At 37.2% G+C, this 115,343-nt stretch carries 95 protein-coding genes, 2 tRNA genes, 1 other RNA gene and 1 riboswitch (1 of these 99 running past the window's edge); of the genes, 49 read left to right on the top strand and 49 right to left on the bottom strand.

Annotated features, from left to right (window positions below; genetic code table 11):
- Positions 1 to 37: 37 nt before the first annotated feature.
- Positions 38 to 619 (bottom strand): DUF6580 family putative transport protein, encoded by a 582-nt coding sequence (locus tag WG904_RS10830; RefSeq protein WP_339579334.1) that lies wholly within the window; start codon positions 617 to 619, stop codon positions 38 to 40.
- 145 nt (positions 620 to 764) lie between these two features.
- Between WG904_RS10830 and WG904_RS10835 the strand changes: the two genes are divergently transcribed.
- On the top strand, positions 765 to 1,961 hold the full coding sequence (locus WG904_RS10835) for a serine hydrolase (RefSeq protein ID WP_339579335.1): 1,197 nt from the start codon (positions 765 to 767) through the stop codon (positions 1,959 to 1,961).
- Here the strand turns inward: WG904_RS10835 and WG904_RS10840 are convergent.
- Together WG904_RS10840 and WG904_RS10845 are read right to left on the bottom strand one after the other, a co-directional pair.
- Complete coding sequence (locus WG904_RS10840) at positions 1,958 to 3,817, bottom strand: TonB-dependent receptor plug domain-containing protein (RefSeq protein WP_339579336.1); 1,860 nt, start codon at positions 3,815 to 3,817, stop codon at positions 1,958 to 1,960. The two genes, WG904_RS10835 and WG904_RS10840, sit on opposite strands and share 4 nt — an antisense overlap.
- A 95-nt stretch (positions 3,818 to 3,912) precedes the next feature.
- A riboswitch (cobalamin riboswitch) is annotated at positions 3,913 to 4,105 on the bottom strand.
- Positions 4,106 to 4,171: 66 nt separating this feature from the next.
- Positions 4,172 to 5,053 (bottom strand): polyphosphate kinase 2 family protein, encoded by an 882-nt coding sequence (locus WG904_RS10845; RefSeq protein ID WP_339579337.1) that lies wholly within the window; start codon positions 5,051 to 5,053, stop codon positions 4,172 to 4,174.
- Between the two features lie 204 nt (positions 5,054 to 5,257).
- On the opposite strand from WG904_RS10845, the gene WG904_RS10850 reads away from it, so the two are divergent.
- From WG904_RS10850 to WG904_RS10860, 3 genes are all read left to right on the top strand, one after another.
- A complete protein-coding gene (locus WG904_RS10850) occupies positions 5,258 to 7,714 on the top strand; it encodes a transglycosylase domain-containing protein (RefSeq protein WP_339579338.1) in 2,457 nt (818 codons plus the stop codon).
- 63 nt (positions 7,715 to 7,777) lie between these two features.
- Positions 7,778 to 8,056, top strand: coding sequence for a hypothetical protein (locus WG904_RS10855; protein ID WP_339579339.1), 279 nt, complete (start codon positions 7,778 to 7,780; stop codon positions 8,054 to 8,056).
- Between the two features lie 96 nt (positions 8,057 to 8,152).
- Positions 8,153 to 10,906, top strand: coding sequence for a tolB protein precursor (locus tag WG904_RS10860; protein ID WP_339579340.1), 2,754 nt, complete (start codon positions 8,153 to 8,155; stop codon positions 10,904 to 10,906).
- A gap of 137 nt (positions 10,907 to 11,043) precedes the next feature.
- Here the strand turns inward: WG904_RS10860 and WG904_RS10865 are convergent, their stop codons facing one another.
- Positions 11,044 to 11,394, bottom strand: coding sequence for a GIY-YIG nuclease family protein (locus tag WG904_RS10865; RefSeq protein WP_339579341.1), 351 nt, complete (start codon positions 11,392 to 11,394; stop codon positions 11,044 to 11,046).
- Positions 11,395 to 11,526: 132 nt separating this feature from the next.
- Between WG904_RS10865 and WG904_RS10870 the strand changes: the two genes are divergently transcribed.
- From WG904_RS10870 to WG904_RS10910, 9 genes are all read left to right on the top strand, one after another.
- Positions 11,527 to 12,303, top strand: coding sequence for an XRE family transcriptional regulator (locus WG904_RS10870; protein ID WP_339579342.1), 777 nt, complete (start codon positions 11,527 to 11,529; stop codon positions 12,301 to 12,303).
- A gap of 127 nt (positions 12,304 to 12,430) precedes the next feature.
- Positions 12,431 to 12,919 (top strand): DUF4890 domain-containing protein, encoded by a 489-nt coding sequence (locus WG904_RS10875; protein ID WP_339579343.1) that lies wholly within the window; start codon positions 12,431 to 12,433, stop codon positions 12,917 to 12,919.
- Positions 12,920 to 12,971: 52 nt separating this feature from the next.
- A complete protein-coding gene (locus WG904_RS10880; protein ID WP_339579344.1) occupies positions 12,972 to 14,096 on the top strand; it encodes an aminotransferase class I/II-fold pyridoxal phosphate-dependent enzyme in 1,125 nt (374 codons plus the stop codon).
- Positions 14,093 to 14,704 carry a dethiobiotin synthase gene (gene bioD / locus WG904_RS10885; protein WP_339579345.1) on the top strand — a complete coding sequence of 204 codons (612 nt, stop codon included), beginning with the start codon at positions 14,093 to 14,095 and terminating at the stop codon, positions 14,702 to 14,704. The genes WG904_RS10880 and bioD overlap by 4 nt, the downstream gene beginning before the upstream one ends.
- Positions 14,705 to 15,006: 302 nt before the next feature.
- Positions 15,007 to 15,843 (top strand): prephenate dehydratase, encoded by an 837-nt coding sequence (locus tag WG904_RS10890; protein WP_339579346.1) that lies wholly within the window; start codon positions 15,007 to 15,009, stop codon positions 15,841 to 15,843.
- A gap of 65 nt (positions 15,844 to 15,908) precedes the next feature.
- Positions 15,909 to 17,045: a chorismate mutase gene (locus WG904_RS10895; protein WP_339579347.1), complete on the top strand. Its 1,137-nt coding sequence runs from the start codon at positions 15,909 to 15,911 to the stop codon at positions 17,043 to 17,045.
- Positions 17,046 to 17,095: 50 nt separating this feature from the next.
- Entirely contained in the window at positions 17,096 to 18,376 is a 1,281-nt protein-coding gene (gene aroA / locus WG904_RS10900) for a 3-phosphoshikimate 1-carboxyvinyltransferase (protein WP_339579348.1), read from the top strand.
- Positions 18,377 to 18,482: 106 nt separating this feature from the next.
- The gene (gene aroC / locus WG904_RS10905) at positions 18,483 to 19,574 is read left to right on the top strand and encodes a chorismate synthase (protein WP_339579349.1); all 1,092 of its coding nucleotides are present in this window, start codon (positions 18,483 to 18,485) and stop codon (positions 19,572 to 19,574) included.
- Between the two features lie 93 nt (positions 19,575 to 19,667).
- Complete coding sequence (locus WG904_RS10910; protein WP_339579350.1) at positions 19,668 to 20,408, top strand: LytR/AlgR family response regulator transcription factor; 741 nt, start codon at positions 19,668 to 19,670, stop codon at positions 20,406 to 20,408.
- 217 nt (positions 20,409 to 20,625) lie between these two features.
- On the opposite strand, the gene WG904_RS10915 is transcribed toward WG904_RS10910, so the two are convergent.
- Together WG904_RS10915 and WG904_RS10920 are read right to left on the bottom strand one after the other, a co-directional pair.
- A complete protein-coding gene (locus tag WG904_RS10915) occupies positions 20,626 to 22,923 on the bottom strand; it encodes a tetratricopeptide repeat-containing sensor histidine kinase (protein WP_339579351.1) in 2,298 nt (765 codons plus the stop codon).
- Between the two features lie 3 nt (positions 22,924 to 22,926).
- Positions 22,927 to 25,353 (bottom strand): alpha-ketoacid dehydrogenase subunit alpha/beta, encoded by a 2,427-nt coding sequence (locus WG904_RS10920; protein ID WP_339579352.1) that lies wholly within the window; start codon positions 25,351 to 25,353, stop codon positions 22,927 to 22,929.
- A gap of 215 nt (positions 25,354 to 25,568) precedes the next feature.
- Here WG904_RS10920 and WG904_RS10925 point away from each other — a divergent pair, with 215 nt between their 5' ends.
- From WG904_RS10925 to WG904_RS10975, 11 genes are all read left to right on the top strand, one after another.
- Complete coding sequence (locus WG904_RS10925; RefSeq protein ID WP_339579353.1) at positions 25,569 to 25,964, top strand: DUF1573 domain-containing protein; 396 nt, start codon at positions 25,569 to 25,571, stop codon at positions 25,962 to 25,964.
- 64 nt (positions 25,965 to 26,028) lie between these two features.
- Positions 26,029 to 27,231, top strand: coding sequence for a pyridoxal phosphate-dependent aminotransferase (locus WG904_RS10930; protein WP_339579354.1), 1,203 nt, complete (start codon positions 26,029 to 26,031; stop codon positions 27,229 to 27,231).
- A 51-nt stretch (positions 27,232 to 27,282) separates the two neighbouring features.
- Complete coding sequence (locus tag WG904_RS10935; RefSeq protein WP_339579355.1) at positions 27,283 to 27,837, top strand: hypothetical protein; 555 nt, start codon at positions 27,283 to 27,285, stop codon at positions 27,835 to 27,837.
- Positions 27,838 to 27,934: 97 nt separating this feature from the next.
- Positions 27,935 to 28,301: a transfer-messenger RNA gene (gene ssrA, locus WG904_RS10940) on the top strand.
- Positions 28,302 to 28,633: 332 nt separating this feature from the next.
- Positions 28,634 to 28,969: an ArsR/SmtB family transcription factor gene (locus tag WG904_RS10945; protein WP_339579356.1), complete on the top strand. Its 336-nt coding sequence runs from the start codon at positions 28,634 to 28,636 to the stop codon at positions 28,967 to 28,969.
- Complete coding sequence (locus WG904_RS10950; RefSeq protein WP_339579357.1) at positions 28,959 to 29,441, top strand: SRPBCC family protein; 483 nt, start codon at positions 28,959 to 28,961, stop codon at positions 29,439 to 29,441. The genes WG904_RS10945 and WG904_RS10950 overlap by 11 nt, the downstream gene beginning before the upstream one ends.
- Positions 29,442 to 29,486: 45 nt before the next feature.
- Positions 29,487 to 30,788, top strand: a complete 1,302-nt coding sequence (locus tag WG904_RS10955) for an MFS transporter (protein WP_339579358.1) — start codon at positions 29,487 to 29,489, stop codon at positions 30,786 to 30,788.
- A 21-nt stretch (positions 30,789 to 30,809) separates the two neighbouring features.
- On the top strand, positions 30,810 to 31,457 hold the full coding sequence (locus WG904_RS10960; protein ID WP_339579359.1) for a phosphatase PAP2 family protein: 648 nt from the start codon (positions 30,810 to 30,812) through the stop codon (positions 31,455 to 31,457).
- A 216-nt stretch (positions 31,458 to 31,673) separates the two neighbouring features.
- Complete coding sequence (locus tag WG904_RS10965; protein WP_339579360.1) at positions 31,674 to 33,050, top strand: exonuclease domain-containing protein; 1,377 nt, start codon at positions 31,674 to 31,676, stop codon at positions 33,048 to 33,050.
- 67 nt (positions 33,051 to 33,117) lie between these two features.
- Positions 33,118 to 33,996 (top strand): helix-turn-helix transcriptional regulator, encoded by an 879-nt coding sequence (locus WG904_RS10970; RefSeq protein WP_339579361.1) that lies wholly within the window; start codon positions 33,118 to 33,120, stop codon positions 33,994 to 33,996.
- Positions 33,986 to 34,390, top strand: coding sequence for a DUF983 domain-containing protein (locus tag WG904_RS10975; RefSeq protein ID WP_339579362.1), 405 nt, complete (start codon positions 33,986 to 33,988; stop codon positions 34,388 to 34,390). Before WG904_RS10970 ends, WG904_RS10975 begins: the two co-directional genes overlap by 11 nt.
- On the opposite strand, the gene WG904_RS10980 is transcribed toward WG904_RS10975, so the two are convergent.
- Complete coding sequence (locus WG904_RS10980; RefSeq protein ID WP_339579363.1) at positions 34,391 to 34,594, bottom strand: hypothetical protein; 204 nt, start codon at positions 34,592 to 34,594, stop codon at positions 34,391 to 34,393.
- A gap of 106 nt (positions 34,595 to 34,700) precedes the next feature.
- Here WG904_RS10980 and WG904_RS10985 point away from each other — a divergent pair, with 106 nt between their 5' ends.
- The 7 genes from WG904_RS10985 to WG904_RS11015 all read left to right on the top strand — a co-directional run bounded on the left by WG904_RS10985 (position 34,701) and on the right by WG904_RS11015 (position 41,217).
- The gene (locus WG904_RS10985; RefSeq protein WP_339579364.1) at positions 34,701 to 35,546 is read left to right on the top strand and encodes a CvfB family protein; all 846 of its coding nucleotides are present in this window, start codon (positions 34,701 to 34,703) and stop codon (positions 35,544 to 35,546) included.
- Positions 35,546 to 36,349 (top strand): ABC transporter substrate-binding protein, encoded by an 804-nt coding sequence (locus tag WG904_RS10990; RefSeq protein WP_339579365.1) that lies wholly within the window; start codon positions 35,546 to 35,548, stop codon positions 36,347 to 36,349. Before WG904_RS10985 ends, WG904_RS10990 begins: the two co-directional genes overlap by 1 nt.
- 98 nt (positions 36,350 to 36,447) lie before the next feature.
- Positions 36,448 to 36,529: transfer RNA gene (locus WG904_RS10995), tRNA-Leu, on the top strand.
- An 82-nt stretch (positions 36,530 to 36,611) separates the two neighbouring features.
- Positions 36,612 to 37,958, top strand: coding sequence for a trigger factor (gene tig, locus WG904_RS11000; protein WP_339579366.1), 1,347 nt, complete (start codon positions 36,612 to 36,614; stop codon positions 37,956 to 37,958).
- Positions 37,959 to 38,261: 303 nt separating this feature from the next.
- Positions 38,262 to 38,945, top strand: coding sequence for an ATP-dependent Clp endopeptidase proteolytic subunit ClpP (gene clpP, locus WG904_RS11005; protein ID WP_339579367.1), 684 nt, complete (start codon positions 38,262 to 38,264; stop codon positions 38,943 to 38,945).
- Between the two features lie 68 nt (positions 38,946 to 39,013).
- Complete coding sequence (gene clpX / locus WG904_RS11010) at positions 39,014 to 40,252, top strand: ATP-dependent Clp protease ATP-binding subunit ClpX (protein WP_339579368.1); 1,239 nt, start codon at positions 39,014 to 39,016, stop codon at positions 40,250 to 40,252.
- 101 nt (positions 40,253 to 40,353) lie between these two features.
- On the top strand, positions 40,354 to 41,217 hold the full coding sequence (locus WG904_RS11015; protein ID WP_339579369.1) for an AMP nucleosidase: 864 nt from the start codon (positions 40,354 to 40,356) through the stop codon (positions 41,215 to 41,217).
- A gap of 7 nt (positions 41,218 to 41,224) precedes the next feature.
- Here WG904_RS11015 and WG904_RS11020 read toward each other — a convergent pair whose 3' ends face one another.
- The 11 genes from WG904_RS11020 to WG904_RS11070 all read right to left on the bottom strand — a co-directional run bounded on the left by WG904_RS11020 (position 41,225) and on the right by WG904_RS11070 (position 52,808).
- Complete coding sequence (locus WG904_RS11020) at positions 41,225 to 41,713, bottom strand: MepB family protein (RefSeq protein ID WP_339579370.1); 489 nt, start codon at positions 41,711 to 41,713, stop codon at positions 41,225 to 41,227.
- 15 nt (positions 41,714 to 41,728) lie between these two features.
- Positions 41,729 to 42,229, bottom strand: a complete 501-nt coding sequence (locus WG904_RS11025) for a SixA phosphatase family protein (protein ID WP_339579371.1) — start codon at positions 42,227 to 42,229, stop codon at positions 41,729 to 41,731.
- Positions 42,222 to 43,256, bottom strand: a complete 1,035-nt coding sequence (locus WG904_RS11030; RefSeq protein WP_339579372.1) for a glycosyltransferase family 9 protein — start codon at positions 43,254 to 43,256, stop codon at positions 42,222 to 42,224. The genes WG904_RS11025 and WG904_RS11030 overlap by 8 nt, the downstream gene beginning before the upstream one ends.
- On the bottom strand, positions 43,256 to 43,861 hold the full coding sequence (locus tag WG904_RS11035) for a DUF4254 domain-containing protein (RefSeq protein WP_339579373.1): 606 nt from the start codon (positions 43,859 to 43,861) through the stop codon (positions 43,256 to 43,258). The genes WG904_RS11030 and WG904_RS11035 overlap by 1 nt, the downstream gene beginning before the upstream one ends.
- 25 nt (positions 43,862 to 43,886) lie before the next feature.
- Positions 43,887 to 45,560, bottom strand: coding sequence for a helix-hairpin-helix domain-containing protein (locus WG904_RS11040; protein WP_339579374.1), 1,674 nt, complete (start codon positions 45,558 to 45,560; stop codon positions 43,887 to 43,889).
- Positions 45,561 to 45,601: 41 nt separating this feature from the next.
- Positions 45,602 to 46,975, bottom strand: a complete 1,374-nt coding sequence (gene mgtE, locus WG904_RS11045) for a magnesium transporter (RefSeq protein ID WP_339579375.1) — start codon at positions 46,973 to 46,975, stop codon at positions 45,602 to 45,604.
- Between the two features lie 96 nt (positions 46,976 to 47,071).
- Positions 47,072 to 48,343 (bottom strand): NAD(P)/FAD-dependent oxidoreductase, encoded by a 1,272-nt coding sequence (locus WG904_RS11050; RefSeq protein ID WP_339579376.1) that lies wholly within the window; start codon positions 48,341 to 48,343, stop codon positions 47,072 to 47,074.
- A gap of 3 nt (positions 48,344 to 48,346) precedes the next feature.
- The gene (locus tag WG904_RS11055) at positions 48,347 to 49,345 is read right to left on the bottom strand and encodes a 4-hydroxyproline epimerase (protein WP_339579377.1); all 999 of its coding nucleotides are present in this window, start codon (positions 49,343 to 49,345) and stop codon (positions 48,347 to 48,349) included.
- The gene (locus WG904_RS11060; RefSeq protein WP_339579378.1) at positions 49,346 to 50,830 is read right to left on the bottom strand and encodes an aldehyde dehydrogenase (NADP(+)); all 1,485 of its coding nucleotides are present in this window, start codon (positions 50,828 to 50,830) and stop codon (positions 49,346 to 49,348) included.
- 142 nt (positions 50,831 to 50,972) lie between these two features.
- The gene (locus WG904_RS11065) at positions 50,973 to 51,893 is read right to left on the bottom strand and encodes a dihydrodipicolinate synthase family protein (RefSeq protein WP_339579379.1); all 921 of its coding nucleotides are present in this window, start codon (positions 51,891 to 51,893) and stop codon (positions 50,973 to 50,975) included.
- A gap of 36 nt (positions 51,894 to 51,929) precedes the next feature.
- On the bottom strand, positions 51,930 to 52,808 hold the full coding sequence (locus WG904_RS11070; protein WP_339579380.1) for an AraC family transcriptional regulator: 879 nt from the start codon (positions 52,806 to 52,808) through the stop codon (positions 51,930 to 51,932).
- A 224-nt stretch (positions 52,809 to 53,032) separates the two neighbouring features.
- On the opposite strand from WG904_RS11070, the gene WG904_RS11075 reads away from it, so the two are divergent.
- Positions 53,033 to 54,457: an MATE family efflux transporter gene (locus WG904_RS11075; protein ID WP_339579381.1), complete on the top strand. Its 1,425-nt coding sequence runs from the start codon at positions 53,033 to 53,035 to the stop codon at positions 54,455 to 54,457.
- A gap of 61 nt (positions 54,458 to 54,518) precedes the next feature.
- Here WG904_RS11075 and WG904_RS11080 read toward each other — a convergent pair whose 3' ends face one another.
- From WG904_RS11080 to WG904_RS11090, 3 genes are read right to left on the bottom strand one after another with little or no spacing between them, the layout of a single operon-like run.
- A complete protein-coding gene (locus WG904_RS11080; protein ID WP_339579382.1) occupies positions 54,519 to 55,154 on the bottom strand; it encodes a hypothetical protein in 636 nt (211 codons plus the stop codon).
- A gap of 11 nt (positions 55,155 to 55,165) precedes the next feature.
- Positions 55,166 to 56,752 carry a hypothetical protein gene (locus tag WG904_RS11085; protein ID WP_339579383.1) on the bottom strand — a complete coding sequence of 529 codons (1,587 nt, stop codon included), beginning with the start codon at positions 56,750 to 56,752 and terminating at the stop codon, positions 55,166 to 55,168.
- A 24-nt stretch (positions 56,753 to 56,776) separates the two neighbouring features.
- Positions 56,777 to 57,208 carry an ORF6N domain-containing protein gene (locus WG904_RS11090; RefSeq protein WP_339579996.1) on the bottom strand — a complete coding sequence of 144 codons (432 nt, stop codon included), beginning with the start codon at positions 57,206 to 57,208 and terminating at the stop codon, positions 56,777 to 56,779.
- Positions 57,209 to 57,532: 324 nt separating this feature from the next.
- Between WG904_RS11090 and WG904_RS11095 the strand changes: the two genes are divergently transcribed.
- From WG904_RS11095 to WG904_RS11120, 6 genes are all read left to right on the top strand, one after another.
- Complete coding sequence (locus tag WG904_RS11095; RefSeq protein WP_339579384.1) at positions 57,533 to 58,882, top strand: phage integrase SAM-like domain-containing protein; 1,350 nt, start codon at positions 57,533 to 57,535, stop codon at positions 58,880 to 58,882.
- A 2-nt stretch (positions 58,883 to 58,884) separates the two neighbouring features.
- Positions 58,885 to 59,754: a hypothetical protein gene (locus WG904_RS11100; protein ID WP_339579385.1), complete on the top strand. Its 870-nt coding sequence runs from the start codon at positions 58,885 to 58,887 to the stop codon at positions 59,752 to 59,754.
- Positions 59,755 to 59,931: 177 nt separating this feature from the next.
- Complete coding sequence (locus tag WG904_RS11105; protein ID WP_339579386.1) at positions 59,932 to 60,222, top strand: helix-turn-helix domain-containing protein; 291 nt, start codon at positions 59,932 to 59,934, stop codon at positions 60,220 to 60,222.
- Entirely contained in the window at positions 60,215 to 60,496 is a 282-nt protein-coding gene (locus WG904_RS11110) for a hypothetical protein (protein WP_339579387.1), read from the top strand. The genes WG904_RS11105 and WG904_RS11110 overlap by 8 nt, the downstream gene beginning before the upstream one ends.
- A 5-nt stretch (positions 60,497 to 60,501) precedes the next feature.
- Complete coding sequence (locus WG904_RS11115; protein WP_339579388.1) at positions 60,502 to 61,317, top strand: hypothetical protein; 816 nt, start codon at positions 60,502 to 60,504, stop codon at positions 61,315 to 61,317.
- Between the two features lie 151 nt (positions 61,318 to 61,468).
- Positions 61,469 to 61,624, top strand: a complete 156-nt coding sequence (locus WG904_RS11120; RefSeq protein ID WP_339579389.1) for a hypothetical protein — start codon at positions 61,469 to 61,471, stop codon at positions 61,622 to 61,624.
- A gap of 445 nt (positions 61,625 to 62,069) precedes the next feature.
- On the opposite strand, the gene WG904_RS11125 is transcribed toward WG904_RS11120, so the two are convergent.
- The 7 genes from WG904_RS11125 to WG904_RS11155 form a co-directional block, all read right to left on the bottom strand.
- Positions 62,070 to 62,507 carry a hypothetical protein gene (locus tag WG904_RS11125; RefSeq protein ID WP_339579390.1) on the bottom strand — a complete coding sequence of 146 codons (438 nt, stop codon included), beginning with the start codon at positions 62,505 to 62,507 and terminating at the stop codon, positions 62,070 to 62,072.
- Between the two features lie 59 nt (positions 62,508 to 62,566).
- Entirely contained in the window at positions 62,567 to 63,397 is an 831-nt protein-coding gene (locus tag WG904_RS11130; protein WP_339579391.1) for a hypothetical protein, read from the bottom strand.
- Between the two features lie 112 nt (positions 63,398 to 63,509).
- Positions 63,510 to 63,596 (bottom strand) — tRNA-Ser (locus WG904_RS11135).
- A 94-nt stretch (positions 63,597 to 63,690) separates the two neighbouring features.
- Positions 63,691 to 64,683: a YihY/virulence factor BrkB family protein gene (locus WG904_RS11140; protein ID WP_339579392.1), complete on the bottom strand. Its 993-nt coding sequence runs from the start codon at positions 64,681 to 64,683 to the stop codon at positions 63,691 to 63,693.
- Between the two features lie 85 nt (positions 64,684 to 64,768).
- Entirely contained in the window at positions 64,769 to 65,179 is a 411-nt protein-coding gene (locus WG904_RS11145; protein ID WP_339579393.1) for an acyl-CoA thioesterase, read from the bottom strand.
- On the bottom strand, positions 65,179 to 66,231 hold the full coding sequence (gene mltG / locus WG904_RS11150) for an endolytic transglycosylase MltG (RefSeq protein ID WP_339579394.1): 1,053 nt from the start codon (positions 66,229 to 66,231) through the stop codon (positions 65,179 to 65,181). Before mltG ends, WG904_RS11145 begins: the two co-directional genes overlap by 1 nt.
- 17 nt (positions 66,232 to 66,248) lie before the next feature.
- Positions 66,249 to 67,019, bottom strand: coding sequence for a PASTA domain-containing protein (locus WG904_RS11155; RefSeq protein WP_339579395.1), 771 nt, complete (start codon positions 67,017 to 67,019; stop codon positions 66,249 to 66,251).
- 117 nt (positions 67,020 to 67,136) lie between these two features.
- Between WG904_RS11155 and WG904_RS11160 the strand changes: the two genes are divergently transcribed.
- Positions 67,137 to 68,123, top strand: coding sequence for a D-alanine--D-alanine ligase (locus WG904_RS11160; RefSeq protein ID WP_339579396.1), 987 nt, complete (start codon positions 67,137 to 67,139; stop codon positions 68,121 to 68,123).
- Positions 68,124 to 68,209: 86 nt separating this feature from the next.
- Positions 68,210 to 70,354, top strand: coding sequence for a glycoside hydrolase family 31 protein (locus WG904_RS11165; protein ID WP_339579397.1), 2,145 nt, complete (start codon positions 68,210 to 68,212; stop codon positions 70,352 to 70,354).
- Positions 70,355 to 70,399: 45 nt separating this feature from the next.
- Here the strand turns inward: WG904_RS11165 and WG904_RS11170 are convergent, their stop codons facing one another.
- The 5 genes from WG904_RS11170 to WG904_RS11190 all read right to left on the bottom strand — a co-directional run bounded on the left by WG904_RS11170 (position 70,400) and on the right by WG904_RS11190 (position 77,035).
- Positions 70,400 to 73,699, bottom strand: a complete 3,300-nt coding sequence (locus WG904_RS11170) for a tetratricopeptide repeat protein (RefSeq protein WP_339579398.1) — start codon at positions 73,697 to 73,699, stop codon at positions 70,400 to 70,402.
- 31 nt (positions 73,700 to 73,730) lie between these two features.
- Positions 73,731 to 75,065 (bottom strand): sugar porter family MFS transporter, encoded by a 1,335-nt coding sequence (locus WG904_RS11175; protein WP_339579399.1) that lies wholly within the window; start codon positions 75,063 to 75,065, stop codon positions 73,731 to 73,733.
- 79 nt (positions 75,066 to 75,144) lie between these two features.
- Positions 75,145 to 75,435: an alpha-N-acetylglucosaminidase C-terminal domain-containing protein gene (locus WG904_RS19690; protein ID WP_339579400.1), complete on the bottom strand. Its 291-nt coding sequence runs from the start codon at positions 75,433 to 75,435 to the stop codon at positions 75,145 to 75,147.
- Positions 75,411 to 76,163 (bottom strand): alpha-N-acetylglucosaminidase C-terminal domain-containing protein, encoded by a 753-nt coding sequence (locus WG904_RS11185; RefSeq protein WP_339579401.1) that lies wholly within the window; start codon positions 76,161 to 76,163, stop codon positions 75,411 to 75,413. Before WG904_RS11185 ends, WG904_RS19690 begins: the two co-directional genes overlap by 25 nt.
- 2 nt (positions 76,164 to 76,165) lie before the next feature.
- On the bottom strand, positions 76,166 to 77,035 hold the full coding sequence (locus WG904_RS11190) for an endonuclease/exonuclease/phosphatase family protein (RefSeq protein ID WP_339579402.1): 870 nt from the start codon (positions 77,033 to 77,035) through the stop codon (positions 76,166 to 76,168).
- 196 nt (positions 77,036 to 77,231) lie between these two features.
- Between WG904_RS11190 and WG904_RS11195 the strand changes: the two genes are divergently transcribed.
- The 5 genes from WG904_RS11195 to WG904_RS11215 are packed head-to-tail and all read left to right on the top strand — an operon-like array spanning position 77,232 to position 84,993.
- Positions 77,232 to 79,190, top strand: a complete 1,959-nt coding sequence (locus WG904_RS11195; RefSeq protein WP_339579403.1) for a polysaccharide lyase family 8 super-sandwich domain-containing protein — start codon at positions 77,232 to 77,234, stop codon at positions 79,188 to 79,190.
- Positions 79,187 to 81,070, top strand: a complete 1,884-nt coding sequence (locus WG904_RS11200; protein WP_339579404.1) for a glycoside hydrolase family 97 protein — start codon at positions 79,187 to 79,189, stop codon at positions 81,068 to 81,070. Before WG904_RS11195 ends, WG904_RS11200 begins: the two co-directional genes overlap by 4 nt.
- A gap of 11 nt (positions 81,071 to 81,081) precedes the next feature.
- The gene (locus WG904_RS11205) at positions 81,082 to 82,371 is read left to right on the top strand and encodes an acetylxylan esterase (protein WP_339579405.1); all 1,290 of its coding nucleotides are present in this window, start codon (positions 81,082 to 81,084) and stop codon (positions 82,369 to 82,371) included.
- Positions 82,368 to 83,330, top strand: a complete 963-nt coding sequence (locus WG904_RS11210; protein ID WP_339579406.1) for an AraC family transcriptional regulator — start codon at positions 82,368 to 82,370, stop codon at positions 83,328 to 83,330. Before WG904_RS11205 ends, WG904_RS11210 begins: the two co-directional genes overlap by 4 nt.
- Complete coding sequence (locus WG904_RS11215; protein ID WP_339579407.1) at positions 83,317 to 84,993, top strand: alpha-amylase family protein; 1,677 nt, start codon at positions 83,317 to 83,319, stop codon at positions 84,991 to 84,993. Before WG904_RS11210 ends, WG904_RS11215 begins: the two co-directional genes overlap by 14 nt.
- Before the next feature lie 344 nt (positions 84,994 to 85,337).
- On the opposite strand, the gene WG904_RS11220 is transcribed toward WG904_RS11215, so the two are convergent.
- Genes WG904_RS11220 through WG904_RS11235 form a run of 4 tightly spaced genes read right to left on the bottom strand, consistent with a single transcriptional unit; the run spans position 85,338 to position 91,648 of the window.
- On the bottom strand, positions 85,338 to 86,339 hold the full coding sequence (locus tag WG904_RS11220; RefSeq protein ID WP_339579408.1) for a DUF4466 family protein: 1,002 nt from the start codon (positions 86,337 to 86,339) through the stop codon (positions 85,338 to 85,340).
- 10 nt (positions 86,340 to 86,349) lie between these two features.
- Complete coding sequence (locus tag WG904_RS11225; RefSeq protein ID WP_339579409.1) at positions 86,350 to 86,754, bottom strand: SGBP N-terminal domain-containing protein; 405 nt, start codon at positions 86,752 to 86,754, stop codon at positions 86,350 to 86,352.
- A 16-nt stretch (positions 86,755 to 86,770) separates the two neighbouring features.
- On the bottom strand, positions 86,771 to 88,549 hold the full coding sequence (locus WG904_RS11230; RefSeq protein WP_339579410.1) for a RagB/SusD family nutrient uptake outer membrane protein: 1,779 nt from the start codon (positions 88,547 to 88,549) through the stop codon (positions 86,771 to 86,773).
- Positions 88,550 to 88,567: 18 nt separating this feature from the next.
- On the bottom strand, positions 88,568 to 91,648 hold the full coding sequence (locus WG904_RS11235; protein WP_339579411.1) for a SusC/RagA family TonB-linked outer membrane protein: 3,081 nt from the start codon (positions 91,646 to 91,648) through the stop codon (positions 88,568 to 88,570).
- A 546-nt stretch (positions 91,649 to 92,194) separates the two neighbouring features.
- Between WG904_RS11235 and WG904_RS11240 the strand changes: the two genes are divergently transcribed.
- From WG904_RS11240 to WG904_RS11255, 4 genes are read left to right on the top strand one after another with little or no spacing between them, the layout of a single operon-like run.
- Complete coding sequence (locus WG904_RS11240) at positions 92,195 to 93,895, top strand: ribulokinase (RefSeq protein ID WP_339579412.1); 1,701 nt, start codon at positions 92,195 to 92,197, stop codon at positions 93,893 to 93,895.
- Between the two features lie 3 nt (positions 93,896 to 93,898).
- Complete coding sequence (locus tag WG904_RS11245; protein ID WP_339579413.1) at positions 93,899 to 94,600, top strand: L-ribulose-5-phosphate 4-epimerase; 702 nt, start codon at positions 93,899 to 93,901, stop codon at positions 94,598 to 94,600.
- Between the two features lie 27 nt (positions 94,601 to 94,627).
- A complete protein-coding gene (araA, locus tag WG904_RS11250; RefSeq protein WP_339579414.1) occupies positions 94,628 to 96,115 on the top strand; it encodes an L-arabinose isomerase in 1,488 nt (495 codons plus the stop codon).
- 26 nt (positions 96,116 to 96,141) lie between these two features.
- The gene (locus tag WG904_RS11255; RefSeq protein ID WP_339579415.1) at positions 96,142 to 97,842 is read left to right on the top strand and encodes a sodium:solute symporter family transporter; all 1,701 of its coding nucleotides are present in this window, start codon (positions 96,142 to 96,144) and stop codon (positions 97,840 to 97,842) included.
- A 43-nt stretch (positions 97,843 to 97,885) separates the two neighbouring features.
- On the opposite strand, the gene WG904_RS11260 is transcribed toward WG904_RS11255, so the two are convergent.
- The 12 genes from WG904_RS11260 to WG904_RS11315 all read right to left on the bottom strand — a co-directional run.
- Entirely contained in the window at positions 97,886 to 98,899 is a 1,014-nt protein-coding gene (locus tag WG904_RS11260; RefSeq protein ID WP_339579416.1) for a zinc-binding alcohol dehydrogenase family protein, read from the bottom strand.
- Between the two features lie 16 nt (positions 98,900 to 98,915).
- A complete protein-coding gene (locus tag WG904_RS11265) occupies positions 98,916 to 99,707 on the bottom strand; it encodes an SDR family oxidoreductase (RefSeq protein WP_339579417.1) in 792 nt (263 codons plus the stop codon).
- A 95-nt stretch (positions 99,708 to 99,802) separates the two neighbouring features.
- Positions 99,803 to 102,115 (bottom strand): DUF5703 domain-containing protein, encoded by a 2,313-nt coding sequence (locus WG904_RS11270; protein ID WP_339579418.1) that lies wholly within the window; start codon positions 102,113 to 102,115, stop codon positions 99,803 to 99,805.
- 101 nt (positions 102,116 to 102,216) lie between these two features.
- Entirely contained in the window at positions 102,217 to 103,641 is a 1,425-nt protein-coding gene (locus tag WG904_RS11275) for a sialate O-acetylesterase (protein ID WP_339579419.1), read from the bottom strand.
- A gap of 70 nt (positions 103,642 to 103,711) precedes the next feature.
- Positions 103,712 to 105,790, bottom strand: a complete 2,079-nt coding sequence (locus tag WG904_RS11280) for an aceric acid hydrolase (RefSeq protein ID WP_339579420.1) — start codon at positions 105,788 to 105,790, stop codon at positions 103,712 to 103,714.
- On the bottom strand, positions 105,787 to 109,212 hold the full coding sequence (locus tag WG904_RS11285) for a glycosyl hydrolase (protein WP_339579421.1): 3,426 nt from the start codon (positions 109,210 to 109,212) through the stop codon (positions 105,787 to 105,789). Before WG904_RS11285 ends, WG904_RS11280 begins: the two co-directional genes overlap by 4 nt.
- Before the next feature lie 35 nt (positions 109,213 to 109,247).
- Positions 109,248 to 110,534, bottom strand: a complete 1,287-nt coding sequence (fucP, locus tag WG904_RS11290; RefSeq protein ID WP_339579422.1) for an L-fucose:H+ symporter permease — start codon at positions 110,532 to 110,534, stop codon at positions 109,248 to 109,250.
- 45 nt (positions 110,535 to 110,579) lie between these two features.
- Positions 110,580 to 111,032: a MaoC/PaaZ C-terminal domain-containing protein gene (locus WG904_RS11295; RefSeq protein WP_339579423.1), complete on the bottom strand. Its 453-nt coding sequence runs from the start codon at positions 111,030 to 111,032 to the stop codon at positions 110,580 to 110,582.
- A gap of 93 nt (positions 111,033 to 111,125) precedes the next feature.
- On the bottom strand, positions 111,126 to 112,196 hold the full coding sequence (locus tag WG904_RS11300; protein WP_339579424.1) for a Gfo/Idh/MocA family protein: 1,071 nt from the start codon (positions 112,194 to 112,196) through the stop codon (positions 111,126 to 111,128).
- On the bottom strand, positions 112,193 to 113,419 hold the full coding sequence (locus tag WG904_RS11305) for an extracellular solute-binding protein (protein ID WP_339579425.1): 1,227 nt from the start codon (positions 113,417 to 113,419) through the stop codon (positions 112,193 to 112,195). Before WG904_RS11305 ends, WG904_RS11300 begins: the two co-directional genes overlap by 4 nt.
- Positions 113,406 to 114,575, bottom strand: a complete 1,170-nt coding sequence (locus WG904_RS11310; protein WP_339579426.1) for a CaiB/BaiF CoA transferase family protein — start codon at positions 114,573 to 114,575, stop codon at positions 113,406 to 113,408. The genes WG904_RS11305 and WG904_RS11310 overlap by 14 nt, the downstream gene beginning before the upstream one ends.
- Positions 114,572 to 115,343, bottom strand: the 3' portion of a protein-coding gene (locus tag WG904_RS11315) for a CaiB/BaiF CoA transferase family protein (RefSeq protein ID WP_339579427.1). It continues 377 nt past the right edge of the window; the window shows 772 of its 1,149 coding nt (coding positions 378–1,149); its start codon lies beyond the right edge, outside the window — the gene reads right to left on this strand; it ends in the stop codon at positions 114,572 to 114,574. Before WG904_RS11315 ends, WG904_RS11310 begins: the two co-directional genes overlap by 4 nt.

The raw sequence follows: 115,343 nt of genomic DNA on the forward strand, positions 1-115,343 counted from the left end.
GAAATCGGGAGGGTCTTATTTATTTTTTAAGCGCTATTTAAGAATGGCTCGTTTTATTTACACTTAACACTGGATATTTTGCTTTCAAGCTTTCAAAAATACCGAATAGTAAAGCCGAATAGCCTAATGTACCATACATAAAATTCTTTTCATAAGGAATGGCTGCCACCAAGCACGCCCAAAAGCCACTTAATGTTTGAGGATAGATTGACGAACCGTACCACACGCCCAAATCAGAAACAATCCAATGGATTAAAACACCCACTAAGCCTGCAATCAGCACGCGCTGTGTGGTTACTTTCTTAATAATTAAATAACCTGCTAGCACCATTAATATAAAGGCAATGTATGTATAGTACCAGCCGCTATAAAAGCCATAGTCGGCACCCATGGTTAAAATTAAACCTAGATCACTTACAAAAAGCACCAAAAGAGGTAATAAAAAGGCATTTATTTTGTTTTTAAAATAGGCTCCTCCGAATAAGGCCACCGCTCCTATTCCAGAAAAGTTAGCAATGAGCTTGAAATCAGAGGAAAGTGGTGCAATAACCCTCAATCCAACAATAAGAAGCATAAATAATAACAATACTGGCGTTCTATAATTAAACTTGTTCTCCATTTTTTAATCTAGTTTAGTACAAAATTAGCTTTTTAAATGGGGAATAAAAAATATACAGCAAACAGAAATCCTTATATTTAACACTCAAAACAATTTTATGCGAAAAATAGGCCTCTTTTTAATCCTTTTCCTACCCTTGCAAACTATGGCTCAACAAACGGATACGATATTCCTTAAAAATTTAATGCTTAGTAAGTCCGAATTATTTAGTGGGATATTAAATCATCCAAACAATAACGAGGTTCAAATTATGTACACGCAAGTAAATCGTGACAAAAACAATAAACCAAGCTTTAAAACATTTACGTATAATTTAAACAGTGAACACTATTTTTACCCAGCGAGCACGGTTAAGCTAGCCGCCGTTGTTTTTGCACTAGAGAAAGTAAATGAATTAAAAAGTAAAGGCCTACATGCCAATTTAACAATGATTACCGATAGTAATTTTAAAGGTCAAACTTCGGTAACAAAAGATGCGAGCTCCGAAAATGGCAAACCATCAATAGCGCATTACATAAAAAAAATTCTATTAACTAGTGATAATGATGCGTTTAATCGACTTTTTGAATTTATTGGTAGAGGCGAAATGAATTCTAAACTTAAGAAATATGGCTTAACTGAGAGTAGAATATTAAATCGCCTAGCCATAGGCGATGGAGGAGAATCGGCTAGAAACACTAATCCTATCGATTTTTATGATGGAGACAAACTGGTTTACCATCAACGTGCACAATACGACGAAAAGGACTATAATTTAACATTAACAAATTTAAGTGTTGGGAAAGGATATATGGACGGTAGAGATCAATTGATTATGGAACCTTATAGCTTTGCCAATAAAAATGTGTTTACCATTGCCGATCAACAATCGCTCATGAAACGATTGATGCTGCCAGAAGCCTTCCCAAAAAAAGAACGATTTAATTTAAATCCCGAAGATTATAAACTCATTTATACCTATATGAGCAAGTTCCCTACGGAAAGCGATTACCCAAAATATGATAAAAAAGAATTTTGGCCAACCTATGCCAAGATGTTATATTACGGACGAGAAAAAAATGCAACAATCGACCCATCCATTCGCATTTTTAACAAATATGGAGATAGTTATGGCTTCATAATCGACAATTCGTATTTCGTAGACTTTAAAAATAAGATTGAATTTTTTTTAACCGCCGTAGTACAATCTAACGAAGACGGGATTTATAATGATAACAAGTATGAATACGAAACAGTATGCTATCCTTTTATGAGAAATTTGGGAAGAACCATTTATGAAGAAGAGTTAAATCGGGCGAAAAAGCAATCGCCCGACTTAAGTAAGTTTAAAATGGAGTATTAATAGCTAAAACTCAATCCAGCATTCGCATTAAAACCCATTGTACGATAACCAATAATCTCCGTATATTTTTCATCACCTAAATTCTTTACGTTGGCAAAGATTTTAAGATGCTTATTTACCCAGGTATATTGCACATAAAAATCTAACAATTGATACGAGTTTAATGTCTTATTTACCGAAGGATACGTGCTGAAGTCGCTGTCTATTCGTTCACCTGTAAATTTATAATTCAGGCTTAAATATAAATTTTCAGATGCCTGGGCACCAATTGTAGCGCCATAGGTATGCTTTGGTCTGCGCAAAAGAACATCAGAAACATCTGCTACAGAAATTTGCTTCCCTTCTACATAAGCATAATAGGTATTAACCGACACTTTTCCCAGTTTAACTCCTGGTTCTATCTCAAAACCTTTATTTTTTTGTTTGTCTTGGTTAATGTATCCATTGGCACCGTAAATGATGGCATCTGTGTGGTCACGTTTAAAACCAACTAACCGTAATTTTACATTGTCATTAAAAAGAGCAAAGCTAGCCCCAGCTTCATAACTGGTCGAATTTTCTGGCTTTAACGCTAAATTCGCACCATATTGCCCGAACAACATGTCTAATGTGGGTGCACTAAACGCAGAGGCTATTGTTCCGAAAATTTTTAATTCTTTCGTTAAATTAGCACTAGGGGTTATCGAATAGGTAAAATTGTCTCCGTATTTGCTGTGTTGATTAAATCTCCCTCCCAATTCCAAATTAAACACACTTAAATGGTGTAAAAATACCGAGGCGTAAGTGCTAAATAAATTAGTTGAAGGAACAGCCGAAGTATACACCACCGAGGTAGAACGATTATCTGCGCCAACCAGCACTGAAACTTTTTCGCTTAGGTTATGATTATAAAACACATCGATCAAATCCATTTTACCCTCATACTTGCCTGGGTAAAGACTTACATAGGCTCTTTTGGTATTTTGATTAGTATAATTTAAAGTAAACTTCGAATTTTTTAATTGGTAAACTGCATTTAACCCAGTATTGAGGTGCTTAGAAACCGAAGTATTATTTGCATCCGTAAATGCATTATCGTCGTAATTAAAATCACCTTTAAAATATCGAAAAAACGGACTCAAGGTTAACTTATCACCAAATTTAAATCCAAAATTGGCATTTAGCGTGTTTTGCTTCATCCCATCTTTATCGAAAATTATCGCATTCCCTGCCGGGTTTTCAGCTTCAGAAATCCCATTGGTGGTAAAGTATCCATAATTAACATTGTAGTTAAAAAATTTTACTCTACCACTTAGGCCAACATCCCCTTTGTACGAGCCATAGCTTCCCGCAGTAGCCACAGCATTAACCGCTAAAGGTTTTAATCCCGATTTTTTAGTGATGATGTTAACCACCCCTGCTACTGCTTCTGAGCCATAAAGAGTAGATTGACCACCTTTTAAAATTTCGATGCGTTCTATTTGATCGATGTTCAGTAAACGTAGATCGAATGCACCGCCCGTACCAGAAGGATCACTTGCCAAAACACCGTCGATTAAAATTACGGCATAGGCACTTGCAGCCCCTCTAAAAAACAAACTTTTGTCCTTCCCAGCATTACTTCCAGCACCTACAACTGTAATTCCAGCTTGTTGATTTAGCAGTTCAGCTAAACTACGACCCGCGCTATGCGCTAATTCCTCACTGCTGATTACCGTAATTACTTTTCCGCTTTGCGATTGCTTAAGGTCGTTTTTTGTGGTCGAAATTACCACCTCGTTTAATTTTTTGGCTACTTGAGCCACAGCTTCTTCCCCACAAAGGGCAAATTGAACAAGTCCTAGACCTGCTACAATCAATTTTGTTTTTTTGTTCATTTGTTGTGAGTTATTCACACACAGCAACAGAATCAGAATAGAAATAGGTATTACAATACGTAAGGCCCACTCCTAGCTTCAATCCCCGAAAGCTATGAATATTAAACTTTTAGGCAGGTCTTCTGACTTACTCCCGATCTATCGGTCTTCCCATCCCCGGTTAGGGTAAACAGTGACATGTGATTGATATCTCGTTATAGAGCTTACAGCTGCGGGACAGTTACAGATTTACACTGTATTCCCTTTTAATTCCAACTTTCGTTGGAAACCAAAAAGCGTGGCAAATGTATGAAATTATGTTTTATAAGCAAAAAAGAGGTAGAAAATGTGCTAATTAGCGAATTCACGAATTCACTAATCTTCATTATTTAATTGTTCTCTAATTGCAGCCAACTGATCTGCTTCATCCTTTGGCAAAACAGGATACTTTAAATTCAATGATTCCAGCGCTTCTTTGATTACTTGACTAATCGCCAGCCTTGCATACCATTTCTTATCGGCCGGGATAACATACCAAGGCGCATCGGCAGTTGAGGTTTCTCTAATCGCTTCCTCGTAGGCTAAACTATAGTTATCCCATAGGGCACGCTCTTTTAAATCAGCTACAGAAAATTTCCAATTTTTAGCAGGATTTTCTATTCGATCTAAAAAACGCTGTTTTTGTTCATCCTTAGAAACATGTAAGAAAAATTTTAAAATTACAGTACCATTCGCAACTAAATGCTTTTCAAAGTTTCGGATGCTTTCATAACGTGCTTTCCAAAATTTTTTATCTATTTTTTTTACCTCGTTAAAACCAGGTATATTTTCGCTTAAAATATATTCGGGATGCACTTTACAAACCAATACATTTTCATAATGTGATCGATTATGTATGCCAATTCTACCTCTTTCGGGCAAAGCTTTGTAATGGCGCCACAAAAAATCGTGACTATATTCTTCACTATTCGGCGTTTTAAAACTGTAAACCTGGCAGCCTTGTGGATTTAAACCCGACATTACATGTTCTATCGCGCTATCTTTTCCGGCAGCATCCATGGCTTGAAAAATAATTAGTATAGAATGCGAATCAGATGCATATAATGCTTCCTGATAATCCTTTAATTCAGCTTTTACACGCTCAAGCTCTTCTTTTCCAGTAGCTTTATCCAAATGGCCATTATAAGTGGTACTAAAATTTTTTAGTAAAAACTTATCTCCTCCTTGTGTCAAATATTTCTTAGTATTGGTTTTCATGCGTCGTATGGGTTTTATAATGGTGATAAAGCTATGAAAACATTAATTTTGCTTTTATATGGTATGTTTATCATGGTTTCATCACTATAAAATGGTAATTTAAAGATTGACTCAAAATTAAGTAAATTAAATACGTTAATTTGTACTTATAGTTTTAACACAATTTAACAGAAAATAATTAACGTTTTTTTTCATCTTTATCCCATGTTTAGAGAAATTAAAAATAGATACATTCGTTATATCACCATTTTTGTATTTTTCATTATTATCTTCTTTTGCGCATTGCAACTTAATTTTTTATGGTTGTTTGGATATTCACCACGATATGAGGATATAAAAAAACCGGCACAGCAAGTAGGCTCAGAACTGTATACGGCCGATGGTAAGTTAATTGGTCGATATTTTAAAGAAAATCGAACGCCAATTGACTATAATGAAATCGCTCCAAGTATTGTGAATGCTTTAGTTGCTACAGAAGATATACGATTCTATAAGCACTCTGGCATAGATATTCAAGCTGTTGGAAGAGCGGTTGTAGGCATGGGGAAAGATGGTGGTGCAAGTACCATCACACAGCAGTTGGCTAAAAATTTATATCGAACTCGGTATAGTAAATCTTCGGGCTTAATTAAGCATGTTCCAATAGTTAGAACGATGATTTCGAAATTTAAAGAATGGATGACTGCATTAAAATTGGAATCGAACTACAGTAAGAACGATATTTTGGCGCTCTACTTAAATACAGTATCGTTCGGCAACAATACTTACGGCATAAAAACAGCCTCTAGAATTTATTTTGATAAAGACGCCAAGGCATTAAATACAACTGAAGCTGCATTATTGGTTGGAATGTTAAAAGGAACGAGTCTTTACGATCCTATTAAAAGTCCAGACAGAGCACTTGACCGTCGAAATACAGTGCTGAAACAAATGAATAAATACAAATACTTAAGCGATGATAGTTTGGCCATGCTTTCAAAACAACCTTTGCAAATTAAAGAAGGTAAAATGAAAGATGGTAGCAATGGCGATTCATATTTAAGAGCAGCAGTTGATAAATACCTTGAGAAATGGTGCGAAGAAAATGGTTATGATTTATACGAAGATGGCTTAAAAATCTACACCACTATCGATTCGAAACTACAAGGCTTTGCAGAAGAAGCTGTAAAAGATCAAATGCGAATTCTTCAGCGACGGTTTTATAGCGTTTGGGGAAATGAAGATCCTTGGGAAGATTCGGAACGAAAAAAAATTGATTACCCCGAGCGAGCGAAAAAAAATCTACCAATTTATGGTTTGCTTGCAAAAAAATACAAAAATAACACCGATTCGATAGATGCCTATTTCAATAAAAAGAAAAAAATGACCATTTTCTCTTACAAAGGTGATAGAGATACGTTGTTTTCTACAATGGATTCCATTCGTTATTATGGGAAAATAATGAATACGGGGATGATGACGATGGAACCAAAAACAGGTAAAATTAAAGTTTGGGTTGGCGGAATAGATCATAAATTTTTCAAATACGACCATGTAAATCAATCTAAGAGACAAGCAGGTTCAACATTTAAGCCCTTTGCCTATTTAGCTGCGTTAGAAAGTGGAATGGGCCCATGCGATACATTTGTGGATAAACCTGTAAAAATAGCGTATCAAAACAAAGGAAAAACAGAATATTGGGAACCAAAAAATGCCGATTGGACCAATACCTATCAAGAAATGTCATTGAGATGGGCCATGGGAAAATCGGTGAATACAGTAACTGCCCAAGTAACCGAAAAAGTTGGATGGGATAACGTTGTTAAATGGGCACACGAATGTGGAATTGAAAGTCACCTAGAATCAGTACCCTCAGTAAGCTTAGGTCCAAACGACGTTTCTGTTTTCGAAATGGTGCGTGCGTATGGTACATTTTTAAATGAAGGCGTTAGAACTGAACCAATTTTAGTTGAAAAAATTACCGACCAAGAAGATCATATCCTAGAAGAATTCACTGCAAAAACAAAACGCGTGTTATCTGAGGAGATTGCATGGTTAATGTTATATATGTTTAGAGGCGGAATGGACGAACCTGGGGGAACATCTAGAGCTTTATGGGAGTGGGACTTATGGAAGAAAAACAATCAAATCGGTGGTAAAACAGGAACTTCATCTGACTATGTGGATGCGTGGTACATGGGTATCACCAAAGACTTGGTAACTGGTGTTTGGGTGGGTTGCGATGAGCGGTCGGCACATTTTAGAAATGGAGAAACAGGAGAAGGTTCGAGAACAGCTTTACCTATTTTTGGTAAATTCATGGAAAAGGTTTATCGAGATCCAACTTCGGGATACACTTATGGTCCTTTCCCAAAATCAAAAGTCGAAATTACCAGAAACATCAACTGCCCTACTCCTGTTCAAGAAGTAGATACAGTGGCGGTTGATAGTATAGCAGTAGATTCGTTAGGAAATATGGCTGAAGATCCTATTTTAGATGAAACGCTACCAAAACAAGAGACTGAAATTCAGAAAAAAGAGGAGAAAAAAATACCAGAAAGCTTACCGGTTAAACAAAACAGCACGCCAATTGTTCCGCTTACTAAAAAGCAAGAACGAGAACTGAAAAGGAAAGCAAAACAAGAAGAAAAAGAAAAGAAAAAAACCGGTGGGAATCAATAAGATAAAACTGATTAACCTAATTTTCCGTAATTTAAAAGACGTTTAAGATTTAAAACTGTACACATGAATGTAACTGTTCCATTATTAAAAAAATCAGTGTTGATTTTATTTTTTATGCTTGTAGCTGTTTTTTCGGTTCAAGCGCAATACTTTGGACAAAATAGAGTAAGGTATAAAAATGCTGATTTCAAAGTATTACAAACCCCCCATTTTGAGATTTATTACTATATTAAAAATGAGAATTTATTAAAGAAATTTGCACAGGATGCCGAAACTTGGTACAAAATGCATCAAGAGGTATTTCGTGATACTTTCTTAAAAAAGAACCCAATTATTTTGTAAAGTAATCACCCCGATTTCCAACAAACTACGGCACTAAATGGTGAGGTTGGTGTAGGTACAGGTGGGGTTACCGAAGCATTGAAGAATAGGGTAATTATGCCTGTATTAGATCTTAATAGTCAAACCAGGCACGTTTTGGGCCACGAGCTAGTGCACGCCTTTCAATATCACGTTCTTTTAGAAAAGGATTCTATCAGTTTAGAAAACATTGGCAATACCCCATTATGGATGGTTGAAGGGATGGCCGAATATCTATCGGTAGGGAAAAAGGATGCTTTTACTTCGATGTGGATGCGCGATGCCCTGTTAAATAGAGATATTCCATCCTTAAAAGACTTAACTAACTCTGGAAAGTATTTCCCATACCGCTATGGGCAGGCATTTTGGACGTTCATTGGATCAGTTTATGGCGATACTACTATCGTTCCGCTTTTTAAAGCCACAGCAAAGTATGGTTACGAGAATGGAATCAAGATGACTTTTGGTTACGATGATAGGACTTTATCGGGTTTATGGAAAAATGAAATCGAAAAACATTATCGCCCCATGTTAAAGGCCGATAGTTCGCAGATAAAAATTTCTGGAACGAAGATCATCGATAATAAAAATGCTGGTAATATGAACGTATCGCCAGCAATTAGTCCAGACGGACAATACGTTGCGTTTTTATCAGAGAAAGATTTATTTGGTATCGATTTATTTTTGGCTGATGCAAAGACGGGCAAAATTATCCGAAAGTTAAGCAGTCAGATTTCTAATTCCCATATAGACGATTTTAACTTTATTGAATCTGCCGGTGCTTGGTCGCCCGACAGTAAAAAATTTGCATTTAGTATTTTCAGCAAAGGAAAAAATCAACTCCTCATGATTGATGTGGCCAATGGCAATACGCTACTTCAAACGGATATGGGCAAGGTAGAGCAGTTTAGTAACTTAACATGGTCTGCCAATGGCAACGAAATTGCTTTTTCGGGTATGGTTGAAGGACAAAGTGATATTTTTTCGTATAATTTAACCACCAAGGAAGTGGTGCAAATTACAAATGATGAGTATTCTGATTATGCCCCAAATTTTTCTCCAGACGGAAAAAAAATCGTGTTCTCTTCAGAAAGAGCAGCTGTTATGGCTGGAAATATTAATGCAGTGAATCCCTTAAACTTAACGATTTATGATATTGCAACTAAATCGCTAACCAACATTCCCGTTTTTGCAGGTGCGAATAATTTAAATGCAAATTTCTCAGGTGATAGCAAACGAATTTTCTTTTTATCTAACCGCGACGGATTTAGAAATTTATACGAGTACAACCTTGAGAACATGGTAGTTAAACAGTTAACCGATTATTTTACCGGTATAAGTGGCATAACCGAGTATTCTCCTGCCATAAGTGTTTCAAGAAATGATGATATTATTTATAGTTACTATCGTTATCAGCGCTATACTTTATATAATTCGCCATTAAATAATTTTAGAGCTAAAGTTGTAAATTCAAACGACGTAAATTTCGAACCCGCTATCCTCCCTCCTTTTGAAACTATGGGAGTTAATGTAATTAACTCGAACCTTAGCAATTTTGAACGGTTCGAAAAAACACAAGCCGATTCGCTTAAAGCGGTTCCATATCGTCCGAAATTCAGGTTAGATTACTTGGCAAATAGTGGTGTTGGTGTAGCTTCTAGTCGTTTCGGAACAGGTATTCAAGGTGGTATTATGGCTATGTTTAGCGACATTTTGGGTCGTAACCAGATTATATCAAATATCTCTGTAAATGGAGAGATATACGATTTTGGCGGATTGGTGGGTTATATTAACCAAAAAAGCAGAATAAATTGGGGTGTTGCTGGATCTCATATCCCCTATGTAACTGGTTTTACAAGTGGAACTTTTTATGATCCAAGTACGAGTACAACTGGAAATCCAATCGACACCATTAGCACCAACATTTTAAGAACTTTTGAAGATAAACTGGAGGTTTTTGGATCGTATCCATTTAGCAAAGCCCATCGGTTTGAAGCTGGAACTGCATTTTCTCGTTATAGTTATCGTTTAGATCGATTTAACAATTATTATGAAGATGTAAACGGATATCCAGCTTATTATCTTGGCGCTGATAGAGAGAAAGTAGATAATGCTACGGCTACCAATACTTTAGGAATTCCTTTGCAAGCTTTCACTATTGTATCAGCTAACGCCTCTTTTGTGGGCGACAACTCCATATTTGGTGTTGCAGCTCCTCTGGAGGGTTTTAGATACCGAGTTGGAATGGAACAATATGTGGGCGATTTTAAGTTTTCTGCTTTAACCGTTGATGGAAGGAAATATTGGAGACTAAAACCTGTGACCATTGCCGCAAGAACATATAACTACATGCGATTTGGCAGAGAGGGCGAAAAGTTATATCCTTTATTTATTGGTTATCCCTATCTTATTCGTGGATATGAAGCGAATTCCTTTTACAATAGTAAAATACAGAACACTGGTAATTTCGATATTAATCAGTTATCTGGAAGTAAATTTGCCGTATTTAATTTTGAAGTTAGGTTACCTTTTACTGGGCCTAAAAAGCTTGCTCAAATCAGTTCAAGGTATTTCTTTAGTGATTTAAACTTTTTCGTTGATGCGGGTGTTGCTTGGACAGAAGATTCGAAGGTTGCATTTAAGAAGGAACCAAATGGTGTTTTATTGCCGAATGGCACGCCTGCCGAGCGTGTTCCTGCTATAAGTACAGGTATTTCGTTAAGAGTTAATGTATTTAACTATTTTATATTAGAGCCGTATTATGCTTTTCCTTTCCAGCGTACAGATGTAAAAGGTGGCGTATTTGGATTAACCTTCTCGCCAGGTTGGTAATCTTGACATCAACCCTATAAGACCATATAAGAAACGTTAAAGAGCAAAACACTCAACGTATAGGGGCCTTATATCCTTACATGGTAAAAGATAAAAATAGTGTTAAAAGTATAGCTCCGACTTTATGTCGGAGTTTTTTATGAAAGAATGCTTAAGGGTAAAATAACTTGGTTATTTAACTTTTGATGAGGCAACATGTTTTCAAAATCTAGGCCAACCGTTAAATCAATCCAATCTGGGTTACAAGAACGAACCAATCTTTCTTTTTGCATTCGTGTAAAACGACTAACGAGTTTAAATCGAGAGAGTGCTTGAGCTTCAGTTTTAAATTCTTCAAAATAAACGAGGCGTGTTAATTGCTGTGCACTATCAAAAAATAAGTTTGGCATCTTCTTGTAGAATTCTAAGGTTTTGGTTAGGTCGGCACTCATTCCTACATGTAAACTGGTGCGGTTTCTGTCGGTTACGATGTAAACAAATTTTTTCATGATCTCTCGCTTTAAAGGTTAAAAACTAAAATAATTAGATATTTTCTTTGCATTCAAATAAATATTACTAACTTTATTGGCACAATAATACTAACAATTTTAGTAAAAACAAATTTATTTTAAAATATTTTTATGTCAAACATTTCATCCAACCTTAAATACCTCAGAAAGAAAAAAGGTTACACACAGCAGCAATTCGCTGATGCAATGGAAATTAAGCGTTCATTAATCGGCGCCTATGAAGAAGACAGAGCAGAGCCTAAATACGATTTACTAAAAAAAATAGCAGAACACTTTGACTTAACTATTGATGAATTTATTAATGAAACCATTAATGAAAATTGGAAACCCAAACCAAAAAGTCAAGGTTCTAATCTTAGGGTGTTAAGTATTTCTGTTGATCAAAACGACAATGAAAACATCGAACTTGTTCCTGTAAAGGCAAGTGCAGGCTATTTAAATGGTTTTTCGGATCCCCAATACATTCAAGATCTTCCAAAGTTCCAACTGCCCCTACCCGCTTTAAGGCAAGGCACTTTTAGAGCATTCGAAATTATGGGCGATTCGATGCTACCTATTCAACCCGGCAGCATCATAATTGGCGAGTATTTAGACAACTGGAACGATGTTAAACAAGGCGAAACTTATGTTATCGTTAGCCGAAGCGAGGGCGTTGTCTATAAAAGAGCGGGAAATCGATTTAAAGAAAACAGAGAATTAAAATTAATATCAGACAATAAGGTATACGATGTTTATGCAATAGATGCGGCAGATATTTTAGAAATATGGAAAGCAAAAGCATACATATCAACTGCCTTGCCTGATCCCACTCCAGAACCAACCATTGAAACATTATCAAGTATGATGGCACAAATGCAAAAGTCTATTTCACAATTAAATAAAAATTAACACTATTTAACAAATTCCATTTAAACTCTTATCCTAAATTTTCATCTATGGTAGTAAATAAGGATAGGATTGCAATCAACTCCTCAATTTGAAGTCAATTGTTATTGTACCAGTAAAAAATCAACAGATGAAGAAATTAATGTACACTATTGCACTAGTAGTTTTAGGAATTACTTCCAGCAATGCACAAGAGCCATCGAAAAGAAAAGTTGAAGGCAGAGAAGGTAAAGAAAGAATTGAGGGTCGCGAACGTTTCGAGCGACAGGATAAACTAACTGCTGAACAGCGTGCTGAAAAAGCAGCAACTGCGATGCAAAAAAAGCTTGCTTTAACCGATGAGCAAAAGCAAAAGGTTTTGGCTATCGAACTAGACCGCGCTAAAAAGAACGAAGAATGGCGCAAACAAGACGACAAAACCATGAAAAATAAAATGGAAGAGCGCAAAGCTTTTATGACGGCCTCTAAAGAAAAGATGGATAAAATCTTAACCGAAGAACAGCGTAAAACCTTAGCAAGCGCACGTGAAGATGTAAAAAATAGAGTTAGAGAAAATAGAGGGAAAAGACCAGGGCGCCCAGGAGACAAAACACCACCCCCTCCGCCAGTAAAAAACTAAAATAAAATAAAGAAAGTCTCGATGTTATCGGGGCTTTCTTTATTTTTGGCCAATGGATAATGCAGAACAATTTCTTCAGCAAAAACTAAACGAAAGAAAAGAAATGAATAGATTAAGAGCATTAACCTATTCAAATTTACCGATCGATTTCTGCTCTAATGATTATCTGGGATTTGCACGATCTAAAGAATTAAGCAAGTTAATAAAAACAGAGGCCGATAAACTTTTGCCTATCAATAATGGTGCTACTGGATCTCGATTACTGAGTGGCAACCATCCTTACTTTATTAAAACTGAACAATACATTGCCGATTTTCACGCTTCTCCAGCCGCATTGCTATTTAATTCTGGATATGACGCAAATGTAGGTTTATTATCATCCATCGCACAACGTGGGGACACTATTATTACGGATGAACTTATTCACGCCAGCTTAATTGATGGTGCACGGTTAAGTAATGCTGAGCGTTTTCGTTTTAAGCACAATAACATCAAAGATCTTGAGCAAAAGTTGCAACATGCAAAGGGCGTATGCTATGTTGTAATTGAAAGTGTTTATTCTATGGATGGTGATTTGGCCCCGCTGACAGAAATTTGCGAGTTATGCACCGCTTATAATGCAAATTTAATAGTAGATGAAGCACATGCCATTGGTGTTTTCGGCAATATGGGTAAAGGCTTAGTTCACCACTTGGGCCTACAAGACAAGGTTTTTGCACGAATAATTACCTATGGAAAAGCATTGGGCACACATGGTGCAGCAGTTTTAGGAAGTATTACTTTGCGTAATTACCTAATTAACTTTGCAAGATCATTTATTTATACTACAGCTGCACCACTCCATCAGATTATCGCCATAAGATGTGCATACCAGCTACTTGAACAACTAGGTGACCAACATAAACTCGCCGAAAAAATTGCATACTACGCTAGTTTGGTTGCAAATACTTCCCTACCACGTATACACAGTAACAGTTGTATCCAGACCATTTTATTTAACAACGATATCGACGCAAAGAAAGCTGCCGCTCACCTTCAAGATAAAGGATTCGACGTAAAAGCAATTTTAAGTCCAACTGTAGCCGTGGGACAAGAGCGTTTGCGGATCTGCTTGCATCTCTATAATACCGAAGAAGAAATATTGAATTTAATTAATCATTTAAAAGAAATTGCATGAACGAAAGTTATTTTATTACCGGAATTGGAACGGGCATTGGAAAAACAATAGCAAGTGCAGTTTTAACCGAAAAACTAAAAGCTGATTATTGGAAGCCTATACAGGCGGGCGACCTAGATCAGAGCGATAGCTTAATGGTTAAAAGTTTGCTCAGCAATTCAGTCTCTACTATCCATCCAGAACAATATAGATTGAATCACCCCCTATCACCTCACCTTGCAGCAAAATTAGATGGGCTTAGCATTAATTTAAAGGAATTTAAGCTCCCTAATACAGAAAATAAATTAATTATTGAAGGAGCAGGTGGCTTAATGGTTCCCTTAAATGAGGAAGATTTGATATTGGATCTTATAAAAGAATTGAACCTACAAGTAATTGTGGTTTCCAAGAATTATTTAGGCAGCATTAACCACACCTTATTAACAGTTAACACGTTAAAACAGAATCAAATATCGATTAAAGGCATAATTTTTAATGGCGAAGTTAATGAAGAAAGCGAAAGGTATATCTTAAAATATGGGAATATTAAAACTTTAGGACGTATTCCGGATCTTCATACAATTGATAAAGAGGCAGTAATCGAAGCAGGAAAAGCAATTAGCTTATAAACTGCTTTGTAATTCTCAATGACGAATTATCAATAAAATTTAATTTTGTTTAAATTATTTTCATTTACCTATTGACAAATTAAATTTGGAAATGTACATTTGTCATCAACAAGAAAAAAATGCAATTACAAAACACATATTACTTTGGTTACTTTTACTATTTTAGTAAAAACCGGGGCTAGTATGCAAAAAAATAGATAACAATATTAAATGTATATAAAAAGTCCCGGCCAAAAGCTGGGACTTTTTTTGTTTAACGCAATCACACTAGTTTTAAAAAACTAGGGCAAATAAGATTTAGAATGAAGAACCCCAAAACAAAAGTAGCCATCCAAGGTATCAAAGCATCATTTCATGAAGAAGCTGCATTTAAGTTTTTTGGTAGAGATATCGAAACCATAGAATGCACCTCCTTTAAACAAACCTGCGATTGTTTGGTAAATAACGAAGCCGATTTCGTGATTATGGCAATAGAGAATTCTATAGCAGGGAGCTTATTACCTAATTATACCTTAATCAGAGAATATAATTTTGCGGTAACCGGCGAGGTTTATCTTCCAATTCAATTGCATTTAATGGCTCTACCTGGCATAAAATTCGAGGATATTAAATTTGCTACTTCACATCCCATTGCAATCAGACAATGCGTTGATTTTTTCGACGACTATCCACACATTCAGGTGATAGAAAGTAGTGATACTGCTGCATGCGCTAAAAAAATAAAGGAAGAGCAGCTAACCGATACTGTTGCCATTGCCAATGCGCTCGCTGCTGAGTTATATGGACTACATATTATCGAACGCAGAATTGAGTCGAATAAAAAGAATTATACACGATTTTTAATCCTAGAGAAAGATAAAAAAGAAAATGCGAACGAAATTAATAAGGCTTCCATTTGTTTCCAGGTCGGTAATCATGTGGGGGCATTATCGAAGGTGCTTAATTTATTTGCAGAGCTTAACGTAAACTTAACAAAAATACAATCTATGCCCGTTTTAGGCAAGCGTAACGAATACTATTTTTATGTGGACATGGAGTGGCAAAGTATGGAAAATTACGATACCGCAATTAGAAAAGCCTTAAAATATACCGTGAACTTTAATATCATGGGCGAATACTTGAAGAATGATAAAGTTTAGCGTCCAATCTTGATACTCGATACTACTACTAAAAACTTGATACTAAAAATATAAAAACCCAAAAAATGAAACTACAATTAAACATCCAACCCTTACATAGCTGGATAAACGTAAAAAACGAGCCCTTACTTATCTCTGGACCATGTAGTGCAGAAACTGAAGATCAATTGTTATCAACTGCACATCTATTAGCTGCAACCGGAAAAGTTAGCGTGCTGAGGGCAGGGATTTGGAAACCACGTACTCGCCCGGGCGAATTTGAAGGCATCGGAAGCATTGGTTTAGAATGGCTAAAACGTGCGAAAGCTGAAACAGGCTTACCAACTGCAGTGGAAGTAGCCAATGCGAAACACGTAGAAGAAGCTTTAGCAGCTGGTGTCGATATTTTGTGGATCGGTGCACGTTCTACTGTAAATCCGTTTACTGTACAAGAAATTGCCGATGCTTTACAAGGTGTAAACATTCCAGTATTAGTAAAAAACCCAGTAAACCCTGATTTACAATTATGGGTAGGCGCTTTAGAACGAATTAATAAAGCAGGAATAACGAAATTAGGTGCAATACACCGTGGATTTTCTTCGTTTGAAAAAAGCGCATTCCGCAACGAACCCATGTGGGAATTAGCTATTCAATTAAAAACATTATGTCCTGATTTGCCTATTATTAACGATCCAAGTCACATTTGTGGTAACCGTGAACTTATTCCCTACATTGCTCAGAAAGCGCTAGATTTGGATATGCAAGGCTTGATGATTGAGTCGCACTTAGACCCATCAATTGCATGGACTGATGCAAAACAACAAGTTACTCCGGCCGCTTTAGCCGAAATGGTAAGTAAGTTTTCACTTCGTAAGCCTGAATCGAAAAATGAAGAATTTACTGATAAATTGGCCGATTTAAGGAAAGAAATTGACAAAATAGACGATTTAGTAATCCAAAAACTAGCCGAACGTATGAGCATCACTCAAAAGATTGGGGAATTTAAAAGAGATAATAAAGTAACCATTTTACAGGTTAATCGTTGGGATGAAATTATGAGCAAACGTACAGCATTCGCGAAAGCACTTAAACTTGATGTTAACTTTACCGAAAAGTTTTTAGAATTGGTACATGGCGAATCTATCCGCAGACAAACAGAAATTATGAATGCTGGCAAAGCTGAAGAGGGAATAGCAGCAGAGGCACATTCGGAGGTTAAATAATAATTAGCTAATTAGCTAATTAAACAATTAGCTAATTTTATTACGAAAACATGTCTAAAAACATATTATTATCGTTTAAGGGAAGTAAACAGATTAATACCGAAATAAAGTTAACCGGTTCTAAAAGCGAATGTAATAGAGCGTTAATTATTGGCGCATTAAGTAAAGGGGCAGTAAGTGTAGAAAATTTATCGGTCGCCGCTGATACGGTTACACTGGAGAGAGTTTTAAGAGAAGTTAAAGAAATGAGTTTGGAGTTTGGAACTGGCTCACAACTCACAACTCGCAACCCACAAGTGATAAACGTAGGTCCTGCCGGCACTGCTATGCGCTTTTTAACCGCATTTTTAACCATTCAACCTGGAAAATACTTATTAACCGGCACAGAGCGGATGAAGCAACGTCCTATCGAAATTTTAGCTGAAGCTTTAAAGAGTATAGGTGCAGAAATTTCTTATGAAGAAAATAAAGGATTTCCACCTCTTCAAATTTCTGGTCCTTTTAAACAGGCCGCAAACCTGGTTAACATCAAAGGCGATATAAGTAGTCAATATATTTCTGCATTGTTGATGATTGCTCCTACACTACCCCTTGGCCTTACATTGGCAATTGAGGGCGAACTAACCTCGAGGCCATATGTAGAAATGACTTTAGCAATGTTAGCACAAGCCGGTATACAACACGAATGGAATGGTAATCATATCACCATTAAATCCCAGTTGTTTAGTACGAGTAAATTATACGTAGAACCCGATTGGAGTGCCGCTTCTTATTGGTACGCCATTGCGGCCTTGGCTGACGAAGCCTCTATCTTTTTACCCGGCTTAAATGGTTATAGCTTACAGGGTGATAGTAAAATCACCGAAATAATGGCGAATTTTGGCATCACATCTCAATTCAAAGGGGGTGGAGTTTTCTTAAAAAAGGAACCTAAAAAATTAGAAAGAAAAATATTTGATTTAAAGGATTGTCCCGACCTTGCACAAACCATCATTGTAGTATGTGCAATTTTAGGACACGATTGCACTTTTACAGGACTAGAAACCCTAAAAATTAAAGAAACCAATAGAATTTTAGCTTTACAAACGGAGTTGGCAAAAATTGGAGTGAAGTTAATCGAGAAAAATTTTAGTTATAAATTAGCGTGTAGCGGACTTCATTTCCCAGAAAAATTGTTTGTAAGCACCTACGAAGATCACCGCATGGCGATGGCTTTTGCTCCTTTAGCCTTAAAAATCAACAAATTAGAAATTGAAGAAAAACAAGTAGTTGAGAAATCTTATCCCTATTTTTGGAATGATTTGGAGAAGGCCGGGTTTACTGTTGGGTGATTGGTTGGTTAGTTGGTTGGGTGTTTGGGAATAACAAACAAAAAAACCAAAATACCAACAATAAAAAACCAACAAAAAAAAAACGAACAAACAAAAAAACTAAAATATGGCAGGTAACTCTTTCGGTAAAGCATTTAAAATAACCACCTTTGGCGAATCGCATGGGGTTGCAATCGGGGTAATTATCGATGGTTGCCCGGCTGGACTGTTAATAGACATCGAATTTATACAAGCAGAATTGGATAAACGAAGACCGGGCCAGTCTAAAATTACTACACAACGTAAAGAGAGCGACACCGTTCAAATCCTTTCAGGAATTTTCGAGGGTAAAAGTACGGGTACGCCAATAAGTCTTCTCATTCCAAACGAAGATCAACGCTCTAAAGATTACGCACATAATCAAGATGTTTATCGCCCAAGTCATGCCGATTACACCTACGATGCGAAATACGGCATCCGCGACCATAGGGGTGGTGGACGATCGTCGGCCAGAGAAACTGCGGCCAGAGTAGCGGCCGGGGCAATTGCAAAATTAGTGCTACAAGCTTCTGGTATTGATATTTTTGGCCATGTTACTGCTGTCGGGCATATTAAAGCACCCAATTTAGCTAGTAGAAATACAGAAGAACTTTTAATCCTAAGAGAAGAAAATATAGTGCGTTGTGCCGATCCAGCAATTGCCAATCAGATGATTGAATTTATCGATGCGGTTCGAAAAGATGGTGATACGGTAGGTGGAAAGATCTCATGTATAATTAAAAATTGTCCAGTTGGCTTAGGCGAACCTGTATTCGATAAGCTCCATGCCGATTTAGGTAAAGCGATGCTAAGCATTAATGCGGTGCATGGCTTCGAATATGGTTCTGGCTTTGCCGGTAGCGAAATGAAAGGATCGGCGCACAACGATGTGTTTGTTTCTACCGAAAATGGAACAAAGACCCTAACTAATTTTTCTGGAGGCATTCAAGGTGGCATTTCGAATGGTATGGATATAACCTTTACGGTTGCCTTTAAACCTGTTGCTACCATCATGCATGCCCAACAAACTGTAAATGCAGCTGGAGAAATGGCCGAAATTAAAGGTAAAGGCCGACATGATCCATGTGTAGTTCCACGAGCGGTAGTGATTGTAGAAGCCATGGCGGCATTGGTTTTGGTTGATCATTTATTAAGAAACAGAAGTGTTAAATTATTGTAAATAAATTAATTAATAAATTCTTAAAACTTTTAGCTCTATGGTCCTACCCTGCTTAGTTTTCCAGGTAAATTTTTAAATCTATATTTATAGAATATGCAATACACCTGCTTAATAGTAGACGATAACGAAATAGAACGCGATGCAATTGAAATGTATTTGCGCAAGATTAACCGCTTCGAAATTGTAGGTGTATGCAGTAGTGGCATTGAGGCAGATGCAATAATTGGAAGTAAAGCTATAGATATTGTATTTTCTGATATCGATATGCCAGAACTTTCGGGCATGAGCCTTTTAAAAAGCATCAAAAACCCTCCTGTTTTTATTTTTATAACTTCTTTTTCTGAATATGCTGCCGATAGTTTTAACCACGATGCGCTCGATTTTATTGTAAAACCAGCAACATACGAACGCTTACTGAAATCGAGCCATAAAGCCATTGAATATTTAGATCTAAAAAAAACTGCAGCCCAAAAAACAATAGCCGAACCGCCTCCACAATCAGATAATCATTTCTTCTTAAAAGAAACAAAAGGGTATACGAGATTAAATTATGATGATGTGGTTTACATTGAAAGTATGGGCGATTTCTCCAAGATCTTCACAGCCTCGAATAAACATATCACACTTGTTAATTTAAAAAATCTTGAAAAACAATTGCCAGCAATTTTTCTTAGAGTTCATAAGCAATATATCATCAACCTAAATCATATTTCAACTATTTCTACCAACGAAATACATTTAAGCCATGAGCACTCGGTTCCTTTAAGCTTAGCACATAGACAAGAACTAATGGAAAGGATTTCAGATAAGACCTTATCTAGGCACACTAAGTAACCAAGCTACTTTAAGCGCTTACTTAATCTATTTTTATTTACTCCTTGTTCGAATAAATAAATAAAAAAATTTCCTAAAAATTTACCTATATCTTTAGCGTTTTTAATACTCATATGTAATTAAATAGCGTACTCAATGCTTTAATAAGTATAAAAATGCGCATAAAAATTAGTGGTTTTTAACTTAGTCGACAACATACCCGATATAGTCGATAAAGTTAAGATATATGTGGTTTTGGGAGTGTTAGTGTAAATGTAGTTCCTATATTTTTCTTGCTTTGAACCTGTAATAATCCATTCATAAGTTGAGTAAATGTTTTACAAAGCAATAATCCAATGCCCGTGCCTTTTTCACTATTTGTGCCTAAAGTTGTTTTTGAGTTCGAATCAGACCCTGATTCATTAAAGTTATCAATTTGTTCTTGAGTTAATCCAATTCCATTATCTTTTACAGCAATTAACAATTCATGATTATTTTCCTGCATTGATAGATGAATTGAACCTCCTTCGTTTGTGAATTTAATTGCATTGTTAATCAAGTTACGGAAAACAATTGTAGTCATATTTATATCGGCTAAGCAATATTTATCCTCCAAAAGATTGTTATTAATTTGAATTTTCTTTTTAAACGCTAAATCTGCTAATGAATCAACAACCTCTTGAACACATGCTTTAATCTTAAAAGGTTCGATAATTGGCTTAAAACCTTCCATTTGGCTAGATGCCCAATTCAACAAATTTTCCATCATCGCTGATGTATAAGTTAAGGTATTCTTTAGGTGACCCGCATAGCGATTAAGTTTTTGAGGCTCCATATTGCCATCTTCAAGCAATTGAATAAACGAAATCAATGAATTAACGGGGCTACGCATATCGTGGCCTACCACACTAAAAATTCTATCTTTAACCTTTCCTAGTTTTTCAAGTTCTGCCTTTTGATTAGAGACAACGGTATTTAACTTTGCAGTTTTACGTTGTGCTAAAAATACGGCTACAGCTGATCCAAATAAAATAACGGCCAAAATGCTTAAAAATAAGGTAATGTTCTTATTAAATTTCAGCTCCGACTTTTGAAAATTAATTTCCCTATCCTTAATTTCTTTATCAAGTTTAGATTTTAATTGTTCGCTAACTCGCATCCCTTGTTGAAAGCGTTTTTCATTCTCTAAATCGGCCTGCTTTTTTAAAAAAGTTAACCGTTGCAAACGCTTTTCTTTATCACTTAGATCTAATGCTTGTTGTCTTAAAATTAACTTTTGCTGCTGTTGTTTTGCAAGTAGCACCTGTCGCTGTAACGCTCCATCCGTTAGCTCTTGCTTTAATTGATAATCCTTTTCTTTTACGGCAAAATTGATTTGTAATTGTCTTCTAGTTACTTCCTTCTCTTTCTCTTCATTAAAAATTTGCTCCTTAAAATCAATAAACTTTTTATAGTTAGCGAGAGACAAACTATAATTTCCCTTTTTCTCTTCAACAGAGCTTAAGTATTCATAAGCGTTTCTTTGAATTTCTAACAACTTATTATCTTCTCCAATTTTAAGTGCTTTGAGTACCAAGTTTATCGACTTGTCAAATTCCTTTTCGCCCTCATAAAATTTCCCTAGAGCCAAAAGGGAAAATGCATAGTCGAGCATGTCATCACCTACTGAGTCTTTAGCTATTGCGGTTTCGTAAGCCTGTAATGCTAAAGTGCGGTTACCGATTAATTCGTACAGTTTCCCTAGATTTCGATTTGCAGTAGCCTCAACCCCATCGTCTCCAATAGCTATTGCAGCTTTTAAACTCCTCGAATAATATGCTAATGCAACCTTATTTTTTTGATTGGGGTTAACTCCCATTTTAACCAATTCCTCATTGGATGCATCAAAATATGCGTTGCCTATGCTATTCGTAACAACAGCAACACCTCTGCTATTTTCTCCTTCTTTCTCGAAAATCTGTAATGCCTTTTTTAAATAGAATAAGGAGTTACTTTGCTGATTTAATCCCAAGTAAATGCTCGAAATATTCGCATAGCAACTTGCTAAATCTTCCTCATTTCCATTTTTTTGGAAAACGGAAATTGCCTTCTGATTAACTTCCAATGCCTTTGCATAATCAGGAATCCCGGTATATAGCGCACCTAAATTTAAGTAAACACCTCCTACCCAATCGAGATCATTTAATAGTGCGTAAACACGAACAGACTTTAAATAGCTCTCCTCAGCTTTTTCATAATTGCTAGTTCCATGATAAAATACACCTCGTCTATAATAGGCCTCGGCTTCAAATCTTCTTAAGTTTAAACGAATGGCAAGTGCTACCGTTTTACCCACGTATTCTTCAACTTTAGGCACATTCTTCATGCGCATATACTGCCTATATACTTCCTTTAAGTTTTTAAGCTTAACTGAATCATCTTTATGATAATTTGCATGGATAGACAACACACTATCGAGCTTCTTTTGTGGAGCTTGAGCATTGGATTTTAAAGAAAAAAGGAAAAGCAGGCAGAAAACTAAGCAAACTTTAACCATTAACTAAAAAATAGCAGGATATTTACTTGGATTTGCTTCGTTCATCATCTGGTAGACAGTTTCAATAATATCGTCTATCGAAGGTTTACTAAAATAATCGCCATCTGAACCATAAGGCGGACGATGGGCTTTAGCCGTTAATGTTCTTGGTTTAGAATCTAGATAATAATATCCCTGTTGCACTTCTAAAATTTGCTGCAATAGGTAGGCACTTCCACCACCTGGCACGTCTTCATCGATAACCAATAATTTATTTGTTTTCTTTAGCGATTGCAGGCATAGTTGATTAGTATCGAAAGGCAAAATGGTTTGCGGGTCAATAATTTCAACATCTATACCTAAACTCATCAGTTCTTCAGCGGCCTCTTCAATTAACCTTAAGGTAGATCCATACGAAACAATCGTTAAGTCTTTACCACTTTTTAAGATTTCGGCTTCCCCCAGTGGCACGGTATAGTTGCCCACATTTTCTGGTAATTTTTCTTTTAATCTATAACCATTTAAACACTCAATTACGAGTGCGGGTTCATCACCCCTAAATAATGTATTGTACATACCAGCAGCTTGGGTCATGTTGCGAGGAACGCATATATGTAAGCCACGCAAGGCACCCAAAATTACACCCATAGGCGAACCAGAATGCCACACGCCTTCTAAGCGATGACCGCGTGTCCGAACAATTAAAGGAGCCTTCTGTCCTGCCTTGGTGCGATACGATAAAGTAGCTAAATCATCACTTAAGATATTTAATGCAAAAAGCAAATAATCAAGATATTGTATTTCAGCAATTGGTCTCAATCCTCGCATGGCCAATCCTATTCCTTGCCCTATAATGGTCATTTCACGAATACCTGTATCGGTTATTCTAAGCTCTCCATATTTGGCCTGTAAGCCTGCAAAACCTTGATTCACATCACCTATATTCCCTAAATCTTCACCAAAGGCAACTAAACGTTGATCCCTATTGAAATTTGCATCAAAACACGCATTCAATAGCTCTCTACCATCGATCATTTTGCTATCTTGGGTATATTCGGCAGCCACTACCTCAACTAAAAACGGACTTTCTTTTCCCTCCGTAAAAAGCTTAGAATTGTAACGATCTTCGTTTAAACCAATCTGTTTTTGATACCAGTTAACAAGTTGGTTTCTTTCTTCAGAAGGGATTGATATACTTTGTCTAATGGCTTTTCTTGCTGCAGATACGACTTCCTTTCGCAATGCATCAGGAGTTGAGGCCAATTGTACAGCAATTTTCGTAATGTCGGCCCTATCTTCTTTCGCAACAGCATTAATCATATTTATAACATCGCTCTGCTCTTGCTTAATCGTTGCTAAAAACTCATTCCATGCTTCTTTTTGGGCATCACGAACAAATTTTTTGGCTTCTTCTTCTATTTCATAAATTGATTCTTCGCTTGCAATTGCCGATTCGATCATCCATTTTCGCATCTGTGTAATGCAATCGTATTCCTTTTCCCAGGCTAAGCGTTCGTTATTTTTATATCTTTCGTGTGAGCCTGAGGTTGAGTGGCCTAAAGGCTGAGTAACATCTGTAACGTGAATTAGAACAGGAACATGGTCTTTTCTGCAAACAGCAATCGCCTTCTGGTACATTTCGCATAAGGCTGGATAATCCCATCCTTTAACTTTATAAATTTCATACCCATGTGTACCTTCTTCACGTTGAAATCCTTTTAAAATTTCTGAAATATCTTCTTTTGTAGTTTGGTATTTTGAGGGAACAGAAATACCATACCCATCGTCCCAAACCGAAATTGCCATGGGCACTTGAAGCACACCAGCAGCATTTATAGCCTCAAAAAACACGCCTTCAGAAGTAGATGCATTTCCGATGGTACCAAATGCCACTTCGTTACCTTCGACCGAAAAATTCTTTAAATAGCTTAATTCAGGATTTTGTCTAAACAGCTTTGATGCATAGGCCAATCCTACTAAGCGCGCCATTTGTCCACCTGTTGGTGCAATGTCTGACGAGCAGTTTTTAATTTCTGTTAAATCTTTCCAAGAGCCATCCTCATTTAATGAACGTGTTGCGAAGTGACAATTCATTTGCCGCCCTGCCGAAGCCGGCTCTGCAAGCACATCGGTATTGGCATATAATTGCGCAAAAAATTCTTTGATGGTCGATATTCCGGTAGCAAAAGCAAAGGTTTGATCTCTATAATAGCCAGAACGCCAATCGCCATTTTTAAAGGCCTTAGCCATAGCAATTTGAGGAACTTCCTTCCCATCGCCAAAGATGCCGAATTTGGCTTTTCCAGTTAGTACTTCTCTACGTCCTAAAATGCTGGCTTGCCTACTTTCGACAGCGATTTTGTAGTCATTTAACACGATTCGCTTAAAATCGTCGAAACTTAATTCAGACGTGTCTATATGTGCAGTGGTTACTTTGCTGTTTGGCATCATAAGCAAGTGGTTAGTCGACAAAGATACAAATTCATACGTTAATTCGTGAATTTGTAAATTAGTAATGTGCTAATTGGCGAATACCTAATCAACTAATTCACAAATTTAAATCTTGGAATACTTTTTGCAATACAAGTAAATAACATTAAATTTGTTAATACAAAGAGGTTCAAATCGTGATAGCTTCATGACCTTTGAAAATAAAACATGAAAATATGAAAAAGTTAATTTTAGTTGTTGCATTAATTATCGGGTTTACGGCATATAGCCAAGCTCAAACCAAGCCAGGAGAATTTAAATTTGATTCTGAGGTTCACGATTTTGGAAATATTGTAATTGGAAAGCCAGTTGTTCATACGTTTAATTTCACCAATACTGGCGAAGCGCCGATTATCATTACTAAAGTAGAAACAACCTGTGGCTGTACGGTTCCAGAATACTCGAAATTACCAATTAAAGCAGGAGAAAAAGGTTTTATTAAAGTAACCTTAACCCCTTCTGGCCCAGCTGTACCCATTGTAAAGTCAATTACGTTAACCTCTAATGCACGAACGACTACAAAAGTTCTTATCATTAAAGGTGTATATGTTGAAGGAAATACAAAAAAATAAAAAATAGACTATATTTTTTTACTCAAAACCCCGTTAATTCAACGGGGTTTTTTATTTTTGTGCCATGCCAAAAATCTCAGAAAAAGGGTTAAATATGCCCGCCTCACCTATCCGAAAACTTACACCTTTTGCCGATAAAGCGAAAGCAGCTGGTAAAAAAGTTTATCATTTAAACATCGGTCAGCCCGATATTGCCACACCCGAAGGAATGTTAAACGCTATTAAAAATATAGATTTTAACGTGTGGGCGTATACCCCTTCTGAAGGAACGTTAAGTTACCGAACCGCACTAGCGAGTTATTACAATAAACTGGGCTATAATATAACTCCTGCCGATATTTTAGTTACGGTTGGCGGTTCTGAAGCTATAACTATTGCTATGCAAACTTGTGTTAACGAGGGTGATGAGATTATCATTCCAGAGCCTTTCTATGCAAACTATAACGGTTTTGCGTGCATGAGTAATGTTGTAGTTAAACCTATTTTATCACATATCGAAAATGGATTTGCGCTTCCGCCAATTGCAGCATTCGAAAAATTAATTACACCGAAAACAAAAGCCATTATTATCTGCAATCCAAATAACCCAACCGGCTATTTATATTCAAGAGAAGAACTAGAAGCGTTAAAAGAACTGTGTCTAAAATACGATTTGTTCTTATTTTCTGACGAGGCATACCGTGAATTTTGTTATGATGGAAGAGAATTTATTTCTCCTATGCATTTGGCGGGCTTGGCTGATAATGTAGTGGTGATGGATACCGTTTCTAAGCGCTATAGTGCCTGTGGCGCACGTTTAGGCTGCATGATTACAAAAAATGCAGCAGTTATTGCTTCAGGATTAAAATTTGCACAAGCAAGATTAAGTCCGGGCATGGTAGAACAAATTGCCGGTATAGCAGCGGTTGATACACCTGATAGTTATTTTGAAGAAGTAAACAAAGAATATACGCTTCGTCGCAATACACTCGTAAAACGATTAAATGATATGGAGGGTGTATTTTGTCCGAATCCAGGTGGTGCGTTTTATGTAGTGGCTAAATTTCCGATCGATGATGCAGATGCTTTTTGCCAATGGATGTTAGAAAGTTTTGAGCATAAAGGCGCTACCGTGATGATGGCTCCAGCAACTGGATTTTATTCGAGCCCCGGAATTGGGAAAAATGAAGTGAGAATGGCGTATGTTTTAAATACGGACGATTTAAATGCGGCAATGGATTGTTTGGAAGTGGCGTTAAGCGAGTATCCGGGTAAGCTTAAAGATTAAAGCAAACTTATCCTCTCTTACCGTTGTTACTATCTTATAATAATAAAAGGTATGAATCGGATAATCGTTTTTTTTTTGTTGTTGTCTACATCTTGCATACAAGATAAAAAGGTAGAAAAGAGTGATAGCGATTCGGTTACGATTGTTGACACATCAATAAAGAAATATGAAAACAAAGCCTTAGATTCAATAACTTTTATAAAAGAAAAGGTAAAGCACATTAATACTACCGTGTTAGAAAAAAAACATTTCGAGTTTCTATGTGATGAAAAAACAAAGGTCGATTTCTTTTATGAAAACCATGAAATTGTTAAGATATCGATAGATTTTGGTACAGTGGGTGATGTATATGCAAAGGAAGACTATTATTACAGCCGTGGTAAACTCATTTTTTTTTACGAATTCGTAGAAGGCGGACCAGCTTGTGAGGGCTGCATTAAAACAAACGAATTTCGATCGTATATAAAAAACGACAAGGTATTTAAATATTTGAAGGACAAAGAGATTGAAAAATGCAGAAAATGTGAATTTAGTGTGAATTCTAGACAATATAGGCTGCTCAATGCAACTACACTAGCTGATGTAAAAGCAGTAGTTTGTAGATAAAAAACCTTTATTTGGCATATATTTTGTATATTTGTAATTCAATCTAAAGTTGTTTTTAACACGAAGTTCGATAACTGAAACCTTTAGACTGTAAAACGGGGCCGTTTTGGATTTGACAGGGTGGCGCTAAGTATGTTAGCATGCAGTGCGTTGTACGGAGAGCACTTAAAAGAGAACGTTCAAAACAATAATTGGCGAAAATAACTACGCCTTAGCTGCTTAATTTAGAATTAAATAGCTTTTGTCTCGCTAACTGCTGCATTGTTAGGTTAGTAATAGAGGCATCGAAATAACAGCGCTAGCTTTTGTAGGGTACGCTACATTTGCGAAACAAAGTACCTAAGGAGAATGTTAAGGTCGGTTTCCAGCCCGACTTATCCCGACAACTAATTGGAAAATAAGCATGTAGAAGGTGTAATTTATCACACAACTGGACAAGGGTTCGAACCCCTTCGGCTCCACAAATTTTTATCGAAAGCTGCGAAATTTCCGAGATTTTTCGCAGCTTTTTTCTTTTAAACCCAAATTGCATCAAATGATGAATCGTGTTTCCCCCATTGCGCAGTGCTTTGTGGGCTGATTTTGTTCATTCTACCAATTCCTTCGTTGGTAACCTATGCTTAAAAATGCTGTTTGTTTTGCTGAGCACCAGCAAAAAAATTAATTACTTTATTTTCTGTAAATAAATTCAAATTTTCTTGCGCAAGTAAATACTTGCTATTATATTTGCAAGCATATACTTGCGCATTATAAAATGGCCAATCCATATCACAATTAACAACATCCTTATCCACATATGAAAGCCAGAAGAGACGTTTATCAAGCCATTGCCGACCCTACCCGTAGAGAAATTATCAATCTTATTGCTAAACAGTCTTGTAACGTAAATACAATAGCCGAAAAATTCGATATGACAAGGCAAGCGATTTCTTTACATTTAAAAATTTTAGTGGAATGCGAGATCATTGTAATTAAGCAACACGGAAGAGAACGCCTTTGCGAAGCAAAATTGGATAAACTCGATGAGGTGGCAACCTGGGTAGCGCAATCGAAAAAACACTGGGTTAAACAATTTGAAAAATTAGATATGTATTTAAGCAAAATAAAAACCAAAGATGTCGATGAAAAATAAAAAAGACCTACTCATTACTCATTTATTTAATGCAACGCCAGAAATCGTATTTAACGCCTGGACCGATCCCGAGCACCTAAAGCACTGGTACGCCCCTGATGGATGCACCATCGAATTTAAATCTATCGACGCTAAACAGGGCGGAGAATTTCATTCTTGCATTCATGATCCGATTCATGGTCCTTGTTGGATAAAAGGAAGATATCATGAAGTAGTATTCCCAGAAAAATTAGTGCTTTCGATGATACTTTCGAACGAAAATGGAGAGAATGTAACTGCAAATGTTGCGGGAAAATCGGAAGAATGGCCAGAGACTATTATCACCACTGTAACCTTTACCCCAATTGGGAACCAAACCAAAGTTACGCTTCACCAAACGGTTGATGAAGAAGAAGCTAAGAAAACAGGTGCTTATCAAAGCTGGTTCAGTATGTTTAATCGCTTGACAGGTTTATTACAGGTAAATAAATAAGATTCGTAGCCAAAAAAGCGGATACATAGCCTTATCTTAGCTACAATGAAATTCGCTAAAAATGATAAAATCTCTTCTTCACGCCTCAAAGCCATCTTTGGTGGCTCAATTGGTAATTTAGTAGAATGGTACGATTGGTATGCCTATTCTGCATTTGCCATTTATTTTTCAGGCTCCTTTTTTCCGAAAGAAAATCCGACCGCCCAATTATTAAATACTGCAGGAATTTTTGCACTAGGATTTTTAATGCGCCCGCTAGGCGGATATATTTTTGGGCGTCTAGCCGATCGGGTTGGTCGCAAGCAATCAATGACACTTTCGGTACTCTTAATGTCGTTCGGCTCTTTATTAATCGCCCTAACCCCAACTTACCAAGCCATTGGCATTATAGCTCCCATCCTATTGCTAACCGCTAGGTTATTGCAAGGCTTAAGTGTGGGTGGCGAATATGGGGTTTCGGCTACATATTTAAGCGAAATGTCGACTAAAAATAGACGAGGATTTTATTCAAGCTTTCAGTACGTTACCTTAATTGGCGGACAATTAATTGCCCTTGCCATTCAACTCACCTTACAAAAATTATTTCTTAGTGATTCACAATTGCACAATTGGGGTTGGCGTATCCCTTTTATTTTTGGGGCTATATTATCGCTCTTTGCCTTGTACCTCAGAAAGAATCTCGAAGAAACGCAAGCATTCGAAAATCAAAAAAATCATACCTCCATCCGAAAGGGAACACTGCACGAGTTGCTTAAACATCCAACAGCGGTATTTACCGTAATTGGGTTAACCTTAGGCGGCACTTTGGCTTTCTATACCTATACTACCTATATGCAAAAATTTTTAGTAAATACCATGCACATGAGCAAAGAGCAATCTACGTTAATGTCGTTCGCCACGCTATTCATTTTTGCATGCTTACAACCTGTTTTTGGTGCGCTATCAGATAAAATAGGCCGTCGTCCTTTATTAATCGGCTTTGGTATTTCTGGAACATTATGCACGGTTCCTTTATTAACCATTTTAAGTCATACTACTTCTCAATTACAAGCATTTTTTCTCTTATTGCTTGCATTAGTAATAGTAAGTGGCTATACCAGTATTAACGCCATCGTTAAAGCCGAATTATTTCCTGCACAAATTCGTGCCTTGGGCGTTGGACTCCCTTATGCCTTAACCGTGGCAATCTTTGGTGGTACTGCAGAATACATTGCGCTCTGGCTAAAGGATATGCAGCACGAGAATTATTATTATTGGTACATTACGGCTTGTATTTTTATTTCTTTATTGGTGTATATATTCATGAAAGATACACGAGCAAGCTCTAAGCTGGATCAAGATAAATAACGATTTTGCTATATTAGTCTAATGAAGAAAAGCAAAAATGTATTGATCTTAATGGGATTGGCCATCGTTAGCTTTATCCTATTGGGCTTTTTTGTAAGTGCGAATCCCGTTCCCGCGTTCGACCTCCGCATTTCGCTTTTTTTACAGAAATTTCATTCCGATCCCTTAGACAAGATAATGTTGGGTATTAGTTTATTTGGCGAATTGCCCTATTCTATTATTATGGTTGTGCTCGTTGCATTGTTATTTTATCTTTTCAAATACAAACGAGAAGCCTACTTTACCCTTTCTATCCTGTATTCAGGCTTAATTATTTTAGGCGTTAAAAACCTAATTAACCGGCCACGACCAACGGCATTTTATGTGCGTTTGGTAGAAATTAACCGATTTAATAGCTTTCCGAGTGGACATGTAATGTCGTACATTTTGTTTTTTGGATTTATGATTTTGCTGATGAAACAGTTGAAGACGATACCTCTTTTAACTCGAAGGATAATTTCTTTTGCATCTGGCTTCTTTATCTTAACTATTGCTTTTTCGCGCGTGTATTTAGGCGCACATTGGTTCAGTGATACATTGGGTGGATTTATGTTGGGGATAATCTGTTTATTTCCATTAAGTTACTATTACTTAAAACCCCATAAAAAAAGAATCGGAGATAAAACCTAAGCCTTATCCCCGACATCTAAATTAACGCTCTCGTATATAATACGAGATATTTTTAGGTTTATTACATGGGGCGTAAAATTTCATCCTCTTTTTAGCTCTACTGTATAACAACCTCGAAGGTTCCTTAAAATTTACCTTTCAAAAATAATAAACCATAAATTAATAAATTTTAATTACTAATATTTTTAGCATATATTTGTTTCTCTAATCGAAATCATGTTATACGCAGTTGTAGATATCGAAACCACGGGTGGCTATGCTGCTCATCATGGCATTACGGAAATTGCTATCCTTATTTACGATGGTGAAAAGGTGATTAATCGCTATCAGACCTTGATTAACCCCCATCAAGCCATTCCTATCTATATCCAAGCCTTAACAGGGATAGACGACCAAATGGTAGCTTCTGCACCTGATTTTAGAGAGGTCGCAAAAGAAATTTATACTTTATTGCACGATAAAGTTTTCGTTGCACATAATGTAAATTTTGATTATTCTTTTGTGAAGCACCATTTAGAGGCATGTGGTTATGCTTTGAATTGCAAAAAACTATGTACCGTTCGCTTAAGTCGTAAACTATTTCCTGGATTTTCATCTTATAGTTTAGGGAAACTTTGCGCTTCACTAACGATATCTTTAACCAATAGGCACCGTGCCGATGGCGACGCTAGCGCAACGGCAATCTTACTCGGAATGTTAATCGAAAAGGATGTAGACGGACTAATTAGCGACACCTTGAAGCGTAGTTCTAAAGAGCAAACCTTGCCACCAAATTTGCAGCGAGCTGAAATTGAAAAATTACCCAACACGCCTGGGGTTTATTATTTCAAAGACCAAAAAGGCAAAGTAATTTATGTTGGTAAGGCAAAGCAACTAAAAAAGAGGGTTTGTACCCATTTTACAGGGCACAGCATCAGCCTTCAGCGACAAAACTTCTTAAAAGATATTCATCATATCGATTATCAATTGTGCGGAACTGAATTAATGGCGTTTATTTTAGAAGCTGCTGAAATTAAAAAACTATGGCCCGAAAACAACAGGGCAATGAAACGCTTTGAGCAAAAATATTCACTTTATCACTTCGAAGATCAAAACGGATATATCCGCCTCGGCATTGATAAATACCGCAAGAATGGGACGGTTTTACATAGTTTTAATAATTTGCTTGAAGGGCATCAATTGTTACGAACTATTGCAAGCGAGCATTCCTTATGCGAAAAACTTTGCTTCATCCAAAAACAAAAAACCGCTTGTACTGGGCATGCAAAGGGTACCTGTAGGGGCGCTTGTATTGGCGAAGAAAGTACAGCTTTATACAATTTCAGGGTGAAGCGAGCAATTAATCAATTACAAGATTTACTACCTTCATTTGCTTTAATTGATAATGGCAGGGGCGACGATGAAAAAAGTTGCCTTTGGGTAGAAAAAGGTAAATTTTATGGCATGGGCTATATTTCTAATTACACAGATATTAACGATTTAGAAACCTTGAAGTCGGCCATTACGCCCTATCCCTCAAACGATTACATTATGAATTTAATTTTGTCTTATGGAAATCAGTTTCCGCATAAAATGATACATTTAGGGCAATAAGTAAAAAATACCATTTTTAGTCGGCATTCTACCTTTCTAGTCTACACCATTTTATTTACCTTTGATTATGCCCTTAGATATCCCTATATATAGCATAGAAAACCTCAAATTCTATAAGAATGAAGGGATTTTAGTTAGCAGATTCGGTCCATATCTAACTGAGCATGAGCACCTGCTAACTGCCCATAAGCACCACTTTTACCATTTAGTGTTTTTTACTGAAGGGGAAGGCAAGCAGTATCTTGATTTTAAAAAATTTAGCATTAAACCTGGAATAATTTACTTTATGATTCCCGGACAAGTGCACAATTGGGTATTTAAAACGCCACCCAACGGGTATATTATCAATTTTTCGAGTACTTATTTTAGTTCTTTTCTTTTAGACGCAGATTATTTATCGCGTTTTAGCTTTTTTAGTGGGCAGCAAGACGCGCAAGTTCTCGAATTATCATTAAACACCCAGCAAAGTATCACGAGTATTTTTGAAGCAATTTTAAAGGAGGGATTAACTCATAGCAAGGCGAACGACGATCTAGTAAAAACATTATTAATTCAATTATTTATAACAATAGCCCGGTTTCAAAACACCCTTGAGCCTGCAATGAACAATAGCTATAATCATATTTTAATGAAGAATTTTAAAGATTTGATAGAAGCCAATTACAAACACTTAAAATTACCAAAACAGTATGCGGCATTATTGTATATTACGCCAAATCATTTAAATGCGGTATGTAACGATTTTCTGCAAATTTCGGCAGGAAACCTAATCCGTAATCGGATTTTACTTGAAGCTAAACGTCTTTTAATTAATCTCGATTTAAGAATTGGGGAAATAGCCAACCAACTTAATTTTACCGATCAGTCTTATTTTATTAAATTTTTCAAGAAACACGAAGGGGTAACTCCCGAAAAATTCAGAAAATCAATTATTTATGGAACCTGAACAAAAAACAGTATCGCAATGGTATGGCATTACACACGCTAAATGTCCGAGATGTAGAAAAGGAAATATTTTCACCGGTGCCACTTACGCCTTAAAAACTCAAAAAATGAACGAAGTTTGTCCACATTGCGCACTTAAATTCGAAAGAGAGCCAGGCTATTTCTATGTGGCCATGTTTGTAAGTTATGCCTTAAATGTTGCTGAAATGATTAGTGTTAGTGTAGCGGCAAATGTATTCGGGCTTGCCCTATCATTCGATAATCTATGGTATTTCATAGCTATTTTATCGATAACTTCTATCGTATTTTCTCCTTTCAACTACAGGTATTCAAGAATAATTTTATTGTATTGGCTATCTCCTGGATTGCATTATGAACCTAATAGACGTATTTGATTATAAAATCACGTATTTAATGGAACCCCACAACGAATCGGTTTTATGCTCGTCTGCCGTTTGTTTTTCTGCTTTATCTCTCCTCTTTTTAACGTACTTTTCAGTAACGGAAGTTGCATGTGCACTTTTTGGTTCATCAGCTGCCTGAGTGGAATTAGCTAGAGCGTTAATTTCATTTTCAGTGTACTTCTGATTGGTTTCCATGATTGATTTATATTTGTTTGCAATAAAAACAATGTGCGGAGGAGATAGTTTTAGCATTGATAAAACCAGTAAGAATATTTTGTTTTGCTTTCCGTAACTTTGTAAAATGATAGCGATAGGAAAATATAACGATTTAAGAATAGCCGCAAAAAACAGTGATGGATTAAGTTTATCAGACGGCGAGCGAGAAATTTTATTACCTTATAGTGATGTTCCAGCCCAGATAGAAATTGGCGACAATATTAAAGTTTTCGTATTTGTTAACAAAGACGGACAAACCATCGCTACCACAAAATCTGCATTAGGTGAAGTAGGTGATTTTGCTTATTTAAACGTTATCGATGCAAGTGATGATGGTGCTTTTTTGGATTTAGGTATTGGAAAAGATGTTTACATCCCTACTCGTGACCAAAAAAGACCAATGCATACTGGCGAAGGTTATGTGGTTTATTTATATTTAGATGAAAGTAGTAAGCGGATGCTTGCCTCTTCGCGCTTAGATCGTTATGTTGAAGAAGAAGATTTTGAAATTGATGAGGGTGATGAGGTAAGCTTATTAATTAGTGAGAAAACAGATCTTGGTTTTAACGCCATCATTAATAATAGCTATATAGGTTTACTTTATCATAATGAGTTATTTTCCAATTTAAAAGTTGGGGAAAAAAGAAAAGGGTGGATAAAGAAAATCCGTATCGAAGGAAAGATCGACTTAAGCTTACAACCTATGGGCTATAGTCATATTCTAGATACCAAAGATGTACTTTTAAAAGAGCTGAGAGAACAGGGCGGAAAAATTGCACTTGGCGATAAAAGCACACCCGACGAGATTTACGAACGTTTTCAAATTAGTAAAAGTGCATTTAAGAAAGCCATTGGTGGTTTATACAAAGAACGTATCATTACTATAGGTGATCATGAAATAAAAATGGTATTCGATAGCTTGGCCGATTAATGCAGAAAACAGTCACAGATCAGTTAGGAAGATCAATTACTTTTAATTATCCTCCAAAGCGAATCATTTCTCTTGTTCCCTCTCAAACCGAGCTTTTGTTTGATTTAGGACTGAATGAAGAGGTAATTGGGATTACTAAATTTTGCATCCATCCTATTGATAAGTTTGCTTCGTGCACAAAAGTAGGTGGCACTAAAAAACTTAAAATTGATCTTATTCGAACGCTGAAACCAGATTTGATCATCGGTAATAAGGAAGAAAATACAAAAAGTGAGATAGAAGAATTGATGACCGAATTTCCTGTCTGGATGAGTGATATTGCAAATCTGGATGATGCAACAGCGATGATAGAGCACATCGGAAAACTCGTTAATCGTTCGCCAGAGGCAGCCTATCTCAATTATCTAATTGATGCTGGATTCACCGACCTTCAGTTTTTGGCGGCTAGTAAAAAAATCAACAAAACGGTTGCTTACCTAATTTGGAAAGACCCTTACTTAGTTGCTGGGAAAGACACTTTTATAGATGATATTTTAAGAAAAATTGGCCTTACGAATGTGGTATCAGAATCGAGATATCCAGAAATTACACTGTCTACTCTCAAAACTCAAAACCCCCAACTTATTTTCTTATCCTCAGAACCATACCCTTTTAAAGAAAAACATATCGAAGAAATTAAATTGAAGTTACCAAACAGTCGCATATTGTTGGCAGACGGAGAAATGTTTTCTTGGTATGGAAGTAGGCTGGTAAAGGCTGTAAATTATCTTTTTAATTTACAAGACGAGTTGATAATTAGCTAATTAGCTATTTTCTCTTTTAGCTAAGCAAAAATAAATGTTTTTCCTTTTTGAAAATTGATGCAAAACGCTATCTTTGCAGTCCTTAATAAATCCTAACTGCGGAAGTGGCGTAATTGGTAGCCGCACCAGACTTAGGATCTGGCGCTTCACGGCGTGGGGGTTCGAGTCCCTTCTTCCGCACAAAAAGATAAGGCCGTTCCAATATAAATTGGAGCGGTTTTATTTTTAAAAGACTTTATTAGGAATTAAAAAATATTCTAAAATGAACATTACACAGGAAAAAGTTGACGATTTAAATGCAGTTGTAAAAATTACATTTGCACCTGAAGATTATGCTCCAAGAGTTGATAAAGCGCTTAAAGAGCAAGCAAAGAAAGCAAATTTACCAGGTTTCCGTAAGGGAATGGTACCAGTTGCCCACATGAAAAGAATGTATGGCAAAAGCATTTTAGTCGAAGAAATTAATACTTTATTAACTGAAACGTTAACAAAACACCTAACAGAAAACAAAGTAGAAGTACTTGGTCAACCTTTACCGGTATTAGACGACAATAAAGAATTTAAATGGGACAATACGGATGAATTCGAGTTTACTTATGAATTGGGTCTATCACCAACGGTAGATGTAGAAATTACTTCAAAAGATAAATTCATTGCTTATAATGTTAAAGCGGATGAGGAAACCTTAGCAGGCCGTATTAAGAATATCCGTAAAAGCTACGGGAAGATGACTAACCCTGACGTTTCGGCCGAGGGCGATGTACTTTACGCTGAATTGGCACAATTATCTCCAGATAGGACCGTATTTGAAGGTGGAATTAACAGTACAGGTTCTATTCGCACGGATTTAGTTACGGATAAAAAGATTTTAAAAACATTGGTGGGCTTGAAAAAAGATGATGTATTTGAATTAGACATTCAAAAGGCATTTGATAACAACGAAACCATAATTGCAAAATTGCTGAACATTGGCGAAGAAGATGCTAAGGAATTAAAATCTAAATTCCAAGTTACCGTTAAAAATGTTAATCGTTTAGAAGAATCAGATTTAAATCAAGAGTTCTACGATAAAGTATTTGGCCCAGGTGTAGTGACTGATGAAGCGGGTTTTAAAGCTAAAATTACCGAAGAGATTGAAAGTATGTTTCAACAAGATGCTGATCGCAAGTTGCAAAACGACATTTACACGCAGTTAACAACGGAGACTAAAATGGAATTGCCAGATGAGTTTTTGCGTAAATGGTTAAAAGCTACTAACGAGAAGTTAACAGACGAAGAGTTAGCACAAGGCTATGACGATTTTGCTAAAAACTTAAAATGGACCTTAATCGAGAATAAAATCATTAACGACAATGAAATTAAAATCGATTACAAAGATGTTTTTGAAACTGCAAAGCAACGTTTAGATGCCCAATTCAGAATGTATAGTCCATCCCCTATGCCAGAAGATCAGTTAGCGCAATACACAACTACATTTTTACAGGAAAAGGAAAATGCCAATCGTATTTTTGATGAAGTAAAAGCATTAAAAGTTTTCGACTATATTAAATCGGTTGCCACCCTTGATCAAAAAGAGATTGGGTATGCTAAATTTGTGGAGTTGAAGTAGCCAAAAGAGCAAAACTCCATTATAAGATATACAGTACGAGCAGCCACCATAAGCTGCTCTTACTGTATATAGTGGTTATACATGACATTGAATATGCTATATTGTCATTAAATTCCCAATGGTATATTATTTGTCTACTTAAATTATCCATACATTTGAATACATTATCAACAACATTCAATTGTAAATTAATATTAAAAAATCATTAATATTTTGATATTAAGTTTGGAGATTATAATTTAACCTAAAATCAACATGGATGATGAAGCTTAAGCTCCATTCTCCAAGCAAAAAATCACAAACATGATAAATAAAGACGAATTTAGAAAATACGCTGTTAAACATCACAGAATTAATGGATTAACAGTAGACCGTTATATCGGAGCTACAAACAATTCTCCTAAATCGATGACTCCCTATATCATTGAAGAGCGCCAGTTAAATGTGGCTCAAATGGATGTTTTTTCTCGTTTAATGATGGATCGTATCATTTTTTTAGGGGATGCTATCTATGACGGAAATGCAAATATCATTCAAGCCCAACTATTATTCTTACAATCTACAGATGCCAACCGAGATATTCAGATCTACATCAATTCTCCAGGTGGATCAGTGTATGCTGGCTTAGGTATTTATGATACGATGCAGTACATCACACCTGATGTTGCCACAATTTGTACAGGTATGGCAGCCTCAATGGGTGCTGTTTTATTGGTTGCGGGTGCTAAGGGAAAGCGTGCTGCTTTAACACACTCTCGCGTAATGATTCACCAGCCTTCTGGAGGTGCTCAAGGTGTTGCGTCGGATATGGAGATTAACTTGAGAGAAATGCTTAAATTGAAAAAGGAATTGTACGACATCATTTCTATACACTCTGGTCAAAGTTACGAGTGGGTAGAGAAAGCCTCAGATAGAGATTATTGGATGAAAGCTGATGAAGCGAAAGAATTTGGTATGATCGATGAGGTATTAGGAGGTAATAAATAATTAGGTTATGAGTTGCGAGTTTAAGCGCCCAAACCCGCAACCCACAACCCACAACCCACAACAAAAAAATGGCTAAACAAACTAGAGAATCGCGCTGTTCGTTCTGTAACTCTCCTAAGCAAGAAACATTAATGCTTATAGAGGGGATGGATGCTTATATATGTGATAAATGTGTAACTCAAGCTAACGTTTTACTTGCTCAAGAGCTAGGGAATAAAAAAAGTAAAGCTTTTGATGAGTCGTTTATTCTTTTAAAACCAGCAGAGATTAAGGCGCATATCGACCAATACGTAATCGGTCAGGATGATGCAAAAAAAGTTCTTTCTGTTGCTGTTTATAATCACTACAAACGTTTGAGCCAAAAAATTGACCGCGATGAAGTAGAGATTGAGAAATCTAACATCATGCTCGTTGGAGAAACGGGAACGGGTAAAACTTTATTGGCTAAAACCATTGCTAAAATTCTTCATGTCCCTTTCTGTATTGTTGATGCAACAGTATTAACTGAAGCAGGCTATGTGGGCGAGGATGTTGAGAGTATTTTAACTCGTTTATTGCAAGCGGCAGATTATGATGTAGCTTCGGCAGAGCGAGGCATAGTTTACATCGATGAGGTAGATAAAGTTGCTCGAAAAAGTGACAATCCGTCTATTACGCGCGATGTTAGTGGCGAAGGTGTACAACAGGCTTTATTAAAAATACTGGAAGGTACTATTGTTAATGTACCTCCACAGGGTGGAAGAAAGCATCCTGATCAAAAAATGATTGCTGTAAATACCAATAATATCTTATTTATTTGTGGGGGAGCATTTGATGGCATTGAACGTAAAATTGCGAATCGCTTGCGTACACAAGCTGTTGGTTACAAGGTTAAGAAAGACGAAGCCGATTTAGATTTAAAAAATCTTTACAAATACATCACACCTCAAGATTTAAAAGCCTTTGGTTTAATTCCAGAGTTAATTGGACGTGTGCCGGTATTAACGCATTTAAATCCGCTCGATTTACAAGCTTTACGAAACATTTTAACTCAGCCTAAAAATTCATTATTGCGTCAGTACACAAAATTATTTGAGTACGAGAACGTGAAATTGGTTTTTGAGGATGAAGTATTAAATTTCATCGTAGATAAAGCAATGGAATATAAATTAGGCGCACGTGGTTTAAGATCAATTTGCGAAGCCATTATGCTCGATGCGATGTACGATACGCCTTCAGCAACTGATATTAAAGAATTACACATCGATTTAGCTTATGCACTCGAGAAATTTGAAAAAGCTGATTTTAAGAAATTAAAAGCCGCTTAAAACTTAATCCTCTAGTTAAACTAGGGGATTTTTTTTAACTTGTATTTTTATACTGAGTAATTTATCTCATCACACAGTATTCAATACCCAATATCAAAATTATGAACGAAGAAAAGGAAGTCAAAAAAGACGAAAAAATTGTAGAAAAGGCTAAAAAAATAAAAGAGGTTGAAACCCCAGTTAAATCTGGGTTAAAATCTAAAGATGATATTGTAAAAAATTGGCTTCCCCGTTATACTGGTCGCCCTTTAGAAGAATTTGGAAAATATATCTTATTAACCAACTTCAGCAAATATTTAACCATGTTTTCAGAGTGGAATGATAATGCACCGATTATGGGTCTAGATAAACCGATGCAAAGCTGCTCGGCAAATGGCATTACCATTATTAACTTCGGCATGGGAAGTCCACTAGCTGCAACCATGATGGATTTGTTAACGGCCATTGCTCCTAAAGCAGTTTTATTTTTAGGGAAATGCGGAGGTTTGAAAAAGAAAAACCAATTGGGAGATTTAATTTTGCCAATAGCTGCCATCCGTGGCGAAGGAACTTCGAATGATTATCTTCCTGCTGAAGTGCCCGCTCTACCAGCGTTTGCGCTACAAAAAGCAATTTCAACTACAATTAGAGATCATTCACGAGATTATTGGACAGGAACTTGTTATACCACCAACAGAAGGGTTTGGGAACATGATAAAGATTTTAAAAAATACTTAAAAACGTTACGAGCTATGGCAGTAGATATGGAAACGGCGACCATTTTCACTACTGGGTTTGCTAATAAAATTCCAACAGGTGCTTTATTACTTGTTTCTGATCAACCTATGATTCCTGAGGGTGTTAAAACGGCCGAAAGTGATAGTTCGGTAACGACGAATTACGTGGAAAGCCATTTAAGGATTGGGATCGATTCGTTAAAGCAATTAATTAATGGTGGGGCAACGGTAAAGCATTTGAGGTTTTAATTAATAACTACAAGCATAACTGCTTTACTCTTTCTATTGAAAATTCAGAAGATTCAATGAAATAGGCAGATTGCCATTTTTGCGTTTTTTGCGCTTGCTTATTCATCGTTACATCCCAAGTTGGGTAAACTCTGATCCCTCTTTTACCCTGTTTTAGATCGGTAGTGATTATTCCTCTTTCGATTAAAATTGATTTCGGAAAAATAAATTGACCAAATAAATTTACATTTCTGGTGCTGATAATCACTAGATCAAAATCATCACCACTATGGAAAGGAGCAGTTTGGCCGCTTTCGTTTCTTTTCCAAACGGTAACAAATTGACCAATTTTAAGAGGTGTAATTTTTGCAGATCTGTGAATAACTGATTTCCCGTTTAACTTAAATGTACAAGAATCATATTCAATACTTTCTTTTTCGAATTTTAGTGCAGAAAAATCAAAATCACATTTATGGTAAATTAATTCTTTAGCTAAGGATAGGTTGCTAATGCTCATCCAATGTTTGTTAAATTAATCTTCCCCACTTTTGGGATAATCGAATAATAAAACTTTAGCGGTACTGCTGCTTACCAAATGCCAATCGTTGAAAGAAAATTCGAGCATCACAATACTACAGGTTGGCATATTGTAAATATTCACCTCACTTAAATAATTAGCGAAGTCGGTGAGGCCGGGATTATGTCCGAATAAAGCGATGGTATTAAAACGATTATCGAATTGATGAACTACATTTAGTAAATTTTTCAAAGTCGCCTCATAAATAGTTTTATCCGTTTGGATGTTATTTTCATCTATTTCCCATTCTTTTGAAAAATATTTTGCAGTTGTTAATGCTCTTAAAGCTGGACTGCTGATAACTAGATCGGGATAAATATTTTGATTCACCATTCGCTTTCCCATTTCTGGTGCATTGGCATATCCTCTTTTATTTAAGGGTCGATCGAAATCTCGAACACTTGGGTTTCCCCAATCTGATTTTGCATGACGTATGAGTAGCAATCGTTTAGCCATTCGTTATCCTTTCTCTTATCTTTTGAACTATTACATTTGGGTTAATTCTATCAATACAAGGTATCGTTCCACATAAACATGGTTTATTTCCATAAATAGAAGTAGGCCTTGAAGGGTGCTCTATTTGAAGGCAATTATCCAAGCTTTGTCCATATCCTAAAAAACCTGCAAAAGGATGAGTTGGACCCCATAAAGAAATTACTGGAACACCCATTAAAGATGCCATGTGCATACCTGACGAATCCATACTCAGCATTAAATCTAAGTGACTAATTAGTGCTAATTCTTCTGTTAAAGTAAAGCTACCAATTAAATTTTTAACATTCGTAAATTGAACTTCCCAGTTTTCAGCAATATTTTGCTCTTCAGCACCTCCCCCAAAAATAAAAATCTGATAGTTTAAAGCATTAAGTTCGGTAATTACACTTTCCATTTTGGCTAAAGAATACATTTTGTAAATATGTTGTGCAAATGGAGAAATGCCAATTCGTTTTTTTGTTTGATCATTAAAATAGGCTAATGCATTGTTTGGTATCTCTTTTTCGTTCTTTTTTAAACGATGATTTAACTTTAAGTTAAATCCAAGTAATCTAAATACATCAGCATATCGTTCAACGGTTAATTTAAGTGGTTTTAATATTTTATTAGTCTGTCTAGTTAATTTTCGTTTTTCAGCTCTTCCCTTTTCAATACGTTTAATTTCCGTTCCTACTATTCGAAAAAAAGTAGAGATTAACCTACTTCTCAAATTATCGTGTAAATCGGCAATGGCAATCGGCTTATAGGCTAATAACTCCTTAAAAAGTTGAAAAGCGCCAAAAAAGCCTTTATGAAGCGTTTTTGGATGAATGGCGTGAAAAGTTAAATTTTGGATGTCGTTAAAGAAAGGCTTGAAGGCTGCTCTGCTAACCATAACCAACTCGGCATCTTGATTTTGGGCAGAAAACTCTTGCAATACTGAAGCCACCATAGCTACATCGCCCATGGCCGAAAAACGTAAAATAATGATTTTACCTTTTTGAGGCATTATTTATGTTGATTATAAAGGATCGGATTTAAACTTGGATCGTTGTACATTTTCATCTGTTTATAAACTTTCATGTATTTTTTACCCGCTTCAATATCTGTTAAAAGCTCGTCGATACTGGTCGACAAATCGGTTCTTTGCATCAAAAGTATATCCAACTTAGCATTACATTGCAGGCGATGCTCTTGCGTAGCCGTAAGTCTTTCGGCCTCTTCTTGCATATGATAAATTTTTAGGGCTAAAATAGAAAGCCTGTCGATTGCCCAAGCTGGACTTTCGGTATTAATTGTTGCGTTGGGTAGTGGAATACTATTTTTATATTGATTTAATAAATAACTATCAATAAATTCGACCATATCTGTACGCACTTGATTTTGGGCATCAATTCTTCTTTTCCAACTTAACCCTTCAGCAGGCTCAATTTCTGGATTTCGAACCACATCTTCCATGTGCCATTGTGCGGTATCGATCCAGTTTTTTTGATAAAGTAGATGTGATAAACTATCTTTTTCGTAAGGATTTGCTATGGGTTGATCGATCTGGTCGAACCGGTGGTAGTCGCTTATGGCTTGATTAAAAATTTTATTTGCGAGTTCACTGATCATAGGTCAAAGGTATTAAATTGTTGTGTTACTTACGAGAGTTAAAATACGCTATAATCTCGTGGAGGTTAAAAGAGTTTAAGTTCTTATCTGCCGTAAGCCCTCCTTTTCTAGCGGCGAGTACCCCAAAATGCATATCGTAAAAGCCCTCTCTGCGGTGCGCATCTGGATTAATAGATAGCATCACCCCTTTTTCTAGCGCATAGCGATGCCATCTCCAATCTAAATCTAAACGTAAAGGATTGGCGTTAATCTCGATAACTACCCCATTTTCTGCACACGCATCAATTACTTTTTTATAATCGATTGGATAGCCCGCTCTACTAAGCAGTAATCGACCTGTGGGGTGACCTAAAATTGTGGTGTAGGGATTTTCAATGGCCCTTATTAATCTTGAAGTTGCTTTTTCTTCGTCCATTCTAAGAGGACTATGGATAGATGCCACTACAAAATCAAACGTTTTCAGTACTTCTTCACTGTAATCTAAAGAACCATCATTTAAAATATCGCTTTCTATACCTTTAAAAATTCTAAACGGAGCCAATTTCTTATTTAAAGCATCTATTTCTTGATGTTGACTATATATTCTTTGTTCATCTAGTCCTTTCGCATAAAAAGCAGATTTACTATGATCGCAAATCCCTAAATATTCTAAATGTAAGGTGTCTTTACAAAAAAGTGCCATTTCTTCTAAGGTATTTACACCATCGCTCCATGTAGAGTGATTATGTAAACTTCCTTTTAAATCGGCAAATGTGATTAATTTAGGTAAACTATGTTTTGAAGCAAGTTCTATTTCATTTAATCCTTCACGCAATTCGGGCTCAATATAAGTTAAACCCGCTTCAAGATAAATGGCTTCCTCATTAGAAAAGGATGTGTTTGTGATCTTTTTTAATACTTCATTTACATGATGCTCATTACCCGTTTCTTTAAACCAGGTTAAATAAAAGTGTGTTTTCGGAACAATTTTTAATTTTATTTTCAACCCCACTGCGGTGACAGCAGAAAAATGATCTTGTGCAGTTTCTTCAAAAGAGACCGCTTCAAATTCAGATAAATTTGTTGAAACGGACGTATTATCCGTTCCAATAATAAATTGGACTTCATCGATTATCTCACAACAACGCCTAAATTGTCCGCCGATGCTTAAAAGAGAACCTTCGGCTACTTGATTTAACCAAACTGATAAACCTGAAAACAAGCTATTGATAAGCTGTTCTACATGAGCATACAAAAATCGGCCATTTGCGGCCATTTTAAACTCAATTACCTTTTTTATTTCTTCCTGTGTTTTTAAGCCAAAGCCTTTTGCTTCGATTAAACGATTCTCGTTACAAGCATAATATAACTCGCCAACAGTATCAATTTTTAACTCGTGCCATATTACCGATATTTTTTTGGGCCCAATTCCCTTTATTCCAAGCATTTCTACGATTCCCGCAGGCGTACGTGCTTCTAAATCATTAAGTTCTTTTATCCTCCCCGTTTCGAGCAACTCTATGATCTTAGAAGAAATACTTTTTCCAATCCCATCTATTTTCTCTATCTCTTCAATTGGCTTTCCGGTTAAAGTAAATGGCAATTTATCAAGTTTAAAGGAAGCATTAGCAATCGATTTAATCTTAAATGGATTTTCTTCATGCAATTCCATCAATTGCGCTAGCAGTTTAAAAGTTTTGGCGATGGTTTTATTATCCATGTTATTTGTTCATTGGTTCATTAGTTATTGGTTCATTTACCTTAGAGTAAAACACCCTTTAAAAATAGTAAAGCAAATGAAAAATAGATAATTAATCCCGTTACATCAACCAGTGTTGCTACAAAAGGGGTTGATGACGCCGCAGGATCGGCCCCTAATTTTTTAAGCAGTAAAGGTAACATCGAGCCCATTAATGTTCCCCAAAGCACCACACCAATAAGCGAACAACCTACAACGAGGCCAATTAAAACATAATGTATGCTAAAATCGGGTGCAATTAAATGCCAGCTACCAATTACACTAAAACTTAATAGACATAGTGTAACACCTAAAAATATACCAGAAAAGATTTCTCTGCGCATAACATTCCACCAATCTTTTACGGTAACCTCACCGAGTGCCATGGCCTGGATAATTAATGTTGCAGCCTGCGATCCGCTGTTTCCTCCACTCGAAATAATCAGTGGAATAAACGTAGCAAGAATAACTACTTTGGCAATTTCATGCTCAAACTTCGACATCGCCATAATGGTAAGCAATTCTCCAAAAAACAATACGATTAACCAAACAACGCGTTTTTTATACAATTCAAAAACAGGAACATCAAGATAAGGTTCGTCTAAGGCCTGCGTTCCTCCAATTTTATGAATGTCTTCGGTATATTCTTCATGGGCAATCCACAAAATATCATCAACAGTTACAATGCCTAAAAGAATGTTAAAATCATCAACTACAGGTAAAGCTACACGATTATTCATCCTAAACACCTGAATTGCTTCTTCTTGAGGGGCGTTTACCTTTAAGGCAATAAGTCTATTATCGGTTAATTCCCCTATTTTTACTTCAGGATCTGCTAGTAGAATTTCACGTATCCGAATGTCGTCTAATAAAATGCCATCTTTATCGATTACATAGATTACATCAATGGTTTCCGAATTTTTCCCATACCTACGGATATGAGATAAAACACGATTTACGGTCCAATCGATTTTAACGGCTATAAAATCAGGTGTCATTAATCTCCCTACACTATCTTCCTCGTAACCCAAAAGATGTAAGGCTTCTATCCGATCGTTATCGTTTAAGAGAATAAGCAATCGTTTTACGGCATCGCCTTTGAGTTCGCCCAATAATGCCGTTCTATCGTCGGGCGGTAATTGCCTAATGAGTTCCGTAAGTTTATTGCTCTGTAGTTTTTTGATTATTTTCTCTTGGGTAGGAAAATCCAATATTCGAAAAACATTTACAGCTCGTTTTATGGATAAGGTTTCGATAAACTTAACGGCGTATTGAGGAAGTTCGTCTATTAAGTGTTCAACATCAGAAATGTTGAGGTCGTTCAAATAAGATTTTAACTGCTTATCATTATCCTTTTCTACTAAATGCAATACTTTATCTGCCAGTAGTTCTTCCATATTCAACTCATTTTTTAGCTCATCTTATGCATTCACCTAGATTGCAAAAGTGGCTTTTCTTTTTTAAAAAGCCAATTAAAATTAGAGTTAATATTTTTAATCAAATCTACCGGCCGCGTACATCTCAATTGGGGTAGATAACGCAGTACCTAACGCTAATTCCGAAACCAATTTTCCCGTTGCAGGGGCTAAACTTACCCCCATCATTCCATGGCCACCCGCCACAATTAAGTTTGAAATTTTGTTACTATATCCAATGTACGGTAATCCATCTGGCGAACAAGGTCTAAATCCATACCAGATGTCTTTAAGTTGAGGAACGCTTATGTTAAAATCGGGATAATACGCTGGAATTGAATTTACAATTCCTTCTACCCTGTTCATGTTAATACGATGGTTAATGGGTGCTATTTCCATCGTTCCACCAAACCTAATTTTTCCATTCATTGGCGTTACCGCCACCCTTGCTTCTAATAATAAAGACGGGTGATGAATTTTATTCGCTTTTGGATCGACCATAAACGAGTACCCTTTTCCTGGCATTACAGGAATAGTTAAACCAGCTTTTTTTGCTAGCGCTGGCAACCATGCTCCGCCTGTCATCACAACCAAATCCGCTTCAAATTGCTTACTTTCAGTGTGAATGGTACTTATTGTACCGTTCGTTGTAGCGAAACGGTTTACTTTGCAGTTTGTAATTACTTCGCCGCCATTATTTTTAATATATGAAATGAGTTGTTTTACCAAATCATTGGGTGATAAATGCGAATCACATCGATAATGAACAGCCCCCAAAATGTCGAGTTTGGTATCTGGCTCTAAAGATTGGGTTTCGTGAGCAGTTAAAACAGCTACATCAAGGCCTAGTTCTTGTGCCTTTTTTGCAACATGAATCTCTTCTTCGCCTGTTGCCTCGCTTTTATATAGCATTAATATTCCCTTTTTTTCTAGGCCGAAATTTAATTCAGGTGCTAAAGCCAGCTCCTCATAAAGTTGTTTACTGAGTACATGTAAATCGCGCAAAGGCTGTGCAGATTGTTCTAAATGTTTTGCATTAGCATGTTGCCAAAATTTTAATCCCCACGAAATTAGTGCTGGGTGTAAAGATGGCTTTACATAAAACGGACTTTTACTGCTGAACATCCATTTTATACCCTTGCTAATCATGCCAGGTGCTGCTAAAGGAATAAAATGACTTGGCACAATCATCCCAGCATTACCCGATGAGCAATTATCGCTTAAATCCCCTTGTTCTAATAAGGTTACTTTAAAACCTGCCTTTAACAGGTAATATGCCGAACATAGACCGATAATACCAGCGCCGATGATTACAACATTTCCTTTTTTTGATGTATTTGCTAATGACATAATTTATATTACTTGAAATCCATGGGCATAAGGGTCATTATCATCAATAAAAATGGTATTATAGCCTGTAACCATAGCCCAGCCTTCTATACCCGGTACAATGGCTGGTTTCCCATTAATTTCAGTTTCTGCCTCTATGGTACCAATAAATTGGGAGCCGATAATACTTTCATGTACAAAGCGATCGCCTTTTTTTAGTTTACCTTTCGCATGCCACTGTGCCATCCGAGCAGATGTACCCGTACCACATGGCGAACGGTCTATGGCTTTATCGCCATAAAAAACAGCATTTCTAGCCGTTGCTTCTGGAGAAATCGTTTTACCTGCCCATAAAAAGTGGCTTAACCCATTAATATTTAGATCTTCTGGGTGAATAAAGGTGTACTTTTCATTCATCAGCTTTCTACACGTTCTGCTCCAGCTAATTAATTGATCGGCAGTATAATTTTCTAACCCTTTAAAATTAGTTTGTGGATCTACAATGGCATAAAAATTACCACCATAAGCAACATCAACCGTAATTTCGCCTAAATCTGGGCAGTTTACCGTTAACCCTTCAGCCGCTAAAAAAGATTTGATATTGATTAGCTTAACGGATTTTACCTTTGGGCCCTCTTGTTTATATTCTACTAACACTAGTCCTGCAGGGGTTTCCAACCTCAATTTCCCAGGAACTTTAGGAATTACTAATCCTTCTTCAATGGCAATGGTTACCGTTCCGATTGTTCCATGTCCGCACATTGGTAAGCAGCCACTTGTTTCGATGTACAACACACCAATATCGTTGGCGGCATCTATAGGCGGGTATAATATGCTCCCGCTCATCATATCATGACCTCTTGGTTCGAACATCAATCCTTTTCGAATCCAATCGTATTCGGCTAAAAAATGCAGGCGGCGTTCCATCATACTATTTCCGTTCAATAATGGTCCGCCCCCAGCTACTACACGAACGGGATTACCACACGTGTGTGCGTCTATACAGGTAAATGTTTTTTTCATTTATATAATGCTATCTTTCGTAAACACATTATTCACCGTTCTAAGAACTTGAAGCGGATTGGCGTTTTTGAGTTCATCTGGAAGAAATTCATCGTCGCAATTCTGATAACAAAAAGGTCGTGCAAAGCGCTTAATTCCATCGGCACCTACTGAAGTGAATCGACTATCGGTACTCGCCGGAAATGGTCCGCCATGATGCATTGATAAACATACCTCAACACCAGTTGGCACATTGTTAAAAATCAATCTACCGCATTTTTCTTGAAGTTCGCTAAGCAAGTTTTCGTGCGATTTTATGTCTTTAGCAGATGCCATTAGCGTAGTGGTTAGTTGCCCCTCGAGTGCTTTTGCTACGCTTAGTAGCTCCTCTTCATTATCGCATTGAATAACTAAAGAATAAGGACCGAATACTTCTTGATGTAAAACTGGATTCTTTAAAAACGTGCTACCCGTAGCAGTTGCTACCGTGATTTGGCCTTGGCCGTTTGTTGGTTTAGCGCTAGATGACGCAATTATTTTTACCCCAGACTGTTTTAGTGCGATTTCTCGTTTTTGTTGGTAGGTATCTGCAATGCCTTGGTGCAACATCGCCGCTGGCACTAAGACGTCTATTTCTTTTTGTAAATGATGGATAAACGTATTTAACGATTCGCTATCCACAGCTATGATTAAACCGGGGTTGGTACAAAATTGGCCCATCCCTAAGGTTATCGATCCAGCTAATTGTTTTGCTAATGATTCGTTTTCAGCAGCTAATTTTTCTGGCAAAATAAATACTGGATTAACGCTACCCATTTCTGCAAAAACGGGGATGGGTTCCTTACGCTGATTTGCCCAATCGAAAAGTGCTTTTCCGCCGCTAAATGAGCCGGTAAACCCAATTGCCTTTACGTGAGGATGCTTTGCTAAATATTCGCCTGTTTTAAAACTAGACCCGTGAATATGTGAAAAAATCCCATCAGGCATGTTGCATTTTTTAGCAGCGGTAGAAATTGCTGCGGCCATTAAGGTCGATGTTTTTAAGTGTGCAGGATGGGCTTTAACAATTACAGGGCATCCTGCCCCAAAGGCGCAAGCCGTATCGCCTCCGGCTGTAGAATAGGCAAATGGGAAATTACTAGCACCAAACACCACTACAGGACCTAGAGGTATACACGTTTTTCGTGTGTCGGGTTTTGGTGGTACACGTTCGGCATTGGCGGTATCTATACTTACATTTAACCAATTTCCTGTCTCAGTAGCATCAGCATAACTATTTAATTGAAATATCGTTCTCGCTCTTTCACCATTTAATCGAGCAACCGGTAAATTGGTTTCACTTGCAGCAGTAGTTATCAATTCGTCGCCCAATGCATCAATTTCCATGGCAATGGTGCGCATAAAATTGGCTCGTTGTTTTAGACTGTATTTTTTATAGGCATGAAAAGCATCGACCGCTTTTGCTAATACTTTGTCGATTTCTTGCGGTGTTGAGTCTTTTATCATTTAATGGTATTTTAGTTGGTTCATTTTTTGGTTGCTTTGTGGCAAATGGTCGATATCAAATGGCTAAAGGCTTAATTGCCTAGCCTATCGATTAAAGATAATTTTTTAAGAATCCAGGCTATTCACTATGGATCTTTAGCTATCAGCCCAAATTTAAGTAATCAGGCAATGCAGGTCGGTTAGCAATACCATCGTCGATAATTTTAAGAATTTTTTCACGTTCTTCCCCTTTTATAGTTAAACGAGGTGCTCTCACGTATTCAGAGCCTATGCCTGTTGCAGTAGCAGCCAATTTAATATACTGCACTAATTTAGGATGAATATCTAGTTCTAACAAGGGCATAAACCACCTATATATAGCAAGTGCTTCATCATATCGTTTCGCTTTTACCAATCTGTACATGGCCACGGTTTCTGCCGGAAAGGCATCCACTAAACCCGCTACTAAACCATTAGCACCCAGCATCAAACTTTCTAAGCAAATGGTATCTACACCGCCTAAAATCTTGAACCGGTCGCCAAATCGATTAATCATATTGGTTATGTTCGCCAAATCCCTTGTGCTTTCTTTTACGGCTTGGATGTTTTTATAGGGTAGTAAGTGTTCGAACATAGCAATACTTACTTTAATTCCATAATCCACAGGGTTGTTGTAAATCAAAATTGGAAGAGTTGTTGCAGAAGCCACCGCTTGAAAATAAGTAACTACCTCTTCATCATCCGCCTTGTATTTTAAAGGAGGTAATAACATTAACCCATCGGCCCCTAATTTTTCGGCTTCCTTTGCCATTTCTACAGCTACTTTTGTGCTTTGTTCGGCAACGTTGATAATGACTGGGATTTTTCCGTTTACTGTTTTTACACAATAGCTTAAAAATTCACTTTTTTCTTCCCTAGTTAGTGTACTGGCTTCTCCTAATGATCCACCGATAATAATTCCATCTACTCCTGCTGCAATTTGTACATCTAAGTTTTTCTGAAATAACGGGTAGTCTATTTCATCATTTTCTGTAAAGGGTGTTAAAAGTGCTGGATAAATTCCCTGCCATGCGACATTCTTCATGATATATATAATTTTAGTTTATTTTCTTATACTTTATTAACCTACACTTTTAAAATAACTTTCTAAGTAATTTTTTGGTGCTACTTTCATCACCGTCTTAAATACCCTGTTAAAATTGGTTAGGCTATTAAAACCACAATTATAAGCTACTACAGATATGTTTTCGTAATTACCACTGGTTAATTTCTTACACGCTTCGTTCACCCTAATTTCGTTTAAAAAAGACACAAAGGTTTGACGGGTGTGTTTCTTAAAATAGCGACAAAATGCCTGCGGTGTCATGTGGGCTTCTTCGGCAACTTCTTCGAGCATTACATTCCTGTTGTAATGCTGCATTAAAAAATTATAGATGTGCCCAATTCTAATCCCCTCACTCTCAGAAAAAAATGCAGGCCCGTTGGCTACTAACATTTGGGAGGTGTTTTGCAATTGTGCTAAAGCATCTAATAACTCCAAAAAATGGATCATTAAATACTGGTTCTTAGCATATTGTACACTCAGCATTTTTTGTATGACGAAATCCATTTGTTCGGATGGAAGTTTTACCCCACCTTTTGCAAAGTTTAAGTACGTTTTAATAAGCTGCATTTCTGGAAGTTCTAAAAACGATTGTAGCTTGCCATTTGGATTAAAGAATATCATTAAGGCATTGATTTTTAGGCCATTTCTTTCTTCAAAATATTCTGGGTTACTTTTAAATAGATGGGGTTGATTTGCCCCTATCAAAAAAATATCGTTTTTATGGAATGAGTGCATTTGATTATCCACCAGCAATGTACCCTCCCCCTCTTTTATCCAAATTAATTGCGCTTCTTTATGGCGATGTAAATAGGGATAAAAATAAGGCATTACATCTTCCTGAACAATAACTGCTCTGTCGTCTGCTACCGGAATTGTAAACTGTAAAACCTTCATTTGATAACAATATTAACTTAAAAACTTGAATTTCGAATAATTTAGGTTAAAATAGGGTTAATAATAGCTAAAAAAATTCTCCTACCTTTGAAACATTAAAATCGTTGAGACCATGATAACCTTATCAGTCCTCCCTGTACAAAAGTAACAAAGGACAATTCTTTTTAACAAATAATTGATGCATCTCCATTGCATCTCATGGCTTATATTTTATATTTTTTTAAATGTCACAATCTCTTAAGACTAAACGTGGTCTTTCTACTTATATACAACTAATTTCACAAGCTTTAAAAGGCGAGGAAACCGATTATACCACTATCAGTATTCGTAAAGCAATTGTACTCCTTGCTATCCCGATGATGCTGGAAATGATGATGGAATCTGTTTTTGCTTTGGTAGACCTCTACTTTGTGGGTCACTTACCAAATAGCAGTAATGCCATCCAAACCGTTGGTTTAACTGAATCGGTTTTAACCATAATTTATTCGTTAGCTATTGGAATGAGCATGGCTGCAACCGCAGTAGTTGCGCGTCGCATCGGCGAAAAAAATCCTGAGGCTGCTGCTAAGGCGGGTATGCAAACCATTGTAATTTCGATGTTGGTAAACGTAATCATCAGCCTAACCGGATTATTTTACGCTAAAGATATCTTGTTGTTGATGGGAGCAACTGAAGAAACTGCCGTGCAAGGCACAAATTTTGTTCGCATTATGATGGGTGGAAGCATGATCATTATGCTTTTATTTTTGATTAATGGAATTTTTAGAGGAGCTGGAAATGCTGCAATTGCCATGAAGAGTTTATGGATTGCCAATATTGCAAATATTATTCTTTGTCCACTGTTTATTCGGGGTCTTGGCCCAATTCCTGCATTTGGCTTAACAGGCGCTGCTATTGCAACAACTATCGGTCGCGGTTTGGGTGTGAGCTATCAGGTATATCATTTGGTAAAAGGCAATGGTGCGCTAAAAGTTAGGTTAAGCTATTTTACTCCAGATTGGGAACAAATCAAAGCGATTATTAAAATTGCAGCGCCTGGGATTTTACAATTTGTAATTGCTTCGTGCAGTTGGATTTTTCTAGCGCAACTTGTAGCTACTACAGGGGGCGATCATGGCTCTGCAGGCTATCAAACGGCTTTACGTTTAATGATGTTCTTTTTGCTCCCTGCTTGGGGTTTAAGTAATGCCGCTGCCACACTAGTGGGACAAAACTTAGGGGCAAAGCAAATCGATAGGGCCGAGAAATCGGTATTTGTAACGATGAAATATACAGTCATATTTATGGCTACCGTTACGGTGCTGTTTTTAACTTGCGGACCGTATTTTGCATCTTTCTTTACTACCGACCAACAAATTAAAGTGGTAGCAGTAGAAGCGTTACGTACACTAAGCTATGGCTTTGTGTTGTATGGTGTAGGGATGGTATTAATTAGTGCGTTTAATGGTGCTGGGGATACATGGACGCCAACAAAAATTAATGTAATAGCTTTTTGGCTATTCCAAATTCCTTTTGCTTACTTTTTAGCCAAATATTTAGACTTGGGGCCAACAGGCGTTTTTTGGGCTATTCCGGTAGCCGAAGTTGGGATTACAATTGCTGCTTACTTTTTGTTTAAAAAAGGAAAGTGGAAGAAGGTTGAGGTTTAATTTAGGCGCCTTTTAAAAATGCGCGAAAACGTAAGTATTTCGCGCATTTTTAACTTGATTTCTATAATTCCATGGCCCTTAACATTTGAGGAGAAGTGCTATTAGCCTGAATACCCAAAATTTTATCGACGGTAAGGTTCGGCAAAATCTTTTCGAATGCTTCAATATTTTTTAATCCCCTCGGATCGTTAGCAAAGTTCGCTTTTTCCAAATTCAAAAATTCTAGAGTTTTTTTCTTGCCTTCAAGAAGGTTATGAAGTACCGCTAGATTACACAACAAAGTAGAAGATGGTTTTAATTTATAGGTATTTTGACCAAAATTTAAAGCTTTTTTATACATTTGTCGTGCTTCGCTTAAGTTTCCTGTTTTTTGCAGTAGTGCTCCTTTAGCCGTTAATAGCTCTAAAACCGGTTTAACTTTCAAAGCTGAATTCGTTACCTCAATTGCAGATTCATATTCTTTTAACGCGATGAGGTTGTTTAACTTGTTTGTGTAGGGCATCAAATTTGTTGGATCGATTCTTATCGCACTATCAAGGATTAAGTTCGCTTGTTTTAACTTTTTGTTGCGATCACCTAGTTCACGACTTACTTTTATTGCTTTATTATTTAGCGAAATCGATTTTTGGCGAACACTAGATTGCGCTTCACAGGGTAAATTTAGAGCTAATAGTATAAAAAATAAGATTGCTTTCATTTTAGTTGCTTTTAATGAACTTTTACATCCTTGAACATAAAAATATTATCACTCACTCTTAACTTTTTTCCACTGGCAGTGGTAATATTCTTCAGTTTAACTTTACTTTTTCTTACATATGGAAACCTTTCCTCATACGTGTCATCTTTCATTTCGGGATTAAAATTAGCAAAAATGGTTGGCCCTTGATAGTTAGCTGGAGGATTGGCATCTTCAATTCGGAGATTTTCTATGATAATTTTTTCTGGCAAGTAGCAGGTATAGCCAAAATTATGTTGACTTGAATTAGCCCCTCCTATTAAAGGAGCGCTAATAGATTTACCACCTGCCGGAACGAAAATACAATTTCGAATTACCAATTTTCCTTGCCAAGTACTGCCATAATCGGAGCGTAGGTTCACAAAACTTCGTCCACGAATAGTAGAATTTTCGATTGTTAAGAGTCCACTTCCAATGGCATTAATTCCCATGTGGCCGAGAGTTGAATTACGTATGGTAGCATTAGCCACCCCCTGGTGTGCATCAAACCTTGAAAGTGTACAACCCTCATAAAGCAGATTTTTACAAAAGTTTGAGCCTAAAATGCCCCAATATTTCGTGTCATTAATATCATTCGTCTGACTGCAGTTTACGAAAGAGATGTTGAGTGCACGATTTACAGATAGATCATAAGTGCCCATTGAAACAGGTTTACCTGCAGCACCAATGGTACCATAGGTAAGGTGCCCGGTTAGGATGGTATTCTTTACCATTACATAAGCGCATTCACCTATATTAATGAATCCTCCATAAGGTGCTCCGTGGTCGCCTTCACCTTTGATAAGGTGCTGCAAGCCATCAACCAATACATTAGATCTTCTGATTGCGATGTTACGGTTAAAATAAGTATATTTTGATTCAACTTTGTTGGCAATTGTTGTAAAAATACCACCCGATATTTTCAGCAGTTTCTCATCAATAGGCAGTGCGGTCATATCCGTGATATTTTCGAAATCCCAGATGATGGGTGCCTTGCTATCCACGTTACCTCTTTTATCTACCAAAAATATATCCGTTTGCGATGAGCCATTATTTTGGTTTAATCCGAAGCGGATGTATTGTTTTACATTTGAGTTTGTAACCGTAATTAAGCATGAACTAGGTAAATGCACGTCGATTTTTTCTTGGTTTTTCTTAATCGAAGCTATTGTATTCAGTTTAAATGGTTTTAAGGTTGAACTCACTATAAAAACAGGCGCATTGCGGTTTTCTACATCGGTATCATCAATAATAAAGTTAGCTGTACCGAAATCAGTATCCGTCTGGATAAATGCTGTGTGTTCCTTGCCTCCAATATAATAGGTGGCTTCATTATCTGCTTTAACAGAAAGGCCATGTTCGTTGGCGAATGCATGGGTTGCGACTATAGCATCTATATCGTCTGTTTTTCCATCCCCTTTGGCACCGAAGTCGCTGTAGTGAACAAAGCCAGCAGCTTTAAATTTTAAAACGTCACTTTCAGTTTTAACTACATTTTGTGCTTGTAATAGCAATACATTGGTTAAAAGAACGAAAATAGTGAGTGTACACTTCATCGCACGAGTTAGTTTAGTCATCATTAATTTAAGTATCTACAAGATTGCTTAGCTGTTATTTAACGATTTAAGATATACAAAAATGAGTAGAGTACAAAGTATTTGTACAGGTAGCAAATGGCAATTCCCATACTTGCTCATTTGAATGCTCATTAATTCTTCATTCACAAATTTGGGAAGAAAATTATACTCATTGTAAACGAATAAACCTTTTTGTGCTATTATTCTTCTATTATTTTTAGGGTTGAATAAATACTGAAATTCATCATAAAAGTCAATTAAACAAACTCTAAACTTGTTTATAGATTCTAAAGGTAGATTAAATATATTATCCAAGTCTAACATAGCAACTCCCTGTTCAGTAAATGCATAGGGTAATTGCCAAGCCCCTCCCCAACTTGATATCACAATTTGTGATTTCAAGTTTGACCACTCTTGTTCGCTAAGCTGAAACATAAAATCTTCGGGAAAACGTTTTATATGATCTCATTCTATAGGCATCACCAACAGGATGAAAATTGATGTATATTTTGGACGCCCTAGAATCAAAAAAGCCTGCTATCTTACGATTTGCAGGCTTTTTGTTGGTTTTGACACCATTTTCTTGGCGGAGAGTGGGGGACTTGAATGTATTATATCTAGTTGTTATGAAACGTAACCAAAATGCGTTTCAAATACATTTAAAAGCAATTAAATTAAAACGAGGTAACTACAATTACATCCTATTAACAATAAATTTGCTACCTAATTTGCTACCTATTATTCAAAAAGCTATATTTGATTAGATTTTAATTTATAGCGACAATGATTGAAACAATAGGAACGGTACGTTTTAACCTGCGTATTGATAAAACTTTAAAAGACGGCAAAGCCCCAGTAGAATTAATTTATTCTATCTCACAGCAAAGAAAATACTACAATACCGGTATTAAGCTTTATCCGGAGTATTGGGATGTTAAAAACCAATCTGCATTTTATATTCCGTTAAGAGAAGCTAAGAAGTTATTCCCACAGCTTAATCCTATAAATCTATTCACAGAATTAGAGATTACCGAAATAAATAAGAGCCTTTTGAGCGTGGTTAATTCTATTGATACAATAGAAAAGTCTTATCAAATTAATAAAACTGCCTTTACTTCTGAAATGGTAATTAATACTTTAAAGGGTGCTAATGGTGGTGTTACTAAAAAAGCGGAGCAATCGAATTATCTCTTTGACTTTATGGATCAGTACATCAATGATCATGAGGCAACACGAGAAGCCGGAAGTCTTACTGTTTATAAATCGGTTAAAAATCATTTGAAAGCCTATCAGGAAGCCACTCGACATAAGGTTACTTTTGAAACCATCGATTACTCATTTTTCAATAAATTACAAACATTCCTTATCAATAGAGTTAAAACGGATAAAGCAGGTAACGAAAGCCCCATGCTTAACAACACTACTATAGCAAAGGCGTTAAGTACATTAAAAACATTTTTAAGTTATGCACGTAGGCAAGGTATAAAGGTTAATGAAAGCTATCGGGATTTTACCATTAAAAAAGAAAAACTAGAAGTTATTGCCTTAGAGCAGTCCGAATTAAATTCCATTTTGGACTTAAATCTAGAAGGTAATAATCGCTTAGATAAAGCAAGAGATATATTTGTTTTCAGTTGCGCAACCGGATTACGTTATTCAGACGTGGCCCAATTAAAATGGGAGCATATTAAAAACAATATAATAACCCTTACAGTCAAGAAAACTAAGACCGAGTTAACTATACCTCTAAACTCTATATCCGCAGCAATACTTTCTAAATACAAAAATCAACATAAACCATTGCCAACTATAAGCAATCAAAATTTAAACTATAACATAAAGGATCTATGTAAGCTCGCAGGTATTACCTCCCCTATTGAAATAGTAAGATTTAACGGAAAAAAACGGAATGTAGTAGTTTATCCTAAATACGAGTTAATTCACTTCCATACTGGCCGTAAAACGTTTGTAACACTCTCATTGGAGAAAGGCATGAGCGCTGAAGAAGTGATGGAGATTAGCGGTCATAGCGACTACCGCAGCTTCAAACGGTATGTTAAGGTAACAGAGAAGCGTAAAACCGTAGTAATGCGAAAAGCATGGGGAGAAGTTAGCAATCTAAAGGTTGTTTAGCTATGAACATACTAGATATAGCAGGAGCTGATTTAAAGATTAATCAGTTATATCTTTCGTGTCCATTTTACAAAATGGATGTTATCATTGCCTCTACCGAATGGAAAATAATAGACCTTGATAAATTTAAAAACAACTCGTTATTAGCTATTAATGCGTATTTCGAAGATGTAAGGGACTTTATCAAAAAAACACCATTTGAAGATAAAGCAGAAGTGTTCTTAGACGAAATGGTTTGCAAGCTAACCAACGAGCAAAACCTTATATTAAGAATGTTCCAAGAATATACGGAAGGTTTTATTAACCAAAAAGATTTACCGCATGGCTACTTCCTAAATGCAGAAAATAGATTAGTAAATGCTGCGGGTACGCCTTTGATAAATGAAGAAGATGAGATATTAGCGGACTATTCTGATCAAGCTTTTAAACCTGCGATCCTTACAATTTCTTATTTATACGGTATTTTAGTGGGAGCATTTGAGCGGGTAAAATTAGAGTTATATCAAAGCATAGAATCACCTGTTAACACCACCGATTTAAATGGCACTCAGTCGTTTTTTTTTGAGTATAACAAATTAACCCCGATTTATACCATGTGCATTAATGAAGAGATTATTAATGAAAACTATAGACTTACTGATTTTATAAATTGTTTTGATACAAATAACCAGGCAAATGTTTATCCGATATTTAATGCTCGTAAGAAAGTAATGTTTGTTTATATTTTAGGTGAAATTAAACGAATAAGTAACATTACAAACTTTGATAAGTTGGTAAAAAACAACTTAGGCATTGGTAATTACTACGAAACAATCCGAAGCGCAAAACCTAGTTTACGATTTAAGAACCTAGTTTCGGGCGTACTGAAATAACTTTGATTGCCTTACAGAAAGGGTACTGTACGTTACTGTATAAAATATTTTAAACGACTAGTATAAATCACTAATAGACAACCACTTAAAATACGTATTTAAAAATCCTACTGTACGAATTACTGTATAATACCGCATTGATGTTTGTAATGTTTGCAACAATGCAGACACCATATTATGCAAATACAAATAATTAGTACGTATGATGAAATGCAGAGTGCATTTAGTGAAATGTTCGCCGAAGCGGTTAAATTGCTCCCAGCTAAGGAAACAGCCGCAGCACCTTATATTGTTAGCGGGGACGAACTAAAAACACAATTGGGTGTTACCATTCAAACTGTTATTAGATGGAGAAAAAAGGGTAAAATACCTTTCCTGCAATTAGGATCATCTATACGGTATGATTTAAATGAAGTAGTGAAAGCTTTAGAAGTAAATTCTAAAAGGAAAGGGCTTAAAAATGCATAATACAAATTTAAGCCCTCAAAGATCTTTAACTGCCGGCAAGCATAACAAAGATACCGAGAATAGGGCTATTTTCAAAGCCTTAATTCAGGAAGAAAGACCTTTATCCCGTAGGGAATTATCAGACATAACCGGATTTGAAATTGCCACATTGTGTAGGGCATTGTTTAATTTAACTAATGTAGGCTCAACACTCAAAATAACCTCCATTAAACCTTGTAATACAACTGGCCGAATGGTTTACCACTACTATTTTAATGTGTCGCCAAAACAATAGTTAAAATGAGCACGGACAATTTAAATATTCAAGAAAGAAATGGATATAATTTTCAAAACGCCTGGTTTAATTTCGCTGAAACAAATGCAGATGTAAAACCCATACATACAGCATTATATTTATTTTATGTTCACTCAAACAACATAATTGGCTGGAAGATTATTGAGTTTGGCGCACCGATACAATACGCTATGGAGGTTTTAGGAATTGCAAATAGAAACACCTTTAAAGCAGCGTTTAACGATCTTGTTAAATGGGGTTTTGTGGAGTTGGTTAGTGCGAGTATAAATCAGCATAACGCCCGTAGGATTAAATTATGCTTGTTCAAAAATGAACAAGCAAAAATGAACAAGCACCGAAGCAACCAACAATCCAAGCAAAGTACAAACAGTGAACCCATAACTAAACTATTAAATAATAAAATAGTTAAAAAAGAAAATGAAGTAGAAGAAGATTTTGAATTAATTGATTTTCAAGATACAGATGAGTATAACGCTGCGGTGACTTTTTTAAAAAAACACTTGATATTCGAAAATGCTAAAAAGGATTACGGTATGAGTGATGCACAGTTGCTTAAACTGTATGAAAAATTTTACAGCCAAAAACGAAGTTTTAATGAACTAAAAAATAAAACTCCAGATGAATTTGTTAAGAACTTTTACTATTGGATACCAAAGAACATGAAGGCTTATAATCCGGACAATATTAAAAAACCTGCAATTAGAACGGTGGATAGCAACGCCATTAGTAGGCAAGCTTTGACTAGCTCAATAAAATCTATGCTTTTGGGTAACGAACCTAAATCATTTGGTAAGCTATAAACTAATCTATGGCCGATAAGCACTACAGTTTATATAATGGCAACTGATCGAGGAATATCATTGTAGAGATTTTATTTCAGCTTATAGAAGCTAATATGAGGTGAAAATAGATTACATTTATTATCAGCATATAATCATTAATTTAAAAATTATGAAAAAATTTAAGTACAACGGACAAGGCACACTATCATTTAGCCATTTAGGTAGTGATTACAGTATATCTAGTGGATTAGTTCACACCTTACCAATGGAAAGCGACTTAGTTATTGCCTTAGTAGCTCAGGATCTACTGACCGAAGTTAAGTAGGCTTCTTAACCAGGCTAAAAACTTTTGGGTCCTCCGGTGGTGTTTACACTGCGGGGGTGATAATCCCCAAACTCTTGCACGTGTGTGTATTTTTGTAAGTCCGAACTAAGTCCGAATTATAAGTCCGAATTTGTTCCGAACTGCTCAGGCAAAAATATTACCCCATTATGTTAAAAACGCATATTTTCAAACTTTTCTTATTTGGAAAATTTGGCCTTATTTATTGCTTCTTTTCTGTTATAGAAGAACACTGTACTTATAGACACTTTGTTTGTAAGTCCAGTTTAGCGCTAACGAAAATTAGGCTAATTTTACTTTAGCAAACAAACAAATGTGCCTTGGTCGGCCACATTTGAATGATGAGTGGTTGTTCACAAATTGTTTGCTAAAGTCTTTCAGAAATGGAAGGCTTTTTTTATTTCAGAAGCAAATGGGTTGCCTTCTATCAATCAGCTTCTTTTTTAGGCTGCTCCGTGACTAAGGCTGTAATTAAGAAAAGATAGAAAATATAAAACAGATAATTTATTTTCACGGGTATCCATCCAAAGTAAGTGACTTTAGTATTGTTGATCACAAATATTTTATGCGCCATTTCACCAGTGGTCAAAAATTGAATATATTCATCATGAGAGATATTTACAACTGCATTCTTATTATTTGGGAAGCTTATAGTATAAGTCCTATTTAGATATAATGCTAAATGTATTAAGAGAACTATGAAGAGCAGCTTTAATACAATTATTTTCGATAAAACCGCTGACGTTAGGTTGTCTAAGGAACTCATATCTTTTGGTTTTTGATTAAAATAAATTAAAAAAAGCTGCGGCAAATAATTACCCCAGCTTTTAGATTTTATCCTAATAGCGACAAAAGGACTAAACAAATATACCATTAATTTTTGGAGGTAAAAAGGAATAAACTTTACTCATTATCGAACCTTATCTACAAATCTGAAACCTTACCCTTTGTAAATGCCATATATACAAATCTAATTACAAATTCAAATTGGGAAATGGCTTTAAATGAATTAGTTCTTGTTCCATAATCTTTAGACTCCCCATGAATAATTAAATTCCTGTGAAGAACATTCGGAAATTTAAGATAATCTTGCTTCGAGAAGTTAAGCCCTATAATATCTCCGTCAATTACTGCCTCAATGGTGTAAGGCAACAATGATATAATTTCATTATCTTTTTTTAATTTCTCAATAAATTCATTTTTTCTAGCTTTAGCCCGGGCGCTTTTACCGAAAATATCAGCGTTCGACATTTCTCTAAAAATCCCCTCTGATAAAATTAAAAATGCAGGAACAGAAAGTTCGTATTCATTTCTATTGTGAGCAGTAAATGCTAAATTTATCATCTTAGCTCTCTCCGGAAACCTCAATACTGCAAGTTCGCTAATTTCTTTAATTGAAGAGTTAAGACCATTTATCATGTACCGATCAACTTCATGGTCTCCTTTATGCATGAAGGGAACAAGATCACCAAATGCTATATCTAGTCTAACGTGCCAACCATAATGCTGAAGCAATAAACTTGAAGCGTCTTTAATCTGCTGCGGCCACTCAAACTGAGCTACTCTTTTTAATTCAACCATCATTTTAGCGAGCGCAATTCCGCTTGCCTTCTCTTCTTCAGTCCATTCTTCAACAGGAATGTTTTTTAATTGCCCAACGGGCCTTAACTCTCTTGACGCTTCAACCAGTAAAACATTGGCTTCCTCCTTAACGGCCGTCAATTTTGAAATAATTTTTCTAATGGTCTTCAACATGGAAAATGTATTTTAAAACATCAAATTTGCTACCTAATTTGCTACCTAAAATTATTAGAGCACAAAAAAAGCCCTTAGCATTAAACTAAGGGCTTATACCTTTAAAAGGTTGCGGAGAGTGGGGGATTCGAACCCGCGGACCCTTTGACAAGTCAACAGTTTTCAAGACTGCCGCAATCGACCACTCTGCCAACTCTCCGCCGCAAAAGTACAAACTCTAGTTAAATCTGCAAACTATGGACTGATATTTTTTTCAAAAAAAGGTTAATTACTTCAAACAGAGGTAGAAAAAATTAAGATTTCTCTAACTTATTCTCTACAGGGAGTGGTTTTTTGAAGATGTTGAAGTTTGGGCGGATAATTTTAACACTTCGCTTAGATAAATCTACACTGGCATTTAATTCGAAGCCCACCAACAATATTAATGAATTTAGATACAACCAAATCATGATCACAATTAAGGTTCCTATAGAACCATACAGTTTATTGTAAGAACTAAAATGGTCAATATAAAATGAAAATCCCCAGATTGTAAAAAAAGCCAACAGGGTAGCTAACCAAGAACCTGCACTAAAAAATTTCCACTTCTTAGCATGTGCTGGACCATATCGATACAAAATAGAAACCGTAACGAAGTATAAGCTTCCTAATAAAGTCCAGCGCGTTAAATCTATTGCATAATAAGTTAAATTACCCTCATAGTTTAATTCTTCTTTTATGTAGGTTAATGAAATTTCTCCCAGCGCCATCGCTGCAATGCAGATGATCACTGAAAAAGCGATAATAACGGTAAGGATAATTGCAACTAGGCGCTGTTTTAACCAGGTACGTGTTTCTACAATAAGCGACGACTTATTAAAGGCGATCATTAGTTTGTGTACTCCATTGGTTGCGAAAAACAACGATAAAATAAAACCAATAGACAACAAACTTCCATTCTGGATATTTACTATCTCATTAATGGTACTTTCGAAAGCTAAGTAGGCATTGTTGGGTAAAATTAGCGCCAACAACTTCATCAACTCATCTTGAAAACCAATGCTCTTGGGGATATATGGAATTAAGGTAAAAAGAAAAATAATCGCCGGAAATATCGCCAACATAAAGTTATAGGCAAGAGATGAGGCTTTATTTACCAAGGTCTCCTTCCCTATTTCTTTAAAGAAAAAAACAGCGACTGTATAAATTGGCAGTGGGCTAAATCCGGGCAATACGCAAACTTTTGTCCACGCAATAAACATGGAATAAAGTTTTAAGTTCAATAATTGCCTGTGTACCCAGTTCATATGTTTTTGATATATCTTTAATTGTCATATGGAATACGCCATGTATTTCCTTTCTTGTCTATTCGGCACATGGCTATTTCATAGTTTATTGAAAATACTGTGTTACATTTTTCATGAAATTTTTAGGAGGTCTACATGGCTTGCGGCTTTCCTTTCTTACAAAAACCAATGTTGTTTTGCCTGTATTTATCAGCTCCTTTTCCTCATTATAAATTTCGTACTCTACATAAAGAAAAACAGAAGGCAATTCTTTAACTATTGATTTAATGGTGAGCACCTGATTATAATAAGCTGGTTTCAAATATTTGGATTGTATCTCTAAAATAGGCAACATCACTCCTTCGGCCTCCATGGTGGCATAGCTCATACCCGAGCAGGCTTCGAAACACTCGGTGCGCGCTAACTCATAATATTGCACATAATTTGCATGATGAACAATACCCATCTGGTCGGTTTCGATGTAACGAACTCTTACTTTGCTTTCGTATACAAACATTATCTATAGATTTTTTGTTTATTTAATGCTTGTCTATATTTTTTTGCGTTAATTTCATGTTGTTCTTTAGTTTCGGCGAAGTTGTGATAACCCGAAAAATCTTCTTTTGCGCACATATAAATGTAGCTGTTTACCTGTCGGTTTAACACCGCATCAATCGCGTTAATACTGGGCATCATAATCGGCCCTGGTGGCAAACCTTGATATTTGTAGGTATTATATCTCGAATCAACTGCTAACAATTTATTCGTTACCCGCTTAACTGTAAAATCATTATTGGCAAAAATCACTGTTGGATCTGCTTGTAGTAAAATGCCTTTATTTAAACGGTTAAGATATAAGCCAGCAATAATGGGCATTTCCTTATCGTAAAGAGCTTCAGCATCTACAATAGAGGCTAAAATAGAAACCTGAATAGGCGTAAGATTTAGTTTAGCTGCCTTTTGTTTACGTTCGGTATTCCAAAACTTTACATACTCCTTATGCATCTTTTCGAAAAAATCAATCGGCTTAATGTTCCAATACATTTCGTAGGTATTCGGAATAAATAAGGTGTAACTATTTTCTTTGTTAAAACCATATTTTGCTAACAAATCTGCAGAATCAAGCACTTTGATAAAAGCTAGGGAATCGGCTTCCATATTTTTAGCCATATAGGCAGCAAAATTTTCTTTTTTACGAATATTTTGGAATTTAAGTTTTACAGGATCTTGGTTTCCTGCTTTTAACATATTAATAAAACTTCTATTACCCCATCCTCCTTTTAGGCGGTAGCGACCGGGTTTTACACTCGTTGCTAATTTCATTTTAGCTGCTGCATGCTCAAAAGATGCGAAATCTTTTAACATTGCTTTTGATTGCAGATTAGCTAATACATCATCGTAGGTAGCGCCTGTTTTAATGTATAAGTATTCGTGATTTCCATTTACGTTCGGTGCGAAATAAGTCTTATAAAACTTTAATCCCATAAAACCGCCCACCAAAAGTATAAGGATAGCAATAGCAATTATGGCTTTCGTGGTATTTTTAATTGGAGTTTTGTTGTTGTTCATTGTATTTGTATACAGAATTATTGATTTTTATTGGTAATGATAACATTTACTGGTGAACCTATTTTCACTTTAACGACGCTATCGGCGGCTAATGGATATTGGGATACGATTATTGCCGTAGCCGAATCTGTAATCAAGCCATCTGACGTAATGGTACCTAAGTTGAGCATAGATCCACGTAGTGAAAAACGGGCTTCGTCTAAGGTAAATCCTGTCAAATTAGGAAGTTCTACGTCTTCGTTACCTCTACCGTCGCCTAAAACTAGACTAATTCTAGACCCTGTAGGCAGCACTTCGCCTGCTTTGATGGGCTGACCACCAAAAAGAGCTTCTAATACTACATCTTTACTTACGTCGGGTTTATAGGTGGTGTCGCCAACTTTTAATCGATAGCTTTCTAAAACAGCTTGTGCTTCGCGGAGCGATTTAAATTCGATATCGGGGAATTTAACATTAGGTGCCTGTGTTACATTAATGGTTAAATAAATGGTTCTGTTTCCCTTTACAAAGGTACCAGCTTCAGGATCTTGATCGGTTACAATACCTGGAGGCTTATCGCTTACGTATACCGAATCGATCTCGTAACGCAATCCGAACTCTTCTAGCTTACTAACGGCTTGCGAAATAGTTAATCCTTTCACTTCTGGAACATCTAGACCTTCGCCATGCTTAGTGTAAAAACGTAAGCTAAAAAAAGCAATTAATAAAATCGCAGCAACGGTACAAATGGCAGCAATAAGGTTATTTCTAAATGATCGTGTTCTTAGGTAGGCAATAAAGTTGCTCATTTAACTTTCTTTAGTGTAGATAACAGTTCAAATTTAGGTTAAAAAAATATTTTATCTCAATTAAAATCAAATCTCCGTCAACTAATTTATATTTGTTGGTATTATTTTTAAAAGAACATGAAGAAGATTATCGCATTATTAACAGGCGGAACTACTGGAGAATGGGTTGTATCGGTAAAAAGCGCTGCCACAATAGCTCAACATATCGACACTACTAAATACGAGGTGTACAAAATAATGCTTACCGAAAATGGGTGGTTTTACGAACCTGCTGATTCGGTTAAAATAGAAATTGACAGAAATGATTTTTCGTTAACCTTAAGTGGAAGGAAAATAAAGTTCGATGTCGTATTTATTGCTATCCATGGTTCTCCAGGCGAAGATGGCAAGCTACAAGGGTATTTTGACATGATTGGCATGCCTTACACTACGTGTGATGCGCTAACTTCGGCAATTACCATGAATAAAGGGTATACTAAAGCTATTGTTGATGGAATAACGGATTTAAATATTGCCAAATCGCTACAACTTTTTAATAATGATGAAAGCAATTTAACTGAAATTTCGAGCCAGTTAAAACTACCTTATTTTGTAAAGCCTAATAATGGAGGGAGTAGCATTGGCATGTCTAAGGTTAAATACCTAGACGACTTAAAGGACGCTTTAGACAAAGCATTTAAGGAAGATAATCAAGTGCTTGTAGAAGAATTTGTAGAAGGTCGGGAATTTTCTGTTGGTGTATTTAAAACCAAAGGGAATATTGTGGTTTTGCCGGCCACAGAAGTTATCCCTGCGAACGAATTTTTCGATTTCGAAGCGAAATATACGCCTGGGGCCACCGAAGAAATTACGCCAGGAAGAATGAGTGATGAAGAAAAAAACAGAGTGGAGCGTGTTGTAGCCGCAGTTTATCAAAAACTAAATTGTAAAGGCATTGTACGTATCGATTATTTCTTAGAAACGGGCACAGGTAATTTTTACTTCATCGAAATCAATACTATTCCAGGCCAAACGGCAACGAGTTTTATTCCACAACAAGTGGCAGCTATGGGTGTAGAATTGAAAGATTTTTATACTCAAGTTATTGAGGAAGCATTTGCATAATACACACTTTTAATCCAAATAAACCAACATTATGTCCATTGTTTTTGACCTGCAAAAAAAAGATATTTATGCATCTAAAAACAGGTATGAAACAGCTAGCCCTACTTCTTTTATTTTTATCGTTTTTTAAAACTGCAAGCGCCCAGCAAATTGAAAAAGTGGCGCCCGGTGTTTGGAAAATAACCTACGGCACTCAAGAAGAGCATAAACCATCAGACTTTAAAGAAGAAGCAAATTTAACAGCGCTGCAAAAGCTTGCCAATGCTTCCACTTCCCCTATTTCTTTGGCCGACATTAGTTTTAAGCAAACTGCTAAAGGAGTGCTTGCAGAGCTAAAAATGGAGGCTAGCGAACGCATTTATGGCTTCGGATTGCAAGTAAATACGTTCGAACAACGTGGTTTAAGACGTGAAATGCGAACCAATAGCTGGACCGTTGGGAACGTGGGCTTTAGTCACGCCCCCATGCCCTTTTACATTTCTTCGAAAGGTTACGGCGTTCTAATTAATACCGCACGTTATACAACATTTTATATGGGCTCTCAGCACAAGCTGGAAGAATCTATCAACATTAAAAAAGAAATTAAGGCCGAAGCAAATGTCGAAACCACAACTGCTGCCTTATACAAGCAAAAATATAAATCATCAAATGATGTAGAAATTATTATCGATGGTGCAAAAGGCATGGAAATGTTAATTTTCGAAGGCCCAACCATGAAAAACGTAATTGAGCGTTATAATTTATATTCTGGTGGGGGTTCACTTCCACCATTGTGGGGATTAGGCTTAAAATACCGTGCTAAAGGAGATTTTGGCGCAAAAGAAGTCATCAATTTCAGCAAATATTTTAGAGAAAATAAAATTCCCTGCGATATGTTCGGTTTGGAACCTGGTTGGCAATCGGCCTCCTACTCTTGCTCTTATACATGGAACGATAAAAATTTTCCAAATCCTGATAGCTTATTAAACGTAATGCATGGCATGAATTATAAGTTAAGTTTATGGGAACATGCCTATGTGCACCCTACTTCACCTATTTTCGATGCCATTACCCCTTATTCGGGCGATTATGCAGTATGGAAAGGCGCAGTGCCTGATTTTGTATTGCCTAAAGCCAGATCTATATTTGGCGACTATCACAATACCAATTTCATAAAGAAGGGCATTTCTGGCTTTAAGCTCGATGAAAGTGATGGGGCGTATTATCATGAAGCCAATGCCGAATGGAGCTTTCCTGATATTGCTAAATTCCCTTCTGGAGTAGACGGAACCCAGATGCGGCAATTGTTAGGTTTAACTTACAGTAAAACAATTTTAGACGAATACCGCAAAGAAAACAAACGAACGATGTTAGAAGTAAGAGCATCTTATCTATTTGCTTCGCCACATACTTCGGCACTGTATACAGACATGTATAATCATGCTGATTTTGTGAGAATGATTGCAAACTCTGGTTTTGCAGGTGTTAACTGGTCGCCCGAGGTACGCCAAACAAAAAGCGATGAAGATTTAATTCGGCGTTTACAAACCATTTTAATGTCGTCGCACATGGTAGTAGATTGTTGGTTTTTAAAAAATCTGCCTTGGTTTCAGTACGATCGCGATAAGAACAATAACGGAATTGCATTACCTAACTATAAAGAACTTGAAGCAAAAGCGAAAAAATTAATCGAATTACGTATGCGTTTAATTCCTTACTTGTATGCTTCCTTTGCTAAATATAAATTTGAAGGCACTCCCCCTTTTCGTGCCTTGGTGGTCGATTTTCCAGATGAGGTGAAAGCATGGCGAATAGATAATCAATACATGATGGGCGACCAGATTATGTGCGCTCCGTTTATTGATGGTGCGTCTACGCGAAAAGTCTATTTCCCAACAGGCATTTGGTACGATTTTAATACAAACAAGAAATATGAAGGCGGACAATCGTATTCGATTACCATGTCTTTAGACGAAATCCCGATGTTTATTAAATCGGGGACAATTTTACCATTGGCAAAGCCAGTTGAGTTTATTACGCCAGGTACGGTTTTCGAAATCAACTGCAAAGTATATGGCACACCCACACATACTTTAAAGCTATTAGAAGATGATAGTTACACTCTAGATTACGAAAAAGGAAGATATGGCTGGGCAGAACTGAGTTGGGATGGCAAAAAAGGCAAAATTACCCGCAGTGGAAATTACTGGAAGAAAATGTATACGGTTCAGGGGTGGGAAAGAATTGAGTAAGTTTTTAACCATTCAGAAGTTAAGGAATATTAGGGCTTCTTTTTTTTAATCCGCCAACTGCGCTAGATGCGATTTTGCCCCTTGATGTGCTTTGTCTAATCTTAACAATTCCTCAAATTGAAGGGTTGCATCTTTGGTTTTTTGCAAGCCCAATAACCCCAAGCCAATCATAAATTTGCAATGAATTTTATTTCTTAAACATAAATCGTCTTCGAATATTAGCAGATTTGGTAAGGAAACTGCAAAATAATCCAATTTAACCTCATCGTTTACATGTGCATTGCCGTAGTTTATCAAATTGTTAAAGATTTGGCCCGCTTTCTGATGTTCATTTAATTTTACCCAAGCCAAACCCTGATAAAAAATCTTATCCGGTTGTTGGTCGTTATAGAACATCGCCGCCGATGGCTCTGCCAGCCCTATGGTTGCCTTTTTAAAGTAAAAATTAGCAAGATTGCGATCTTTTAATCCTTCATAAGCACAACCTAACCAATAAAAAACATCGTTTTCTTGTGTACCAAATAACTTTCCCTCGCCCAAATTGTGAGGATAAACTTGTGCACGATTTAAAAACGAAATCGCTTTTTCAAATTCGTTATGCTGAATTGCTTGCTTAGCCAATTCAATTAAACTGTACAAGTATTGCCCAGAAGCTTTGCCTTCGCCACCTTCCCAAGGGTGAAACTGACGTTTGTTTATTAACTTCAATGCTTTTTCGTGCTCGCCTAAAAAATTTAACAAGGTAACCTGCTCTAAATATAAATCGTCTCTCTTGTAGCCGGTTTGCAGATGCTTCATTAAAAACAGGCTGCGATCTTCTGGGTTTCTATTTAACCGTTTATAAAGCTGATCAAGTTCCATTAATACGCGAGCATCGGTTTGATCTAGGGCAAAAGCTTTCTCAAAAAAAGTTAGCGCCCTATCAGAATCGTTTAATTTATTGTAATAGGCAATTCCCAAATTTCGCAGCGCTGTGGGAAACTGAGAATCTCTGCGTACTGATAATTCCCAATTGGCGATGGCATCGTTATACTGGCGTTTATCATAGAATAAATTACCAAGATAATAGGGCGCTTTTGCATCAGAAGGATTTAATTCAATAGCTAACTGTAAAATGGCAATTTCTTCTAATCGGTTTGGGAAACATACGTACGAATCTGTCTGCTCTGCTTCATTTAAATGAACCAAAGCTTCTTCCCTATTTCCCAATTGGAAGTTAAAATAAGCCAAGCTATAACCTACTATAGGATGATTTAATTTTGCTAAGCTCAAAAATGCGATGGCTTCTTCATACAAACCAGCATTCGAATAGTCGAGTGCATAGGCGATAAAATTCTGCGCATCGCCACGAGAAAGACTTAGTATTTCATTTACAATTTCTTCGTTAGCCTCGGGTTTACATTTTGCCTGTTCGAACAAAGCCCCTAAATTAAATGCATCTCTGGTTAAACTTTGGAGAATAACATTACTAGCTTCTTCTAGTAGATTAAGCTTCCTTAAGGCATTCGCTTTTAACACATAAGCCCTACTGTTATTTACATTACTATTGAGCGATAAATCTAGGTGTCTTACTGCCAATTCGTAGTCGCCGCGACTTATATCAATTTTTGCCACTTCAAAATAGCCACTATCTTGCCATGCCTTTCCCCATGTTGCTTTATAAAATGCTTTATAAGCATCATCAACCTTATTTAAAAATTTACAACATACTCCTAAATTATAATACACTTCGGTATCGTAAGGGTTTGGATTTCTCGAAATGCTGGTTTCAATAGCTGTTCTAAAGTAAGGTTCGCTTTTTGCAAATTGTCCTCTTCTTAAATACCATAAACCCAAAGCATTATTACAACGAATATCGCCAGCATCGTTTTTCAAGGCCTGTTCGTAATAAGGAACAGGATGATAAGTAGCATGGCGGTATTGTTCTAAATGTTGCCCAGTTAAAAACAATTGCTCGTTGTTTTTAATTTCGCTTGGCATTGAAGCAGGTTGTGCCGGTGCCGGGAATTCGTTAATTCGATTTTTCGCTGCAGCATAGCTGATTAGTTGCCTTCCTGCGGAATTACTTAATGTTAAAACTAGATCTTCTTCCTTAAAATCAACTTCAATCCCCACTTTCTCCAGATATATTTCTTTAGGATTAATATCTGTGGTATCTTCAAAAACAATCTTGTTCTTGCAAGTTAATACCACTGTAATATTCGGTTGAATGGATGTTCCGTACACTTTGATGATGGCATCGTTTTCTTCTTTATTCAAGCTTAAAAGTAGGTCCTTCGTAGCGTTTTTCACCAAGCCAAGCTCCGTGTAGGGCAAAAAGTATTGAGTAAAGGATTTTTCTTCATTTGGTAACAACCAGGTAAAATCGGGCTGGTTATCGGTAAACATTCCCGTCATCAGTTCGATATAGGGACCATCTTCATCTGTTAAATTCCGGTCCCATGCCTGACCAAAATCGCTATGCCCCCAAGTCCATTGCTTTTTTCCGGGCGACACATGATGATTGGCCACATGCAACAATCCCCCTTTTGTGTCGTGTTCGTAGCCTCCAACAAAATCGTAATCTGAATTTATGGCCATGTACGAGGTGGGCACTGGAATATTTTTGTACCAAGAAATATCGGTTCCAGGCGAATAATCTACTTTATAATAGGTACCTTTTGCAATCGGGAAACTGGATACATCGCGTTTACCATGATCAAATACAGCATTCACATCTGGTGGAAAAACAGATTGGTAATAATCATTAACTTTTACGGCTGGATTTGCCCACCACAAAAAGGTTTGTGGTAAGGTAGAGCGATTAAAAAGCTTAGCTTTAATTTCAATATAGGCTTTACCGGGGTGGACAGTAAAACCAGCCATTCCTTTGGTATGGAACATTTGCTCGATTTCGTTTACCCAAACCGTCTTGCTCCCATCGGCATTTTCTTCAATTTTATAATCAACAGCGCTAAATGTACTAGGGCGATGGTGTTGTGGCCAATTAAATTCTATACCTCCCGAGATCCACGGCCCCGTTAAACCTACTAAAGCAGGTTTTATGACTTGATTGTAGTAAATAAAATGTCTTTCTTTTAGTTTATCGTATGCCATCTGAATTCTGCCACCAAGTTCTGGCAAAATCATAATTTTAATGTATTCGTTCTCTAAAAATAGGCCTTTATATTGCTTATCTTCTTTCTCATCGAAAATTTTCTCGATAATAGGATGTGGATAAACCGCCCCGCTACTCCCTTGGTATACACGTTTTTCGAAGAACATCGGGTTTTTGTCTGGTTTACCTACATTATAAGTAGGTATAATTACCGTTTCCTCCCATACGTTTACATACGATTTTTCCATTCGACGTCTTATTTCTTCTACAAAATTTTAATTAATGTCTAACTAGATTTTCTTCTAATTCTTCGAGGGTTTGCCCCTTAGTTTCTTTCACTTTTTTACGAATAAAGAGAAAACCTAAAAAGCAAATGGCCGAGTAAAGGTAGAATGGCCCATACGTACCTAGTTTTTTCGCCAAGATTGGAAAGGTGAATACCAAGATGAAATAGGCCGTCCAAAGCGATACAATGGCAACCGACGACGCTGCGCCCCTAATTTTATTCGGAAAAATCTCTGCAATTAAGACCCATGTTACCGGAGCTAAAGAAATTGCATATACGCTAATTGCAAGCAACACGAATATCGATATTAGTCCGGCCGAATAACTATTTTGAAGCATAAAAGCCAACACTACATACAGCACTGATAAACCAATAGAACCCATTAGCATTAACGGTCTGCGGCCTAATTTATCAACCAGCCACATGGCCAAAATGGTAAATACCAAATTTACGACGCCAATAGAAACGGTTTCGAAAAGCTGACGATCTAAATTTGCCCCTACCGACTCGAAAATGGTGGAAGTATAGTTAAAAACTACATTTATACCACAAAGTTGTTGAAACACTGCTAGGGTAATGCCTAAAATTACAGCTGGACGAACACTTTTTTCGAAAACGGCTCTATAACTTTGTTTTGGTGCACCAACTAATGATTTATTAATGGCTTTTAGTGTAGTTTCTACAAAATCTTCAGCGCCCATCCTTTTTAGCACCTCTTTAGCTTTTTCAGGTTGTCCATCTTTTAATAGCCATCTGGGGCTTTCTGGCAACCACAATATCCCCACCAAGAATACTAGTGCGGGTATAGTTCCTAAACCGAACATCCATCGCCAAGCATCCACACCACTATCGGCCAATAGGTAATTTACCAAATTGGTTACTAAAATTCCGATTACTATGGTAAGTTGATTAATCGCCACATTTCTGCCCCTAACTTTGGCAGGAGAAATTTCGGCGATGTACATGGGGCATACCATAGAAGCCATTCCAACTCCTATTCCAGCAGCAAAACGCATTACCACAAAAAAGGTTAGGTTAGGCGATAAGGCAATACCAATTGATGATAATGCAAAAATAATAGCGGAAAGCATTAATCCAGGTTTACGACCGTATCGATCAGTGAGTGTTCCTGCAATTAAGCAACCTACAATACAACCTAGTGCCAGTGATCCGGTTAAAAACCCTTCCCACCAGGCGTCGAGCATAAACTCTGTTCGTAAGAAAGGTAAAGCACCCGAAATAACAGCGAAGTCGAAACCAAAGAGATATCCGCCTAAGGCAGATATAAAAGAAATTGCAAGAATGTATTTACCAGTAGATGCGTTCATTTAATTTATTAGATTCTGTTAAAGATGGTTGTTTGTTTTTAGCATTACAATGGACGTATTTTTACAAAGAATGGATGATTTAATTAAAAATAGCATTTATTTCTTTATAATATTTTCGATACAATTGATTGGCCACTGCAACCGAATTCCCGATGGGTTGATCAGCATATTTCTCTTGGCTATTGACCCATTTCCACTCCCATTTCTTTATTGCTGTTTCGAAAGCAGTTTGATCGATTCCTTTTTTAGCACGTAATTGTGAATTTACGTAATTAAAATATTGAATCCATCTCGGTTTATAAAATCCATTTATCATGCCCGACCACTGCCTGCACGAATATTCATTTAAGGTACTTTTTTCGTCACCCAAAGGCTAACTAGATTTTTTGCATTGCGTTCGAATAGTTTTTTTTCTTCTTCATTAACGCCCCACTTTCGCGCATCGTTAATCCATTTTCCCAGTAAAAAATCGTTTCTTGTGGCTAAAAGCCGATCTACATCGTCCATCAACTGCACAAATTCATCGCTCAACTGCTTAAATTTATCGACATCTTTACTTTTATAGGCTGCTGCAAATTGGCGCTGTAAGGTATCTGCATAGTTAACCAGTGCCTGACGGGTTACATCAACCAAATCGTATTGAAAGCCATCACTGTTTTTTAATTGTGCGGAAGCTAGGATTAGATTTTTCCATGCTGGAAGAAAATCTTTCGGCACATAATTTTTTTGCGGACGCGTTCCTCTTGTAGTTGGAGCTAAGGTTGGCCTTCCGGTAATGATTGATTCAGGTCCACCCGGCAAAACACCCCCTGAATACACTGTTTTTCTCAACACTCGCCAGGCTTCGTCGGCAAATTTGTTGCTTGCCCCATAGCGTTGCCATGCATAGTTATTGCCGCTCAATAAAATTTTGCCGTTTCTAGATTTCAACTCAAAAACATCCTTTTCGGCTTCTTTATCAATAAAATTAATTTCGAAGTATTGTGCATGATTTGGCAAAATGCGCTTAATCATAGCATAAATGGCCTCTTTTGGCTCGCCTGCAACACCCTTGATGCTTGCGCAAACCATTAAAATTAGAACAAACAGTTTTTTCATCCTTATTTTAGTTGATACACCGCCACAACAGGCCTATGATCGGATGCATATACTTCTGAAATTACTCGATGCTCTTTTACGCTCCAATTGGCATTGCGTAAGGCGATGTAATCAATCGTTTTGGTCGGTTTATCTTGTGGAATAGTTGGTGAACAATTACTTACACAACTTCTTTTAAAGTATTGATCTAATAAAATTATAGGTTCAGCTCTCGATTCGCAATTTAAATCGCCCACCAGGATTATGGCATTCTTTTTTGTATTAAGTTCATTTACTATCGTTTTCATTTGCGCAACACGGTTACTATCAGGGCGCGTGGCATCTAAATGGGTATTTGAGAAAGTTAGAATAGTTTTATTTGGTAAAACAACATCTACATACGATAATACCCGAGGTTCTCCTTTTGCAACTTGCGGCAACGCTAATTTTAATGGGTTTTTAATTGGGTAACGACTTAAAATGGCCACACCATAGTCGCCACCATCGTAATCAATTGCTTTAAAAAAATAATAATTTAAGCCTGTTCTTTCGGCTAGGGCCTTTGCTTCGTCGGTATTGCCAGACCGTTTCGTAAATCGGTCTACTTCTTGCAAGCCTACTAAATCTGGCTTTTCTTTATTAATTACGGCAGCGATAGCACCTAGATCAATTAGCCCCGTCTTAGAAGTTGGGTTGGCATGGTGAATATTGTAGGTCATCACTTTAAAAGTTTCGCCGATATTTAGCTTAGCAGGTGTATTTAGCTTAGGCGAACAAGAAGCGATTAATAGCCAGCCACTTAAAATACATAAAAATTTAAGAAGTTCGTTTCGCTTTAATTTCTGTATTAATTGAATATAATAATTTCTAGCTTTATTAAGTATATTATCCATTAGTATTTATCATTTACCGGTTTATAAAAGTAATTTTTAAATCTTCTTTAGCAATAGTTAGTTATATAAATAATAATATAGTCCATTTTATTCATAATAAATTCTATTAAACCTTTAGAAATTTGCAACACCTTTGAGTAGCGCTGTCAACCTAGTCTAATTATCGTAAAACCAAATTAAAGCTAATTAATTCTTTATGAACAAACTGGTGTTGTTGCTGATATTTTTTCTCAATCTTGTAAAGAGTGATGCTACTGCGCAAAATACGATTGATTCGATTCTTAATCGTCACTATCGCTATATTTTAGCCACAAATCCACTTCAACCCATTTCATCTACTTTAAGTACATTCGATTCTACAACTGGGAAGTGGAAAGATCTTAATTATAGCGATGCGAATGTTAACGATTGGCAGCCAATTTCACATTTAAATCGTGTAAATACATTGGCTATTGCATGGGCAAATCCATTATCGCCCACCTATCATAAAGCCAATTTATTAAACGTAATTAATACTGCTTTAGGCAATTGGTATGTAAATAAATATCAAAGTAAAAATTGGTGGTACAATGAAATTGGCGTGCCACAAACCATCTTAACTGCAATGGTTTTACTGAAGAACCAATGGAGCGAGGAGCAATTTAAAAATGCATTGGCTATTCTAGGTCAGTACCGCATTAATGGAACCGGCGCAAATTTAACTTGGAGTGCAGGTATTGGTCTTTATTACGGGTTATTTACGCATAATGAAGACTTAATCACTAAAACTGCCAGTTTATTGCAAAACGAGATTAAGATAAGCACCTCAGAAGGGATTCAACCCGATTATAGTTTTCATCAACATGGAAAAAGATTGCAAATTGCACATTACGGAGAGCCATTTTTTATCGACAATACGAGATTAGCATGGGAATTAGATCATAGCAAATGGGCCTATCCTAAACAAAAAACAGCCCTCATTGTAAACGCTCTGCTGAATGGCATACAATGGTCGGCCAGAGGAGTTAACAACCCGCCAAGTACGATAGATAGGTCTGTAAGCAGAGAATCCTACCTTAAAAGAACAAATTATACTGTATTAATTCCTTTTCTGTTAGCCTTATCACCTGAACGAAAGCTTGAGATTATTGCTTTTAAAAACAGCTTGGATGGAAAATACACCTTAAGGGGATTTCATTACTTTCCCTACTCCGATTTCGCTACTTACCACCAAGCTGGATTTAGTTTCTTTCTAAAAACCTTATCTAAAAGAACATTACCGGCAGAGGCAATTAATAATGAGAATTTAAAAGGTAAATTACTTAGCAGTGGCGACACATATTTAATTAGTAATGGTAATGAATACTTTAACCTGATGCCTGTTTGGCAATGGGATCATTTACCAGGCGTTACCGCTTTTGAAGGTGCCGAAAAAATTGGACAAAAAACGTTTAACGGGGCCGTAACTAATGGATCATACGGTTTTTCTGCCATGGATTATGAAATGCTTGGCAAAGAGAGTACACATGCGCTTACTGCAAAAAAGATGTGGGCAAGTTATGGCAATGTAGTGGTTTGTTTAATTGCCGATCTAAAATCGACTGTCAAAAGCCCTTATACTACACTCGACCAAAGCAGAATGCAAGGAAAGGTAACCGTAAATAAGAAGTGGATCCATCATGGGGCCTTTGCTTATATTCCTTTACAAACCGACAGCATTTCTGTTTTTAAAGGAAAAGCAAGTGGAACTTGGTTGAGCATTAATAAATCTCAATCGAGTAAATTGATTACCGACCAAGTATTTATGCCAGTTTTAACACACAGAACTTCAATACCCAATACGGGTTACGTTTTAGCGAATGTATTAACTCCAAAAGCGACAATAGAATTGGTTAATCGCCCAATTTGGGAGATTGTTAAAAATATGGGCGACTGCCAAGCAGTAGCTTTTAGTGATCGAACATTAATGATGGCATTTTATCAACCTACAAAACTGACCTATAAAAACAAAGAAATTAAAACCAACAAAGCCTGTTTACTCCTCCTTGCAAATGGCAAATTATATGCAAGCGACCCTGAACATAAAGGCGGTTTATTAAGCATTATCATTAACACTAAAACGTATACCATCGATTTACCAAAAGATGGTACCACATCAAAACCAACCCCCTTATGAATACTCAAAAAAAAATAATTTTATTCCTGTTGTGCTTTGGCTATACCCTTTGTTTTGCGCAAACAAAACAGGAGCTTAGTAGTCCAGATGGCAAAATAACAACAATCATTAACGCAAAAGGTAAGCTCGACCAATTGCTTACATATACTATTTTAGTTAAGGGTAAAACTTTGATTAAAGAAATTAACATTGGTCTACAACTTAAAGAAGCAATTGCCGTAACGGGCTGGAGAATTATTAGCAGCGAGCGAAATAGTGTAAACAAGAGCTGGAAACCTGTTTACGGAGAGAAAAATTTAATTATAGACCATTATAATGCTTTGTCGATTGTTTTAGGCAACAAATCTAAAAGTGAAGGCAGAATAACCATTAATTTTAGAATTTACAACGAAGGCATAGCGTATCAGTACCACCTGGTAAAAAAAGATGCGCAGCTTACCTTAACCAAAGAGAAATCTGAATTTTTATTAGCGCCAACTGATACAGCTTGGGTAAGCACGAATGCACAGGGATTATTTAAAGCAAAAACCATCAACGAAATTAAAGAGGCAAGCGAGCGGCCTATGACCATTAAACAAGCCGAAGATTGCTATTTTGCGTTGGGTGAGGCTGGTTTGGTAGATTTTGCACGAATGAAATTAATTAACAGTGGAGAAAATGTTTTGAGTAGTATTTTATCGAGCGAAGTAACTGCTACTTCAAATTTAAAATCTCCATGGCGATATGTATTAATTGGACATTCTCCTGGAGATTTGTTAGCAAAAAATTACTTGTTACTTAATTTAAATGCGCCCAATGAAATTAAAAACACCAGTTGGATAAAACCTGGAAAGGTAATTAGAGAAAATTCCTTAACTACCGATGGTTCTTTTGAAGTAATCGATTTCGCTGCCAAGCACAATATTGCTTATGTAAGTTTCGATGCAGGTTGGTACGGCAAAGAAGATGCAGATACCTCTAATGCTACGCGAGTAATGGTCGACCCGGCACGGTCGAAGGGCCCATTAGATTTACAGCGCGTAATTGCTTACGCAAAATCGAAAAATATAGGTATACTATTATATGTAAACAGAAGAGCATTAGAAAAGCAGCTAGATGAGCTTTTACCGCTGTATAAGCAATGGGGAATCAAAGGCATTAAATTCGGTTTTGTAAATGTGGGCGCACAAGAATGGACAACGTGGTTACACGAGGCTATTCAAAAAGCTGCAAAATACGAAATGCTGGTCGATGTACACGACGAATATCGTCCTACAGGCTACAGCCGTACCTATCCAAACCTTATAACACAAGAAGGTGTTCGTGGCGACGAAGAAAGCCCCACCAACGAAACCATCTTAACCACTATGTTTACCCGCATGCTTGCAGGTGCGGCAGACCAAACAAATGCCTATTTTACCAAAAGAATCGACAAAATGGGTTCACATACGGCTCAATTGGCTAAAACCATCTGCATATACAGTCCGTTGCAATTTATTTACTGGTACGATCGCCCAGCAGGAAAAAGAAATAATCCAGCGAACGAAGGTATAATTAATGAAGTTCCAGAACTAGCGTTCTACGATTCATTGCCTACGGTATGGGATGATACCAAAGTTCTCGAAAGCAATATTAGTAAATATGCAACCATAGCCCGAAAAAAAGGCAAAGATTGGTATATCGGCAGCCTAACTTCAGAAGCAAGAAATTTAACCATCAATTGCAATTTCTTAGAAAAAGGTGTAAATTATAAAGCGATTATATATGCAGACGATGGCACATTAAATACCTTAACTAAAGTAGCCATCGAAACAAAAATCATAACCAGCGAAACCTTACTTTCTTACCGGATTCAAAAGAATAATGGTCTTGCTATTCGTATCACTCCTATTATCAATTAAATTTTTTAACTATGAAGACAATACGGTTTCTTTTTTTATTTCTCCTTGCACAGCAAATTAGCTATGCGCAACCTGCAAAAACCTATTACAATATCAGCGTAGCGGCCGATCATGCCGATTGGAATTACAAAGTTGGTGAAAAAGTAAAATTTATTATTTCTATTACGCATCATAACAACACGCTTAAAAATGTAAAGGCTAGTATTCAAATTGGGCCAGAGCAAATGCCAGCAACCAGTACTGAAACCAGAGTGATTGATGGAAACTTAACCGTTGATGGCGGCACCATGAAAACCCCCGGCTTTTTACGTTGTATTGTTACGGCTGATATTGATGGAAAAAAATACAGAGGGCTAGCTACTGCAGCATTCGAAGCTGAAAACATCAAGCCTACTACAGAAACACCTAAAGATTTTAATGAATTTTGGGCAACTGCAATGAAACAAAACGAAAAAATCCCTTTAGATTCTAAACTCACATTATTAACAGAGCGATGTACCGAAAAAGTAAACGTATACCAACTTAATATACAGAATTATAGAAATGGGGGTCGCATATACGGAATTTTATGTGTACCTAAAAAACCGGGCAAATATCCAGCAATCTTAAAAGTTCCAGGTGCAGGTATTCGTGCCTATGGAGGAGATATAGAAACCGCAGAAAAGGGAATTATCACCCTAGAAATTGGCATACACGGTATTCCGGTTATAATGGATAACAATGTGTACCTAAATTTAGCAAATGCGGGATTAAGTGATTATCCATTTATCAATCTCGACAATAGAGATAAATATTATTACAAAAGAGTGTATTTAGGCTGCGTGAGAGCGATTGATTACATCTACACCATGCCTGAATTCGACGGAAACACAATGGCGGTATATGGCGGTAGCCAAGGAGGCGCACTTTCTATTGTAACCGCCGCGCTAGATAGACGGGTAAAATATTTAGTAGCACTTTATCCAGCATTGAGCGATTTAACAGGCTACCTTCACAACCGTGCGGGCGGATGGCCACACATTTTTAATGCGGGTAATGCACCTGCTTATGCAACCCCTGCGAAAATCGAAACCTCAAAATATTACGATGTAGTTAATTTCGCAAAACGAATTAAAGTACCAGGATTTTATTCTTGGGGCTATAACGACGAAACTTGTCCACCCACCTCATTTTATTCGGCATATAATTGTATTACCGCTCCAAAAGAAGTATTTGTAGCCCAAGAAACAGGGCATTGGACATTCCCTGAGCAAAATGTGAAAGTTAACGAATGGCTAATTAATAAATTGATTCCAAAATGATAGCAGAACTAGTTGAACCTATAGCGCCTCATGTAAGAAAAAGTGAAGGATTTAATGGACAAAGAGCAATTGTACTGCCAGACAAGGTGATTAAGAGTTACCGCAAATCGGCGTTGATCAGCAACATGTTCATCACGGACATTGGTTTTTATCCAAAAGCAAAATTTCATTATCGCGAACGCGAAACGGGTACACCTGGACAAATATTAATCTATTGTGTAGATGGGAAAGGTTGGATTCAGATCGATGGAAAAGAAATTTCAGTAGAACGCGATCAATTTATCATTATTCCAGGTGCAATGCCGCATAAATACGGTTCAGACGAGAAACATCCTTGGTCTATTTACTGGATGCACTTTAGAGGTACATTTGCAGGCGAATTATCAGATTTATTGAGCTTAAACGGCACGAATTTTTCGAGAAGTATTTCTTATTCAGAAGAGCGGATTAAGCTTTTCGATAACATGTACACTATTTTAGAAAAAGGCTATAGTGATGCAAATTTACAATACATAAACATGTGTTTATGGCATTTTCTTTCTTCGTTTAGCTATCCAGATTTATTCCATAACACTTCTGGAAATGTTATAGAAGATGCAATCGACCGTTCAATTGCTTACATGCGAGAAAACGTACATAATCTCCTTTCATTAAAGCAGTTGGCTGAGCAAGCTTTAATTTCTCCTTCACATTATTCAGCTTTATTTAAAAAGAAGACCGGATACCCTCCCTTAGCCTATTTTAATCACATTAAAATACAAAAGGCTTGTCAGTATTTAGAATTCACAAATAACAATATCAAAGAAATCAGCTATAAACTAGGCATTAGCGACCCTTATTATTTCTCAAGACTATTTAGCAATATCATGGGGCAGTCGCCTTTAGAATTTCGTAATCGCAAAAAGTTCGTGGAAGGTAATCAAGCTCATAAAAAATTAAAACTACATGAACAGGCGTAATTTTCTGCACTTAAGTGGTGCCGCCCTAGGTGGGCTACTTTTCACCAATCAACTTTATGGAAATAATTTTGATGTCAAGTTAGTACAATTGCCAGAAAAGGTTTTCGCTACGCTCGACGATGGCGTGCACGAGCTCCTGGCTAACGGATCTGGATTATGGGCTTACAAAGATGTTTGGGTAAAGTTATCTTTTGTTAAGGATGCGCTTAAAATCGAAGTGAACGCTTCGAAACTCGCGTTAAGCAATGTTATCTTAGTTTGGCAGTACGCTACGCAACAACAAACAAAGGTAATGGGCGATCATTGGGAACGAACATATGGCGATTTACAGTTTCAAAAACCAAGCTTTCGAGTTAGAATGCCTTGGTATTTTATACAGTATGATGATAAAGAAACCACCTGCTTTGGCGTAAAAACTGGATGTGCTACCATTTGTAGCTGGCAAGTTGGCGAAGGCAACATGCAGCTCACCTTAGACACACGCAATGGAGGAAGTGGAGTAGTATTAGGCGACCGAACTTTACAAGCCGCCGAAATTATTGCTACCCAAAGCAAAGGAAGTGAAAATACCTTTGCTACAGCTAGTCGCTTTTGCAAAATGATGTGCGAGCACCCGTTATTGCCTAAAAACCCTGTGTATGGGATAAACGATTGGTACATAACCTATGGCATAAATTCGGCCGAGATCATATTAAATCATACTGCGCGTATGGCCGAGTTAGCTACAGACACCAATAATAAACCCTTTTCTGTTATCGATTCAGGCTGGGCAGCATATTCGCCCTTGTTCCCCAACGATTGCTGTTGGCAAGATGATTTTTCAAAACCGAATGATCATTTTAAAGACATGAAATTAGTTGCGGACCAGATTAGGGGATTAGGAATGCGACCTGGTTTATGGACACGACCCTTGTGCGCATCTTACAAGGATAACAAAAATTTAATTTTACCAGCTATTCCAGGGCGTACATCACCCACCAAACAAGTGTTGGACCCCGGTATTGAAGAGAATTTAGCGCGGGTTAAATTTAACATTAAAACCTATGATGAATGGGGTTTTGATTTAGTGAAACATGACTTTACTACATATGACATGCTTGGTAAATGGGGTTTTAATATGAAAGAGGATATTACGTCGCCTGGATGGCATTTTAACGATCGAACTAAAACCACTGCAGAGTTAATTTTAAACCTTTACAAAGCCATTAGGGAATCTGCAGGTTCCATGTACTTATTGGGTTGTAATACCATCAGCCATTTATCGGCCGGCCTATTCGAAATTAACCGCATTGGCGACGATACCAGCAGCAGAGAATGGAGTAGAACCCGAAAAATGGGTGTAAATACTTTAGGGTTTAGAACCATACAACATAATCACTTTTACTCGGCCGATGGCGATTGCGTGGGGTTATCGAAAGCTATATCATGGACAAATAACAAGCAATGGATGCAATTATTAGCTGAAAGTGGTACACCCCTTTTTATTTCAGCACCCGAAGAAGTAACGGGAACTGAGCAAAAAGCATTTATTAAACAATGCTTTGCCACTGCAGCCAAGAAATTGCCAACTGCCGAGCCAATAGATTGGTTAAGCAATGAGTTTCCAACGCAGTGGAAGTTAAATGGGAAACGGGTTACGTTTAATTGGGATGAAGTGAAGTAGAAGTTCGACTTCGCCGAGTGATTTTAAACTTTTTCTTGATAAAAAGTTTAACACTCTCGAGCCTTGCGAGAGCATGAATACCCATGAAAATATAAAGGTTAATGAATAAATCAAGGCTGCACCGGCTTCGCTAAAAATCAAACAGCTTTTATTTCTTTCGGCTCTTCTCAGTGATTTTTTTAACGCTCATCCGACGAGGCCGGATATTGGACGCATACCTCTCCTAGCGTTACTTTTTCATCCAAAGGAAAAAGTAACGATTAATCGGCATTAGCCGAAAATCCTTATAAAAAAAGAGAGCCGTTACCGGCTCCCCTCTTAACTATAAAACAACTTATACCTTATTAAAAATTCTGTATCCTTTTCAGGCTTATAATTGCACTACTTCCTGCATTGTTAATCGAATTAATATAGATTAGCGCCGTATATTTTCCGTCAGCAGTTTTCATAAAAACGCTAGCATCAGCTACCAAGGTAAGCGCAAATTTTGCAGAGCCATTAAATTCTTGCTGAATTAAATCAATATCATCTACAAAAATACTATTATTCACATCCCCTTTTAATTGCCCATCGTAAAAGGTATTTCCTAACTTACGTTCCATAGCAGTAGATTTCTTCGTCCACGAAGGATTAATCGTAAAACCAGCAGGAAAATAGGTTGCTTCTGAGGGTGAAACTAAAGAATGACCGTAGTTGTAAGCAGTTGTTGTTGGGGTTATTGTTAGGGCATAAGCGTATACAAAATCTATTTTGCTCGATAAATTACCAGCATTAACCTCATCCTCAGTGTAGGCTTTCATATCAGCAATAGAGAAAAAACGTGCACCGGTTGCTGTTCCCACAACTGGAATCAGGCGTTTCATATCCATATTGGAAATTCGATAATTTGGTGTAGTTGTAGTTGCAGTTTCGCCAGCTTTGGTGGTTGATGAAAATTTGACGTTCAACTCTTTACCACGTGCCGCTTCTGGTATCACATAAAAATAACGCAAGGTAGTTGCATTTGTATCTAAAATACTAACCGATGATGTACCTCCATTGGTAACACTATTGGCACCTACAACTTTGGTAATATCGATTGCGTTCACTGTTCTGTGGGTTACAATTTCCCAGATCGTTCCACTTGCGCCAGGAATATTTGCCATGGCTTCTGCCCCACTTAACTTGCCATTGGTGCTTCCCATGGCATAGGCAAATTCAATTTTCTCGCCAACAATTAAGGGAGCAGTAGTGCGCTTAAGAAATTGGTTGCTTAACGACCCACTTTCGTCGTCATCCTTTTTGCAAGATTGGGTTAAAACCGTAATCACAACCAAGGAAAATAGGAGTGTATAAAATCTATTCATAATACTATAATTATTTTTGTACGGTTATGGTAATGGTATAGGTCTTTCTAATTTTTCGGTTACCCGATACCAAGGTATATGTTTGGGGTTGCGTAAAATCTGTCCACACTCCCATAAATGGCTCAACTAACATATCATTTGACCCTAAAGCACAGTAGGGCTTAACTTTGGTAAGATTTGTGCCAAATTTAGCAATACCCGTAACAGTTAATTTGGTGGTGTCGATTCCGTTTGTAAACGTTAGCGGACTAACCAAAACAGTTTGATTGTCTGCTCCCACTAAACTAAAACTACTCATGTAGCAGGTAGTATTTTCGGTAATTAGTAAGCCGTTATCGTCTATGGGATATTTTTTACACGATATCGCAGTTAAAATACTGCAGATTACTGTGATCACTACTATATATTTCTTCATTTTTTTACGATTATAATTATAGCCAAGGTTCGTTTTGGGTAAGCTTAGGGTTATTTAGAATTTCTGTACCTGGAATTTGCATGATATAAAAGCGTTGGAAATCTCTAGCAATTGCATTTTTAAATTCGTCGCGAATAAATATGTTCCAGGTATCAACAGCGGTATAACCATTTGGCTGAGGCCAAGTTTCTTCAACTTTATTCCAGCGACGTAGGTCGAAAAATCTGCTTCCTTCTGCAGCTAGCTCTACGATCCGTTCTTGCTCTATGGCATCAAAAAACGCAGATTTCGTTGCAAATACCGAGCGATCTAACGGAGGTAAATTACCCCGCTTTCTAATTTTATCTACCAAATCGAAACATTCTGCAGTAGGCCCACTCACTTCATTTACCGCTTCTGCATACATTAAATATACATCTGCTAAGCGCATCATCCACGAATCTTGTGGACCACTTTCACGTGCATAACCACTAATCTGGCGAATATATTTACGATATAAATAACCAGTAACCGCACCTTCAGAAAACATGAAAGGTGGTGTTGGTGCAGTGGTTTTAAACTGGAAAGTTAACACTCTAGAGGTTACTGTTCCATCAGCCAAAATCTCATTAATAGTGGTCCCGTCCCACATTACAGTAGCTTGAAGTCTGTAATCTCTACCTGCATAACTTTCTGGGTTTAAGGCAGAATTTGTTCTTGTTCTTGCATCAGCAGCCGATCCAGGATTTAAAGGAACCACTGGAGGAGCAAAACCCCCTGTTGAAAGTAATTGATATCTATTCACCAAACGCATCGTTGGTGCTACATTTACCCCCCCTGCACCTGTACTCCTTGTTCCAAAATCATACAAATACGTATCTCCATAAAATTGATCCGATTGCCCATCTGACGCGCCAAAGTTCGGGCCACCATTTGTAAATGCAAAAATAATTTCCGAAGCATACGCTTGATCTTCGTGCGCTCCATCAAACAACTCACCATAGGACGGTGCAATGGCTGAACCTGGCAAACCTGCATTATACAACGATCTTCCATACGCTGGTTTCATGATTTCTGCAAAATCAGCCGCCGCTCCATTATAATTGGTAGTAGCCTCTGCAGTATTTCCCGCATTTTTTGCCCAGCATGCCCAATACAATTTAATTTTTCCTCTATAGCCAATTATTGCAGCTCTAGTTGCACGCCCTTGTTCACTCTTTATTACTGTAATAGGAACATAAGTTGCCGCAAGATCTAAATCTGCAATAATTTTATCCTTAATGGTTGCTTTGGAAGTCTTGGTTAATGAGTATGCTTCCGCATTGCCATTTAATATATTTTCATAATAAGGAACATCTCCCCATAAGTCTATTAATCTGAAGTAGGTAATCGCCCTTAAGAACATGGCCTCGCCTTCTACACGATGCAATTCGTCAATGTTCGCGGCAACCGTTTCTTTTGCAAGCATTCCTCTTGTGTTCTCAATTACGTAATTCGCTCTATTTACACTTCTGTACAAATCATTCCAGTGACGAGATAAGCCCGATCCAAATGAACTTGTCGGACCATAAGAATAGGGTCTGCCAGAGATACGACTATACATCATATCAGAAGCGCCGTCCCAAGCGTATGTTTTGTAAAATGCTTCTCTCGAAGCTACATACGCTCCATATAATGCACTTGTTGCATCCGCCACTTTGGTGAAGTAATTAGCGGTAGAAAGCTTACCTGGATCATTTTCATCGAGTAATGCTTTTTTACAAGAGCTAGAACAAATGATAGTGAGTAGTAAGGTAAAATATACTATTTTTTTCATCTTTTTAAATTTAAAATCCTACAATCCAATATTCAAACCAAATGATATCGACTTAAGCAATGGGAATGGATCATCGTTGAAATTTTGGAAACCATTTCCTTGGGTCGATTTCTCTGGATCAACACCTTCCCATTTGGTGATGGTGAAGAGGTTTTCTGCTGTGCCATAGATTTTTATTCTTTCGACACCCAATTTTTTCAAATATTTAGAAGGAACATTGTAGCCCAATTGTAGATTCTTTAATCTTAAATAATCCGTACTTTGAAACCAGAAATCCGACTCTGGGCGATTATTAGCAGCATTGCTCGACACAATACGTGGCAAAGAAGCATTTCTATTATCTAAGGTCCAAACATCAGTTAAATAGCGTTCTTGAAATGCATAATGTGTGGTGCCTATATTTACATTAGTCATATCCTCGAGAAGATAATCCCATCTTCCGGTAGTGGCCTGGAACAAAACACTTAAATCGAAACCCTTAAAGCTACCGAATAAGTTCATTCCATAATTTGCCGGTGCTCTTTGCTCATTGATATAAGGATTTGCTTTTTTATCGTACGAGTCGATTTGCCCATTACCATTTAAATCCTTATAAAGCAAATCGCCAGGCGATACATTTACGTTTCCTTGAAAAGGAGCACTATATATATCATTCCAAGTTTGGGCAATACCTAACGACTGCATTTGATAACTAAAGAACCATGGCATATTGATAAAGTTCTTACTGAAATTTAAGCGCTGATTCCATTTCTCTAAACGATCTAAGTTATAAGCAAAGTTAAATGTTGCTCCATAATTAAACTTGTTGATGTTAGATTTCCAACCTAAGTTTAATTCTAAACCTTGATTTCTGAAGGTACCAATATTAATACGCGGTGCAGACAATCCAGTTAATAAGGTAGAAAGTGCTGAGGGACGAATTAAATCCGTAGTTACACGATCATAAACATCAATTTCGGCAGTTAACTTATTATTAAAGAATCCCAAATCTAAACCAATGTTAGCCACCGTTGTTTTCTCCCAAGTAAAATCGGCATTTACGGCTTTGTTCGAGCTTACGCCCGATACAAGTGTATTTCCATTTAAAATATAGGGTGTAGAAACAAAGGTACTCAATTGCTCATACCTGCTTACGCCAGTATTGTTACCTAAAGAACCGTATGAAACTCGAAGCTTAGCCGAAGAAACAACTTTCTTTAAGGGCTCGAAAAATTTCTCTTCCGAGAATCTCCAACCAGCTAGAACAGATGGGAAATACCCCCACTGATGACCTTTTGCAAATTTTGATGACCCATCGGCACGAAATGTTGCTTCAAATAAATATTTTTCATCAATGCTATAATTAAATCTACCTACAACAGATTGTAGGCCTTCTTCAGAAGAACTTCCCGAAACACCTGGTGTTAAAGTATTACTACTGTTGTTTCCGATTTCGGTAATCCTTTCATCTAAACGGCCTCCAACTGAAACTCCAAAACCCCTATCTAACCAATGCTCTTCAGATGCTAAGGCTAAAACACTTAATTGATGGCCTTTAAATAGCTCCTTTGTATAATCTATTCTACCTTGAAGTTGCGTTTTAAATCCTTGCAAAGAAGCATCACTCAATGCTGATGTTGCAGGAAATAATTCGAAAACTGACCCACCAGTCTGGAAATTATATAAATTTACTCCTAAATCTGAATAACTTTTTTGAAATTGATTATAATAACTTAATGCATAATCCACCCTTGTAGTTAATCCTTTAATTGGTGTCCATGCCGTATAAATGCTCGAATTTAATTCTTGACGTTGACGTAAATTGTGTCTTGCATTAATTTCTGCGTATAAATTCGTACTATTTGCGGCCTCTCCATAAGCCATTGCCCCACCATATTGTTTGGTAGCTTCATTATAAGGTAATATACCAACGATAGCGAAAATCAAGGGAGCATTGGTACTGCTATAATCTAAAAATCCATTTGCTAAACCAAACGTTTGGTTAGACCATGAGCCTGTTGCACGAATACCCGCCGTGATGTTCTTTCTAATCTTATAGTCACCATTAAAACGAAAATTATAACGATTAGCATCATTATTAATGAGAATACCTTTTTCGTCATACACCCCTACAGATAGAAAATAATTTCCAGTTTCGCTTGCACCTTGAGCAGAAATGTTGTGATTTTGCACATTTCCTCTGCGTATGATCCAATCTAACTGGTTTTCATTCGGGAAACGAACGGGATCTACCATACTTTGTGATAACCACTCATCAACAGTACCATCATAAAAGCCTGGCGCGGTTCTCCCGTTTCTAGCTGCACGCTGATGTAAGGTAAGCGCCATGCCATAATCTTCTAATATATTATAGAAATTGGTTGGCTTAGAGGTTCCATAGGTTCCGGTGTAGTTAATTTTAGATTTTGTTAAGCCTTTACCAGATTTTGTTGTAATCAGAATTACCCCCGTTGCTGCTCTCGATCCATATACAGCTGCAGAAGCATCCTTTAAAATTGAGATATTCTCAATATCGTTCATATCCAAACGATTGATATCAACATCTGTAATTCCATCAACAACCACTAATGGGTTCGTGGTAGACCCAGAATTTGGCGTACTTAATCCTCTAATTAAAAGTTTTGCACCAGATGAGCCTGCTAATCCTGTGCTTTGCTGAACGGCCAAACCGGGTGCCAAACCCGATAATGCTGTAGAAACATTGAAAGTTGCCCGGTTAGAAATCTTTTCGTCAATATTGATAGATGTGATCGATCCTGTAACGGTAGCCTTCTTTTGCGTACCATAACCTACAATCTGAACTTCATCCATCATGTTTTCTTGTTCGGCTAGCTTAACATTAATTTCTGTTCGTGCGCCAACAACAATTTCTTGGGTAACAAATCCAACATAGCTAAAGACCAACGTAACACTGTTGTCTGGAACTGTAATTTTGAATTTACCATTCTCATCTGTCGCTACACGCATAGTTAATCCCTTTATCTGGATGTTTACGCCAGGTATAGGCATCCCTTTCGTGTCGTTAACTGTTCCGGTTACTACCTTATCTACAGGAATAGCTTCACGTATCGTATAGCTTGCATGCAAATTTTTTGGCATAACCCAAAGCTGCAAGACGAGTAACAAAAAAAATAATAAAAGTTTTCTCATACTGAATTTTTGGTTTATTGATTTGGTTTGGTTTTCTTTTATTGGATTTAACCGATATATCAAAGTTATCCGTTGCTGTAGCGCTAAAAATGGAAAATTTAATGAATGCAATGGATAATTCTATGAATACATTTAAGTATTTAAGCGTATAAATAGAAAGATATCATGTACTACATGAAAAAATAGACCACATATAAATTTGGTGTTAAATAATAATTAAATTTTATAAGCAATCAATAATTGCCCTTAATTAGTCTTTAAGGCAATTTTTTTACTGCATATTGTTTTTACATTAAAAATGATTGATCATCGTTTTGTATGAAAATTTTTGCCAACATGTTTTTAAAATTCTGAAAAAGATGGACAGATTTATTAAAATCAAGCAACTCAAATCTGTACTCCATTAATCAAAATCGGGATTATAAAATTCTATTATTCTCCACAAAATTTTGCATTTCAAAAAAATAAACGTTAATTAGACACTTATTAATTTGTATGAACAACGTGAACTATGTAATTGGCGTAGATTATGGAACCGACTCTGTTCGGTCTGTAGTAGTAGATACCCAGAATGGCAAAGAAATTTCATCATCTGTATTTTTATATCCAAGGTGGCAAAAAGGATTATATTGCAATGCGGCAATTAACCAATTCAGGCAACATCCTTTAGATTATATAGAAGGTTTAACCCACACCATTAAAGATTGTATTGCAAAAGCAGGTGGTCAACAAATTGCACCTTATATTAAAGGTATCGCTGTTGATACCACTGGCTCTACCCCTATTTCAGTTAACGAAGCAGGCGTTCCATTGGCATTAACAAGTGGTTTTGAGGATAATCCGAATGCCATGTTCGTGCTCTGGAAAGATCATACCGCTATTAAAGAAGCAAATGAAATTAATGCGTACGCCGCAAAATCTGAGATCGATTATTTAAAATATGCAGGCGGGATCTATTCTTCTGAATGGTTCTGGTCTAAACTACTACACATCTTAAGAACTGATAAAAAAGTTAGAAGCCATACTGTTTCTTGGGTAGAACATTGCGACTGGATTCCTTTTTTATTATGTGGCGAAACCGATGTTAAAAAAATGAAGCGTAGCCGTTGTGCGGCAGGGCATAAAGCGTTATGGGCAGAAGAATTTGATGGCTTACCCTCTGAAAAATTTTTAACTACACTCGATCCCCTATTAAAAGGGTTTAGAGATAAGTTATTTACCGATACCTATACTTCGGATGTAGCTGCGGGTACATTGAGCACAGCTTGGGCAAGCGAATTAGGATTAAGTACAGAGGTTGTAGTTGGTGTTGGCGCTTTTGATGCACACATGGGGGCAGTTGGCGGACAAATTGAGCCGTACTTTTTAAGTAAAGTAATGGGAACAAGTACCTGCGATATTTTAGTTGCTCCTAACCACGATATGGAAGGTAAATTAATTAAAGGGATATGCGGACAAGTAAATGGTTCCGTAATCCCTAACATGGCAGGCTTAGAAGCTGGGCAATCTGCCTTTGGCGATGTGTATGCTTGGTTCAAAAACTTGATTAGCTGGCCAATAAATAATTTATTATCCGAATCTACACTTCTTGATACCGCAACAGCAGAAGCTTTAAGAGTTGAATTAGAAGGAAAAATCATCGCCACCTTAAGTAAACAGGCCGAAGAATTGGGAGACAGTGATTATGAGGAATCGGCTATTGATTGGTTTAATGGCAGAAGAACACCAAATACCAATCAAGAGTTAAAAGGTGCCATTACGGGTTTAGGCTTAGGTAGCGATGCACCACGCGTGTTTAGGGCTTTAGCGGAAGCCACCTGTTTTGGTGCAAAAAGTATTGTAGAATGTTTTAAAGACCAAAATGTACCGGTAAAAGGAATTATTGGAATTGGCGGTGTGGCTAAAAAATCGCCTTACATTATGCAAATGATGGCAGATATCTTAGAAATGCCAATCCGTATTCATCGTTTCGAACACACATGCGCCTTAGGAGCCGCAATGTTTGCTTCAGTTAGTGCAGGTATTTATCCAAACGTTGAAGATGCGATGAAAGCCATGGGAACCGGGTTCGAAAAAGAATATAAGCCAAACAAGAAAAAGCAAAAAATGTATCGCGAACATTACCAGCAATATCAAACTTTAGGAAGATATTTAGAAAAATACCATAAAAGAGACATTAAGCCCTATATTTCATAAATAATGAACATTTATCAAAGTATTAAAGAGCAAGCATATGAAGCAAATATGCAATTGCCAAAGTTAAATTTGGTGCTTTTTACATTTGGCAATGTAAGTGCCGCCGATCAACAACAGGGCATATTTGCCATTAAACCAAGCGGCGTGCCCTACGAAGAATTAACGGTCGATAAAATGGTAGTAGTTGATTTTGATGGCAACACCATTGAAGGAGATTTACGACCCTCTTCCGACACAAAAACACATGCAGTGTTGTATAAAAACTGGTCGCACATAGAAGGGATTGTTCACACTCACTCTACGTTTGCAACTGCATGGGCACAATCGCAACGTGCTATTCCGATTTTCGGAACCACACATGCCGATCATTTAACGGTAGATATTCCATGTGCTCCACCAATGAATGATGAAATGATCAAAGGAAATTACGAATATGAAACCGGCTTTCAAATCATTAATCATTTTAAAGCATTAGATTTAAGTTATAAGGAAGTAGAGATGGTTTTAGTAGGCAATCATGCTCCTTTTACCTGGGGCAAAACTGCTCAAAAGGCGGTGTATAATAGTGCAGTATTAGAAACCGTAGCACAAATGGCACTTTTAACAGAACAAATTAACCCTCAAGCACCAAAATTAAAAGATTCGTTAATAAGAAAGCATTTTGATAGGAAGCACGGGGCTGATGCCTATTACGGACAAGAATAAATTACTTAGGATAACGAAAAACATAATATGATTGATTTAAAAAAATTCGAGGTTTGGTTCATTACAGGCACGCAAGATTTGTATGGCAATGAAACCCTAAAACAAGTAGCGGTACACGCACAAAAAGTTGCTGAATCGTTAAACCAAAGCAACATTTCTGTCCGTGTAGTATATAAGCCCATTGTTAAAACACCTGAAGAGATTTTCGAAACCTTGCAACAAGCAAATGTTGCGAAAAACTGTATAGGGATAATAACCTGGATGCATACCTTCTCTCCTGCTAAAATGTGGATCCGGGGGTTAAGCATCCTTCAGAAACCTTTATTGCATTTACATACGCAGTTTAACCGCGATATTCCATGGAGTACCATCGACATGGATTTCATGAATCTCAACCAAAGTGCTCATGGCGATCGCGAATTTGGCTTTATGGTTTCACGTATGCGTAAGGATCGCAAAGTAGTAGTTGGGCATTGGCAAGACCAAGAAGTAGTAAACGACATCGAAATGTGGTGCAGGGCTGCAGCTGGATGGAATGATTGGCAAGGTGCAAAATTTGCACGTTTTGGCGATAACATGCGCTATGTTGCCGTAACTGATGGCGATAAAATAGAAGCAGAATTAAAATTTGGTTTCTCTGTAAACAGCTATGGCATTGGCGATTTAGTTGAAATCATCAACAGCAGCAGCGAACAATCGATAAAAGAACTGCTTACCGAATACGAAGATAGTTACCATATGGCTGCCGATCTAAGGGTTGGTGGCGCACGCCATTCTTCGGTATATGAAGCTGCTAAAATAGAACTCGGATTACGTAAATTCTTAACTGATGGTGGGTTTAAAGGCTTTTCTGACACCTTTGAAGATTTACATGGCATGGTGCAATTACCTGGTATTGCGGCACAGCGTTTAATGGCAGATGGCTATGGCTTTGCTGGGGAGGGAGATTGGAAAACTACGGCTCTGGTTCGTGCATGTAAAGTAATGGGCGCAGGTTTGCCAGGAGGGAATGCGTTTATGGAAGATTATACGTATCATTTCGACCCCGATAATGCACTCGTCTTAGGCTCGCACATGCTAGAAGTTGATGCATCCTTAGCAAAGGGTAAGGCGAATTTAGAAGTACATCCTTTGGGCATTGGTGGCAAGGCTGATCCAGCTCGTTTAGTATTCAATGTTGCGGGTGGCAATGCCTTAAATGCTTCGTTAGTAGACATGGGCAATCGCTTCCGTTTATTGGTAAATGAAGTAAAAGCTGTTGAAGCAGAAAATGATTTACCAAACTTGCCGGTAGCAAGAGTATTGTGGAAACCACTACCTGATATGAAAACAGGATGTGCAGCGTGGATTTATGCAGGAGGAGCGCATCATACGGCATATAGTCAGAATCTAACCACTCAACATTTATCAGATTTTGCAAATATCGCAGGGCTAGAATACATAAATATTGGTGCAGATACTAAAATAAACCAATTTAGAAACGAGCTTCACTGGAATGAAGTTTACTATAAATAAAAACCTAACCAAATAAAACTTAAACTATGAACCATTTCTCTGCGGTAGATATCGCCGTTTTCATTTTCTATTTTATCCTCATATCGGGGTATGGCTATTGGATTTATAGACGAAAAAAGAACAAAGCTGTTTCTGGAAGCCACGATTTTTTCCTAGCTGAAGGATCATTAACCTGGTGGGCCATTGGAGCCTCGCTTATTGCTTCTAACATTTCGGCCGAGCAGTTTATCGGGATGAGTGGAAATGGTTTTGTAGTAGGTGTTGCAGTTGCCGCCTACGAATGGGTTGCCGCTATCGCATTGATTATTGTAGCAGTTTGGTTTATTCCTATTTACTTAAAGAATAAAATCTTTACCATGCCTCAATTCTTGCAAACCCGATACAACGAAACGGTGAGCTTAATTATGGCTATATTTTGGTTGTTTTTATATATTTTCGTTAACCTTACTTCTATCCTTTACCTTGGTTCAATAGCGATTAGTAGCATGGTAAATCCCGATTATTTTGGTGTAGTGATGATTGGCCTTGCTGTTTTTGCGTTGATTATTACTCTTGGCGGTATGAAAGTAATTGGTTTTACAGATGTAATTCAGGTAGTGGTACTAATTATCGGTGGTTTAGCAACTACTTATATCGCTTTAACGTTAGTAAGCGAACAATTTGGTCTAGGTAAAGATGCAATTGCTGGATTTAAAATGCTTCTAAAAGATGCACCAGATCACTTTCATATGATCTTGGATAAACCAGGGCCAAATAGTTCTCAAGCAGACGTAAATAAATATTTAATGTTACCCGGTATTGCCATGTATTTTGCTGGTCAATGGATTGTGAACTTAAACTACTGGGGATGTAATCAATACATTACTCAACGTGCCTTAGGTGCAGATTTAAAAACAGCTAGAACTGGGATTTTATTTGCTGGATTATTAAAGTTAGGAATGCCAATCATTGTAATGCTTCCTGGTATTGCAGCCTATGTTCTGCACAAAAATGGCGCTTTACAAGCAGAAATGGCTCCAGGCGGCCATTTTAACTCAGACAATGCGTATTCTGCTATTTTAGGATTTTTGCCAACCGGACTCAAAGGACTTTCAGTAGCCGCCTTAACAGCAGCAATTGTGGCATCATTAGCTGGAAAAGCAAATAGTATTTCAACCATTTTCACTTTAGATATTTATAAAAAATACATTAATAAAGGTGCTGATGATAAAAAATTAGTACGTGTAGGTAGAATTGCAATTTTAGCAGCTATTGTAATCTCTATCGGTTTAACTTGGAAAGATCTATTAGGCATTGGTGGCGAAGGAGGCTTTACCTTTATTCAGAAATATACCGGCTTTATTAGTCCAGGTGTATTTGCCATGTTTATTTTAGGTATGTTCTGGAAACGTACTACAGGCGCTGCAGCTATTGCTGGTTTATTAACGGGCTTCGGCTTATCTGTAGTCTTCAACAACTACGCACCATTGTGGTTTGGCAACGAAACCTGGTTGTATACTGCTTATTTAAACAAAGATGGTGTTTATGAAATTCCATTTTTAATCTGCATGGGCTTAGCTTTTGCGTTTACCATGCTGGTGATGATTGTTTTAAGTTTAGCTGGACCAAAAGTTAACCCTAAAGCCTTCGAAATTGATAAATCCATGTTTAAAGTGGCACCTTCTACCATGGCATTAATTGTGGTAACACTAATGTTGATTACCTTAATTTATGTAAGGTTCTGGTAAGAATAATTTATACCTCGCAGGTTTTTAAAACCTGCGAGGTGTATTATAAAGTTACTAATGCCTTTATTACGCCATTCTTTGGATCCAACCAATTCGAAAATTCAGCTGCCACTTCATCAAAAGCAACACGATGGGTAATATAATTCGTCGGTTTAACTAATCCTTGCTTCATGGAACGGATTACATGCTCAAAATCCTCAATAGTTGCGTTTCTGCTACTCATTAATGTACCTTCTCTTTTATGAAATTCTGGGTGACTAAAAGATAATTCTTCCTTTTGTAGACCGATTAGTACAAATCTAGCACCATGCGCCATATATTGAAAGGCATTATTTATCGCTTTCTGACTTCCGGTAGCATCGATTATTACCGTTGGCATATCACCTCCAGTGATTTCAGCTAACTGTGCTGATACATTGTTAGCCAGCGCATTTACAACATAATCTACTTTTAATTTATCTTTACAAAAGGCCAATCTCGAATCATTAATATCTAGCGCAATAACTCTTGCTCCCGCGATACGGGCAAATTCCATCGTTCCCAAACCAATCGGGCCAGCACCGATAACCAATACAAATTCATCTTTTTGTATTCCTGCTCTTCGCACACCGTGTGCTCCGATGGCTAAAGGCTCTACCAAAGCCAGTTCATCAAAGCTTAGTCCTTGGCCATGTAATAAGCTACGCGTTGGAACAGAAAGGTATTCACGCATTCCACCATCAACATGTACACCGCAAACTTGCATTTTAACACAGCAATTAGGTTTATTCGATCGGCAAGCAATACATTCGCCGCAGTTAAAATAAGGAATAAACGTTACAGCCTCCCCTATTTTAAACTCTTCTGAACCATCAATTTCTACCAATTCTCCTGAAAGTTCATGTCCTAATACTCGTGGATAGCTAAAAAAGGGTTGCGTTCCTTCAAACGCATGAAGATCGGTACCACATATTCCAATGCGCCTAATTTTTAGAATAGCATGATTTTTTTGTAATAGTAGTTCTTCCGTTTCGCTATATTCAAAATGTCTTGGTGTTGTGCAGGTTAGTGTTTTCATGTGGGCGGGTGGCTGATTAGTTAGCATTCGCAAGTGCTCTATCTAAATGTACATAGCCCCCATCAACGTGAACAATTTGTCCGGTAGTATGGCTCGATTTATCAGACATTAAGAAAGCCGCCATGTTGGCAATTTCTTCTGCCGTAGTCATTCGGTTTTCTAAAGGTATTTTCGAGGTTATTTCTTTCAATTTTGCATCAGCATCTGCTAAGGTCTCTATCCAGGTTTCGTAAGCCGGTGTCCAGCATTCGGCCACTACAATGGCATTAACACGTATTCCGTGTTTCAGGAGTTCAACCGCCCATTCGCGGGTTAAGGCATTTCTACCTCCATTTGCAGCTGCATAAGCGGATGTATTGCCTTGGCCGGTTTCTGCAGTTTTAGAGGTAATGTTTACAATTGCACCTTTCGATTTAGTTAACGCTGGCAAAGCATAATGAGCCATAAGGTAATAATGAACAACATTTCGATGTAATGATGCCATAAAATCAATATAATTTCCGTTTTCTAGTCCTACTCCATCGTTTACACCTGCATTATTTACCAGTCCATCAATCTTTCCAAATTTATGTACAATAGCTTTTACTACCTTTTCACAATCTTCAGGCTTTGCCAATTCGGCCACAAACTGAGCTGCTTTTCCACCTTTTTCTTCAATAGCTGCAACTACCTTAAGGTTATCCAACTCCTTACGACCAACAATTACGGCAATAGCGCCTTCAGCTGCAAAAACTTCTGCAATGCCCCTTCCAATTCCTTTTGCACCACCCGTAATGATGATGATCTTATCTTTTAAGTTTAGATTCATATTTCTTATTACTATTTTTCTATTTTTTGAAATGTTTTAATGTTAAAAAAGTTGAATGTTTTGGGCGCACACAATTTTTTGTCATATTTAAAATGCTAGAACTTTATAACATTCCAATATTCCAACATCACAACATCTTTAGCCCTCTCTTCTGGCAAAATCTTTACCAACTCCAATTTTCCATTCTTCACAACCCCTTCAATTGTAGTTTGGTAAGGCGCATGAAGTTTAAAATGTACATCCCATTCTTTTGGCCAAGCTGGCAGCAGAAAGATTTTATCTCCATCGTATTGAACCAGCATATCTTGTAGGCCTATCATTCCCGATCCGCCCCAATTATGATCAGGTGTCCAATCGTAGCCCGGACCCCAGAAAGCAGGAAATCTCCGTCCCGAATTTTTCAATTTCTGAACCGTTAAATCTGCAGCTTCTTTGGTTAAACCCAAACGTGCAGCAAAAATATTATCCTGTTTCCAGCCCACATAGCTTCTAAATTTTAATACATCGGTATCATATTTAAAGGTATTTATAGCCGTGTCCAATCCAGGTTTCCCAATTCCATACATCCCCCATGGAAAAACAGGATAAAGCTGCGGACTTTCGGTATTGTTAATCCGCTCCCAGGTTTTAGCCGGAGAAATGGTAGGATGCCCCTTAAATTCCCTAAACGACAGTGGTGGAATCATTTTTAACAGGCTTTGCCATTCTTCTTTCTGCTTTGCCGATACGTTTTCGAGTGTCAATAATCGCATTAAAATGGTTTTTAAACCTGCAATAGTCGAAGTGGCATTATTGGCCATCTTATACGTTTCAGCGGCAGAGCCCGGATATAAAACCAAATGACCATTCGCATCTAATGGTTTACTTCCTCGCTGTTTTGCGAGATAAAGATAATGTTCTTTAAAAAAGGTTAAACTACTTTCAATTAGAGGCAAATATTCATCAATGTTATTTCCATTGTATCTTTTGGTTTCCAAGATCATCAAACAGAACTCCAAAACCGTATCCCACTCGTACTCTAACCAGGCATTGTATTCCATTCCCATGTCATATTTTTCGGGCCGTTTCCATCCATATTCTGTTGGATTAGGCAGACCAAAATTCTCGATTTGCTCGGTAAAACTTGCCCCATTATGTCCCCAAGCCGCACTTGCTCTTAGTTCAGCATTTTTTAGCATTCGATTGTAAAAATCAAATTGTGGTTTCATCAGCTCAAAATCGCCACTTTTAAGCATTGGCCAATACACTAAACGTTGATTTTGAGCGGTATGTGTTCCACCTCCCCAATTTCTAAAATCAGGTGTATAGTTTAGGCTCGTATCCGTTAATTGTGGATCGAATGTAAACAAGCCTCCATTAAATTTGGTAGGCCATTCGCTAAATGCATTACAACCCAACATATATCGAAATAGCTGATAGTTTTTACCTGCTTGGTTGGCAAGAGAATCCTTCGAATTGATTTCAATAAAACTCCTATCCCAGTAATTGTTCCACCACTGCTTTGTGGCAAGCTCGCTCTTTAAATATTCTTTTTTAGAAGTATAGCGAATGGACTTTAAGTGATTACTATAGGTTAACTTCGAAATGTTTTGAGATGTGCTAAAACCAATACTAATACCTTGGGATTTTACAGGTTTTTTACTTTTAAGGTTCCAAGCCCTAAATGTTGTATTTAAGTACCGACCATCATACTTACCTGCAGCAACCATATTTTCGCCTTGAACGATGCCTCCAAAAATTAAATTCTTTAACGGATTATAAAATTGGCTCGAATAATCTGCTAAACCTTGCTGTTTAAGCACCACATCGAACATGGTTTCTGTCTTATTTTGATGATAAAAGTGAATCGCATTACCCACAAAATCAACTTCATCTTTATACATTTTTATTACGCCTTGGGGAGCAAATTTATAGGAATTCTGCTGATTCTCTCGTCCTTTTACGATCCGATCTTCGAAGCGCCAATTCTCGTAACTAACCAATGTTGTTAGAGCAATATTTGAGTTAACTTCAAAATTTACAATAGGCTTAAAAACATCAACCCATATCTTAATTTTAGCAGCTAGCTTTCCCTTTGAACCTGAAATTAGTACATATCCGTCTTTTACAACTAATTCTTGCTTAAAGTTATCGCCTTCGAGCGGATTGGGACTTAACTTTAATTTTACTCTTCCTAATTTTAAAAGGGTGTTATTTTCATCAAACGTGCCACTTCTTGCTAAGTATGCGTAAATTTCACCCTTTTCTACCCAAACATTTAAGCCAATGTTGCCACCACCACAAGGCATAGATTCAGAAGAATTTCTGCTCTGGGAAGTCCAGATTACGTTCGAATTTTGTGCCTTAGCGGTGAGCGTTAAGAACAAAAATAATAGTACTACACTAGGGTTGAGTATTGAGTATAGCATATTGCGATCTAGATGCCTAAGGATTATCCTAAGAATCATGCTACATGCACCCTGTCTTAATATGCAATACTCAAATTTCATATCTTAAATCGTATACCAAATTACCAATCATCACTTCTAAACGACGATACCGGCAATCCATCGGTACCGAATAACTCTCCTTTAACATAATTTTTAAATGCATAGCGCACAGCAACAGGTTCTTTTACCTCACTTGCATTTACCACCACTGTGTTGCCACTTATGACTGCTTTAGCTGGATAAAATTTCTTGTCGGCACCTGCAATTTCAAATAAGGTTAATTCTTTCCAAAATGAAGTTAATCCATTTGGCACGTTTTTAAATTTTACAATTGCTTTATTTTTATCGATCGTTATTGATTCGTACATAGGACTTTCGGCTCCAAACCCTTTAATCCCATAGCTTTTCGCTAGTGCGATGTAAGCCAATCTTTCGCCTACATCTTTTTTATTTGGTGGATGAATGGTTAAATCGTCGCCAATATCTAATAATACCGCCATTCCCGAATTCGGAATACGTGCTTGTGCTTTTCGCTGGGCATCTCTAACATAAGCCGAATTCAATTTTACATTGCTTTTGTCGTTAGTAGCATAATCGTAATGAAAAGGAGCAATTTGTGCATAGTAGAATGGAAATTCGCCTATATCCCATGCTTTTCTCCAGCTCGAAACCATTGCTGGAAATAAATCTAAGTAGCGATCTGGTTTATCGTAATTCGATTCGCCTTGGTACCATATCATGCCCCTAACGCCATATCCAATTACCGGATAAATCATCCCATTATAAAGGGTTGTTGGTGTGCGGCTCACTTCCTTTATAGTATCTGTTTTTGCAGGAATTTTAACTTCTGGGAAGGCATTTAAATCTTCGGCCGACATCCATGCTTCGATAGTAGATCCCCCATAACTATCGTTGATTAATCCGATAGGGACATTCAAAAGTTCACTCAAAAGCGACCCAAAATAATACCCCGTTGCACTAAAGTTCGACACTGTTTCTGGTTCGGCAATCTTCCATTCAGATGGTTTACTGTTCTCTTGTTTTTCGGTTATTGATGATCGAGGAACGGTATAAAGTCTGATATTTTTATTTGTTGATTTTAATATCACCTCATTAGAACCTGTTAAGGGTTGATTTTTAAATCCTTTCATCGGCATTTCCATATTCGATTGACCGCCACAAAACCATACTTCTCCGATTAGGATATCGGTTAAGGTTAACGCTTCGCCATCGTTAAACGTAATATTGAAAGGACCACCAGCTTTAGGTGTAGCGACTTTTATTTTCCATTTACCTAAATTATCGGTCTTAATGGTATACATTTGCTTATTCCAAGAGGTGATAATTTTTACCATAGCACCAGGTTTTGCCCATCCCCATAGGGCTACATTACTTTGCTGCTGCAATACCATGTGGTTAGTAAAAATAGACACGAGTTTTACCTTTGCAGAGGCATTTTGCAACCCTGCGAAAAGTAGGAGTGATAAGATTATTTTTAATTTCATTTAGTTGTTATTTAATTTTCAATTTGCCTTGGGAGCATAATGTAATCAATTTTTAGCATTTTGTATTTTTCTAACGACTTAAAGGTAACCAAACCGACATTTCTGAATGCCCTCTATTTCCCCAGGCATAATAAGGAATTAACTTTATGGGTATGGCGGTGCTACTGGCCGAAACAGGCCTATAAAGCACCTTGGCCCATGTTTTAGACGCCACCATTTTAGCATTGCCAACTAAACTCATCATACGTGCCCCATCGATGGTAATTGGCATGGCTTTTAACTGAATGGATGCTGGTATAAAAGCATTAAAAATGCTTTTTCCTGGCAAATCAGGCGATTCTAAGCAGTACACAATCGGCCCGCGTTTTATCGCTACCTGATTTCTATTTTCTTCTACTAATGGATTGGCTTCAATTAATGTCGCTTCCATTGGGAAAACAAGTTCAATAACATCACCCTTTTTCCAAATTCTGTTTACCTCGGCATAGGTTCCACTTATTAATTTTGCAAGTGCTGGCTTACCATTGATGCTTAGTTTAGCATTGTTTGTCCATCCCGGAATGCGAAAAAACATCGAAAATGCTGTTGCCTTGGTTTCGTTTATGGTAATTTTCAGGTTTCCATCCCATGGGTAATTGGTTGTTTCTTCCAACGCTACATGAGAACCATCATCAAGTTTAATTTTCGCTTTATTTGCTCCGTATAAATTAAAATAAATACCTTTTAACGATGTACTGTAGGCATAATCGCTTACTTCGGCAATGGTCCTCACCAAGTTGGGTGGACAACAATTGGATAACGAAATATAGGGTACGCGATCTTTAGACCAGCGTTGCTTAAAAGGTAAAGCATCAGATTGGGCAAGCGGGTTGGTGTATAAAAAGTTCTTCCCGTTTAGGCTAATGCCTGATAAAACACTGTTATGCAACCCAAGTTCCATTATATCCGCGTATTTTGCATCACCAGTAAGCTGTAACATCCGCCAGTTAAATAGTACATGACCAATATTTGCGCAGGTTTCGTTATGTGCTGTAAAGTTTGGCAATTGAAAATCGCGACCAAAGGCCTGATGTATTTTTTGCACCTCATTAGGATTGTACGAAGTGCCATCGGGCGATGTACCATCGTACAAAGAACCATTTCCACCAGTAACGTACATTTTATGGGTATTGATGTCGTTCCACATTAAATTTAAGATCCGCAATAACGAATCGTTTCCTGTTTCTGAATACAAATCTGCCACGCCAGCGTATAGATAATTTGCACGAACTGCATGTCCCATGGCTTTGGTTTGTGCTAAAAACGGTATGCGATCTTGATTATCGTCGGTACCATCGTCTATCTTCCCTTTAATGGCGATTAAATGCTTGGCTAATTCTAAATAACGAGGGTCTCTAACGGTACGATACATTTCGATTACGCCCATATAATGCGAAGGGCAGATAGCATTTCGAGCTAAAGCAGGCGATGCGGTTTTATAAAAACCATATAGATAATCTGCTGCTCTTTTGGCTACCTCCAGCAGATTGGTTTTCCCTGTGGCACGATAATGTACACAAGCGGCAGTCATTAAATGCCCAATGTTATAAGCTTCAAAACTCAATCGATCTTGAAATTGATCCTTCGTACCCGTGTTGCGTTGTTCGATCATGGCTTTGGTATAGATGTAGCCGTCTTCACGTTGTGATTTTGCGATTACCGAAATAGCTTTATCCATAATTTCAATTAGCTTTGGATTATGCGTAGAAGCATACAAACTTGCCATAGCTTCAAGGGTTTTATAATAATCGCCATCGTGAAAAGAAGGTCCTTTATGCTTACCCGTATCTAAACCTGCCGCAATTTCGAAGTTTTTAAAGGCGTGGCTTATCGTTGGATCGTTGTAAATGTTCCACATATTGGGCACCATAATTTCGGTAGCCACTTTAAACCGATCGGCCCAAAAACCTGTAGTCCACACTACACTTCCCATATCTACCCCATGTAATTTAGCATATAGACTTTTTGAGTTATTGGTGAGGGCTTTTTCTTGAGTTTTAGCGGGAGTTGTTAAGAACATTATAATCATTAATAGTCCGAAAAACCAGAAATCGGGAAGTCTGAAAGCATGGAGCATCTTTACTCCAAAATTTTTAAATCGTGTTATCATTTCTCTTCAATTTCTAAGGTTATGGGACCGAACAATCCTGCTGGATTTAATGGTTTTCCAGCTAACCTAAATGGTGCGGTAGTTTTGGTTAAACGCTTATTTTCAGGTAGTTTTTGATCGCCAATTAAACGATTTGCCCAGGTGTTGGTTATCGCTACCGTTATTTTATTTTCGCCTTTGGTTAAGGCTTTACTAATTTCAAGTTGAAAAGGTGGAGTCCATAACACACCATACGAAACTCCATTCACTTTAACTTCGGCGATGCTCGAGAAGTTTCCTAAGTTGATCCATGTTTTTTGTTTTGGCGCTTCATCGAGTAAGAAGGTTTTGGAATAAATGGCGGTGCCTGAATAATAATTCAGGGTAGTATCGGCATGCTTGGTCCAATCGACAAGGGTATTGAATTGTAGAGGTTCTTTTGGTCCGCCAAATGCAGGGTCGAATTTTACTTCCCAATTGGTCGAAAGATCGGTAAGCGTTTTGAAATTTATCCAGTTTTGCTTTCTAATTTTATCCGTTAAAACAATATCGTCTTGAAAAATGACAAATACTGATTCATGAGGTGCAAATTTTAAAGTCAATGAAGTTAAGCTTCCATTTTTATGTGAGATAACATTCATATACCTATCATAAACAGCATCATATAAAACGGGAATTTTATTATCTATTCGAAATTCAAACTCTACATATCGCTCTTTATCTTGTTGATTAGCGATAAAATAAATGTCTTTATCATTTGCTTTCCGGTGGGTAAAGGCTATGCCTTCGGCATAAGTTGGAGGAGAACCCTGCACATTCGATTTACGATGGGCCATTAAATCTCGGGAAAGTCCGAGTTCACTAAAATCACTAGGGATAAAAGGAGCTTTATATACTTTTCCTAAACCAATTTCCTTTACTACATAAGTTTCGAGCTTTCGATTTTTTACGGTTTTGAAATTTTCGCCCCAAATCTGGTTCACCACTTGGTCGAATTCTTCTTTACTTTTTTGCTTCAATCCTGTTTGATACAAAGGTTGTTCGGCCACAATGATGCTTGCTCCCGCCTTAACCAAATCCAACAATTTCTTCACCGTTTCGTAGCTTAAGTATTGATAATTGGGATTTAAGCTTAGTTTCCCCGAGATGATTAATATTTTGTAGGTAGCTCCGCTCTCGAAGACGATTTCTTTGTTTTTAACCGTTGCAGTAGTTAAAACATCTGGATTAAAGCTATCATAAGCATAGCCATTTAACGGATTTACCCAATTTTCTGGATCGGCCATATTGGCTGAGTGATTTACCCCTGCAGGTTTAGATCTTAACGGCTCACCAATATTAGCTAATCGTTTTGCTTCGGCTTCTACTACAGCTGAGCCAAAAATACCTGGTAATATAGGCACTAGCCGATCTGGCAATATTGACCTACGAGGGAGTTCTTCACCTGTAAAAACAGCGATATCAACTACTGGTTTACCTTCTTGAAGTAAACTTTGTGCTCTTTCTGCATAATCAACCCAAGCTTTCCCTTGCTTCCACCATGTTTGGTCGCGCTGAAAATATAATCCAACTCCATCTAAGGTCATCCCCGGTTTCTGATCAACCCAAGGATTGTGTGTAAATACATGGAAAACCATCTTATTTATTCCCAATGCAAAATTCCGATCCATTAGCGTTTTCATATTGCCAGGATGTTCGTTCCAATCCATTCTTAGGGTAGTAAAAGCCTCGGCTTGAATACTATTTTTTCCATAAATATGCGCTCCAGAAATGGCATCGAGCATGTCGTTAGGTTTATCGTGGGTTGGACTATTTAGCCAAAACTCGCCCATAGGGATATTTACTTTTTTGTAATGCATTAATCCATCACTCAACATCGTAGGCGCCACACTTTCGGCAGTAAATTCAACTCCTTTTTCTTTTGCAAGTTTTGCTAGGGTTCCATAAAACTGGTCCACCACCAGTTCAGCTATGGTTTTACGTACATCATAGAGGAAGTTTTCTGATGTTTCTATACTTTGAACAGGTAAGCCTGTCATAATCGGCAAATAAGGTAGTAAATCATAGCCTCTTCGCTTTAAAAATTCGGCTTTAAATACGGGCGACCAATTCTGGCTTCCGCATTCCCAACTATCTACATGAAAAGTATTCAGTACTTTGGCAGCTATTTCTGGCCCACCCTGTTTTAGGGCTTCCCCAAACCAGCTATTAAATTGCAAGGAAATGGCTTGTGGATTAAACTTATCGCATTCTAGGCCTATTGCAGCCCCTCCCGTCGCATTTCGCTGCCCTGTAGAAGTGTGTCCCACCCGTAAAATGGTCCATTCTCCGCTAGGGGGAGTCCAATCTAACGTGCCATTGGTATGGAGCAGCTTAGTTAAATTGATCATCTTTTTAAGCGGAATCGCCAAGTTATTGGGAACTTCTTTACGCGTGGTTCTTCTGCTTACTCGCCAAATGGAGCCATTTTTTCCTTCATAGTGCCCTATTTTAGCTTCAGCAGATAATTCTAGCGTAATGATTTTTAGGGATTGTTTCCATTTGGCCGCATCTAAATCTTCAGATCCCGGTTCTGATCCTGCTTTATTGTATTGGAAGCGGAAAAACTTAGCTGTAGTTGGCACTATAGCATGGGTAAAATCTTCATCTGTGTCTTGCCATCCGTGGCGTGGCGCTTCGAGTTGTGTAACCTTACGGAACGTACTCCCATCCTCACTTACTTCGAGAATTAAGCGATTGGATTGATAATTATTCCCACTTGTTTTAATGTTGATGCTTCTGCAGGTAAAGGGCTTTGCAAATTCGTACTGAATCCAAAGTGGATCACTCGAACTAAAACTTTGTGTATTATCGGCTTTTATTAGTCGGCCAGCATCTGCCCCATTACTGGTTGTAATTTTAGGAATTACGGTTTGGGTATTACTATGTGCGCCAACTGGCGATGGATACGCATAAACCGCAATATCTTTATAATACCCTTCTTTGGTTTCGGGTTGTGGAAGGGTGATTTTTCCTTTTATACCTCCTTTTAGGGTGAGTTTAGACGAGACGACTTTTTGCATTGAAAGTGCTGGAGTAATCCACGGACCACCGGCTAGAGCAAAACCATCGCTAATATGCATTCCTAATTTCAAATCCAATCGTTTCGCTTCACTGAAAGCAAATTTTACCATATCCCACCATTGTGGTGTAAGTTGATTGCTTGCAGGTTGGTATAAAGGAGGATTAGATGATTTTTCACCTTTTATGGTCATTAAATATGCACCTCCTATCCCATTTTCTTTCATTGCTTCTAAATCTGCCGTAATCCCAGCTTTAGAAATACCAGCTTGTACCCAATACCAAAACACCCAAGGTTTAGCAGAATCAGCTTGCTGGGCGTAGGAAATTCTTGCGAAGCAAAAGCTTAGTGTTAAAAGAAGGAGTACTTTAGTAACTTTCATTTTTTTAACTAAATTTCTATGGGGTTGCAGTCTTGTTACTTGCTACTTATCTTATATCCGCTTATTCCAAAATAGAGAATAACCAAAAAACAAACTAGGGGGATACTGTATCCAATTTGGATGTTATCACCATAAACATCAATTAACTTTCCCATAAAAACGGGTAGAATTGCACCGCCAACTATCGACATAATTAACCACGATGAACCTGGCTTAGTGTCGTTCCCAATGCCTTCAATACCGAGGCCAAATATGGTTGGAAACATGATCGACATGAAAAAGCCCAAACCACCTAAAGCATACACTACAAACGAACCTTGTCCAAATATGGCCACTAAACAAAGCAGTACAGCAATTACGGCATATATTGATAATAATTTGTTGGAAGCAATATATCTTAACAAAAACGTACCAACAAACCGTCCAGTTAAAAATAACGTGCCGTATAAGGCCAAATATTTCACCGCGGTTAATTCATCAAATCCTCCACCTTGTTGTGCTGCCCGAATAAAAAAACTAGTTACACAAACCTGTGCACCAACATAAAAAAACTGCGCAATAACTGCCCATCTTAAATGTTTGTGATTTAAAGAACCAAAAAAACTACCTGTTGCAGCACCATCAATGCTTTTCGTTTTAATTTCTGGCAATTTCATAAAATAGAAAAGCAAAGCCACTAACACAAGTACAGATCCCAAAATAATATAAGGTAACTTAACAGTCGAAGCTTCTTCTAAAAAGTAGTTGTTACGTACAACATCGGTCATGGCAGCTAATTCTTCTTGTGTATGTGATTTACCAGATAGGATAAAACCTCCAACAACAGCTGCAACTGGCGCAGCCAATCCGTTAAACGTAGCCGCTAAATTTAATCTAAAAGTAGATTTAGCCGGATCCCCAAGTACAGCCGCATAAGGATTTGCCGAAGTTTCTAAAATGGTTAATCCACAACCAATAATAAATAATGCAAATAGAAATAAATTGTAAGAAAGTTCATTTGCCGCCGGAACAAACAAAAATGCGCCTAATGCAAATGTGAGCAAGCCCGTAATCATACTTACTTTATAACCCCATTTTTTAAGAATTGCCCCGGCAGGTATAGCCATCAAAAAGTAAGCAAAAAACACTGAGGTGTCTATCAAGGTAGATTGAACATTATTTAGGTTGCAAGCTTTTTTTAGATGCGGAATAAGTACCGAGTCTAAATTGTGGGCCATACCCCATAGAAAAAACAAGCTTACTACGAGTATAAATGGGACTAAGAATTTCTTTCCCGACGAGTTATCGCCTGCTAATGTTACTTCAGTTTGGTTGTGGTTCATACATTTTTAGTTTTTTGGTTGGTTAGTTTGTTAGTTAATGGTCTATTAGCCATTAGCGGATTTTTTCTTAACAACTAGTAAATGCTCACATACAAGCACGACGTCGCCATGTTGATTAATAATTTCTACGTGTTCGGTTACGTTACCCATTTCTGGTCGTTTTCCATCCGTTTTTTCAGCTATCGTTATTTCAGAGTGGATGGTATCACCTATAAAAACTGGTTTTACAAAACGCAAACGATCATAGCCCTTCGACATGGCTTCTGGATTAATTTCTGAAGCGGTTAAGCCAATGCCTATGCTAAAAATCATAGTTCCATGGGCAATACGTTGTTTAAATGGTTGTGTTTTACACCATTCAGAATCCATATGGTGCGGAAAAAAATCGCCCGTATGCCCTGCATGTACTACAAAATCAGTTTCTGTAAGGGTACGCCCCAAGGTTATCCGCCTTTCATTTAACTGGTAGTCTTCAAAAAATGTTGATTTAAAATACATCTTTTTTTGTTTATTGGTTCATTGGTTCATTGGTTTATTGGTTTATTGGCGAGTGGGTTAAGCATCCTGCCTAATAAAAAGTGCACAATTGAACTAATAAACCGGTTTAGTTCCTCCGTTATCACTCGATTTATAAGCAGCTTCTACTACTGCCATTGTTTTAATTACATCTTCTACACTCGTATGTAATACATTATCCGAGCCTTCGGTAAATCGCATTAAATTAGCCATGGTTCCAATAAATGCTTCGGGAAACCAAGATCCCTCTAAGTTAACTGCTTTCCAAACTGGCGCACTTCCTTCTTCTAAAATACAGTATTCAAATTTATCGGGCACTCCATGTGGATAATCCATCAACAAGCCCATTTTTGCTTTAATTGCACCTTTTGTACCTTCCCATTTTATAAAACTTTCTTGATTTTCGGGTCCAAAATCGTGATCATGATTGGCATTAATTACCGCGTGCAAGGTATCGCCAAAATCGAACAAGATGGTAGAACGTGAAGAGGATAAATTTTTAGCAGGGTGTTTTAACGTTTTTGCAAATATGCTATTCGGTTCGCCTAAAAATGAGCGAATTAAATCGACATAATGGATACTATGGTATTGAATTTCTAAGCGAGGATGAATCATTACATGAGGAAACAGTTCCCATGGTGTATTTAAGGTAACACGCACTTCCATGTCGTACACCTCACCTATTAAGCCCTGATCAATTAAATAGCGAGCCGCACTAACAAACGGGGCAAAACGTAATTGAAAATTAATTGCCGCTTTAAAATTTTTCGTTCTACAAAGCTCCAAAATCTCCTTAGCCTGCTCAAAATGATCGCCCATTGGCTTTTGAATCAATACAGAACTGCCATCGGGCAATTGTGCCAACGCTTCTAAATACTGTTCGGGCATGATGGTTAAATCATATACCACATTTGCTGGTGCGAGTTTAACAGCTTCTGCAATCGAATGATATACATTTGGAATATCGAACGCAGCAGCTAACGTCTCGGCTCGTTCTATAGTTCGGTTTACGATGCCATGAACCGTAAAATTAGCCAACTTATACGCTGGTAAATGTGCGTCCGCCACAATGCCTCCAGCACCAATAATAATAATGGGCTGCTTCGTTAGCGGAAGTTCGGGCTTATATATAAATTGGCTATTCATTTTTCAATTTCATTAATCTTTCCTTGTGCAGCACGTATAATTTCGGCCGAAGATTGGTCGGTCGTAATTGCCAAAATCACCATTTCATCAATAATTGAAGCTATTTGTGCCCAATTTTTATGCTGTGGTAGCGTTTTAGCAACCACATGTAAGGTTTCTAATTTATGGTAGTAGGGAATAATTTTGTTGATTTCCGAATCATTCCAAGTCGAAATTCTACATCCAATGCCTCCTTCTAATGTTAGTGCTTTATCGTTAGCCACATTCGTTGCAAAGCGGATAAAATCGTACGCCACTTCTTTATGCTTGCTTCCTTTTCCAATGGTATACAACCAATAAACATTTAAAGAAGCCGATATTTGATCGGAGTTTGCCGGTAAGAGATCGATATACACTTTCCCTTTAACTTTCGAATTTTCATCTACTTCGGCCATGGTGGCAAAACCAAACCAATTGATCATCATGGCGGCTTGGCCTTTACTGAAGGCAAGACCAGCAGCTACCGAATCGAATTGAGCAGAGCCTGGATGCACCGCGGTAACATCATTCACTATCTTCCGATAAAAATCTAAACTTTCTAGCGATGCTTGCGTATCGATACTGATTTTACCCTTGTGGTCGATTAAGCTTCCACCACGAGACCATAATTGCAAACAATAATCGAACACGGCATTATGTCCATCTGGATAGCAAGCAAATATGCTTCCATAAAGATTTAGGTGTGGACGATTAAAAAATTGAGAGATTTGATAAAACTCGTCCCATGTTTTCGGAACTCTTAAGCGTTGACCGTACTTTTCGAGATAAGCTGCTTGCTCTTCATGGCTTTCGAACAAATCTTTTCGATAGAGTAAGCACTCAGGTCCATCGTGAAATGGCAAACCTACAATTTTACCTTCAAACTGCTGTAATTCTAACAAAGATGAACTCCATCCATGAAGAAAATCAACAGGCGGCCTTTTTTCGATATATGGATTTAACACTTCAAATGCCTGTGTCGAATAGCCTTCATAAATCCAATCGGTATTGATATGCGCAACATCGAATACACCATTGGCTAAGCCACTTTTGCCTAAGGTACGATCGTGCAGTTCGTTCAAATCCATAATCACCAATTCAAGTTTTAAATTACAGCCAGAAAAAAGGCAATACCTATCCCAAAACTTCTGCATAGCCTTTTCGAATGGACCAAATTTGCGTACAGCGATTCTAAACGTTTCCATCTGTTAGGGTAGTTAGCTGGATAAATTCGTTAATGATGTGTTCATTGTCTTGTCCCAATTTAGGTGATCCTTTTGTTGAAGTTAACAATTCTCCATCAATACGGATAGGGCATCTTGTAGTTTTATAGGTATATCCATCTAGCATTTCGACTTCTTGAATCATATTTAGCACCTTAAAACCATCATGCTCCATCAGCGATGACCAATTTAACACATCGGCACACCAAATATCGGCAGGTTCTAATCTAGATAGCCAGTGTTCGGTGGTTTTGGTTAACAAATGCGTAGCCAAAATCGCTTTAATCTCGTCGCGTAAATCAAATGCTTGCTTCACATCGGCATATTTTAATAATTCGTTGCACCCTAGCAATTTACCTATTACTGGAATGGAGGCCATGGCTAAAGAAATATAGCCAGTTTGTGTTTTATAAATACCGTATGGAGCCCCTAAATATGCATTTGCATTGTTATTTATCGACCGCTCTGGTAAAATGCCTCCATCATTTAAAAACGTAGTAATCGTTTCGAATTGAAAATCATAGGCCGATTCCATCATGCTTACCTGAATTAAGCTTCCTTCGTTGGTTATGGCCTTGCGGTATAAACACGCCAAAATACCTTGTGCCAGGTGTGCCCCTGCAAGCATGTCGACAATGGATAAACCCATAGCCATAGGACCGCTTGTGGCATTTCCGGTTAACGAAGTTAAGCCCGTTAAGGATTGCAATAACAAATCTTGTCCAGGTTTAGCTTTCCATTCTCCCTCTGTACCATATCCCGAGATTTCGCCATAAACAATGGATGGATTAAGTGTCGAAACAGCTTCATAATCGAACCCAAGCCTCCCCATTACGCCTGGACGGAAATTATGAATCATTACGTCTGCTTTTTTCAACAGTTCGCGAACCATCTGGCAATCTTCTTCTTTCTTTAAATCGACCTCAAAACTTTCCTTATTTCTATTTATGGCATGAAAAACAGATGATTCTCCATTCATAATTAAATCAGAAGTGTAGAGTGAGCGACAAATATCGCCTATGCCTAAGCGCTCGATCTTTATTACCCTAGCCCCCATATCAGCCAAGCGTAAACTAGCAGATGGTCCAGATAAGAACTGGCTAAAATCTATAACTACATAACCTTCGAGTGGCCTCATAATCCAAATTCCCTATTAATTTTATCATTATCGCCTCCTAAAACTGGCGCTGCTTTGTCAGAAAATAACTTTTTGCGGTCGAGCCGTATTGGACTAGCGGTTGTTTTGAGCACTCTACCATCAGTTAACACCAATTGCTGTTCGACATCAAGGTTTTTATAAGCAGTTAATTTTACTGCATTTTTATAATCTAATACTTCAGCACACCAAACACCATTGCTTTCTAATAAATTAAGCCAGCTAACTGTTGATGAAGTTTTAAACGTTTCACCTAATCTGGAAATCAGTTCATCACGATTTTCGAATGCGGAGTGTTTATCGGTATGCACATCACTTATTTGGCAATTCACTAACGATGCGATTAGGCTTAAATCGCCCATTGCCAAGGCTAAATACCCATCAGTTGTTGCGTAAATACCATAAGGGGCACTTAAATACGCATGTGCACTGCCCTTCATTGCACTTCTCTTGGGCAACTTACCCCCATCGTTTAAATACGTAGTAAGCACTTCGAATTGTACATCTAAAATCGACTCCAACAAACTCACTTCAACCAATATACTTTTACCCGTTTTAGCCCTTTTAATTAATGCAGCCATTAAACCCTGGGCTAAATGATTGCCGCACATAATATCCGACACCGAAAGACCGAAAGGAACTGGCCCATCGTTGCTGGTTCCCGATAAATAAGTTAACCCAGAAATAGATTGTACAAGTAAATCTTGCCCTGGTTTTTTTGCCCATGGACCTTCATTTCCGTATCCAGTA

This window comes from Pedobacter anseongensis, from assembly GCF_037482965.1.
GTDB classification, from domain to species: Bacteria; Bacteroidota; Bacteroidia; order Sphingobacteriales; family Sphingobacteriaceae; genus Pedobacter; species Pedobacter anseongensis.

Bases quoted from the DNA above. Each gene is read 5' to 3' on its own strand.
- mgtE (WP_339579375.1), bottom strand. From the start codon at position 46,975: ATGGAAGAACTACTGGCAGATAAAGTATTGCATTTAGTAGAAAAGGAT.
- WG904_RS11305 (WP_339579425.1), bottom strand. From the start codon at position 113,419: ATGGAAACGTTTAGAATCGCTGTACGCAAATTTGGTCCATTCGAAAAG.
- WG904_RS11120 (WP_339579389.1), top strand. From the start codon at position 61,469: ATGAAAAAATTTAAGTACAACGGACAAGGCACACTATCATTTAGCCAT.
- aroC (WP_339579349.1), top strand. From the start codon at position 18,483: ATGGCAGGTAACTCTTTCGGTAAAGCATTTAAAATAACCACCTTTGGC.
- WG904_RS10930 (WP_339579354.1), top strand. From the start codon at position 26,029: ATGCCAAAAATCTCAGAAAAAGGGTTAAATATGCCCGCCTCACCTATC.
- WG904_RS11230 (WP_339579410.1), bottom strand. From the start codon at position 88,549: ATGAAAAAAATAGTATATTTTACCTTACTACTCACTATCATTTGTTCT.
- WG904_RS10960 (WP_339579359.1), top strand. From the start codon at position 30,810: ATGAAGAAAAGCAAAAATGTATTGATCTTAATGGGATTGGCCATCGTT.
- WG904_RS11310 (WP_339579426.1), bottom strand. From the start codon at position 114,575: ATGAGGCCACTCGAAGGTTATGTAGTTATAGATTTTAGCCAGTTCTTA.
- WG904_RS11190 (WP_339579402.1), bottom strand. From the start codon at position 77,035: ATGGATAATATACTTAATAAAGCTAGAAATTATTATATTCAATTAATA.
- WG904_RS10915 (WP_339579351.1), bottom strand. From the start codon at position 22,923: ATGGTTAAAGTTTGCTTAGTTTTCTGCCTGCTTTTCCTTTTTTCTTTA.
- WG904_RS11280 (WP_339579420.1), bottom strand. From the start codon at position 105,790: ATGATAACACGATTTAAAAATTTTGGAGTAAAGATGCTCCATGCTTTC.
- WG904_RS11175 (WP_339579399.1), bottom strand. From the start codon at position 75,065: ATGAACGCATCTACTGGTAAATACATTCTTGCAATTTCTTTTATATCT.
- fucP (WP_339579422.1), bottom strand. From the start codon at position 110,534: ATGAACCACAACCAAACTGAAGTAACATTAGCAGGCGATAACTCGTCG.
- WG904_RS10920 (WP_339579352.1), bottom strand. From the start codon at position 25,353: ATGATGCCAAACAGCAAAGTAACCACTGCACATATAGACACGTCTGAA.
- WG904_RS11255 (WP_339579415.1), top strand. From the start codon at position 96,142: ATGAACCATTTCTCTGCGGTAGATATCGCCGTTTTCATTTTCTATTTT.
- WG904_RS11210 (WP_339579406.1), top strand. From the start codon at position 82,368: ATGATAGCAGAACTAGTTGAACCTATAGCGCCTCATGTAAGAAAAAGT.
- WG904_RS10830 (WP_339579334.1), bottom strand. From the start codon at position 619: ATGGAGAACAAGTTTAATTATAGAACGCCAGTATTGTTATTATTTATG.
- WG904_RS10880 (WP_339579344.1), top strand. From the start codon at position 12,972: ATGGATAATGCAGAACAATTTCTTCAGCAAAAACTAAACGAAAGAAAA.
- WG904_RS11055 (WP_339579377.1), bottom strand. From the start codon at position 49,345: ATGAAAAAAACATTTACCTGTATAGACGCACACACGTGTGGTAATCCC.
- WG904_RS11160 (WP_339579396.1), top strand. From the start codon at position 67,137: ATGAAGAAGATTATCGCATTATTAACAGGCGGAACTACTGGAGAATGG.
- WG904_RS10840 (WP_339579336.1), bottom strand. From the start codon at position 3,817: ATGAACAAAAAAACAAAATTGATTGTAGCAGGTCTAGGACTTGTTCAA.
- WG904_RS11215 (WP_339579407.1), top strand. From the start codon at position 83,317: ATGAACAGGCGTAATTTTCTGCACTTAAGTGGTGCCGCCCTAGGTGGG.
- WG904_RS11225 (WP_339579409.1), bottom strand. From the start codon at position 86,754: ATGAAGAAATATATAGTAGTGATCACAGTAATCTGCAGTATTTTAACT.
- WG904_RS11100 (WP_339579385.1), top strand. From the start codon at position 58,885: ATGAACATACTAGATATAGCAGGAGCTGATTTAAAGATTAATCAGTTA.
- tig (WP_339579366.1), top strand. From the start codon at position 36,612: ATGAACATTACACAGGAAAAAGTTGACGATTTAAATGCAGTTGTAAAA.
- WG904_RS11115 (WP_339579388.1), top strand. From the start codon at position 60,502: ATGAGCACGGACAATTTAAATATTCAAGAAAGAAATGGATATAATTTT.
- WG904_RS11245 (WP_339579413.1), top strand. From the start codon at position 93,899: ATGAACATTTATCAAAGTATTAAAGAGCAAGCATATGAAGCAAATATG.
- WG904_RS10845 (WP_339579337.1), bottom strand. From the start codon at position 5,053: ATGAAAACCAATACTAAGAAATATTTGACACAAGGAGGAGATAAGTTT.
- WG904_RS11285 (WP_339579421.1), bottom strand. From the start codon at position 109,212: ATGAAAGTTACTAAAGTACTCCTTCTTTTAACACTAAGCTTTTGCTTC.
- WG904_RS11220 (WP_339579408.1), bottom strand. From the start codon at position 86,339: ATGAATAGATTTTATACACTCCTATTTTCCTTGGTTGTGATTACGGTT.
- WG904_RS11240 (WP_339579412.1), top strand. From the start codon at position 92,195: ATGAACAACGTGAACTATGTAATTGGCGTAGATTATGGAACCGACTCT.
- WG904_RS10895 (WP_339579347.1), top strand. From the start codon at position 15,909: ATGAAACTACAATTAAACATCCAACCCTTACATAGCTGGATAAACGTA.
- araA (WP_339579414.1), top strand. From the start codon at position 94,628: ATGATTGATTTAAAAAAATTCGAGGTTTGGTTCATTACAGGCACGCAA.
- WG904_RS10910 (WP_339579350.1), top strand. From the start codon at position 19,668: ATGCAATACACCTGCTTAATAGTAGACGATAACGAAATAGAACGCGAT.
- WG904_RS11110 (WP_339579387.1), top strand. From the start codon at position 60,215: ATGCATAATACAAATTTAAGCCCTCAAAGATCTTTAACTGCCGGCAAG.
- WG904_RS11095 (WP_339579384.1), top strand. From the start codon at position 57,533: ATGATTGAAACAATAGGAACGGTACGTTTTAACCTGCGTATTGATAAA.
- WG904_RS11295 (WP_339579423.1), bottom strand. From the start codon at position 111,032: ATGTATTTTAAATCAACATTTTTTGAAGACTACCAGTTAAATGAAAGG.
- clpX (WP_339579368.1), top strand. From the start codon at position 39,014: ATGGCTAAACAAACTAGAGAATCGCGCTGTTCGTTCTGTAACTCTCCT.
- WG904_RS10855 (WP_339579339.1), top strand. From the start codon at position 7,778: ATGAATGTAACTGTTCCATTATTAAAAAAATCAGTGTTGATTTTATTT.
- WG904_RS11235 (WP_339579411.1), bottom strand. From the start codon at position 91,648: ATGCCAAAAAATTTGCATGCAAGCTATACGATACGTGAAGCTATTCCT.
- WG904_RS11050 (WP_339579376.1), bottom strand. From the start codon at position 48,343: ATGTCATTAGCAAATACATCAAAAAAAGGAAATGTTGTAATCATCGGC.
- WG904_RS11300 (WP_339579424.1), bottom strand. From the start codon at position 112,196: ATGAATAGCCAATTTATATATAAGCCCGAACTTCCGCTAACGAAGCAG.
- WG904_RS11155 (WP_339579395.1), bottom strand. From the start codon at position 67,019: ATGAGCAACTTTATTGCCTACCTAAGAACACGATCATTTAGAAATAAC.
- WG904_RS10925 (WP_339579353.1), top strand. From the start codon at position 25,569: ATGAAAAAGTTAATTTTAGTTGTTGCATTAATTATCGGGTTTACGGCA.
- WG904_RS11065 (WP_339579379.1), bottom strand. From the start codon at position 51,893: ATGAAGAATGTCGCATGGCAGGGAATTTATCCAGCACTTTTAACACCC.
- WG904_RS11035 (WP_339579373.1), bottom strand. From the start codon at position 43,861: ATGATCAGTGAACTCGCAAATAAAATTTTTAATCAAGCCATAAGCGAC.
- WG904_RS11040 (WP_339579374.1), bottom strand. From the start codon at position 45,560: ATGGATAATAAAACCATCGCCAAAACTTTTAAACTGCTAGCGCAATTG.
- mltG (WP_339579394.1), bottom strand. From the start codon at position 66,231: ATGAACAACAACAAAACTCCAATTAAAAATACCACGAAAGCCATAATT.
- WG904_RS11070 (WP_339579380.1), bottom strand. From the start codon at position 52,808: ATGAAGGTTTTACAGTTTACAATTCCGGTAGCAGACGACAGAGCAGTT.
- WG904_RS10865 (WP_339579341.1), bottom strand. From the start codon at position 11,394: ATGAAAAAATTTGTTTACATCGTAACCGACAGAAACCGCACCAGTTTA.
- WG904_RS10955 (WP_339579358.1), top strand. From the start codon at position 29,487: ATGAAATTCGCTAAAAATGATAAAATCTCTTCTTCACGCCTCAAAGCC.
- WG904_RS11200 (WP_339579404.1), top strand. From the start codon at position 79,187: ATGAATACTCAAAAAAAAATAATTTTATTCCTGTTGTGCTTTGGCTAT.
- WG904_RS11060 (WP_339579378.1), bottom strand. From the start codon at position 50,830: ATGATAAAAGACTCAACACCGCAAGAAATCGACAAAGTATTAGCAAAA.
- WG904_RS11030 (WP_339579372.1), bottom strand. From the start codon at position 43,256: ATGCCTCAAAAAGGTAAAATCATTATTTTACGTTTTTCGGCCATGGGC.
- WG904_RS11025 (WP_339579371.1), bottom strand. From the start codon at position 42,229: ATGGCTAAACGATTGCTACTCATACGTCATGCAAAATCAGATTGGGGA.
- WG904_RS11105 (WP_339579386.1), top strand. From the start codon at position 59,932: ATGCAAATACAAATAATTAGTACGTATGATGAAATGCAGAGTGCATTT.
- WG904_RS11140 (WP_339579392.1), bottom strand. From the start codon at position 64,683: ATGAACTGGGTACACAGGCAATTATTGAACTTAAAACTTTATTCCATG.
- WG904_RS10935 (WP_339579355.1), top strand. From the start codon at position 27,283: ATGAATCGGATAATCGTTTTTTTTTTGTTGTTGTCTACATCTTGCATA.
- WG904_RS10965 (WP_339579360.1), top strand. From the start codon at position 31,674: ATGTTATACGCAGTTGTAGATATCGAAACCACGGGTGGCTATGCTGCT.
- WG904_RS10970 (WP_339579361.1), top strand. From the start codon at position 33,118: ATGCCCTTAGATATCCCTATATATAGCATAGAAAACCTCAAATTCTAT.
- WG904_RS11015 (WP_339579369.1), top strand. From the start codon at position 40,354: ATGAACGAAGAAAAGGAAGTCAAAAAAGACGAAAAAATTGTAGAAAAG.
- WG904_RS11080 (WP_339579382.1), bottom strand. From the start codon at position 55,154: ATGAAAGCAATCTTATTTTTTATACTATTAGCTCTAAATTTACCCTGT.
- WG904_RS10875 (WP_339579343.1), top strand. From the start codon at position 12,431: ATGAAGAAATTAATGTACACTATTGCACTAGTAGTTTTAGGAATTACT.
- WG904_RS10870 (WP_339579342.1), top strand. From the start codon at position 11,527: ATGTCAAACATTTCATCCAACCTTAAATACCTCAGAAAGAAAAAAGGT.
- WG904_RS11265 (WP_339579417.1), bottom strand. From the start codon at position 99,707: ATGAATCTAAACTTAAAAGATAAGATCATCATCATTACGGGTGGTGCA.
- aroA (WP_339579348.1), top strand. From the start codon at position 17,096: ATGTCTAAAAACATATTATTATCGTTTAAGGGAAGTAAACAGATTAAT.
- WG904_RS10860 (WP_339579340.1), top strand. From the start codon at position 8,153: ATGCCTGTATTAGATCTTAATAGTCAAACCAGGCACGTTTTGGGCCAC.
- WG904_RS10975 (WP_339579362.1), top strand. From the start codon at position 33,986: ATGGAACCTGAACAAAAAACAGTATCGCAATGGTATGGCATTACACAC.
- WG904_RS11130 (WP_339579391.1), bottom strand. From the start codon at position 63,397: ATGTTGAAGACCATTAGAAAAATTATTTCAAAATTGACGGCCGTTAAG.
- WG904_RS11075 (WP_339579381.1), top strand. From the start codon at position 53,033: ATGTCACAATCTCTTAAGACTAAACGTGGTCTTTCTACTTATATACAA.
- clpP (WP_339579367.1), top strand. From the start codon at position 38,262: ATGATAAATAAAGACGAATTTAGAAAATACGCTGTTAAACATCACAGA.
- WG904_RS10835 (WP_339579335.1), top strand. From the start codon at position 765: ATGGCTCAACAAACGGATACGATATTCCTTAAAAATTTAATGCTTAGT.
- WG904_RS11270 (WP_339579418.1), bottom strand. From the start codon at position 102,115: ATGCTATACTCAATACTCAACCCTAGTGTAGTACTATTATTTTTGTTC.
- WG904_RS10950 (WP_339579357.1), top strand. From the start codon at position 28,959: ATGAAAAATAAAAAAGACCTACTCATTACTCATTTATTTAATGCAACG.
- WG904_RS11205 (WP_339579405.1), top strand. From the start codon at position 81,082: ATGAAGACAATACGGTTTCTTTTTTTATTTCTCCTTGCACAGCAAATT.
- WG904_RS11195 (WP_339579403.1), top strand. From the start codon at position 77,232: ATGAACAAACTGGTGTTGTTGCTGATATTTTTTCTCAATCTTGTAAAG.
- WG904_RS11275 (WP_339579419.1), bottom strand. From the start codon at position 103,641: ATGAAATTAAAAATAATCTTATCACTCCTACTTTTCGCAGGGTTGCAA.
- WG904_RS11145 (WP_339579393.1), bottom strand. From the start codon at position 65,179: ATGTTTGTATACGAAAGCAAAGTAAGAGTTCGTTACATCGAAACCGAC.
- bioD (WP_339579345.1), top strand. From the start codon at position 14,093: ATGAACGAAAGTTATTTTATTACCGGAATTGGAACGGGCATTGGAAAA.
- WG904_RS10850 (WP_339579338.1), top strand. From the start codon at position 5,258: ATGTTTAGAGAAATTAAAAATAGATACATTCGTTATATCACCATTTTT.
- WG904_RS11185 (WP_339579401.1), bottom strand. From the start codon at position 76,163: ATGAAAAAACTGTTTGTTCTAATTTTAATGGTTTGCGCAAGCATCAAG.
- WG904_RS11260 (WP_339579416.1), bottom strand. From the start codon at position 98,899: ATGAAAACACTAACCTGCACAACACCAAGACATTTTGAATATAGCGAA.
- WG904_RS10980 (WP_339579363.1), bottom strand. From the start codon at position 34,594: ATGGAAACCAATCAGAAGTACACTGAAAATGAAATTAACGCTCTAGCT.
- WG904_RS11085 (WP_339579383.1), bottom strand. From the start codon at position 56,752: ATGATGACTAAACTAACTCGTGCGATGAAGTGTACACTCACTATTTTC.
- WG904_RS11170 (WP_339579398.1), bottom strand. From the start codon at position 73,699: ATGGAAAAATCGTATGTAAACGTATGGGAGGAAACGGTAATTATACCT.
- WG904_RS10945 (WP_339579356.1), top strand. From the start codon at position 28,634: ATGAAAGCCAGAAGAGACGTTTATCAAGCCATTGCCGACCCTACCCGT.
- WG904_RS10890 (WP_339579346.1), top strand. From the start codon at position 15,007: ATGAAGAACCCCAAAACAAAAGTAGCCATCCAAGGTATCAAAGCATCA.
- WG904_RS10985 (WP_339579364.1), top strand. From the start codon at position 34,701: ATGATAGCGATAGGAAAATATAACGATTTAAGAATAGCCGCAAAAAAC.
- WG904_RS11165 (WP_339579397.1), top strand. From the start codon at position 68,210: ATGAAACAGCTAGCCCTACTTCTTTTATTTTTATCGTTTTTTAAAACT.
- WG904_RS10990 (WP_339579365.1), top strand. From the start codon at position 35,546: ATGCAGAAAACAGTCACAGATCAGTTAGGAAGATCAATTACTTTTAAT.
- WG904_RS11020 (WP_339579370.1), bottom strand. From the start codon at position 41,713: ATGAGCATTAGCAACCTATCCTTAGCTAAAGAATTAATTTACCATAAA.